The organism is Rugosimonospora africana (assembly GCF_016862975.1).
Classification (GTDB): domain Bacteria; phylum Actinomycetota; class Actinomycetes; order Mycobacteriales; family Micromonosporaceae; genus Rugosimonospora; species Rugosimonospora africana.
In genome coordinates, this window is the sequence record NZ_BONZ01000082.1 from 1 (window position 1) to 99,933 (window position 99,933).

Consider the following 99,933-nt stretch of genomic DNA (forward strand, 5'->3'; position numbering starts at 1 on the left):
TCCCCACCAACCAGCCAGTACCCGCAGACCAAGCGACTTCGAGACACGCCGTAGGCGGGCGCAGGCGAACGGGCTGGCGATTTTCGGACGTCATCCCCTGGAACCTCGGGGCTGACAGCCGCGGCACGGGCCCCGACCGGCGGTCGGGGCCCGTTTCCGCATCACGGCGTCCGGGCACCGATCGTCATCAGCATGCCTTGACCCAGGAGCACTCCACCGCGTCGTCCGTGACCGGGGCGTTCCTCGGCGCCCTGGGTACCGCCGCCGGCGTCACGCCATCGGGCGTGGATTTCGCCAGCGTGACGCCGATCGCGTCGAGCAGCGGGGTCACGGCGCCCAGGTAGTTGTTGATGATCGCGGAGAACACCAGCAGCCGCCCGCTCGCGTCGGTGACGTATCCGGACAACGCATTGACGCCGGTCATCGACCCGGTCTTGCCGTGCAGGTTGTTGGCCGCCGGAGTACCAGCCATCCGTGAGCTCAGCGTGCCGCCGACCATCCGGTCGGCCACGCCGGCGATGGGCAGCGCGGAGTACCACGTGCCGAACCACGGCTTGCCCCGCGCGGCGACCAGCAGGTTGGTGATCTGCTGGTTGGTCAGCAGATCCTGGCGGCTGAGCCCGGATCCGTCGACCTGGCGGATCGTGGAGACGTCCACGCCCATCGCGCTCAGCACGGTGTGTTCGGCCGCGATGCCGGCCGACCAGCTGCCGACCCCGGCGACCTTCTGGCCCATCGCCTTGGTCAGCGCCTCGGCGTGAATGTTGTTGGACAGCTTGAGGAACGGCACAAGTAGTTGCGCCAGCGTCATCGACGGGTGGTCGGCCACCTCGTGCGCGCCGGCAGGGGTGGCCTCCTCAGCGGTACGACCAAGGACCTTCACACCGTGCCGGGCCAGCGCGTCACGGAAGACTCCGGCCGCGTACCCGGTCGGGTCCCACACCGCCATCCACTCCTTGTCCGTGGGCACACCCGCGGGTATCGAGCCGGTGACGACCATGGTGTCCGTACCGTGGTCGCGGGTCACGTCCAGCGTGTTGGCGCTGCCCGCCGGGCCAGTGGTGGCGCGGTTGTCCACCCGTACCGAGTTGTTCGCCGGCACCAGGGTCACGGTCGGCGCGTGTCCGGCCGTGGTACCCGTGGTCTGCACGATCACCGAGCCAGCGTCGTAGTCAGTGTCTGGTGCCAGGGTCAGCGCGGAGATCTGCGCGGCGTAACTGTACGGCTCGTCATCCCAGGCCCAGTCGGCACCCAGCCGCTGGCTGTCGAAGAAGGTGTCGTCGGCGACCAGGTCGCCGGTGACCACCCGTACACCGGTCTGGGCGAGCTGCCCGGCAAGTTGGTCGTAGTCGGCGGCGAGCATGGTGGGATCGCCGCCACCCTTGAGGTACACCGAGCCCGCCAGGACGCTGCCGTACCGCTGGCCGCCGGTGAGCACCTTGGTGTGGAACCGGTAGTCGGTGCCCAGCACCTCCAGTGCCGCGGTCGAGGTGAGCAGCTTGTCGTTGGAGGCCGGGATCAGCCGCCGGTCGGTGTCGTGCGAGTACAGCACGGTACCCGACGCGGCGTCGCGTACCTGGACGCCGACGCTCGCCCCGTCCAGCCGGGTGTCGGCAAGGATCTGGTCCAGTGCGGTACTCATGCTGGTGGTGGCGGCGTGCGCCGGAGTGAGGGCGAGCACCACGGGTGCTGTGGTCGCGACGACCAGCATCGCGCTTCCGGCCACCAGGGCGGTGCGTAGCCGGGGTAGGTGCATGAAACTCTTCACGGTTCTCCCGTCAAAACGATCGACATAGAGCCTTAGCAATAGACCTCATGGTCACCAGGCGGCCGGCCGGAGCCGGGGCCATACGATCCGGAGCCACGCGGGACCCACTCCCCCGGGTCATCCGAAGGCGGCCGGACGCCTGTCCAGCAGCGCCGTGACCGCCTCGTGGTGATCCTCCGTGTGGTGGGCGATCGCCTGGTAGGCGGCGGCGAGTTCGAGGTGGCCGCCGAGCGTGTGGTGCTGGCCCTCGCGAATCAGCTTCTTCGTCATCCGCAGGACGTCCGGCGGGTTCGCGACGATCCGGCCGGCCAGCTCGGTCGCCGCGGGTATGAGCCGTTCCGGCTCCACGACACGGGAGACGAGTCCCCAGCCCAGCGCGGTGGCGGCGTCGACCCCTTCGCCGGTGAAGGCCATCTCGCAGGCCCGGCTGAGCCCCACCGCCCGGGGCAGCAGCCAGGCGCCTCCGTCGCCGGGGACGAGACCGACCTTGACGAAGCTCTCGGCGAAGACAGCCGTGTTGGCCGCGATCCGGATATCACACATCAGCGCGAGGTCGCAGCCGGCGCCGATGGCCGGGCCGTTGACCGCGGCGATGGTGGGTACCTCGCAGTGGTACAGCGCCAGGGGGATGCGTTGGATGCCGTGGCGGTAGCCTTCCCGCAGCCGCGCCGGGCCGCCGGCGAACATGCCCGAGCGGTCCCGCATGTGCTTGAGGTTGCCGCCGGAGGAAAAGGCCGGGCCGGCACCGGTGATGATGACGGCCCGCACGGACGGGTCGCCGTTCGCCTCGGCGACGGCCCGCTCCAGCCCGTCGACCATCTCCGGTTCGGAGATGGCATTGCGGGTCTCCGGCCGGTTGAGGGTCAGCGTGAGGATGTGGTGCTCGTGGGATACCAGGATGGGATCGTTCATCAGGAACCTGACCCTTCGGCGGCGGTGTCGACGACGACGCGAACGTCGACCGGGTGCAGGGTGTCACCGGCGGCGATGACCGGGTTGAGGTCGAGTTCGCGGAGTCCGGGCGTGGTCGCCACGAGGTCGCCGACGCGCACCAGGAGTTCGACGAGCCGGTCGCGGTTGACGGCGGCAACGTCGCGGTGGCCGTCGAGCAGCCGGGAAACGGTGGTTTCGTCGAGCATTTCACGCGCCTCGAGGTGGGTGAGCGGGGCCGCGCGGAACGTCACGTCCCGTACCGCCTCGACCAGGGTGCCGCCCCCGCCGAACGCGACCACCGGACCGTAGATCGGGTCGACGGTCGCCCCGACCAGCAGCTCCGTCCCGGTGCCGGCCATCGGTGTGACGAGCACCCCGGTGATGTCGGCCGCGGGCACGTTCGCCGACACCTCCTCGACCAGTGCGCGGTACTCGTCCGCGGCGCGGTCCGCGGTGACGCACAGCCGGACCCCGCCGACATCCGACTTGTGGACCACCTGCGGCGAGACGACCTTGAGCGCACACTGCCGGCCGTACCCGGCGACCGCGGCCGCGGCCTGTCCCGCCGAGCCGACGAGCCGCCAGGGGCCCACGTCGATGCCGCCCCGCTCGACCAGCCTGCGGGCCGCCGGTTCGTCCAGCACCTGACCGCGGCCGGTGGGGCGGGTCGGGACGTGATGCAGCGCGAGCGTGGAGCGCTGGTCGGCGGTGTGCAGCCGGCGGCCGCGGCGGTACAGCGCGGCGACGACCCGCACCGCGTGGTCGATCGAGGAGAGCACCCGCACGCCGCCGTCGCGCAGCATGGCGTGGTTGTACGGCCGGTCGGCGGCATAGCAGCTCTGCACGACCAGCGGGATGCCATGCGCCCCGGCGAGTTCGAGAAGCCGCCCGGCTGTGCGGTTCTCGCTGTCCCGCAGCCGCGGATCGAACCGCAGGTGGTACCCGCCGAACAAGCCGACCAGCAGGACCAGGCCGACCTGCGGGTCGGACATGAGCGCGTCCACGGTGTCGGCGAACAGGCTGGGATCGGTGTCGGTGGCGCCCGCGGCGTCGACCGGGTTGGCCAGCGCGGCACCCTCTCCCAGGACGGTCCGCAGCCGGCGCAGAGTATCCCCGGACAGTTCGGCGAACTCGACCCCGGCCATGGTGAGCGCGTCCGCCGCGAGGGCGGCGTGACCGCCACCGTCGCTGAGCACGGCGACCCTGGTCCCGGCGGCCATCGGGGGCAGGGTCGCCAGTGCCCCGGCCACCACCGCCAACTCGTCGCTGCGGTCGACCAGTTCGACGCCGGCCTGGCGCAGGACGGCGGTGGCGACCCGGTCGGATCCGGCGATCGATCCGGTGTGCGAGAGCGCCGCGCGCTGTCCGATCTCGGAGCGGCCGCCGCGCAGCAGCACGACCGGCCGGTGCCGGCTGGCCTCGGCCACAGCGACCAGGAAGGCGCGACCGTCCCGGAGTCCCTCGCAGTGCACCGCGATCGCGCCGGTCTGCTCGCGGCGGGCCAGGTACGAGACGCACTCGTCGTAGCGGACGCCGGCCTGGTTGCCCAGGCCGACGCAGATGTCGAAGCCCGGGCCGCCCAGCTCGCGGTTGTCGGCGGCCAGCGACAGCAGCATGTTGCCGCTCTGGGCGATCACGCTGATCGGACCGGCGGGCACGTCCGGCAGGCCGACCAGGTTCGCCCCGGTGCCCACGTTGAGCATTCCGGAGGTGTTGGGTCCGACCACGTGGATGCCGGTCCGGTCGATGACGGCTCGTAGCCGCGCCTCCAGTTCCGCGCCGGCGGCGCCGGATTCCCGGAAGCCGCTGGCCAGGACCACCGCGCCGGCGACCCCGGCCGCCGCGCACTCGGCTACCACATCGGGCACGAGACGGGCCGGGGTGGCGACCAGTGCCACGTCGACCGGGTGCCCGATGCCGGCGACCGACCCGGACACGGGCAGCCCGAGGATGCTGTCCGCGTGCGGGTTGACCGGATATACCGGGTACGGGTAACCGGCCGCGAGCAGTGCCCGGATGGCCTGGTGGCCCCGCTTCGCGGGGTCGGCCGAGGCGCCGACGACCGCGATCGACCGCGGGTCGAACAGCCGGTCGAACCCGTCCCGCGCGGTCGGGCGGGTCGGGTCGCTTCCGGCCGGATCGCCTCCGGTCGGATCGGGCGCGGGCGCGGGTGATCCGGCCGCCGGAGTCGCTCTGGCGGCGTCGATCGTCATGCCGCTCACCGTCCCTGGAACACCGGTTCGCGGCGCTCGGCGAAGGCCGCGACGCCCTCCGCCCAGTCCTCGGTCTGCATCATCGCGAGCAGGTCGGTGGCCTCGTCACCCAGTGCGTCGCCGAGCGAGGCCGATCGGTTGAGGGCGGCCTTCATCCGGGCCAGCGGCAGTGGCGCCTTGCGCGCGAGCCGGTGGGCTAGTTCGTCGGCGGCCTCGTCGAGATCCTCGGCGCGGGGCGCCGCGGTCGCCAGTCCCCACGCGAGCGCCTGCCGCCCGGTGAAGCGCTCACCGACGATGAGCAGCTCGGTGGCCCGCCGTAGCCCGACGAGACGCGGCAGGCGGTGGGTCACGCCGCCGCCTACGAAGGTGCCGATGGAGACCTCGGGGAACCCCATCATCGCGTCCTCCGCGACGAGCAGGAAGTCGGCGCTGACCGCCAGCTCGGCGCCCGCACCCAACGCGTAACCCCGCACCGCCGCGATTACCGGGGTGGCCATCGTCTGGATCCGCTCGCACACCCGCTGCCCGAGATCGACGTACGCGGCCAGGTCGGCCTGGCTCCGAGTGCCGGCGGAGTGGGCCTTGAGGTCGGCACCCACACAGAAGGCCCGCCCCTGCCCGGTCAGCACCACGGCGCGTACGCCCGGGTCGGCGTCCGCGACGGACAGGTGCTCCATCAGCTGGCCGTAGAGCGCCTCGTTCACGGCGTTCAGCCGGTCCGGTCGGTTCAGCGTCAACCGCACCACCGCATCGGCGCGCGCGACAAGTACCTCGCTCATCGTTGTCGATCCCCCTCAAAGTACGCCGCGGTCCCGCGCGCAGCCGCCGGGAAGGGCGCGCACCCGGCCGCCCTCAGTCTTGTGCAAGCCGGGTTGCGTAGCAAGGGTCAATCGGCAACTACGGTTGTGCGCGCTTCCGCCCGGACGCCGCGCGGCGCGACCCACGCGATCCGGGCCGGTCCGACGGGTTCTCACGAGCGCCGGGCAGATCCGCCGGCACCGGACCGGGCAGGACCGGAGCGCTCTCGGCATAGACGCCGAACGCGTCGAGCAGGCTCTCGTCGGTGAGCAATTCCGCGCGGGTACTGGTGCCCCGGCGCACCGCCACGGCCGTGGTCAGCGCCTGGGTCACCGAGGTGAAGGCCGACAGCGAGCGCAGGATGGTGACCCCACCGGTCTCGACATAGAACGCGATGTCGGCGGCGGCCGCGAGTGGCGACGACGGGTCGTCGGTGAGCGCGATGGTCTGCACGCCGCCGCGCCGCGCGTGGTCGAGAACGCGCACGGTGTCGGCGGTGTACCGGCGGATGCCCACCACCACGAGCACGTCGCCGGGACCGATGTCCCGCAGGTCGTCGACGAGCAGGCCGGGCACGGCGCCGATCTGGCGGACCCTCGGGCGCACCATGTGCAGCAGGTAGGACGCCAGATGGGCCACCGAGAAACACTTGCGCAGCCCGAGAACGTGTACCGACGCGGCGTCCGCGAGCAACTCGACGGCCCGCTCCCAGGCCGCGTGGTCGATCCGGGCGAACGTACGGGTCAGGTTCCGGCTGTCGTGCTCGACGACCGCACTGAACAGTTCCCCGGTAGCGGTGTGCTGCTGCGCGTGCTCCAGCCGCCGTACCAACTGGGCGTCCGAGGCCAGTTGCTGTCGGCACAGGCCGACCAGCGCCGGATAGCCCGACAGGCCGAACAGGGTCGCGAAGCGCACCAGCGACGACTCGTGAACCTCGGCCACCCGCGCCGTTTCCGCGATCGTCCGGAACGCCGTACCCTCCGGGTCGTCGAGCAGCACCTTCGCGATGCGCTGCTGGCCGGCGGCCAGCTTGGGCAACTGCTGCTGGAGCAGCACGCGCAGCTCCGCGTAGGTCTGTGGGACATCGGCCATGGCCAGCACCTCTCGCCGGGTGGGGCGGCGGCTGGGCACCGGCCACGCTCCATGACGCAACGCTAGTTGCGTGACCCGAAAGCCAGCAACCAGACGGGACGGCGGGCTCCGCCGCGGCCCGCGAACCGGGGCGAGTGCCGCCAGCATTTGCACATTGCACGAAAACGGGCGCTTGACCGAACCCGACTTGCGTACGCAAGCTGTGACGCAACTCTAATTGAGTCAACCGTCACATCTCACTCGACTCCCTGCCGGTCCGGAGGTATATCCATGGCCGTTCAGCTTCCGCCCGCACCACCACCCGAAACAATGTCGACCGAGCCGGAGCCGCGACGCGGGCTCCGCCCGGCCCTCAGCAGCCGCCAGCTCACGATGATCGGACTCGGCGGCGTGATCGGCGCCGGCCTGTTCGTGGGCAGCGGCAAGGCGATCCACTCGACCGGACCCGGCGTCGTCTTCGCCTACGCCGCGATCGGCGTGCTGATCGTCCTGGTCATGCGCATGCTCGCCGAACTCGCGGTCGCTTCGCCCGAGACCGGTTCCTTCTCCGCCTACGCCACCCGTGAACTCGGAACCTGGGCCGGACTGGCCGTCGGATGGCTCTACGCGTACCACTGGTGCATCGTCGTGGCCTTCGAAGCCATCGCCGGGGCCGCCATCGCCCACAAACTCGTCCCCGGCGTGCCCACCTGGCTGGCCGCCCTCGTCTTCATGGCCGTCCTGACCGGGGTGAACCTCGCCGCGGTCAGGGCGTTCGGCCGCTTCGAGTACTGGTTCGCGCTCATCAAAATCACCGCGATCGTGCTGTTCCTCGTGGTCGGCATCATCGCGATCGTCGGCCTGCTGCCGAACGTCTCGGCCCCCGGCCTGACCAACCTCACCGGCCACGGCGGCCTGCTGCCGCACGGCTGGACGCCCGTGCTCCCCGCCCTGCTCACCATCTTCTTCTCCTACTTCGGCACCGAACTGGTGACCGTGGCGGCCGGCGAGTCGGTCGACGCGGCCAAGACCGTACGGCGCAGCATCCGCAGCGTGGCCTGGCGCATCATCGTCTTCTACGTCGGCTCGATCGCGGTCGTGGTGACCCTGCTGCCGGCCTCGTCCGCCGAGGTGACCGCGAGCCCGTACGCCGCCGTACTCGCCCATCTGCACGTCCGCGGCGGATCCACGGTGATGAACCTGATTGTGCTCACCGCGGTGCTGTCCTGCCTGAACTCGGGCATCTACTCGTCCTCACGCATGACGTACTCGATGGCTCGCCGCGGCGAGGCGCCAGCCGCGCTGGGCCTGGTCAACTCCGCCGGGGTACCGGCCCGGGCCGTGCTGGTCGCCTCCGGGGCCGGGTTCATCGCCGTACTCGCGAACTACTTCCTGCCCACCGATGAGGTGTTCACGTTCCTGCTCAACTCCTCCGGCGCGGTCGCGGTGGTGGTTTACCTGTGTGTCGCGGCGACCCAGATCGCCGGGCGCCGCCGGCTCGGTGCGGAGGGCAGCGCGGCGTTGCCGGTCAAGATGTGGGCGTTCCCGTACCTGTCGGTGTTCGTGGTGCTGGCCCTGATCGCGGTACTGGTAGGGATGGCCTTCTCCCCGGCGAGCCACCAGCCCCTGATCCTCACCTCCGTGGTCACCGTCGTCGCAGTCATCGCCGGGTTGGTGTGGCAGCGCCGCGGCAATGCCGGTTCCGAGGCACCGGCCGCGGCCACTGTCCCGGCCGAGTGACCATCCGGCGCATGCCGCGCCGCCGGTGACCGTGCCGCCTCGGGCCGGCCGCCGACGAGGGCCCGGGAGGGTGTTCCCGCCTCCCGGGCCCGCACGTGCGCATTGCTTCTTCCGTCAGCTGGGTTTCCTCTGTCAGCTGGGTTTCTTTCTGTCAGCTGGCGGCACCGCCATCCGCCGGGCGGCCCATCACGTGCTTGCCCACCGCGACGAACGGGGCGCGGTCCCGTTGTCCGCCTCATCGCGGCGATGAATCTCGATCAGTTCATCGCGGTACCGATGATCCGCCGACGGTAGTTCGTCACGCACGTGAGCACCGTTCTCCCACCACTGCGCCAGACCTCGGCCCAGCTTTTGGCCAGCACGGGTGTGCACGCAATGGGCGTAGTCCGGGACGTCAACCAACGCCTCCCCGAGAGCTACCTTCGTAGCGACCCAATCGGCGTGCTCGGAACTGGTCCGGTCCTTGGTCGCAGAAGCGAGCAAACGAACGGCATGGCACGCCATCATCCAGACCCCGCCCGGGCTGGCATTGAAGTTGCGATGGAGCACGTCGATCAGAACAGGTCCCATGGGCAGACCCATGCCCACGTCTTCGACCGCGATGAGCTGTAGACGCCGCCACAGGTGCTGGGCGACATCCGGCGAGGTTATGAACATCTCGTAGGCGGCGAGAACGGCGTTGTCGACGTGACCGCGCCTGATCTCCTTCTGGAGGACAGAGACGAGGTCGTCCACGGGAATGCCGTGAGGCGAAACGATTTGCGAGTAGGGATCCTCGGTGAAGTGGCCGGGACCATAGAAACGTGGCACGAGATCGACGCTCCTTCCGCGTCGCAACGACAGACACGTCCGACATGCGGAAGGGGTCTCTAGCACGCGCAGCGTAGCACGGGCGACTGAACTCACGCCCGATCGTGCCGCCGCCTCGGCGCACTCGACGACGGGAGCCAGGTCCGGGGCAAGAGCACCGTCCGCTGGGAATGACCGCGATCACTGATCCGATGGAGGCGCCTCCATCGGGTCAGTGATCGCCGCTTGGCGCTTGGCTGGCGGCGACACCCTACGCGTTATGGAGCCACCCACTGCTGCCAGAGAGAAGCGCGGTGTCGGCGGGTGAACGCCCGCTGTGACAACGGCAGCGCACACTCCCTCGGACAGTCCCTACTGGCCGAGCAGCGTCAATGCCTTGGCCGCGTCCGGGTCGTGGTTGGTGAACACGTCGCGCGCGGTGATGGGGAGGTATATGTCCGGGGGCAACGCCGATCCCGTTGATGATCTCGCCGTCGGGCCAGGCTCAGGCAGGCGGGTATGGCTGCTATCAACCACCACCTGGCTCTCGGCGAACGTGTCACTGAGCGGATCTCCATTCGTTGTTGGTTGGCCAGGTCTGGAAATTGGACGCGATGGCGTCGCGACTACATCAGCGCCGGTGCGCCGGCCGCGTGACCCATGGCCGGCGAGGGACCGGCCGGGCATTACTCGGTCGCGGTGAGAGCATGGGCTGGTTGTAGTCGGGTGATGCTCCACGCTGCGATCGCGCCGGCGATCAGGGCCGCGGTGATGGCAAGCAGGGTTGCTGCCGCGATCGTGCCCGTGCCGGTGTGTACGTTGAGGTGCACGGCGACGTTCTGCGAGTCTGTGCCGGTTGGGTCGTCGACGGTAGCGGTCAGGGCGGGTGCGATCGCGTTGACGAGGCCGATGCCGCAGTAGCCGACCGCGACCCCGAGCGCCGCTCCGGCAAGACCGATTGCGGCGGACTCGGCTACGACCTGGGTTATCACGCGCCGGCCGGTCCAGCCCAGCGCCTTGAGGGTTCCGAATTCCCGGGTCCGCCGGGTGACAGAGGCGAGAGTGAGCAGGCTGGCGGTAGCGACGGTGGCCAGCAGCACGCCCACAGTGAGCCAGGTGCCCAGGTCGTGAGCGAGGGCGGTAGCGCTTGCCAGCGAGCCGCTGACCGCCTCGGCGAGGTCGCGTGAGCTGGTCACGGTGGCCGAGGGCAGCAGGGCGGCGAGTTCCGCTCCGACGGTACCGATGTCGGCCGCACTGGTCGCCGCGATGTAGATCGTGCTGACCTTCCCCGCCAGGGCGTGTGCGTGTTGGCCGGCGGGCAACTGCTGCGCGGCGGCTAGCGGGAGGTAGATGCTGGCGGCACCGCTAGCAGCGGGCTGGTCGACGACGCCGATGGTGGTGAAGCGGATCCCCGCGATGACGAGTGTCGATCCGATACGAAGCTGGTGGGCTGCGGCGTACCGGGTGTCGATGACCGCGACCCGGCTGTCGGTGTCGGACGGCGACAGGGAGCGGCCCGAGCGCAGTGTCGCGGAGGTGTAGGGCCCGAGGCCGGGGCGGGTGACGTCGATGCCGTCGATCCTCGTTGTGGTGGGGATGGCGGCCGAGCCGGCTGGGGGTGGGCCGATCTCGGACAGGACCAGAGAGCCCGCGACGTGGGCGACGTGCGCCAACCGGGCGACGGCGTCCACTGTGGATGCGTCCATCGAGGCGCCGCCGGCCACGGACAGACCCGGGGTGCTCGCATCGCGCGCGCGGGAATCGCTGGGCGCGTGGTCGCGGTCACCGTTCGGCGGCGGCTTGGCGGTTGCCGTGACGTCGGTACCGATCCCGTTCAGCGTGTCCAGCACCGCAGTCTGTGCGCTGCCAACGGCACCCGTGCTGGCGGTGACGGTGATAACGAGTCCGACCCCGACAGCGAGTCCTGTGGCGACGAGCAACGCCTGGCGTGAGCGGTGCCGCAGTTCCCGTCGAAGATAGGTCAGCGTGAACACGGGAAGTCCGATCGTCGCTGCGGCGGCCGGCAGCGCATGGAGAAGTCGGTTGGCATGCCGGTCAGTCGATCGGCGTGTCGGTGGGATCGATGGTCAGCCGACCGTCGTGCATGACGGCGACGCGTTCGGCGTGGGCGGCGACGGCGCTGTCGTGGGTAACGAGCACGAGGGTGAGCTTGTTGGCGGTGGATACCTGTTCGATCAGCGAGAGAATCTCGTCTCGCGTGTCGATGTCGAGGTTGCCGGTGGGTTCGTCGGCGAGTAGCACGCTGGGTTCCTTGACCAGGGCGCGGGCGATACCGACGCGTTGTTGCTGACCGCCGGACAGCTCGGAGGGCAGATGACCGGCTCGATCCGCTAGGCCCACGGCCGCCAGTGCTGCCGCCGCGCGTTCCCGGCGCTGGATCGCAGGAGTAGCCAACGGAACGAGAGCGGCTTCGACGTTCTCGATCGCGGACAGAGTGGGGATGAGGTTGAACGCCTGGAAGACGAACCCGACCCGTGTCGCGCGGAGCTCGGTCAGCTGGGACTCCGTCATCGCGCTCAAGTCGTGGCCGTCGAGGACGACGCTGCCGGTGCTCGGCCGATCCATTCCCCCGAGCAACTGCAGCAGCGTGCTCTTGCCACTGCCGGTGCGGCCCTGGACGGCGAGCCATTCACCGTCGGCGATTGACAGGTCGAGTTGCTGTACCGCGGTGACCATGCCGCGCGCGCGGCTGCGGGCGCGGAAGGTCTTGGATACGCCGGTCAAGGTGTACATGAAGTTCTCGATTCATCCTGAGTAAACGGGTAGGCAGTCGGAACAGGCGCTGGCGCCGGGCGGCCGGTCAGACGACACGGACCAGGGCGTGGGCGGGGTGCAGCCGGGCGGCACGCCAACTGCCCAGAGCGCCGGCGAGGACCGCGCCGCCGATCGCGAGTGCGATCGCGACCAGGATGGTCGCCGTACTGACGGTGGCGTGCAGGTCGACGCCGACGGTGTGCACGCCGCCGGGCAGCGTCATCGTCTTGAGGCTCCCGTTGCCGATCAACGCGCCCTGGGGCGGGGTCGAGCCGGGGTTCAGGGCGACGACTGCGGTCAAGGTCGGGGCCACCGCATCGATGACGGTCGCGCCGAGGAACCCGAGTCCGATCCCGATCGCGGCCCCGGCCGCGCCGATCACCAGCGACTCGGCCATGATTTGGGCGACGATCCGTCGGGTACGCCACCCGAGTGCCTTGAGCGTGCCGAACTCGCGAACCCGCCGGCGGACCGCGGCCGTGGTCAGCAGGCCGGCCAGCGCGAACGCGGCCAGTAGTAGCGCGGCAGCCAACCAGCGGCCGAGGTCGGTGGCAAGCCTGGTCGCGGTGGCCAGCGAGCCGTTGACCTTGCTGGCCAGATCCGCCGAGCTAGTCACGGTAGCGGTCGGGAGCAACGCCGCGATCTTGGCATGCACGGCACCGATGTCCGCCGCGCTGGCTGCGGACACGTAGATCGCGTTCAGCTTCCCGGCGAGGTGCAGCGTGCCGGAGGAGGCAAGTGCCTGAACACGACCGAGCGCGATGAATACCTGTGCCGGATTGTTGGCTGCGGGCTGGCCGATCACACCGATCACGGTGAACCTGACCTTGGCGATCGTGATCTGCGAGCCCACCCGCAGGTGATGCGCGGCCGCGTAGCCGGCGTCGAGGACGGCGACATCAGACTCGGCGTCCCCGGCCGCAAGAGATCGGCCGGACGTGATCGTGCCCGAGGCGTACGGACCGAGCTTGAGGTGGGCCACGTCGACACCGTCGAGGCTCGTCGAGGTGAGGCTGGGCAGCCCACCGGATGCCGGTGGCGAACCCACGAGCGTGTGGCTCAGGCTCAGGCCACCCGCGACGCCGGCAACGCCCGGGATCTTCGAGATAGCGGCCAGGGCTGAGGAATCGAGTAGCCCGAGGCCGGGTGGCGACCGGAAGACCTCCTTGCCCGCGTCGTCGGCTCCGAGCATGCCCTGACTCGCATTCGTACCGCCCGAATCCGCAGCGTCGGAGGAGGCTGCCGTCGTCACCGAGATGTCGGTGCCCACCCCGTTCAACGCGTGCAGTACGGCAGCCTGCGCCTGGCTGACGCCGGTCGACGCCGCGGTCAGCGTGACCACGGACGCGACACCGACCGCCAAACCGATCGCGATGATCACCATCTGCCTCGCCCGGCCGCGGAGGCCGCGCCAAAGGTACGTCACAAAGAAGCTGCCGGAGGTCGTCGATGCCGAATGCCTACTGTCGCCCAACGTGGTCATGACCCGCTCCCCGGCAGCGGAGGCAGGCTCGTGGGCGCGTGCCCGGACGGCACGAACGGCGTACCCAGAGGTGGCAGCGAGCTACCACCAGGACCGCCTGTCGCCCCGTTCTGGTTCTGCTGCTGCTGAACCTGGCCCGGGCTGGGCGAGCCGGTACCTGGCCCGTCACTGGGCGCCGGCTTGCGGCATGCGGTGGCGCCGAGCAGGCACAGCAGAACCACAGCGGCATAGACCGTGCTACGCGCGGCCGACGGCCACCCAGTCGCGGCGGATGCCGCGGGAGACTGCTCTGCGGTTCCCGCCCGTAGTGTCTGTTCCATGTCCCTCACGTCCTCGTCGGTCCGGGATTGGATGCAGGGACGTTTGTACGCAAGAGGTGGTAACAGGAGTTCGACACGAGCTGTTGCACCCCTGTTACCCGGCCTGAGGCATGCTGAGCAGCGGCCCCATCGCGTCCAGCCCACTCCGTTCCCTGCCCCGAAATGGCCAGACTGGCATCGGGGACCGAAGCGGGAGGTTCTCGATGGCGAACGTGCGACCCGCATGGAAGAGGGAAGGTGGTGACCCGGCGTGAAGAAGCCGGCGGGGACTGCGACGGCGACGCTGCGGGCACCACATGACCGGATTCGGGGCCATCACAGGGTTGCGCCGGCGCCTGCCGCACCGCGTTGCGAATCGCCGCCCGCCCGTGACCGTCAATGGCCGCGGCTGAGGCTGCCGTCGCGTACGGTCCGATCGCGTCTGACCCTGCTCTACGGGGGCTTGTTTCTCCTGTCCGGTCTCACGCTGCTGGCGATCACCTACCTCCTGGTGCGGTACACCACCGCCCACATCCAGATCACCACCACCCCGACCGGCCCGCACGGCACCCAGAGCGGCCTGCCCGGTGGGGCACTCGGCCCTGCCCCGACGCGCGCATCATCCTCGGTCGCGTCGCAGCTGCACCACACCTACCTGCGCCAGTTGCTCGTCGAGTCCGGGGTCGCCCTAGCGATCATGGCGGTGGTGTCCATGTGGCTCGGCTGGCTGGTAGCCGGCCGGGTGCTACACCCGCTGCGCACCATTACCGCGACCGCTCAGCGGATCTCACAGGAGAACCTGCACGAGCGCCTGGACCTACCCGGCCCACGCGATGAACTCAAAGACCTCGGTGACACCATCGACAGGCTGCTGGCCCGCCTGGAGACCGCATTCGAGGCCCAACGCCGCTTCGTCGCCAACGCCTCCCACGAGCTACGCACCCCGCTGGCGATGATGCGGACCTCGCTCGACGTCGCCGAAGGCAAACCTCAACCCATACCCCGAGAGGTCACCGTACTCGCGGGCAAGCTCCGTGAGGGACTCGATCAGGCCGACCGGCTGATCGAGAGCTTCCTCACCCTGGCCCGCGCCGGCCAGGGCACGCCCGCCAAGGACGCCACGGTCTCGCTGACCGATCTCGCCGCCGCCGCGCTGGCCGCCCGCGAGCGGCGCGCGGCCGACCTGGGCGTACGCATCGACCACACGCTCGCCCCCGTCGAGGTCACCGGAAACCCGACACTGCTCCGACGCCTGATCGACAACATCCTCGACAACGCCCTGCGCTACAACCATCCCGGCGGCTATGTTCACGTCGACTGCCGCGTCGACAGTTGCGGCTCCGGAAACCCCACGGCTCGTCTGGTGGTCGAGAACACCGGGCCCCTGCTGCACGACGCAGACGTGCGACACCTCGGCCAGCCATTCCGCCGCCCCGCCGCCGACCGCACCACCACCGGCAGCGTCGGACTCGGACTGTCGATCGTTGCCGCGATCACCGCCACTCACAACGGCACCCTCCGCCTCACCGCCCGGCCCCAGGGCGGACTGCGCGCCGCCATCGACCTACCATCCGCCACGCCGGCCCGGGCATCGAAGAATCCACGATGAGAGTGCTCGTGGTCGAAGATGTCCACCGCCTCGCCGACGACATCGCCGAGGGACTACGCGACCACGGCATGGCCGTCGACATCAGCTACGACGGCCTCGACGCCGCCGCCAAGCTCGACCTCAACCGCTACGACGTCGTCCTGCTCGACCGCGACGTACCGGGACTGCACGGCGACACCCTCTGCCGGACGATCACCCGCTCCGAGGACCCAGCCATGATCCTCATGCTCACCGCCGCCGGTTCCAACACCGACCGGGTGACCGGGCTGAGCCTCGGCGCGGACGACTACCTACCCAAACCCTTCCACTTCCCCGAACTCGTGCTGCGAGTACGGGCCTTGGCCCGGCGCCGACCCACCGCGCGACCACACATCCTCAAAGCCGGCGGCATCGAACTCAACCCGCTGTACCACACCGCCACCCGCGACAGGCAGCCGCTCGACCTCACCGCCAAGGAATTCGGCGTCCTCGAAGCGCTGCTCCGCGCAACGCCGGCCCCACTGAGCGCCGAACGGCTGCTCGAACAGGTCTGGGACGAACGCGCGGACCCCTTCACCAAGACCATCGCCGTCACCATCAGCCGGCTACGCCGCAAGCTCGGCGAACCACCCGTCATCGACACACTCCCAGGAGTTGGCTACCGCATCACTCAGGACGGTTGAGTCCCGGTGTCCTGGCGGATGGACAGGCAGCCGTTCCTGATCTCCGCCACGCGCGGCGCGCGCTCGACGATGGCCGTGTCGTGCGTGACCAGCACGAGGGTCAGATGCTGTTCCCGCCACAGCCTTTCAAGCAGTGAGATGATCTCGTCGCGTGTGTCCTCGTCGAGGTTGCCGGTGGGTTCGTCGGCGAGCAGTACCTTCGGCTGTTTGACCAGAGCCCGAGCGATACCCACCCGCTGCTGTTGGCCGCCGGACAACTCGGACGGCAGGTGTCGGGCCCGGTCGCCGAGCCCGACGCTGTCCAGCGCCCCTGCGACCTGGGCGCGTCGCTGCTCGACCTTCACGCCCAGCGGAACCAGGGCCGCCTCGACATTCTCGGCGGCGGTGAGGGTGGGGATCAGGTTGAATGCCTGGAACATGAACCCGATCGAGGCTGCCCGTACCCGAGTGACGGTGCTCTCGGGCAGGCTGGTCAGGTCGCGGCCGTCGAAGGTGACCGTCCCGCGGGTGGGGCGGTCGAGGCCGCCGAGGATCTGCAACAGCGTGCTCTTGCCGCCGCCGGTGCGGCCCTGGACGACCAGCCATTCGCCGTCCGCGATGTCCAGGTCCACGCCGCGCAACGCCTCGATGGTCTCGCGGCGCTTGCGATAATTTTTGGTGACTCCGGTCAGCGTGTACATGATGTTCTCCCCATCGGATTGCTCTGATCGTTGATCATTCGACCCGGCCCAGGGCCTCGACCGGGCGCAGCCGGGCAGCCCGCCAGCCGCCGAAGGATCCGGCGATCAGACCACCGGCGATCGCGAGGATGATGGCGAGCACGATGGCGGTCACGGTGACGGGCGCGGTCATGTGCACGGCGACCGTGTGCGTAGCGCCCTGCGCCACTTGCCGGTGCATGCCGCTGTCATTGAGCGAGACGTTTTGCGGCGGGGCGGAGCCCGGGTTCTGGGCGACGGTGGCCGACAGCGTCGGGGCGAGTGTGTTGATCACGGAGACCCCGCCGAAAGCCATCGCGACGCCCGCCACCGCGCCGAGGATGCCAGTGACAATCGATTCGCTCATCACCTGGGCGACAACCCGCGAGCTTCGCCAGCCCAACGCCTTGAGCGTGCCGAACTCGCGTACCCGCCGGGCCACAGCCGCAACCGTCAGCAGGCTGGCCACCGCGAACGCGGCGATCAGCGCCACGATCGCCAGCCATCGACCCAGTTGATTGGCCAGGCTGGCCGCGCCTGCCAGCGAACCGGTCACCGCGTTCGCCAGGCTGGCCGACGAGGTCACCGTAGCCGAGGGCAACAGGGTCGCTATCTCCTTCTGCACGGCATCGATGGTCGACGCGTTGGCCGCCGCGACATAGATCGTGTCGACCTTGTCGTTCAGGTTGGCCAGGCCCTTGAACTTCGCCAGGGCCTGGGCGCGGGCGAGCGGGATATAGATGTCCGAGGAGCCGCCACCGCGCGGCTGGCGGACGATTCCGACCACACTGAACTTCGTGTAGCCGATGATGATCGTCGACCCCACGGTCAGCCCCTTGGTCGCGGCATAGCTGGAGTCCACCGCGGCGACGTTCGAGCCGGCATCGGTGGCCGTGAGAGAACGCCCGGAACCGACCTGGGCCGAGGCGAACGGGCCAAGGTGCGGGTGGGTCAGATCCACCCCGTCCACTGTGGACGTCGTCGGAAAGGCGCTCGCCGGTGGCTTGCCACCGGGACCGAGGCTGGCCGCCGAAGGTACGGTCAGCTTCTGGTCTACCAGCGACAGTCCGCCGGCGGCCGCGGTTACTCCGCGCAGCCGCGCCACCGACGCCACCGACGCCTCGTCCAGCAGGCCCAAGCCGGGTGGCAACCCGAGCAGGTCCAGCTGCTGGTCCTTCGCACCAGGGGTCAGGCCGAAGTCGCTGGCCTGTGGCGAGCCCGGCTTCGGTGGCGGCGGTGGCTCCATGGTGATCGTGATATCGGTACCGATCCCGTACAGCGCATGCAGGACGGCCGCCTGCGCGTTCCTGACCCCGGCGGTGGCGGCGGTAATGGTGACCACCAGGCCGATCCCCACCGCGAGCCCGAGGGCGATGACGACGGTCTGACGCAACCGTCGCCGCAATTCACGCCGTAGATACAACAGAAGGAACACGCTATCCGCCCTCCCCGCCGCGCCGACTGAATGGGATACTCGACATGTCACACCCTCCTTGTCCGGCACTCTTTCAGCCGGCCGCGTTGAATTCGTTCGGCAGAGACGGGTCTGCGCATTCCAGCGATCGCGTCACTGCCCACCGGGTGCGCTGTTCGGGCCGGAGCCCGATCCGGAATCCAGCCACTGCGATGGCGCCAGCGGCCTGCAGGGGCCATTGATGGCCGCCTGGAACTGCGGCGATCCCGGGTCGATCCCACTGTTCGGCCCGAGCTGGCCGGGCTGGCCGTTGGGATCGGGAAAGTTCGGTACGCCGTGGGCGCGCATGCACGCCGCGAATTCGACGGTGAAGCTGCCGACCGACCCGCCCTGCCCGCTGCCGGGCGGGGCGGAGGCCCCGGTGCTCACCGAATTCTGATCGCTGCCGGAGCTCGCCCGTATTCCCCCCGAACTGCTATTCCCTGGGTCAGGCTGTGCCGAGCCGAGCGCGCAACCGGCGACGATGAACATGATTCCCGCCAGCACGGCTGCCGCCGTACCGACCCGTCGCGGCTGGCCACGTCCTCGGGAGGTCTGGGGTGTCGGCGCTACGGCCGGCGTGATCTGCATGTCGCCGTCTTCCCTCCATCTCGTGGATTCGACGTTCGCTCCAGCGACAGCGTTCGTTCCAGGAACTGCGGTCACTCGAGGAAACGCCAGGTCACCCGAATCGGGCGCGGGTGTATCGGTGGCGTGGTGGTGCATTGCATTCCGCGCCTGTCGCAAGCCGTGCGGTGGACAGCCAACCGCGGCAACACAAAGCTAGAGGGCGCGTTGCGCGCTCGACAGTAGAAAATGTCACCACAATCTGCGGGCAGCTACGACGCGGCGCGGCGCGGCGCTATCGTTGGGCCCCTGACCCGTGAGTCCGGTCGGCGGTCTCAGCAACAGTCACCTGGGAAGCACTGGAGAGGCGATGAGCGCGACGCCCCCGCGAGCACGGACCGTGGTGCTCGTGCGCGTGGTCGCCGGCCTCGCGCTGCTGCCACTGATTCTGTCGGTGGTCACACCGGGGCACGGCTCGATCAGCACGACGGCGGTCACGACCGAGACCGACGCCCACTGGACCCCGTTCCAGTCCGTCATCGTCGTTTCCGCTGGCGCGCTGTACCTGCTGTACTGGCTGAGGATCTGGCCGCACGAGCGCGTCACCCGTACCGTGACGGCATGCCTGACCGCGTTGGCCGCCTTGGCCGTGGTCGACGAGGCCGTCTTCCGCTCAGTCAACCTGTGGCTGTACACAGTCGTCGTCGTCGGCGCCGCGCTGCGCCCCCGCGTTGCGGTGCCCGCAGTACTGCTCATCGCCGCCGCAACCACGTTCGTGGCGCTCCGCTCGCCCGGCCCGGGCTCGGGCCAGACGGGGACCGCGTCCGACGGGCAGGCCCGTCAGACGGCCTCACGGCCTGGTTCGACCCCTGTGCCGCTGCCGGGCTTGTCGGTCTGGCTCTCGGTTCAACTGTCGGCGGCCACGGTCGCTGCCCTGCCAGCACTGATCGCCGGGCTCGGCACGACGATGGTGAGCTCCCTAAGCCTGGCCAACCGACAGCTGCGTGCCGCCCGGGTGCTACAGGTTCAGCTGGCCGCTCAGGAGGAACGCACCCGGGTCGCACGTGACCTCCACGACACTCTCGGCTACAGCCTCTCGCTGATCGCGGTCAAGCTTCAAGTCGCTGAGCACCTGGCCCGGGCCGGCGACGTCCAGGCCGCCGCTGAGGTCGGTGAAGTCCGTCGGTTGACCCTGCAGGCGTTGGGCGAGGTGCGCGATACCGTCAGCGGATACCGCCAACTCACCATCAACGCCGAACTCACCGGCGCCAGGATCGCCCTGCAGGCGTCGGGCATCGCCCTGCATTTGCGCGATCATCACGGAGCCCTCATCCCGGAGGTGGAGGCGGCCTGCGGCTGGATCATCCGCGAGGCCACGACCAATGTCATCCGGCACAGCCAGGCCAAGAACTGCCGCATCAGCCTCGAACGCGGTGAGGGCACCGTTACCGTGTCGGTCACCGACGACGGCCAGACTCCGCACCGCAACGGCAGCGGTACCGGCCTGCGGGGACTTGGCGAGCGCGTCCAAGCCCTCGGTGGCCTGCTCACCGCCGGATCCGCCGCACCCGGCCCCGGTTTCCGGCTCAGTGCCCGGATCCCCGTCAACCCCGACATCCGTCGTGACTCCGATTAGCGTTCTGCTCGCCGACGACCAGACCATGTTCCGCACCGCGGTGCGCAGGCTGCTGGAATGGGAGGGCGACATTCGGGTCGCAGCCGAAGTTGCCGAGGGAGACCAGATACTGCCCGTCGCGCTGCGCGTGCGGCCCAGCGTCGCCATCATCGACATCGAGATGCCCGGACTCGACGGCCTGACCGCGGCGGCCCAACTCCATCAGCAGTTGCCCGAGTGCAGGATCCTGATGTCGACCACCTTCGGTCGGCCCGGCTTTCTCGAACGCGCCCTGTCCAACGGCGCCACCGGCTTCGTTCTCAAAGACGCTTCGGTCGACGTGCTCGCCGCGGCCGTCCGGCGGTGTGCCACCGGCGCCAGAGTCATCGACCCCGGACTGGCGGCGCAGGCACACCGCCTCGGCCCGAGCCCGCTCACCAGCGGAGAGCGGCAGGTACTCGCCGCGGTGGGAACCGGCGCCAGCATCAGGGAAATCGCCCGCGAGTTACACCTGTCGGAGGGCACCGTGCGCAACCGCATTTCCAGCGCCATAGACAAGACAGCCGCGCGCAACCGAATTGACGCCATCCGCATCGCCAGCGAGAACGGATGGCTCTGACTGAGGCGACGGATACCGCCGCACCTACGGCGGTTCAGGCTGCCAGCCGCAGAGAACGGTGATACTCCTACATGTCGTCGGCCGCGACGAAGATGCCCAGCGTGCTCTGCTGGTTCGGCACCGTCTCGTTGGGGGACGCCTCGACGCCGACCCAGCCGTGGAAGCGTCCGTCGCTGTCGATGATCTGCAGCATCGGCTTGATGTGTGAGTTGCCCGTGTAGCAGTACTCGCCACGGCCGTCGGCGTTCGCTTCGCACCAGTGCTCCAGAGCGTTGCGGCGGTCGGTGGCACCGGGATACGGGAGAGTGAGGTAGTAGTCGATCATCGGCTTGCCGTCGGACGCACGAGGGTTGCAGGCAGTCGCGGTGTGCTCGTCGGACAGGCAGGTGTTGCCGGTGCACACCTTCCACGGGTGGTCGAATCCCGTCGACACCGTGTGATTGATCGAGCCGTTGTTCCAGTAGTAGCCGTCACTGCGTAGCGGAGGGGCGTCCGAGGCGATCTGCGTAACCGACACCCGAGTGTTCCATGCCGCCTCGCTGCCATAACCCCAGCCCGCGGTCTGGCCGTAGCTGGATGCGCTGAACGTGAGCTTGCCAAGCTTGCCGGCGATCGGTTCGCTGACCGTCCAGTCCTCCCAGATGCCACCATCCCAGGTGATCCGCAACGCCGATCCGTTGACCGCGTAGGTACCGCTCAGCGCATCGGGCGCGGTCGTGCTCTTGAAACCGTCGGCGGTACGCACATAGCAGTCCCGCGCCGGACACCCGGTGGCCTTGATCCCGGTCGAGACCCGGACGAAGGATCGACGGTGGGTCCAGTACCAGTGGGTCGAGGACACCGTTCCGTCATCATTGAACGTGTACTGCGCGAGGCGTACCCAGGCGGTTGCCTCGTTGGCGACCACCCGGCCGACGCTCACCACGTAGTGGTGCATTCCGGCGGGCGGGGCGACCACCTCGGCCGTGGCCGTCGATGTGACCGGCCCCGCGGCGGCGGCCGGAGTGGTCAGCGCAAACCCGATGACGCAGGCCGCGGTGAGCAGGCGACCGCCGCGCGCGAGGGCAAGTCGGGACAGCTTCATGGAAATCCAACCTCCGCCAGTAGGCGCCCTACCGCGATCGGCACGGCCCGGGTCGGCACTCGTTGTGTGGACCAAAATCGCGGTCGGCCGCCAAGCCGTCGCAGCGTCGCAACCGCCGCCGGGATGAAGTTGCGAGACATATTAGAGGATCGATGGTTACAGCGCGGTAACAGGCCATGCCGGACCGGCACACGCCGCGGAGCAACCCGTCATCGACCTCGGTCCGCTCTACATTGGACGGCAAGGCCCTGCGTTTTTCACGTGCTTTGGCCTGGTGGCGAACGGCGAGGTGCTTGGCAAGGTCCCTGGCAATACCGGGTGGGTACTTTGGCCGCCATCGACAGAGATCTACTGGTCGTAGGCGCGCTCTCCTACAGCGACCGATGCCTTGGAGGTACCGATGAGGACCGGAAGCCAGAACCCCAATGCCCTCTCCCGTCGGACGGTGCTACGGGCCGGGGCGGTGACCGCAGCCGGCGTGGCCGGGGCCTTGCCGGCGGTCTCGGCCGCATCCGCTGCGTTCGGTTCCGATCACCTGGCCGCGGACGACTTCGCGCAGATGCGGCAACAGTGGCGGTCATTGTACGTGACCAGTGGTTACGACACGAATGATCCCGACCTGGCGCCGGTGCCGACACAGGTGACGGATACGGCGCAACAGTGGTGGTCGAGCATGGCGAAGAGCTCGTCCCGTTCGTATCTGTGGTCGGATGCCCAAGTGTCGGTGCAGCAGTCGTTCGCGATCGCCGATTCGTTCGCCCGGCTTCGGTCAATGGCGTTGGCGTGGGCGACGCCGGGGTCCGGCCTGTTCGGTAACGCGACGCTGCTGACCGACACGATCGGTGGCCTGGATTGGGTAGTCGCCAACTGGTACAACGAGAACCGCGCCGAGGTCGGTAACTGGTACGAGTGGGAAATCAGTGGGCCGCGTGCGCTGAACGACGCCGCGGTGATCCTGTTCGACAGGTTGACCAGTACCCAACTGCAGGCATATGGGCGGGCGACGGCGCATTACACTCCGGCGCCGTCGGGTACGGCCGCCAACCGGGCGTTGACCTCACACGTCGTCGTTGGTCGGGGCGCCCTGCTCGGCAACGGCACGACGGTGGCCAGTGGCGTATCGGGTCTGAGCTCGGTGCTGGTGTACGTCACGTCGGCGGAGGGGTTCTACCGGGATGGGTCGTTCATCCAGCACAGCTGCTACCCGTATGCGGGGGCGTATGGGGAGTTGTTGCTGGAGGCGTTGGCACCGTTGCTGGCGACGGTGGCAGGCACCCAGTGGCAGGTCGACGCCGCGATCGTGGCCGAGTGGATCCGGGATGCGTTCGATCCGCTGATCTGGCGTGGTTGCATCATGGACACGGTGATGGGCCGCACGATCGCCCGGCCGGATCAGCAGAACTCCTACTGGGCCTCGGGGATCCTGGCCGCCGCGCTTGACCTGGTACCGGCAGTGCCCGACGCCCAGCAGCCGTGGCTGCGTTCGGTGCTCAAGGAGTGGATCCTCGCTGACGGGACCGGTGACCCGCTGCCCGACCGGGATGTGCCGTTGCGGTTGACCGCCGCCGCGTTACGCGACGACAGCACGATTGGGCGGCGGGGGCCGCTGGTGGGCAGTCGGGTGTACAACAACCAGGACCGGATCGTGCATCGGCAGGCGAACTGGGCGCTGGGTATCGGCATGTTCTCCAGCCGGATCGGCAACTACGAGTCGATCAACAGCGAGAATCTGCACGGCTGGTGCACCGCCGATGGGGCGACCTACCTCTATGTCGGCAACGGCACTGAGTTCTCCGACGCCTACTGGCCGACGGTGGATTCGACGCGCATCCCGGGTACTACCGCGGACACCCGCACGCGCACCGACGCCGAGGGCAAGGGCTACCTCGGTGGCTACAACTGGGCCGGCGGAGCGAACGCCCTCGGCCGCTATACCGCCGGTGGGCTCAACCTCGACGCGCAGGGCTGCTCGCTGGTGGCGAAGAAGTCGTGGTTCTGCTTCGACGACGAGGTGGTTGCCCTGGGCGCGGGCATCACCGCCACCGACGGCCGCCGGATCAACACCTACGTGGAGAGCCGGAAGATTACCGGTACCGAGAAGCTACTGGCCAACGGCGCCGAAATCGTCGCCGCTCCCGGCTGGGCCGAACTGGCCGGCACCAAGTGGATCCACATCACCGGCGTCGGTGGCTACATCTTCCCCACCCCGACCCAGGTCGACTTCTGGCGCCAGTCCCGCACCGGCCGCTGGACCGACATCAACAAGAACAGCTTCTACGCCGACCAGACCGCCCAGCTCACCCGCAACTACCTCAGCGCGTTCATCGAACACGGCGTCAACCCCACCAACGCCTCCTACGCCTACGTCATCCTGCCCACCGCGACCCCGGACCAGACCGCCCAGTACGCGCAGACCCCGAACATTCAGGTCATCGCCAACACGGCCACCGTGCAGGCGGCCCGCTGCCTGTCCTCCGGCGTACTCGGCATCAACTTCTGGGCCGCCGGCACCGCCTCGATCGTCACCAGCCAGGACGCCGGCTCAGTGGTGGTCGTGCAGCAGGGCGGGCAGCTGACCCTCGCCGTGGCCGACCCCACCCACAAGGCCACCCAGGTCCGACTCACCCTCGCCGTCGCCGCCCAATCCGTGGTGACCGCCGACCCCAACGTGACGGTGGTCAGCCTCAACCCCCTCAAGGTGACCGTCAACGTCAGCGGCGCGGCCGGGGCCACCCGCTCGATCCGCCTCACCTACTGACCCCCGCTAAGGAGGCTTCCGTGAAGCTGCTCAGAGGCACCGTCTGGCGAACGCTTCTTTCGCTCGCGACACTGCTACCGCTGTCACTCGCGCTTCCCGCAACGGCGGCCCAGGCCGCAGACGTCTTCACGGTCTACATGTCGGCGTCCGGCTCGGACAGCAACGACGGCATGACCCCGACCACCAGCGTCTACAGCCTGGTACGCGTGCAGCAGGTGCTGCAGGCGCAGAAGCCGACGACCGACGTGGAGGTGCGGATCGCCACCGGCACGTACAGCGCGCCGCCCATGCAGGACTGGCGGTTCTACGTGCCCGGGCACACAATCTCGTTCCTGCCCGTCGGCTGGAACGTCGGCGATCCGGCCCCGGTCGCCGGCAGGCCCATCATGCAGAACAAGAAGAACGCCAGTGGCGTGTACCCCGACGGGTACTGGTTCCAGCCGAAGCTGCCCTCGGATCCGGCCGATCCGCTCTACAACGGCGGCGACAGCGGGCTGCGCTTCTACTACCTGCAGGTGCAGTACTACGGCGCGGGCGGGATCTCGATCTGGGGCGACTCCGAGCGCGACGTGGACGACGAGAACTACAACCCGCCGATGTACCAGCAGGCCGGCGCCGGGCTCAACGGCAACACCATGTACGGCATGCTCTTCACCCACCTGGGCAGCAAGTGGGCCGGCGGCCACTACGGCTGGGGCGCGGTCGTGCTCACCAACTCGTCCAACAACGTGATGGACAACAATCTGTTCATCGACATCGAGAACGGCGGCTCCTACGGCGGCTACATCCACGGCGCGTACATCACCCACTTCAGCAGCGACAACACGGTCACGAACAGCAAGTTCCGCCTGATCAGCAGCGATCCGGTGAAGGTGCGCGACCGCAGCAACGACAACACCATCGAGCACAACCAGTTCATCAACGCCGGAGTCAACTCGTACTACCGCGGTGAGTTCTGCGACCAGGCGTGCGCCATCGACAACCCGGGCACCGAGCGGCAGTGCGCGGAGTACCACAATCGCTTCTTCTACAACGACCTGGTCTCCGGTTACAGCGGAGGCGCCATCCCCACCTGGTCGCTCAGCCCTTCGGGCCTGACCAACGCCGGGGGCGACCCCTGCTCCATCCCCGCTGGCGAGCAACGCCTGAACACCGGTGGCAACACCTGACCCATCGTCGCCCGGACACCCGCGGCGAAAGGAGCCGGGAGCGTTGTTCGCTCCCGGCTCCCCTCCGCATGCCCGTGAGGTCACGGCACCTGCGGCTTGTGGCCCTTCTGCTGAACCGGCGGCGACTGGTCCGCACCCGGCAACGCCGGCTTCGGCAGGTTCGCCACCTCATACTGGGCGGCGGCCAGGCCGGCGGCGGTACCCGGGAGCTTCGGAGCCGTCTTGATCGCGTCCCGGAACCGGAACGCCGAGGTCAGGTCGCCGAAGGTCTCCCGGCGCCAGTCGGTGATGTTCGGCTCGTGCACGCCGGTGAGCTGCTCGAGGAACTGGAGCACCGAGGTGTGGTCGAACTGCTCGGTAGCCACCCAGCCACCCGCGGTCCACGGCGACACGATGATCAGCGGTACCCGGAAGCCGCCCCCGATCGGCAGGTTCTGGATGAACTCGCCCGGGGTGCCGGGCTTCGGTACCGGCGGGGCGACGTGGTCGAACAGGCCGTCGTTCTCGTCGTAGTTGAGGATGAAGGCGGTCTTGGCCCACACCTTCGGGTTCGACGCGATCGCCTCGATCTTGCTGGCCACGTAGTCGGCGCCGGCTGCGGGCAGGTAGGCCGGGTGCTCGGACTGCACGCTGGTGGGCAGGATCCAGGACACGGTGGGCAGCTTGTCGTTGGCGGCGTCGTACTCGAACTGGCCGTGCGGCGAGGTCACCATGCCGCGGTCGTACAACGGGTCACCCGGCTTCGCCGCCTGGAACTGAGCGAACTCCGACAGCATGTTGGTGCCGTAGTTGTCGGTCTCCTGGTACACCTTCCAGCTGATGCCCGCAGCCTGCAGGCGCTCGGCGTAGGTGGTCCACCGGTACGGACCGTTCGGCGTGTTGTTGGCGGTGATCGGGCCGCCGAACTTGCCGTCGGCGTCGACCGTGCCGGTCATCCAGTACAGCCGGTTCGGCCAGGTCGGGCCCATCATCGAGCAGAAGTAGTTGTCGCCCAGCGTGAAGGACTCGGCGAGGGCGAACTGGAACGGGATGTCGTCGCGCGTGTAGTAGCCCATCACGTACGGGCCGTTGGCCTTGTCCGCGGCGCGGTGCGCGGGCAGCCAGTTGTCCATCTTCCCGTTGTTCCACGCCTGGTGCTGAACGCTGTAGGCGTGGCTGGTCGACGGGATCGCCTGGGCGCTGCTGGTCCGGGTGTTGAGGTGGAACGGCAGTGTGTAGCCGTCCGGGTTGACCGGGTCGGGCTGGTAGAACACCGAGCGGCCGGTGGACAGCTTCATGGCGTGCTTGTCGCCGAAGCCGCGGACGCCGGCCATGGTGCCGAAGTAGTGGTCGAACGAGCGGTTCTCCTGCATGAGCAGGACCACGTGCTCGATGTCGCGCAGCGACGAGCGTCGCGGCGCGTCCTTGGCCAGCGCCTTCTGAACGCTGACCGGCAGGAGAGATGACGCTACGCCGGCGCCGGCCGCGGCCGCGCTGCCGGCGAGCAGCCGACGCCTGGTGAGTTCAGGCATGTGAGAATGCACCCCAATCGATGGGCGATCTTGGCAATGCCGAACTCTGCCGAAGCTGCGCGACCCAGTAACGAGGATGGATGGAACGGTTGTTAAACCACCGATGACCGTTCCGGAACAATTCCTGCGTGCCTCCGATGACCCGTCATCAACAAGGCCAACAGCATTCTCCGGGCACTACAAGACGTGGTGGAAAAAGGCACTACATAATGTGGGGCCGAATGGCACTACATCATGTCGGGAATTCTGTTTCCAGCATTGACGATGGGAGCACCGCCTCCGATCCGTGCTGGTCAGAGGCGGTGCTCCCACATTGGGCGCAGGCAGGTCATCGGCAGAGGATAGGTTTCCACCTCGCTGCCTTCGGCCGCCGGTGAGGACTATTGCTGTCCCTCGCGGCGGTGACGTTGACGCCGCGCGTCACAGTATCTGGGACCCATTCGCTTTCACCAGAGGACCCACATCGATCGCCCCGCCGGCGTACGCATAACGGCCGTTCCGCGGCGACAACAACCCGTTCCGCAGACAGCAGTGCGCGCATTGGCCGGCTTCAGGCTTCACCGGTATGCCCGGTCACCGCTGCGACGGAGTGGGTTGTGACTCCGAGGTCTGATCTTCTGTGGGCAGTTCCGCTGGGGCTGCCGGCGGTAGGCGCTTGTGCGCGGTGCTGTGGTAGCGGTGATGGATCGCCGCGGCGACGGCGGGCGACACAGCCCGCCCTTCGAGGAAGTCGTCGATGTCGTCGTAAGTGACTCCGAGGACCTCCTCGTCAGGCTTTCCCGGGCGCAGGGACTCGAGGTCGGCGGTCGGCGTCTTGTGGATTAGCGCAGGCGGTGTGCCCAGCGCGTCAGCGATCGCACGCACCCGGCGCTTGGTTAACCCGGCGAGCGGCAGGAGGTCGGCCGCACCGTCGCCGTGTTTGGTGAAGAATCCGGTGACGGCCTCGGCGGCGTGGTCGGTGCCGACGACGAGCCCGCCGGTCGCGCCGGCCACCGCGTATTGGGCGATCATCCGTTGTCTGGCTTTGATGTTGCCCAGGACGAATTCCTGCTCGCGGGCGTCGCGGAGGGTCATGCCTCCGGCGAGCAGGTCATCCAGCATGGCGTCGCTGGCCCTCTGGATGTTCGAGGTCAAGACCCGGTCGGGGCGGAGGAAGGCGAGAGCGGCCTGGGCGTCGTGTTCGTCGCTTTGGCTGCCGTAGGGCAGCCGCATGGCGATGAAGGTCGCATCACCTCCGGTGCGGCGTACCTGCTCGACGGCGAGCTGGCACAGTCTGCCGGCGGTGGCCGAGTCGATGCCGCCGCTGATGCCCAGCACCAGGGTTGTGCGGCCGGTGGTTGTCAGTGCGTCGGCAAGGAACGCGATTCGTCGGGCGGTGTCGCGGTGCGGGTCGAAGTCCGCGTCGACGCGTAGTCCGCGGGCGATTCGGTGCTGGAGTTGCCGTATCGGTGTGCGCTGTTCCTGGTGGATGTGCATGGCGCGGCTCACCGCCCTTGGCTGTCGGCGGGTCGAGGGTAGTGGGCGCCGTTGAAGGTGACCCGCAGCGTGTACACGGAGCGGCCGGCGGTGATGTATAGCTGATTGCGTTTCGGTCCGCCGAAGGTGAGATTGGCGACCGGTTCGGGCAGGAGCAACTTCCCGATGAGGGTGCCGTCGGGGGCGAAGCAGTGCACGCCGTCCCACGCGGCGGCCCACAGCCGGCCGGTGTCGTCGATGCGAAAGCCGTCGAAGCGCCCGTTGTCACACTCGGCGAAGATCTTGCCCCCGCTGAGGGTCTTGTCGGCGGTGACGTCGAAGACACGGATGTGGCTGGGTTCCTGCCGGGTGTCGGCGATGAACAGTTGCTGTTCGTCCGGTGAGAAGGCCAGGCCGTTCGGGCGGCAGAAGTCGTCGGCGACCACACGCAGGTCCCCGGTGACGGGGTCGAGCCGGAACACGTAGCACGAGCCGCCGAACTCGGAGTCCGCCTTGTTTCCCTCGTAGTCACTGTCGATGCCGTAGGCCGGGTCGGTGAACCAGATCGTGCCGTCGGCCCGCACCACAACGTCATTGGGGCTGTTGAGCTGCTTGCCGTCGTAGCGGTCCGCCAGCACGGTAACCGTGCCGTCGTGCTCGGTGCGGGTCACCCGCCGGTTTCCCTGCTCGCAGGTGATCAGCCGGCCCTGCCGGTCGATGGTGTTGCCGTTGGCGTATCCCGAGGGCTGGCGAAACACGCCAACCGCGCCGGTCGTCTCGTCCCAGCGCAGCAGCCGATCGTTCGGGATGTCGCTCCACACCAGATAGCGGCCGGCCGCGAAGTATGCCGGGCCTTCCGTCTTGCGTGCCCCGCCGTGCAGGACTTCCAGGACGAAGTCGCCGTCGAGGTGCCGGAATCGCTCATCCAGCAGCCGGAACTCGGCAGGGACAATGTCAGCCATGCGACCCTCCATGCGGAACGGGGTTTTGATGGAGAGCATGACCGCCGAATCTGGTATGGTCAAGCTGTTTGCTACCCAGATCACGATAGGCACCTGATGGTTGATGGTATTGACCGCGCCCTGCTAACACGGCTGCAGCGCGACGCGGCCCAGTCCTACGCGGCCTTGGGCGACGCGGTTGGCCTGTCCGCAGGCTCGGCGCACGAACGAGTGCGCAAGCTGCGCGAGCGAGGCGTGATCCGCCGCACCACCGTCGACGTCGACCCCGCCGCCGTCGGACGTGGCGTGCTCGCCTTCGTCATGCTCGGCGCCAATGCGTGGATGGGCGACGCGGCCACCTGTGACGCGCTCGCCGCCATACCTGAGATCCAGGAGGCTCACATCATCGCCGGCGCGGCGAGCGTGCTGGTGAAGATTCGCACCGCCACTACCGAAGACCTGCAAGCCGTACTGAGGCGCCTGTTCGCCATCGACGGAGTCACCAGCACTCAGACCCTCGTCGTACTGGAGTCGTTCTTCGAACGTCCCATCGACGTTCACGACCAGCGTCCCGACGGCCAGGAGCGATCCCCGGTGCCGTGACACAGTCACGACTGCCAAGTGCCGATGTCAGTGGCCCATGCCGACGCCGCCATCACGGAAATGACGGCACCCGTGATGTAGCTGGCGCGGGATGTTCCACGGCCGATGGCTGGATCGTCGCGCAGACCATCCACCACACGGTCGGGCGGCGAGTCCTATACCGGCTCGGCGCCGGCCGGATGTGACCGGGGCGACCGGGACATCGTCACGGCCGACGCGACGGCGAACGCGGCCGCGGCCACCAGGACCAGGCCGGGCATCGGGATCCGCAGCGACCACGCGAACAGCCCGGTCGCCGCGACCGGGACCGTGGTCTCCGCGATCGCGCTGATCCCGGTCAGCGTTCCCTGGACGGTGCCGTGCTCGTCGCCGTGCGCCAGCCCGGAAATCCACGACTGCGACGCGGTGCCCCCGATCGCCGAGACCGCGCCCACGGCCATGCACGGCGGGATCAGCCATCCGGTCGGTACCAGACCGAAGCCGGCCAGGCTGGCCGCGCCGGCGAGCGAGCAGACCACCGACGCGCGCCGCACGCCGAGCCACCGGACGAACGGGCCCGAGACACGGGCGGACACCACCGCGCCGATGACGGAACTGACCGCGAGGGTGGCGCCGACCTTCGCGGTCGGCCAGCCGAATCGGGCGACCATGACGAAGACCCACATGACCTGGTTGGCCATCCGAGCGATGTCGCCGAGCAGCCGGGCGATGACGAGATGCCTCAGTTGCGGCCGGCGCAGCATCGAGGCGATCGCGCTGAACGGGTTCGCCAGCCGCCAGCCGATGCCGGTCCGCCGGTCGCCGGGGCGTGACTCCGGCAGTACCAGCAGGCCGAACGCCGCGTTGGTTGCCGCCAGCCCGGCCGTGACGAGGAACGGCAGCCGGACGCTGACGCCGCCGAGGAGCCCGCCGAGGACCGGCCCAGCCACGAACCCGGCCGAGAACGCCGCACCCACGTACCCGTAGGCCCGCGGGCGGTCGGCGGGTTCGGTGATGTCGGCGAGGTACGCGTTGATCACCGTCATCGTTCCGCCGAGAGCACCCGCCGCGGCGTGCGCCGCGAGGATGGTGGCGGGCGTGTTCGCGATCGCGTGGGCGAGCCAGTCGACGCCCAGGAAGGACATGGCCAGGATCAGGATGGGACGGCGGCCGTACCGGTCGGACAGCCGCCCGAGGAATGGCGAGGCGAGAAACTGCGTGACGCCGAACGACGCGTCGATGAGGCCGGACCAGTGCGCGGCGCTGGCCGCGTGTCCGGTGATGGTGGTCATCAACGCCGGTACGACCGGCACCACGATGCCGAGGCCGAGCATGTCGATGAAGACGGTGATGAGCAGGAACGCCAGAGCGGGCGAACGGCGCATGAACGTGCTCCTTGAGGTGGGCGGTTCAGGACCCCCACCCGTTCGGAGACACGGAGGATTAACGTATCGCGGCCGTCAACCGATTTTCGGCGGGCGGCTCACGGCTCCCGGTACCTTGGTGCACGTCTTGCTCACCCAGCTTCCCCGGCGGTCGTCAGCTGCCTGGCTATTGCCATTAGCTTTTGGGATATGTAGTATAGCCAACTGACGCCGCCCGTACTCACCGACAGGACTCATCATGAAGCTCGGCCCGTCCCTGTACCGCATCGGCAACGACATCGTCGCCGCCTACCTCGTCGATACCCCCGAGGGCATCACCGTCATCGACGCGGGCCTCGCCGGGCACTGGCGAGATCTCACCGCGGAACTGGCGGGCATGGGTCGTTCGCTGGACGAGGTCCGGGGGCTCATCCTCACCCATGGAGACACCGATCACATCGGGTTCGCCGAGCGGATCCGGCGGGATCACGGCGTTCCGGTCTACGTGCACTCCGCGGACGCTGCCCGGGCGCGCGGCGAGTTCAAGGCCAAGGCGTCCTGGGGGCGCATCCGGTTGGGCGCGACGGCCCGGTTCATGGCATACGCGATGAGCCACGGAGGGCTGCGCACGACCTACCTCTCGGAGGTGGTCGAGGTGACCGACGGTCAGGTGCTCGACCTGCCCGGCGCCCCGCACGTCATCGGGCTGCCGGGCCACTCACCGGGCAGCATCGCCATCCACGTCCCCGTTGCCGACGCGGTGTTCGTGGGCGATGGGTTGACCACGCGTCACGTGCTGACCGGCCAGCGCGGACCGCAGCCGGCGCCGTTCACCGACGACCCGAAGCAGGCGCTGGACTCGCTGAGCCGGCTCGAAGGGCTGCAGGCCAGTTGGCTGCTCCCCGGCCACGGCACGCCGTGGCACGGCAGCATCGACGAGGCGGTACGCGAGATTCGGGCCGCAGCGGCAGCGGCATAGCCCCGCCGAGCCCTCCGCGACCGCGGCCTAGCCCCGGCCGGCTCGACGTAACCCGCCGCCGCTCATTCCAGGTCCAGTTCGGGATTGCGTTGTTCAGACCCGCGCATCGAGTCGTGTCGGTAGTCGCCCTCCGGCGCCTGCCTCGCCTCCCGCTCGGTGGCGTAGACATTGTGGAACCTGCCGTCGTAGACGCTGTTGGCATCCCAGTCAGGGTCGTCACGGTGCCACCGCACAGCCACCTGCCAGACCTGGTGGCTCGCACCGCCGTTCAACGTGTAGTCGTGCCGGGTCAGACTCATCGAGTAGTCGTAGATGTTCTGGCTGACCGTCCAGCCGGACAGTCGCTGCGCGCTGTGCCGCACGACCGAGACCAGCGGGCGCAACAGTGCCGCCGGCACATGCGCGCAGTTTCCCGCGTCGGCGACCAGTTGCAACGCCTCCACCGCCACCGGCGGTACGGACATCGCCGCGCTGATCGTCGCCTCGACCCGCGGCAGAAACAGCCCGTCGTCCCAGAACGACCAGAACCGACCCCACGCGACCGGGTGTGGGCCGCGATCCACGGTCATACTCCCAGCCCGCCACAGCCGAGGGTGGTCATGGAGGTAGCTACGCGCCTTTTGAGGGCTGTCGAATACCGTCGGGTACGGCCCAGGTGAGTACTCTGCCTCAAACCGGATCCGGGTGGCGTCCCCCGGTACCTGCGGCGCATAGGCAGTCATCTCATCCTCCGCGGGTGATGGATTCGCAGGTCGACGATCGAGCAGCAGCCGCCCGCCTGGTCGGCCTTGGGTGCGCCGACGGGGATGAGGGTCAGCGGCGCGGACAGTAGGCCACCGTTGATGCTGGTGGCCAACCCGCGCCCGGTGGCCTCGGCCGCAGGAGCGCCACAGCAGCCGGCGCTGGCACTCTCGCCTTGGATCCGGCCGTCCTCATCGACGACGAAGCTGCTGGAGCAGGCGCCGGTTTCGGGCAGGTCGAGGTGGACGTCGCGGGCGGCATCCCAGTCCCCTGCGAGGGCGGCGGCGATGGAGCGGACCTGTTCGTAGCCGGTGGCCATGAGGAACGTGGGGGCCCGACCGTAGCTCTTCATCCCGACGGCGTAGAAGCCGGGCTCGGGGTGGCTGAGTTCGTCGACGCCGTGGGGTGGGACGGTGCCGCAGGAGTGCTGGTTGGGGTCGATCAGCGAGGCCAGGGCCCTGGCGGAGCCGAGGATCGGATCCAGGTCCAGGCGCAGTTCACCGGTGATGCTGTGGTCGGGGCGGAACCCGGTCGCGGACACGATCCGGTCGGCGCTGACCGTCCGTTCGGTGCCGTCCGGTGAGACGCCGGTGACCTCGACACCACCGCTGGTACCAGTGAACAGCCGGTGGACGGAGAAGCTGGTGAGCAGCCGGATCCGGTTGGCATGGACGTGCTCGCGCAGGATGGTGCCCAACGCGCCGCGGGCGGGTAGCGCGTCATCGTCCCCGCCGCCGTAGGTGCCGGCCGGGCTGGCCGCGCGGATGGCCCAGGTGATCGTGGTGGTGGGCTCCTGTTCGGCGAGGGTGGCCAGGGCGAGCAGGGTGTTGGCGGCGGAGTGGCCGGCGCCGACGACGAGGGTGTGCCGGCCGGCGTAGCGGTTCCGGTCGGCGCCGAGCACGTCGGGCATCGCGGGGCCGATGTGAGCGGTGACATCGGGGTCGGTTTCGCCGTGCGCGGGGATGCCGGAGGCACCCAGCACGTTGGGGGTGGTGAAGGTCCCGGAGGCGTCGATGACCGCGGGAGCGGTCAGGTCGGTGCCGTCGGCAAGGCGGATCAGGAATGGCGTGTTCTCGCGGCCGGCGGTACGGACGCGGTCCAGGCCCAGTCGGGTGACCGCGATGACGCGGGCGTGGTAGCGGATGTGCGGCGCGATGAGCGGCAGCTGCGCAAGCGGGGCAAGGTACCGGTCGACGAGGTCGGCGCCGGTGGGCAGCACGTCCGGGTCTGGGGCCCGCCAGCCGGCGCTCTCCAGGAGACCACGGGCGGCGGAGTCTGTGTTGTACCGCCACGGGGAGAACAGCCGCACGTGTCCCCACTGGCGTACCGCGTCGCCGGGGCCGTTCCCGGCTTCGAGGACAAGGAAGGGGAGCCCGCGTTCGTGGAGGTTCGCGGCGGCGGCCAGTCCAACCGGGCCGGCGCCGATCACCACGACGGGCTGGCTGGGGCTGTCGTGCGTGGCGTACTCCTCTGTGGTTCGGAAATCGCCGAAGCCGGATTGGCGTGTTGTTCGTGGCTGGTCAGGTGATGGTGGGGCTACGTCGTTCGATGAACACGACGTCGCGCCACCGGCCATGGTGTTGTCCAACGCGTTCTCGAGTGCCGACCGTGCGGAAGCCGGCGCGCTGGTGCAGCCGGAGGCTCGCGGTGTTCTCCGGGAAGATGCCGGATTGGATCGTCCAGATCCCGGCGGCTTCGGTAGACGCGATCAGCGCGTGCAAGAGGGTCAGTCCGACACCCTGACCGCGGGCGGCGGGGTGGATGTAGACGCTGTGCTCGACGACCCCGGCGTACACCGGTCGGGCGGATATCCGGGAGGCGGCGACCCAGCCGAGGACCCGGTCCTGTACGTCGACGGCGACGTGCCGGTGGTCGGGCAGCTTGCCGGCGGTGAACGTCTCCCAGTCCGGTGCCCGGGTTTCGAAGCTGGCCTGCCCCGTTTCCAGGCCAGCCTGGTAGATAGCGAGGACTGCGGCGGCATCACCGGCCGCCATCGGCCGCGTTGTCACACCTTCGGACGTACGAGTGGCCGGACCAACGTGCGGCATGCTGGCCATCAGCAACCCCCCGACGGGGCGGGGGCGGGCTTGCCCATGACTACGTCGGCCGCCGACGGGAAACAGCCGATACACGTCTGGTTGATTCGGTAGTGGCGGGCATTGCCGACCGGGTCGACGAGCACGAACCGCACCTCGGCCAGGATCTTCAAGTGCTGGGACACAGTCGACTGCGCCAGCCCCATCATCCCGACGATCTCCGCAACGCTCATCGGCCTGCGGGCTCGGGCGAGCAACTCCACGAGCTGGACTCGAGTCGGGTCGGCCAGCGCACGAAACCACGACGCGTACTCCGCCGCGGTGGCCCGGTCGAGAAGTTCCATCCCGCACCTTCATCGTCAATCGCCGATCAACGATGAAACTGTAGCCGGAATCGCGGCAAGCTGCCACACGGTCGCGAGAACCAGGTGGGCCATCGTGGTCAGGGTGTCCGGATCGACGCGGTCCAGTTGGTGATCTTCCTGGCGTAGGTCTCGCGAATCACCTCGCCGGTGGACTTCAACCCGGATGGCGCCCCCTCTGCCCGGGCGCCGTTTCACCTCCGGACGGCATCTCGGCCGGCGTAGCGTCGCGATCAGGCGGCAGAAGGGAAGAGTGGGGTGCGGGCCCGGCGGTGGATAAGGGGGACGGCTGTAGGCGGCGCTGTCGCCGCGCTGGCCTATGTCGGTGTGGCGACCGGCGCGGTCACCGTGGACGTTGGGGTCGGCCGGCGGATGCGAAAGCTGAGCGTCTCGCCAACGGATATCCAGGCCCGCAGGGAGGTGGTTTTCGAGGTGCTGGCCGAACCGTATCTGGGGCGCCAGACTCGGTCGGTAGCCGAGAAGATCACGGTGCTGGAACGGGGCAGCGACATGGTCCTGGCCGCGCATCGCACACGGGTAGGTGCCGGGCTGGTCGCGGTGACCGTCGAGACCGTCCGGTTCACCCGGCCGGAGCGTGTCGAGTTCCGGCTTGTTCGCGGCCCAGTGCCACATGTGGTCGAGCAGTTCCTGCTCAGCGAGCGGGACGGTGGCTGCGTGCTGGAGTACACCGGCGAACTGGGTACCGACGGCTGGGCAGCCGGGGCTTGCTGGGGCCAGATTGTGGCTCGCCGATGGGAGACCGTGGTGGCCGACACGGTCGTCACGGTCAAGGCCGAGGCGGAACGTCGGGCTCGGCGCTGACCCCTGATCCGTCCGGCGATGGTATGCACGGCCGGTGCCGGGGCATCACCGCGGGCAGTGACGGGAGCGGAGGTAGCGCTATGGAGCGAACCGGTAAGGGCCTGCGGGCGGCTGCGATCAGGCCGGGCCCCGACGGGGTTGGTCGCGGTTCGAGTCGGTCGGCCGAGCGGGTCAGCGATGATCTTCGACTGGACCTGTCATCGGTGATGCGTCGCCGCCGTTGGGTGGCGGGCCTGACCTTGCTGGCCAGCGCGGCCTACGGAGTGGTGGCTGCCTACCAGTACGGGCTGCTGCGACACCTGCCTGAGCCGCCCTGGAGAGGATTGGACGCCGACCGGGTCGATGCCAGCGGCGAGGCGTACGCGGTGGCGCATACCCCGGACACGGCCCTGGCCCTGGCCAACGCCGCCATCACGCTGGCCCTGGTAGGGATGGGGCCGGCCGATCGGGCGGCGCGGCAGCCGTGGTTGCCGCTGCTGACCGCGGGGAAAGCGGCTGGGGACGCGGCAGCCGGGGCGTGGCTGTTCGCCGAACAGGTGACCAAACACCGGCGGCTGTGCGGTTGGTGCACGCTTGCGGCCGCGACCGCAGTCGCCGCCGTGCCGCTCACCGTTCCCGAGGCATATCAGGCGTGGCGTGCGGTACGCCGGCACAGCTGAAAATCCGTTTCCCGACGACGGCCGGCATTCATGCTGCGTCAGGCACACGCCAGCGGTCGGTCGTTGCCGAACCCGGACGTGCCGCCGCGTCATACGGTTTTCTGGGCGGTGATCAGGGCGTAGCCGATCACGCCGTCACCGATCGCGGCGCGGGCCGCGGCTATCAGGGTGGGGGCGCGGTCAAAGTCGACCCCGAGAGCTTCGGCCTGGTCGCGGGCGGTCATCCGGACCAGCATGAGGCGGGCCTCGATCTGGTCGAGCATGGCCGCGATCGCGGCATCGTGCCGTTCAGTTCGAGTCGCGGTGAGTCCTGCGCCGGTCAAAATGTCGGTGTACTCGTCGAGGGGTCGCGCGTCGGCGACGCAGGCGATCCTCCCGCTCAGCCCGGACAACTCCGGTGGTAGCCGGGTGGGGTCGACGGTCACGTCGGTGATGCCCAGCCGACCGCCGGGGCGTAGCACCCGAGCGAGTTCGGCCGCGGCGGTGGGCTTGTCCGGGAAGGTACAGAACGCGCACTCACACACCACCGCGTCGAAGTCGGCGTCCCCTACGGGCAATCGTTCCGCGTCACCCAACTCGAACCGGGTCTGATCAGCCAGGCCGGTTGACCGGGCCGCATCGTTGGCGAGCGCGATATTGGTGGGCGACAGGTCCACGCCGGTGACGTCGGCGTCGTACTCGCCGCTCAGCAGTAGCGCGCTGGCGCCCCGGCCACTGGCCACATCCAGAACCCGGTCTCCGCCAGACAGACGCAACCGGTCGGCCAGCCGCCGGGTCAACCCGAGGCCGCCCGGGTGGTAGGACTCCCCGAGCAGCAGCGCCACCACGTCCGAGCCGTACGCGGCGGCGCAGCATGCCTTGGTCTCGGCGGCTGACGGCGGCTGGATCGGGACGTTCACCGGATCCTGCGACCGACGTTGGTGGCATCCGCCGCGCTCCGCGACCGGCCGTCGTGACCGTTCCTGGCGATCTTGGAGCCGTAGGGCGAATCGGTGAGGATCGGTCGCAGCGGCAGCGCGTTGGGAACCACATCCGCCACGGGTACACCCGACATGTGTTCGCGGACCTGTTCCCGGTAGCCGACAGAGTTGTAGGCGCAGAACGGAATCAGCCGGCCGTCCGGGGTGATCTCCTCCACACAGCATTTCATCAACTGCTTCACGTTGAGGGTGTACGGGTCCTGGAAGTCCTGAACGACGATCATGAACGCGCGGTCGGTCAGGTTCGCGACCGCCTCGGGCAGGTTGATCCCGCAGGCATCCCCGCAGTCCAGAGCCGCGGCGGCCTGGGCGAGCCGGTCTCGGGTGGTGTCGGTGCCCATGAACGCGGAGGCTGACCACAGCTTCTCCAGCGCCTCCCGTACCGCGAGGTCGGGCACGACCCGGTTGGAGATGTAGTCCAGGTAGTCCTCCACATTCAGCAACCGAGGGATGGGTACCACCGTGAACTCAGGGGTGCCCGGGGTGCCCTCGGACAGCAGGTAGGTGATCGAGCGGCAGGCCGGGAAGCAGCACGGCACCGGAAAGAAATCCTTGGCCTGAAACCAGTCCGGGAGCTGCTGGGCGATGGCGTGGATGATGTCGGAGTTCGTCAGCCGGGTCAGCGGGTCGAATTCGACGTGCCGCCCGGAGTGGGTGACCGGCTGGAACGACACCGACCGTACCGCGGGGTGGGCAAGGCCGTATTCGATGATCGCCCCGAGTTCGTGGTCGTTGACGCCCCGCTCCACTGCGGCGACGAGGGTGACCGTCAGACCAGCCTCGGCGCAGTTGTCGAGGGCCCGTCGTTTGATCGCGCGCAGATCCCGGCCGCGGATCTCCCGGTGGGTGCGTTCCTCCAGGCCGTCGAACTGCAGGTAGATGTTGACCGCCCAAGCAGGTTGGTTCCGCTGCGCGAGAGCGGCCACGAACGCCTTGTCCGAGGCGAGGCGGAGGCCGTTGGTGTTGAGGTTGACCGACCGGATCGGCCGCGCCTGGGCGGCGTCGATGAACTCGAGGATCTGCTTGTGGATGGTGGGTTCCCCGCCGGAGAACATCACCACCTCGGCCTCGCCCTCGGATTCCACGAACACGTCGAGCATGCGTTCACACTGTTCGAGGGTGATGGAGTACCCGTCGGGTTGGTGACCGGAGTCGGCAAAGCAGATCGGGCAGTCCAGGTTGCAGCCGGTGTTGACTTCGATGATGCCCAGGCAGGCGTGCTGCTTGTGCTCCGGACACAAGCCGCAATCGGAGGGGCAGCCGTCGCGGACCTCGGTCTGGAAGCTCAGCGGAATCGTGCCGGGCTTGTTGAACCGGGCCGAGTCGAGGTACATCTGCGCGTCGCCGTACACCAGAGCCTCGAACACACCATGGTCACGGCAGCGTTTACGCAGGTACACCTTCCCGTCCCGAATGTTGACCTGCCCGTCGACCACGACCTTGCACACAGGGCAGATGGACTTGGTGTACTCGATGAACACCTCGTCCCGGTCCTGCTTGCGGAGGACGGCTCCGGTGGGTGCCGGCCCGGGACTGGGGGCCGGTTCGGCTCCGATCATCAGAACTCCTCCCGACAGGCGACCGACCAGGCGCCGATGAGCGGGCGCATCGATGCCAGCCCGTCCGGCAGGCTGCCCCCACCTCGGAGACCCCCCAACCTCACGGTATGCCTGAACCGATTGCGCGGGGCCGTGTTCGAGACCGCCAGGTCCAGGTGAAAGACGATCACTGCGCCGGTCGCGTCCCGTGCCGCCAGCACCGGTTTGGCCCGGCCTCAATTGGAGTGAAGCCGCGGGCGGCGACGAGCGATGCGGGACCTTCGCTCACCCATGCAATCGCTGCGCCCAGTAGATCTGGTCGTCGTCACCGGTGAGGACGACTCCGACAAGCAGGCGCGAAACGTCGACTGGCGTCGTGGCGTAGAGATCTCTGTTTCGATCGCGGGAGTCGGCGCTGGGGAACACGGCGACGAAGGTCACCGACGTGACGCCGGAAGACATCGCGACCTCCAGCTCCTCGCCGCTTTCCCACCAGGAGCCGTCCTTGTACACCATGCCGGCGCCTTGCAGCCACGGGTATCGATTGGCGACTTTCGTGTCCACAGAGCTTGTACCGAGACTGGCTCGTAAGGGGTCCACTCCGATGAAGGGCGGTTTCCGGTGCTTCCCTTCGTCGATCAGATACAGGAGCAGATTGCCCGTCGATGTCGGCGCCTTCCGCCACCTGACCGTACCCGCGATGAGCTGGTCGCCCGCCCCGATCCGTGGGGCGTTGACCGTGGGCCCCAGCAATGCTTGGGCTTGATCCTCGGTGACCGGATGCAGCTCAGCCGACGCGTGCAGCGCGGTTGCGGCGTAAGGCGGACGGTTATGCCACCACCGCTGGACGAGAACTGCGCTCGCAACAAGGGAAGCGGCGATTGCGAACACGATCCAAGTGCGGGTGCGGGCCACGATGCGTAGTGAAGCACGCCATGGGCCGGCCGCGCTGTCCCGTGCTCGCTGGTGGCGTCACACAGATCGGAGCGGTCAGGTGACGAGGTCGAGAGTGCGGTCGTCGCGATCCCGCGTGCGTGCACGGCGTTGCCGCGACAGGCGGTACAGCGGGGTGAGCGTCATGCCGGCCGCGAACGCCCAGCCGTGATGGTCCCCGGCCGCGATCAGCACCGCCGCGGCGAGCACCGTGACGCCGATCAGCGCGAGGTCGGCCCGTCGCGGCCAGCGGCCTCGGGCGAACTGGTAGAGCCACGCACCGATCACGACGACCGCGACGGCCACGATCCAGTTTGTGAGGCTGAACAGGGTGATCGCGGCCAGGAAGTAGGCGACGAACATCAGGGAGACCGACGGGGCCGGTTCGCCCAGTACGACGGCCATCGCGAACAGCGCCGCGACACCGAGAATCGCGACCGAGTTGCCACCGCCGGGCGGTTCCAGCCAATAGCCGGTGGCCTGCCCGACGACGCCACCCACGACGTAGCCGACGAGCCACCACCGCGGGCCGAGCACGCTTTCGGCGCCGATGCCGATGACCGCGAGGAACACCATGTTACTGACGAACTGCGCGGTCCCGGAGACGCCGGGCGACGCCATCTGTGTGAGCAGCGGCGAGAACAGGCGCCACCAGTGCGACCAGGTGAGACCGTCCGGGTCGCGCTCCAGGCCCGGCCCCCAGCCCTTCACCGTCCACTGTAGAAGCTCCGCAACCCCGGTCAGGACAAGAACGATGGTCGTGACGATCGGGAACCGGCGCTGCCTCATGTGATCAGCGTATAGAGAGCCGGTTCCGGCGCGGTACCGACAAATGTCACCGAAGTCCCGGGTCAGATCAACCCCCGGCCATGGGGCTCGCCGAATATCGACCCGCAGGAGGCGCGAATCGGGGGTTGAGGCGCGTTGCTCGGCGCTGGCTAGATTGGGCCGCATGCGTACCATCGCGAGCGACCGCCTCCTGCTGCGCCCCTGGCGCGATGAGGACGCCGACTTCCTTCTGGATCTCGAGTCGCGCTGGGAGGTCGTACGATTCTTGGGCGCGCAGCCCACGATCATGAACGACCGCGAGGATGCCCTCGCCTCGATCGCGCGCCGACGCTCTATCGACGATCCGATCCACGGGATTTGGGCCATCACCACGGCGGCGGACGGCCGGCTGGTGGGAAACCTCCTACTCAAGCCGATTCCCCTGTCGGCCGGGGAACCGGCCGGCGGGCCGACCGATGTCGAGATCGGCTGGCACCTGCATCCGGACGCCTGGGGGCACGGCTATGCCACCGAAGCAGCGGCGGCGGTCCTGGACGACGCGTTCAGCCGAGGTCTGGCGAGGGTCATCGCGGTCACGGATCCGGACAACCGTGCCTCCCAGGCCGTCTGCCGGCGACTCGGCATGACGCACTCCGGCCGGACGACGAGGTACTACGACACGCCGAACGAACTCTTTGAGAAGCTGGCCAGCTGACCGAGAGGTGTACGGCTGCGCGGCCGTCACCTGGTGGGCACGCCGAACATCGAGGTGTCGATGATGGTGTCGGCGCGGTTGCGGGTGTCGTCGGCGGCGAAGAAGGTGTCCTCTTCACGCATCCACCGCTGCCACAGTTCTTCCTTGCCGGGGAGAGCCGTGTCTCTTGCCAATCCGCGGGCCAGTCGCAGCTCTGCGGGCGCCTCCACCCAGACGGCATACGCGAGGCGGCCCATCGTCTCGCGGCGCGTGCACGTGACGCCCTCCAGGACGATTGTGGACGACCACGGCTGGGTCTTCCACGCACCCAGTGAGGAGCCGTACCAGTCACTCCAGTCCCGGGCCTGGTAAACGGCGTCTCGACCGGCCAGCAGGGGGGTGAGCACCTGCGTGTCGAAGCGTGGCCACCAGTCGGCGAAGCAGTCCCACGACACGAAGTCATCGATCTCGACGATCGGAGCGGCGAGCAGCTTCGAAACCTGAGCGGCAAGGAAACTCTTGCCGGATCCGCTCGGGCCGTCGATGCCGACGATCCGAATGCCGTTCACCGGGTCCCGCCGGGCAATGTCAGCGGCGATCGTCCCCGCCACATCGATGGCCATGTGTAAGCCCTTTCCTATGCCGACCGCCGCACCACCATAGCCCGCCCGGGTGCAGCGCGGTCGCCGGGAAACTGTGGTGCTGTCGGAGCGCTGACGACCGGCGTCCCGGAAATTCTTTGAAGAATCCGGGGGGCGGTGTCGGATCGGGGCGGTGGTGTTCGTAGCAGGGGTGAGGCCGACCATGAGGGGCGGCGCCAAGGTAAGGGGAACCGCGACCATGAAGTTGACGACCATGACTCAGGTCACCATCGACGGGGTGATGCAGGGAAACGGCCACGCGTCGGATGAGGACCGCAGGAACGGATTCGAGCGCGGCGGATGGGCCCGCGGGAAGGGTGACAAGGAGACCCACGCGTTCATCAACCAGACTTACCAGCGCGCCGATGCGTTCCTGTTCGGCCGGCGGACCTACGAGCTGTTCGCCGGCTCGTGGGGGTCCTTGACGGTCGAGGATGTCCCGGGCTGGGAGCCCGTCCTGCGGGCATTGAACACACAGCCCAAGTACGTGGCGTCGACCACGCTCGCCGATCCGGCGTGGTCGGGTACCACCGTCCTGTCCGGAGACGTCGCGGCTGCCGTCCGGGAACTGAAGGCTCAGTCGGGGGGTGAGCTGCAGGTACACGGCAGTGGCGAGCTGACCCGGTGGCTGCTGGAGAACGGTCTGGTCGACGAGATGACTCTGATCGTGGTTCCGGTGATTCTCGGTCAGGGCGCGCGACTGTTCCCGCAGACCGGTCCAGATCTCGCGCTGAACCTGGTCGAGTCGCGGGTCGACTCGAAGGGCGTGACGATCCAGGTCTTCCGGCCGGCCGGGCGCCCGGAGTATGCGACCGACTGAGGCACCGCAGCGGCGTACCGCACTGTCGTGACACCACAGGAGATGATCTTCAGATGCGGTACCAGATTTCTGTGGTCTTCGATGAGACCGACGGTCTCGCCACCCCGGACGAGGACACTGCGATCGACGTGTTCAACGACCGCCTGGTGACGCTGACGCCGGGGCGGCAACCCGGGCCGCGACAGCGTCCAGCGCTCCCACGGTCGATCGTGCTCGCTCACGGGTGCCGGGGACGGCGCTCACCCGCGTGACTGCGGTGGCGCCGTCCGCTATGGTGTCGCTATGGGTTCCCCCACTTTCGCCGCCGCTTAGTGGCGGTACCGCGGTTGTTGTAACCGCGGCCTCGTTGCCTGCCCCGCTCGGGGTCAGTGCAGGGCGTACCGCCGGACCAGTGTGTCCCGTCGGCAGTCACTCGCTTGTTTCTCTGTGCTGCCGTGTCGTCTTGCCTGATCAGGGGGAACAATGCGGCGGTTCGGCGGCTCAATCCGCAGCGCCAAGGGGCCTTCACGGGGTCTGATCCGAGGAATCCGAGCACTTACCGACGTAGACCTCATGACAGTTCGCTGGGCTAGGCCGGCCCAGTGGCTATGGAGGCGCTGGCGGGGCTGGTGGTCGATCATCCGGCTGCTTCCGGTGGCGGGCGGGATCGCGGTCGTCGCGATGGCGCTCAATCTGCTGATCGGCGTACTGCCCTTCGGCTTCGTGATCGGTACGAGCGTTGCCGTTGAGCGGGTTGTGGGGGCCGGGCGAGGCGGCTGGGGCGGGGTTCTGGTCGCGGTGGGGCTGGCGGTGGCTTCGATGCTGCTGCAGGCTGTCCTCGCGCCGTTCCAGGCCGCGTTCGGCGAGCTGATCAGCCGGCGGGTGGACGGAACATGCGCCCGCCGGCTCATGCGCGCCACCCTCGCCGAGGCTCCGCTCGAGCTGCTGGAACGGCCGGATGTCCTGGACAAGATGGGTGATGCCCGCCGGGGTCTGGTGGAGTACTTCACCACCCCGGGGGCTGCCGTCGCGGGGCTGATCGCCTTGGTCGCCCGATACGCGCAGCTCGCCGGCGGCGTGGTGCTTACCGGGGTGGTACTCGGCCCGGTGGCCGCGCTGGTCATCACGGCGGCGGCGCTGGTCGCCCGGTTCGGGGAGCGGGGCGCTCAGGCCCGGTATTCGATACTCAGAAACCGGAGTGCGGCGGCACGGCGCAAGGCGTACTACGTCCTCGACACCGGCAGTTCTCCGGCCGCCGCGAAGGAGATCCGGCTGCTGGGGACGCTGTCGTGGTGGCGGGAACGCGGTGATCGTGACGCCGCCGCCTATCTGAGTCCGCTGTGGCGTGCCCGGCGGCGGATCCGCCTTGCGCCGTTCACGGCGTACAGCTTGGTGGTGCTGGCGGCGACCCTGGCCGTGCTGCTCATGCTGCGTGACAACGCCGATCGCGGTGGGCTGAGCGTCCTGGGCCTGTCGCTGGCCGTGCAGGCGATCCTCGTCCCGCTGCGGTTCGGGGTGTACTTCCCGGAGGCCGATGCCCAGACGCAGGATGGCATGCATGCCTACGGGTCGATCCTGGCGATCGAGCAGGCCGCCGCGCGCCAGGCGGCGGACCGGCGGCGGCTCGGCGGCCGGCCGGCAGGACAGGTGCCGGTCTCCGCGGTCACGTTCGAGAAGGTGAGCTTTTCCTACCCGGGCAGCAGCCGGCATGTGCTTCAGAGGCTCGACCTGGAGTTTCCCGCGGGCACGTCGACCGCGATCGTGGGACTGAACGGGGCGGGCAAGACCACCCTGGTCAAGCTGCTGTCGAGGTTGTACGAGCCGACCGGTGGCCGGATCAGCGTGGACGGGATCGGCCTGGACGAGTTCGACTCCCGGTCGTGGCAACGGCGCCTGGCCGTGATCTACCAGGACTACGTCCGCTACGAGCTCGACGCGGCCGCCAACATCGGGCTCGGCGCGCCCCGGCGCTTGGGCGACTCGGAGGCCCTGAGACGAGCCACCGAGTGGGCGGGTGCCGTCGAGGTAATCGCGACGCTGCCGGACGGGCTGGCGACGGTGTTGTCCAGCCGGTACTCGGGCGGGGTGGATCTGTCCGGCGGGCAGTGGCAGCGGATCGCTCTGGCGCGCGCCTTGTTCGCCGTACAGGCGGGCGCCTCGGTGCTCGTCCTGGACGAGCCGACCGCGCAGCTGGATGTCCGCGCCGAGGTCGCGTTCTTCGACCGGTTCCTGGAACTCACCCGTGGACTGACGACGGTGGTTATCTCCCATCGGTTTTCCACGGTGCGGCGCGCGGATCGGATCGTGGTCCTTGACGGCGGCCGGATCACCGAGCAGGGCAGCCACGAAGAACTGGTGGCTGCGGGCGGGCAGTACGCGGAACTGTTCGAGTTGCAGGCACGGCGATTCACCGGCGAGGAGAAGGCATGAGAATCTTCCTGGCAGTGCGGTTCCTGTTCGCCTTGGGCCTGCGGGTGGACGCGGTGCGGCTGCTGCGCGCGACGGCGCTCGCGGTCGCCCTTTACGCCGCCGCCCCGTTGGCCGCCCTGGCGTTGCGCGGCCTCACCGATGACGTGCTGGCCCACCGCGCCGGGGCCGCACTGATCGCGGTGGTGCTCGCCGCGGTGGCGCTCGTCGCCCAGATCATGCTCGGCCACTTCTGCCATCTGGACCTCGTCCGAGTGTCGGATGCGCAGGAGATGCGGCTACGTGGCGAGCTCACGGACCTGGTCAACGGGCCGCCCCGGATCGATCACCTGGACCGGTCCGAGGTCGCCGACACGGTGGACCTGGTACGCGACAACCTGCTCGCCACCACCCGGTCCCTGGAGGCGGTGCTGCAGCTCGCCGGTCTGCTGGTGCAGATGACCGTCACGATCGTTCTCCTCGGCCTGGCCAGCCCGCTGTTCGCGATCCTGCCGCTGTGCACCGTGATATCGGTGCTGCTCGAGCGGACGGCGCAGTCCACGGTGGAAAACGCCCGGGAAAGGACAGCTGAACGGCTCCGGCTCGCCAAGCACCTGCTCGAACTCGCGACCAGCACCGGCCCGGTCCGGGAGCTGCGGCTGTTCGGCGCCGAAGACGAGATCCTCCACCGCCAGCGGGCCGCCTGGGACGAGGTGACCACCGCGATGTGGCGCGCCCACCTCAAAGCCGCGGTGTACCGGGCCCTCGGCCAGGGATTCTTCGTCCTCGGCTACGGCGGCGCCGTCGTGCTGGAACTCTACGGCGCGCTGCGCGGGCAAGCCTCCGTCGGCGACCTGGTCCTCGTCATCACCCTCGCCGTGCAGGTGAGCGTGCAGGTCTCCGGCGCCCTCGGAGTGCTGTCGCAGCTACAGGTCGCCGGGCGCACGACCGACCGGATCGGACAACTGCGCGCGGTCGCCTCCGCTACTGCCGAACCTTCCGCGGGCGCCGGAACCGCTTACGCGGCGAACGTCGACGGCCTTTCGAGCAGGCTGACCCACGGGATCACGTTGGAGGACGTCTCATTCACCTACCCCGGCGCGGAGCGGCCCGTGCTGTCCGGGGTGTCGATGCACATCCCCGCCGGGTCGACCCTGGCTCTGGTCGGCGAGAACGGGGCCGGCAAGTCCACCCTGGTGAAGCTCCTGTGTGGCCTCTACCGGCCGACCAGCGGACGGGTCCTGGTCGACGGCCATGACCTGGCCGGACTCGACCCCACGCGCTGGCGCTCCTACGTGGCCGCCCTGTTCCAGGACTTCCACCACATCGAGCTGACCCTCGGCGAGAGCATCGGACACGGCGACATCGCCCGCGCCAGCGACACCGAGGCAGTCACCGCCGCCGCGGGAAGAGCCCGCGCCGACCGGGTTCTGCGCACGGTCCCCGGCGGCCTGAATGGCTATGTGGGCCACTCCTACGCCGACGGCACCGAACTGTCCGGCGGCCAGTGGCAGACGGTGGCCCTGGCCCGCACGCTCATGCGCCAGCACCCACTGCTGCTGATTCTCGACGAGCCCGCCGCGGCTCTCGACCCCTCCGCCGAGCACGACCTGTTCGAGCGCTACGCGTCCTCGGCCCGCCGAGAGAACGACGGCATCACCGTGCTCATTTCCCACCGCTTCTCCACCGTGGCCATGGCCGACCTCATCGCTGTCCTCGACCACGGACAGCTCACCGAATACGGCACCCACCACGAACTCATGACCGCCCGCGGTCTTTACGCCGAACTGTTCACCCTCCAGGCTCGTGCCTACGGTTCATGAATCAACACGGAACCGGCGACCACCGGCAACGCCCCCGAGCGTTGGCCGGGACCCACTCCGGGTCCCGGCCAACGCCTGGTGTGCTGCTGGCTAGCTCCAGCCGGCGTAGCTGAAGGTCTCGCTGAGGATGTTCCAGCCGATGCCTTGATAGGTCAGGTACCTGTCGACGGGGGCGTGCGCCAGCTGAACCGCGGTCCATCTGGCCACGCGCGCGGACTTCTGACTCATCATCGCCGCCCCGTGGGCTGGACCGTACTTCGCATGCAGGGCCATCCGTACCGCCTCCTGGCCGCCCTTGCCGGCCTCACCCGCATACGCCAGGTCGGCGGCGGCCCGACCCGCCCTGATGTACTTGGCCCCGAAGAACGAGGCCGCGCCGGCGCCGTCCCAGGCGGCCTTCAGGAACTTGCCCTGAGCGAGGTCGATTGCGGTCTGTAGGGTGTCGGCTGCCACCGAGATGCCGAGGCAGACGACCGGGCAGAACGGACTGAGTGCCAGGAGGGCGGCGGCTACGGAGATGGTCGGCAGGACGTGCGGAAGTACCTTCTGCCACCAATGCTTGCCCGCCTTGTGCTTCGTCGTGACGGTGTGGGCCATGGACTCGGTCCCGCAGAAGAATGCCTGGGTCAGGCACGGCGGCGGCGGCCGGTACCCGCAGAAGAAGCCGGGAATCAGGCAGTCGTTGCCCCGGGAGACGTGGCTGGTGATGTGACCGTAGTAGCGGGACGAGGAGTGGTGGCCCGATGAATGGCTGGAGGAGTGACCGGAGGAGTGGTGGCTGCTCGACGACGGTCGCGGCACGCCGCACACGCCGTGACCGCTCGGACACGTCGTCATCAACCCGTTGGGGTCGCTGAACGTGACGGGGTTGTCGCCGGCGTAGGCGTAGGGGTTGGCGTCGGTGGGCTTGTCGTTGTTGTCCACCGGGTCGGGCGACAGGAACCTGCCGATCGACGGGTCGTAGTAGCGAGCGTCGAGCAGGTCCAATCCGGTGGACGTGTCCTGGACCTTGCCGAGGAAACCACGGTCGCCGGGGATCTTGTTCGCGGCGCCGCGGGGTGCGCCGTAGGGCAGGTAGAGCTGGCGGCTGACGGTCCCGGTGGTGCTGATGGCCAACTGTTGCGAGCCCTGGTCGTCCGCGACCAGCCAGGTCATCGCCGCCGGGGTACGTTCGGCGACCACGGCGCCGTCCGAGCCGCTGCTGTAGTACCGGGTCGCCACCGGTGCCTCACCGCCGGTGCTGGTCAGTTCCGTGTCATCGAGGAACAGGGTGGTGGAGCCCGGGTCCCGGCGCAGCAGCCGGTCGCCGTCGGTGTCGTAGATGAACGACGCGGTCTTGCCGGACGCGGTGATGCTGGCCAGTTGGTTGTTGACATTCCAGGTCAGCGTGTTGGCCACGCCCGCCACGGTCTTGGTGACCAGGTCGCCGTTGGGGTCGTAGCCGAAGCTGTCGGCGCCGACGGCCGAGACGGCGTGCGGCCGCACCGCGCTCGTGCCTTGCGCGGGATAGGCGTAGGTGGTCGTCGCCCCGTCCCGGGTGGTGCTGGTGATGTTGCCCGCTCCGTCGTAGGAGTAGGCGAGGTTGTACGGTGCCGGGCCGCTGGTGTCGGCCGGGTGGGTGCAGTCGGTGCCGTTGGTGTAGGCGCCCGTGAGCCGGTCACGCCCGTCGTAGTTGAAGCACTGCGCCTGGTTGGCGACGTGGTCGGTGATGGTGGTGACGTTGCCGACCTGGTCGTAGCCATACTCGTCGTTCTGTACGGTGGCGCCGTTGACCAGTGTCTTGATGGTCGACAGCCGTGCGGTGGTCGGTTGGTAGGTGTACTGGCGCGCCAGCGTGGAGCTGTACTGCCTGCCGGCAAGCTTGCCGTCACCGGCGAAGCTGGTGCCGGCGACGTAGGTGGCCACCGGGCTGCTCAACGTGTTGGGCAGTCCGATGTTCGTGTACTGCTCGGTCACGGTCTCCTGTGGCAGCCCGCCCGCAGCCGGGTAAGTGACCGATGTCTGATGGTCGGCCCCGTCGTAGGCGTAGGAGAAGTCGTAACTGCCGCCCAGCCCGGTCTCCGTCAGAGGGATCGTGTACCGGCGCCCGGTCACCCGGTAACGGGCGTCGTAGGAGGTGACCGCGTTGACGTAGGTCTGGCCGCCGGCGTAGCGGGTGGAGGTGGCGGGCTCGCCGATGGCGTTGGGCACGGTGTCGTAGGTCATGGCGGTCAACTGCGTGCCGGTGCCGATGTCACCGAGCCAGGTGGAGGTCTTACGGTCGAGCGCATCGTATCCGGTGGAGACCTTCTGCCCCTTGGCATCCGTGGTTGCGACCACGTTGCCGGCCAGGTCATAGGCGGTAGTGCCCGGTCCGCTGTCGGGGTCGGCCTCGGTCAGCCGGTGGTGTAGCCAGTCGTAGGTGTAGCTGGTGACGTCGCCGTTGGCGTCGGTGACGCTGGCCAGATCCTGGTGGTCGGGTGTGTAGGCGTAGGTGATGTCCTGATGGTTGGTGGTATCCAGATAGTTCTGCACCTTGGTGGCGTTGTCGAACACGTCGGTCCAGGTGACCATCTGGCCACCGGCCGGGGGCACGCTCACCGTGTGGTCGCCGTGGTCGGTGGTGGTGGTGCGCCACAGTTCGGTACCCAGTGACTTGGTGGCCTCGACGGTCTTTTGCTCCAGCGAGTCGTACACCGTGGTGGTGTAGTTCGGTATCGCGCTCTCGGCCGGGTTGAGCAGCCCGGAGCCGGGTGCCGAGGAGTTGTAGAAAGGCTGGGATTCCAGGGCCTTCAGACCCCTGCTGTCGTAGCGGGTGACGGTGACTGCCCGCCCGCCGGATTGCGGTGAGGCCGTCTGGGTCTCGACCGGCTCCGCGAACCCGTCGTCGTACTCGTAGCTGGTCAGCCAGACCGCGCCCGAGCCGCCGCCTGACTGCAGCTGCCTCGTGGTTATGATGGTCGGCCCGGTTGCCGGGGCGATGCCGCTCGCAGGAGTGGTGTAGCTGAAGGAGTACGAGGGCGTGCCGCTCGAGCGCGGTTCGGTCGGCAGCCAGATCGCGGTCACCCGGCCGAGCGCGTCGTAGTCCCGCTCGGTCACCTTGCCGTTGAGCTGGCCGTTGGCGTCATGCCCGTTGGCGTCCGCCACCTTCGTGATCTCTCCGAGTGCCGGGCTGGTCCAGGTCGTGGTGCGTTGCCCCAACGGATTGATCACGGTGACACCGTTGGTCGGGTAGCCGGTGGCCGGGTCGTAGACCGTGGTCGTCGTGTGGTGCAACGGATCGGTCTGGGTGAGCACCCGCCCCTCGTCGTCGTAGGTCTTGTCCATCGCGCTGTAGGTGGTGTCGTTGACGTAGGAGCGCACCTCGGTCGGGTTGCCGTCGATCGGCACGTTGGCCGTGGCACCGGTGGACGTCGCCCCGTCGTAGAGGGTCACGGTGCGCCCGATCACCCCACCGGTGCAGGAGCCTTGGCGCTTCTCCACCGTCTCCGGGAAATCGATCATCCACCGCCAGTCGGTGGTGTTGCGCGCGTAGGTCGTGGTGGTGCAGACATCGTCGGTGGAGACCGAGGTGTCACCCTTGTCGGTCTCGGTGGTCACCGAGCCGTAGGTGTCATATGTGTCGTCGATCTCGGTGACCCGGTACGTTCCGTTGTCCAGCAGGTCCCGCGTCAGGTGACTGTCCCGGCGCACCACATGGGCGTTGTGCAGGCCCGGCCCGTCGGCGGTGATGCCCAGCACATCCTTGTAGGTGAACCGCTCCCCGGACACCTCGGTGAGGCTGCCGTCGGCGTTCATCCGGTACTTCTGCTGCTGCAGCTCCATCCCCTGCAGGAAGTGGGAGTCCGGGTACGAGTGCTTGTCGTAGTCCACAAGCGAGTAGGACTTGTTGGTCCCGTCGACCTGCACGTTCTGGTCCATCCCACGGAAGTAGGTGGTGTCGGTGACCGTCTTCTCGCCGTTGCTGCCACTGCCCTCGGTGACCCGGACGGTGGAGTACCCGCGCCAGTCACCGTAGGACGACTCGTCGTCCGGGGTGAGCATCCCGTCGTCGTGGTGCCACGCCGCGCCCCCGAGGTAGGTGTAGGTGCTCACCCGGCTGGGCTGTCCGGCGACCTTGTCGACGTCGGTGACCGACTTGACCACGTACTTGTGGAAGATGCCCCAGCCGGGATCGGCGCCGTCGGGCTTGAAGTACTCCGGATAACACTCGTCGGTGTTGGTGTCCCAGTGGCCGTTCTTGGTGTTGTACCAACTGGTCCATCCCGGGGCGGAGGTGCCGCCGGTGAAGCAGCCGTTCTGGTGCCCATAGACGATGTCGGTCTCGCCGCCGTAGGAGTTGTGGATGGCGGTCAGCCGCCGCATCGACAATGGCGGCACGCCGAGCGACGTGTTGTAGTCGACCCGGTTGTTGTAATTGGTTCCGTCGAAGGACGCGACCGCGTCCCGGACCGTGCCGCCGGTGTATCCGATCTCGCGGACGTAGTCCAGCCACAGCGACGCGTTGGTGCCGTCGTCGGTGGCCGGGTACGAGTGCTTGAGCTGCCACTTGGTCACCTCGTCGTACCCGCCCGAGGTGTTCTGCACGTACGCCTGGATGTTGTCCAGCATGTCGCTGACGAAGAATGTCGGCGAGTGCTTCGAGCAGGAGGTGGAGCACAGCAGCTCGGTCGGCACGTCCGGGTACGACTTCGGCGAGTCGGCCTGGGTCGGGCAGGTCGGCTCCGGTGTGGTGTCCGGGTCGTCGATCGCGACCCGCTGGGTGCAGCGGTTGTAGTTCTGGAACGTCACGTACGCCGGGGCTGGCGCATCGGCCGCCCACACCTTGCCGTACTCGATTTTCGCCAGGTACCCGCCCCGGATGTAGCTGAGGATGTTGCCCGAGGACGTGCGCTTGTAGCTGTTGGTCTCGGTGTTGTAGAAGTACACCTGATAGACCTCGTTCGGGCTGTGCACCTCATCCACGTTCCACCGGTACGTCTGCTGACAGGAGGCCAGGTCCGACTGGTGGCACGGTTCCCCGGAGTCGTCGGAGACCACCGGCACGGTCCAGTTCGAGTTCGTCGGCGTCGCCGTCGAACGCCGCTGATCCTGCCCGTACCCGAAGAAGTACTGAGTACCGTCCAGTGTGGACACTTCCCAGAACTCGCCGTCGTTGTCGCCGTTCGGACCGCCGGTGTGGTGCTCGATGCGGTAGGACTGGTCGTCCTTCATCCGGTACGAACCGTCGGCCGCCTTGATCAGCTCGCTGGTGTGGCCGTTGATCGAGATCACGTACGACGCCGCGGCCGGATCCCCGGAGTACGGCGAGGCCCAGCACAGGTCACCCCACGTCGAGTGCCCGTCATCCGCGCACGACTTGTACTCGCGCTCGATGTAGGGCACGTTGATGTCCCAACCCTGTCCGACCCAGGACGCCTGGTTGTTGCTGCGCGACGTGCGCCCGTCCACCGTCCCCGAGTCGTAGTCCAGCGACAGGCTCGGCGCCTGCCCGTACGGCGGGTCCGGCAGGTCGATCGGGTACGTGTAGGCGAAGTCCCCGGCGGGCTGACCCGCCGTCCACTTCTGCGCCACATTCAGGTCGGTGGCCCGGTAGTCACCGGTCTCCCCCGACGCTCCGGAGTCCATCGCGATCATCGTGTCACCGCCGGAGGCGTCCACGGTCACCGACATCGTCTGCGTCGTGGTGTTGTTGACCGCCGTCACCGGGGTGCCCTGCGAACACTGCGCGGCAGTCGGCGCCGACGCGCAGGAGGCCGGTATCTGCACCAGTCGCAACCGGTCGGCGTAGTTGCCGCCGTACGCCTGGGCGAACTGGGAATAGTCCAGGGTCAGCCGTACCCGTCCCCGGGTGGTCTGCCCATCCGCCCGCCGCAGCAGCAAAGCGATCGCGGTGCCCGCGCCCAGCTTCACCGTCGTCGCGTGATCCAGGACCCGAGCCGTCACCTTCGTCGGCGCCGCGGTGTTGCCGCCCGGGGCAGCCACCGTCGCCGGCAGGTTCCCGAGCTTGACCGGGCTGGCCGCTCCGGCGGCCGGCACCGACACCGTCACCGAGGCCGCCGCGGGGTAGCGCGGCGCCACCAGCGCCGGAGCGGACCGGTCCGGGTCTGCCGCCGCCGCGACCTTCGGAGCCCCCCGCCCCGGCACCGACGCGTTGACCATGCCAGGCGGCGCCCCGGGCACATGCTTGCGGCTCGCCTGCGCCGCCGCGATGTCGGGCGTGCTGGCCAGCACCGCGGCCACCAAACAGAGGGTGACGCCCGCCATGAAGGGTAACGACCGGGTCACCGGCCACCGTCGGAATGATCTGCTGCGCTGCCTCATCGCACACTCCCGGGTATGGTGAGTGGGCTAGCTCAGGTCGCGGCGTCGGGATCGGGGGCCGTGGCCGCCAGCCATGTATAGTCGTTGATGTAGCGGCACTCTCCCCGTCTGGTCTTGCCATACACCTTGCCAGCCGCCTTGCCGCATGCCGATCATGCCGAGCAGGGCGAGACGGTCAACGGGGACGGGTTGCGGCGATACCAATGGCCACGCTGACGTCGGCCGAGGGCCTTATACGGGCGACACAAGACCTGGCCACGATCACCGCTCTTGAGATCACCAACGACACCACAATCATGCACTTGCAAACCGCCACCGCCTGGACCATCGAAGCAGGCAACACTCGGCTTCGATACGCTGCCGCCTCGCCGCCCAACCCGACCCCACACGAGGTCGAACCAACGCAGGTCAATCCCCGGGTCATCCTTGTCACGGGACGGGCAGGTCCCAGCCGTTCGCGACGATTCCGGCTTGGACGCGATCAGCGACGGTCTTGATCGGAACTCCATCGGTGTCCACCGTGAAGTCCGCGAAGTCATCGGCTTCAAGCTTCGCCGCGAACTGGGCCGACCGCTGCGCATAGGCATCCAGCGCCGCCAGCATATCCTCGTCCGTTCCACCCTCGCCGGCCTCAACGACGGCACGGCGAGTGATCCGGTCGGCCTGCGTTTGGGGTGTGACACGCAACCGGCACAGGATGGCCCGAGCGTCCGGAATGGCGACCGCGTAACGCTGCCACTGCTGCCGCGTCACCACCACACCGGCCGCGACCAGACAGCTGGCACCGGCCTCGGCGAACGTCGACCACATGGCCGCGAGGTTGCGTTCGACCAGCCAGGTCGGATCACCACCCGGTTGCGGGGTGCAGAATCCGAGATAGTCGATATCCAGATAGGCCGCCATAACGCCCCCGCCGGTCAAGCGGTCGTAGATCTCCCAGCCGACCGTCGACTTGCCCGCAGCATCCGCACCGCAAACCCAAAGCACCCGAACTACCATGAGCGCGGAACCTACCAACACCGTCCGTGCTACACGATCCAATTACACGACGAACGCAACCGGCCGCGGAATGGCGGAGTAGCGCCGACCGACGCTCGTCGAGTGTGGGCTACAGAGCCCCACGCCCGGTCCGCCGCCTGCACCTCGGACACGTACAAGTGGAATGTGGTCACCGCCTCAGATCAGTGAGGACGGCCTTGGACGACCGCCGTCAGTGTTACATCACCACCGCCGGTGTGGCGAATACCCGAACCGAAGCGTCGGCGTGCGCCTAGAGAATAGGCTGTATCGTGATCGGTCGACGCAAGTCGCGGCCGCAGGCGCAGACGACGTTGACACCGACCCGGGCCGCAGAGAATGCGCTCATCACGTCGATCTGCCCAGGAGTCCATCATGATTGACACCGAGGAACTGGTCCGGCGCAACGCTGAGTTCGCCGCCAGCGGTGCGTTCGTCAACCTCCCCCTCGTGTCCACCGGCAATCTACGCATCATCGGCTGCGTCGATCCTCGTGTCGACCCGACCTACATCCTGGGCCTCAAGCCAGCCGAAGCCGTCGTGATGCGCAACATCGGCGGGCGCGTCACGCCCGCGGCACTACGTTCGTGGGCGGCGCTGGCAAAGGTAGCCGAAGCCCGCCTCAACGGCCGCCCACAGCCCGGCGCACACATGGTGGTTCTGCACCACACCGACTGCGGAATAAACGACCTGACGGCGTTCCCCGACCTGCTGGCCGACTTCTTCGAAATCCCGGCCGCCAACCTCGACACGAAAGCAATTACCGACCCGCACGCCTCCGTCAAGATCGATGTCGAAGCCATGAAGCACGCGCTTCCGGCCGGAGTCCTCGTGTCAGGTCTCGTCTACGACGTGGCCACCGGACTCATCGAGACCGTCGTTCCGCCCACAGCTGGGCTATCTTCCCAATCGAAGTAACCCTGCCCAAGGCCCGCGGCGCCACCCGATGGAGTAGCCGATAGCTTGTAACCCTAGGAAACCGTCCCGAACACCTCAGCAGACGGGTGCGAAGGCCGTGTCCACTCCAGAGTCGCTTGAAGCACCCGGAGTGCACTTGCAGTGGATAGCTCCGCTTGACGGACAGGCTGTTGGCTTGGCCAGACTACCCGCCCATCAGTAACCGACCACTCCCCCACGATACGCAAGTACCGCAGGGGAGCGATCAGAGTCGAGGCAGTGATCAGCGTCGTCGGCCCATGCAGGGACAGCCCACCGTGGCGCGGGCATCGGCGGGGACCTCCCTCGCCGCAGCCTCGACCTCGGCGAGCATGCGCTCCCGCTCCTCGGCGGAAATGAGTCGGCCCCGCACCACCACCGCCCGGATCCGCTGGGTGTTGCGGATGTCGTCGAGCGGGTTGGCGTCCAGCAGCACCAGGTTGGCCAGGTTGCCGCGCCGGATGGTCCCTTCGTGGTCCTGCCGGCCGAGGAACCGTGCCGGCTCGAGGGTCGCCGCTTGAAGCGCCTGCATGGGAGTGAGCCCCGCCCGCACGAGCAGCACCAGCTCATCATGCAAGGCGAAACCGGGAAAGCACCCCGGCGTGGCGCTGTCGGTGCCCGCCAGCATCGCCACCCCGGCCCGGCGCATCTCGTCAACCAGCTGGAGCTGGCGGTCGAAGAGCTCCCGGTGCTGAGCAACCTCGGTCGGACCACGGCCGGCCGCGAACAACTCGTCCAGCGCCCACCACCATTCCTCGGCCGTGGAGGCCGGCAGATATTTCAGCCGCTCGTCGGTTCGCGACACCTCGTCGGGCATCTCGATTGCCCGCATCGCGATGAGGGTCGGGACCTGCCTGGAGTGGTTGGCAACGAATCCGGCGTAGACCGCGGCCGCCTTGCCGGGGTGGTGGCTGTTCGCGGCCAGCCAGTTCAACGGATGCATCTGGTTGAACCAGCTGTTGTAGTCACCAGGCCCGATCCGGACCTCGGCGATCGCGCGGCGTATCTCCTCTTCGCGGCTGGAGGTCGAGTACCAGGTCCCCCACATGTGCTCGAGACTGCGCTGCCCGGCCCGACTGGCCTCGGTGATCGGTACGTTGTCGGGGCAGTGTCCGACGAACGGGACTTGTAGGCGTCGAGCCTCGTCAACGACGGCGAAGTACGCCTCGGGAGACAGTCGTGAGTAGACCTTGACGAAGTCCGCACCGTCCCGCACGACCCGGCGGACCGCCGCTCGCGCCTCCGGTTCGTTGGTCACCTCGATGTACGAGACCGCGTTCAGGCCCGCCCAGAGACCCGGACTGCCGTCGATCAAAGGGCTCGCGATGGTCGAGTGTGGACCTAGCAGGCTGCCGGCCTCGATCAGATCCCGCCACCGGTGGAGATGGTCAGCTCCCGACATCTCGCGCACCGTTGTGATCCCGTTCGCGATGTACAGCGGTGGGATGATCGCCTCATATACGTCACTGTGAACGTGCATGTCACACAGACCCGGGATCAGGAACCTTCCCGTGCCGTCGACGACCGTCGCACCACGCGGTACCCGGATGTCGGGCTGCCTACCCAGCCCGATGATCCGATCCCCTTCGACGACCACGGTTTGGTCCGGCCTTGACGGCCCGCCGGTGGTGTCGACCACCGTGACCCCGACGAACGCGACCACGCCTCGCCTCGCCGCACCCGCCGGCGCCGATTGATTCAGACCTACCACTGCGCCAGCGCCCGCCGCCAACCCGGCCCCGAGAACATTCCGACGAGAGATGCTGTGAAGCACTAACTCCTCCTCTGGATAAATGCCATCACGGTCACTGATTCGATGTCTCGACCATGCCGCCCTGCACCACGGTGGTGGCGACGAAGGCCAGCCACAGACCGGTCGCCCACCATGGATGCCGGATGCTTCATCGAGCAATCCGGTTGTCGAACTTGGTCATGCAGTCACGCTCGTCGGGATCGGGCACGATGTCACTGTGCTTAACCCCCTCGAACGAAGGTGGGGTTTACCCCACTGCGCGCCTACGCGCCCGGCGGCGAGAATGCGGCACGAACCTGCGATACCGGTTCAGGCTGCTCGACTGGGCGTTCGTTTTGGTGAAGCCCGCCCGACTTCGACCGTCGCCGACTCGCACAGTTTGTCGATCCGATCGACCCTTCGCGAGGCTGCTCCCGCTGCCGCAGTTGACGTCGGCTTGACGATCTGTTCCTCGCCTGTTGATCGTTCGCAACGGCCATTCAGAAAAAATCGTGTGTGATGTCGTTGACTCCTCTCGACTACGACACCGTCGCAGGATGCGTGTCGATCGCCTCGGAGAGGAACGAAGGAATGCCCACCATCACCACTGCGGACGGCGTGGAGATCTTCTACAAGGACTGGGGCACCGGTCAGCCGATCGTCTTCAGCCACGGCTGGCCGCTGTCGGCCGACGACTGGGACGCCCAGATGACGTTCTTCCTTCATCACGGATACCGGGTGATCGCGCACGACCGACGCGGTCACGGCCGGTCCGATCAGGTCGGTACCGGCAACGACATGGATCACTGGGTGGCTGACCTGGCCGCGCTGACCGAGCACCTCGATCTGCGCGAGGCGGTTCACATCGGACACTCCACGGGTGGGGGCGAGGTGGCCCGCTACGTCGCACGCTACGAGGAGCGCGTCGCCAAGGCGGTGCTGGTCGCATCCTTGACGCCGAACATGGTCAGGACCGAGGCCAACCCAGCCGGGCAACCGCAGGAGTGGTTTGACGCGGTCCAGGCCGGGGTTCTGGGCAACCGGTCGGAGTTCTTCCGGGCCGTGCCGGAGGGCCCGTTCTATGGATACAACCGCCCTGACGCCAAGCCGTCCGAAGCGGTCATCGCGAACTGGTGGCGGCAAGGCATGTCCGGCAGTGCCCAGGCCCACTACCAGACCGTGTTCTCCTGGCTGGAGGACTACACCGGGGACCTCCAGAAGATCACCGTGCCGGTTCTGGTGATGCACGGAGACGACGACCAGATCGTCCCCTACGGCTCCTCGGTGCCCCGCGCGGTCGAGTTGCTGAAGAACGGGACGTTGAAGACGTACCCGGGCTTCCCGCACGGCATGCTGACCACACACGCGGACGTCCTCAACCCGGACCTTCTCGCGTTCATCCAGTCCTGACAGGACCGACGAGGACCTCTCTGGACCCGGGCGGAACGGCAGGCTCGCGGGTGCCACTCTCTGCGGCACCCGCAAGCCGGGAGCGCCCAACCCTTTCGGTCAGCACGGGCCGCGGAGCGGACGAGTCAGGACCGCGACGCCGTCACGCGCCATCATGACCGCGATCTCTGCGACGGTGAGTGGACGCGTGGTCATGTTGAAGCAATTCGACCGAGCTGCCGTCTATCGGTGCTCGTCCTTCAGGGAGGCCAGGAACTCGTCGGCGCGGCGGACGAACAAGCGGTTTCCCCCTTCGGCAGACAACGAGCGGCTTTTTTCGGCGGCTGCCTTGACAACGGCGACGGGCTCGCCATGGGCCTGCATCAGGCGGGCCCGCAGCAGGAGGAGCAAGCTCTCGGCATAGCGCTGGCCGTACGCGTCGAGACTCTGCTGAGCCCGGTCAAGCGCCACTCCAGCTTCGGCTGTTCTGCCTGCCACTAGCCACATCTCCGCCAGTAGTCCCTGGTAGAAGGGCAGTCCATGCAACGGGGGGTCCACCATTGTGGTGGTCAGGATCTGATCGGCCTCAACTGCGGCTTCGGACGCGTCGCCGCCGGACAGGGCGCGTATCCAGCACAGAGCAGTCCGCACATACGGGGAGACGTTGCTGAAACTCCCGAGGTTCGCGGAGGTCCATCGCTGCGCCGCTCGCTTGGCGAAGGTGGGGTCGCCGATCATCGCAGCGGTCATGGTCGTGTAGTGAGCCCAAACCGCGACCGCGTAGATGTCGTCGCCGGCGGCCGCCTCCTGCGCGTCCAGCATGGCCTGCGCCGCGTCGATGTCGCCGTGCAGAGCGGCCAATGTTGCCTGCAACGGCAGTCCGAAGTACCGCTGCATGTCATACCGCAACAGATTCTCCTCCTTCCGGACGAGGACCTTGGACATCATGTTGTTACCTTCGGTGAAGTGCTCCAACCCGGTGTCGATGTTGCCGCGATCCCATTGATACTGACCTGAAGCCAGCTCGCCATACCCCCGCACCACCGGATCGGCCGAGGTCATGCCGATGTCGAACAACAGCCGGGACAATTCGAAACGGTCCGCCCGCAGACTGCTCCATGATGCGACCATGCGGATGAACAGGAAGTCGGCCGCTTCGGCCGCCATCCCGAGACCGCGTGCCAGGTGCTCGGCGCGTTCCAGCAGTTCGAAGTATGAGCCGGTGAATCCGGCCTGCCGCAGGAACACCGCGCCGAGCAGTGAGAGTGCGGACAGCTCCAGCTCCGCCAGACCGGCCGTCCGTGCGACCTGCACGGCCGACTGCAGGTGCCGCTGCGCGGCCTCGAAGGCGGATTTCGCCGCCGCATGGCGACCGGCGCGCAGCAATGCCCCCGCGGTTCGGACGGGATCCGCGACCGGACCGGCCGCCCACAGATGGAAGGCGGTGCGCTCCGCGACGAAATCGTCCGAGAAGTTCGTCTGCTCGAGAGCATCCGCGATGCGCAGATGGAGGCTTGCGGCCCGCCGCCTGGGCACCATCTCGGAAATGGCTTCGCGGATAAGGTCATGGGCGAAGCGGAACGAGAACGGATCTCCCGGGAGCGGACCGAGAACCCCGAGGCCCTCCAGGGGGTCGAGCCGGTCGAGGCAGGTCTGAACGTCGGACCCGGTCGCGTGCGCGAGGACGGCGAGGGCGACGGTACGACCGGCGACAGCGGCAACTTGCAGCAGATCGTGAATGTCGTCGCCGAGATCAGCGGTCCGGATGCGGACGATGTCTCGTACCGCGGACGGTACCCCCGCCCGAGTTGCCACCTTCTCGCTGAGAGCCCCGCGGTCGGCGAGCAGCCGGCACAGCTCCCGCACAAAGAACGCGTTGCCTTCGGTACGAGCATAGATGTCATCGACCGCCTCAGGATCAGGCTCCTGGCCGGTCTCCCGGCGGACGAGTTCGGTCACCTCGTCCAGGGTGAGCTGCTTGAGCCTGACGCGGCGGTGACCCTGCGCCCGACTGATCTTGGATAGGGTCTGGGACAGTTCGGAACTGGGTGCGGGCGCACGGTCACGGAGTACGCCCATGAGCGTGGTAGCCGCCGGAAGGCGAGTCCCCAGGTGGCTGAAGAGCTTGAGCGAGGTGACATCAGCCCATTGCAGGTCGTCCACGACGATCAGCGCCGGCCGCTGCGCGGCGACCTGGCCGACCACCGAGACGACTTCCTCGAACATCCGGAACTGAGCACCACCATCCAGCAGCCGTGGCGGCCCGAGGAGGTCGTCGGAGGGCGTGACGAGATGACCGAGGGGCCCGGCGAGTCGCTCGTTGCGTTCGGGGGCCGGCATCGTTTGCAGGAGCGCCCCGACCGCGTTGAGCCAGGGCCACATGGACGGTGTCCCGCCACCCTCCAGACACACACCCCAGACGACCAGCACGCCTCGCCGCTCCGCCTCCGCGCCGACCTCCTCCAACAGGCTGGTCTTCCCCACCCCGGGTTCACCCTCGACGATGACGATCTCCGCACCGGCCGACTGCACCGCCCGCAGCAGCAGAGCGATCTCTTCCGCTCGGCCCACGAAGCCGGCTCTGCCCGCGAGCATCCCGCGGTCGTCATCGTGCGGCGGTCGCCCGGTCTCCGGCGACACCGGTGCGGTCAGCACTCGACGATGCGCGGCCTGAAGCGCTGCGCCCGGCGTGATACCGAGATCCTCGTTCAGGCGCGCACGGACCGTGGAGAACACGGCCAGCGCCTCGGCTCGGTGACCAGCCGCGTAGAGGGCATCGATCAAGCTCGCCTGAATGAGCTCGTGCAACGGGGCCATCTTCGCGGCGATCTGCAGCGCCGGCAGAACCTGCTGAAGTCGGCCGGACATCACCGCGAGCCCGGCGGCCGCCAGACAGGCGTCGAAGAACTCGTTCTCCAGCGCTACGAAGATGGGCATCGCGGAGGATTCGCGGGGCTCCCCCGCACCAGCCGGCCCACGCCAGAGACGCAGTGCCTCCAGGTACCGGTCCAGCCCAGCCTCGTGACGCCGCCCGGCCACAGCAGTCTTGGCGGCCTCGACATGTTCCCGGAAGGTCACCAGATCCAGCCTGCCGGGGTCCGGCACGAACATGTAGCCGTCTCCACGGCGGCGCAGGTAGGACTCAGCGCGACGGGTCGCGAGCGAGGGATCGAACAGCCGCCGCAACGCTCCGATGTACTTGTGCAGCACGTTGACGGCACTGGCGGGCGGATCTTCGCCCCAGATGAGATCGATAAGTCCGGCCGTGCTCGTGGGCTGTCCCGCGTGCGCGAGCAGCACCGCCAACAGCCGGGCCTGCTGCCTCGGACCGGGATCGAGCTCGACGCCGCTCCGCCAGATCCGCAGCGGGCCGAGGATTTGCAGAATCGGGGCGTCTTCGGGGTACGCGCCGGGATGGAGGGGCTCAGACACGCCCTTGCTCTCCTACCACGAGATGTCTGATCATCTGCCCGTCGGCGATCGACAATGGGCTCGCGCTCGGGCGCGGCGGAAAGGAGACAGGCATGGTCTCAATGATTGCTTCGCAGCCGCCCGTCCGGCAATCAGATGCGTCTTCGGATTCTCGGTCCGCCACGGCTCTGGCATCGGTGCTGCCGAGCTCGACCCGGGCCCCTGCAGCAGGCGTTGAGCCTCGCCGCAGCAGAGGTTGCGGCGACCAGTTGTTGCAGTGTGGTCATGGAGTGGTGGCCTCCCTGTCCAGCGTTGGCGCCTGTTCGGCGCCGACGGCGGTGCAGATCTTCTGCTTGTACGCGTCGTTCTCGAAGGATTGCACCGCGATCTGTTCGTCCGGGTGGGCTCTGTGCCAGGCGTCGGACGACGACTGGAATGCGGCCTCAGCCGGGCATCAACCAAGGCGGAGAGTGAACCGCCGCCCGACGGTCGTCTGTCGTGGGTCGGTGCCCAACCCACCTGGAGGCGGTTCGACACCGATTGACCGAGCGATCCACGCTGGGCCGATACTGCCCCGCAGGGGTCGGGTGCGTGGATCGCTCGGTCCCGAGGCGAATCCCGTCCGTTCTGGTCCGGCCAACGTCAGACGCTGGTCAGCGTCCAGAGGTGGTCGGCCGTACCGTTGTCGCCCCATTGCAGCACCTGCGCACCGGAGCTGGTGCTCGTGTTGGTGACACCGAGGACCAGTCCGCTGTTGACGCTGCGGATCTTGTAGTGACCGGCGCCGTCGGACGCGAGGGTCCAGAGGTGATCGGCGGTGCCCGTGTCGCCCCAGACAAGGGCGGTTGCCCCCTGGCTGGTGGAGGCGTTCTGGATGCCGAGGACAAGGCTGCTCAGTTGGTTGACAATCTTGTACTGCCCATTACCCGAGGACACGAGCGTCCAGACCTGTGAGGTGCTGGAGTTGCTGCCGGCCTGCACCGCGGCGGTGCCCCATGCGGTCCCGGAGTTGAGCGTGTCAAGCCGCAGGTTGCTGTTGGCATTGACGATCCTGTACGTGCCCGACAGGTCGGTCGAGGAGCCCCCGGAGCCCGCCGTGATCGTGATGCGGTACGCGTTGTTGGTCGCCATGGTGATCGGGACGGAAATCGACCCGTTGGACGGTGTGTACGTCGCGGTGGAGACGGTGCTCGGTCCCGATGACGCAACGGTACGGCCCAGCGACACCGTCTGCTCGACCTTAACGCTCACCGTGCCGCCGAGACTCAGCGCATTCAGTCCGTTGACCGTCACGGCGCATGATCCGCTGCAGTTGCCAGCGATGATGCTGACCTGGTTGCCACCCGAGGGCACCGCGGCGAAGCCGTCGATGCCCGTCTGCGCGGGCGGGGTCGTGACGACCATGTTGCCGCTCATCGCGGCGTACCAGGTGTAGAGCCAGTAGGCGGCGTTCGGGCTCCCGCCCCTGGCGGTCAGCAGGTCGCCGAGAGCACCAGACTGGTTCCAGAAGGCGAGCTCCGCGTCGCGGATGCCGAGACGTTCGAACTTCGCGATGTAGCCGACCAGCGGACCCGGAAGACCGACCTCGCTCGGCGCGGCGTACTCCTCGATGGCGATCGGCCGCCTGCTGATACCGAGCTGGTCCTCGATGGACTGAACGGTGGCCACGTCCCCGGCAATCTTGGAGGACCGGGTGAGCTCATGCCAGGCGAGGACGTCGGGCACGGTGTTCGTCGCGACCGCGTTCTGCAGGAAGTTGCGCATGTCGCTGATGTTGTCCGAGAAGCTGGGACCCTGGATCGGCTTGTTCGAATCGAGGGAGCGGACCTGGCGGAAGGTGGTGGTCCAGAAGCTCTCATAGGTGCCGTTGGCCGAGTTCCAGGTGTTGTCCGACTCGTTCCACAGCTCATAGGCCGAGATGCTGTTGTAGTACGAGGACCCCTTCATCGTGGAGATCTGCGAGTTGATGAAGGGAGTCCAGGTACTCCAACTGAACTGGTACGGCCAGCCGGCGTAATAGTCGGAGAGTCGGTTGACGAGCTTGGCACCGACGCTGACCGCCGTCGGCGCCACGACGGAGATGTCGCCGGTGGGCTGCTGGCGACCGCCCGCGGGCATCTGCACGAACGTGTTGGGCTTGATCGCCTGCGCGAGAGCGACCGTGGGCTGTGACGCGTTCGCGAGCCCGTAGAGACTTCCGGTCGCGACGTGGGTCACGGGCCGCAGAGTCTGATTCGCGTTGACGACGAGCGTGTTCGCGGTAGTGGCCGCTGCCGCTGGATTCAGCGCGAACCCGGTGGACACCAGCGCGACCGCGGCGGCCGCGACCAAAGCGGTCAGCGCCAGGCCCCGGCCGGTGCGCTGTCCGCGCGTTCGGACGGTCTGCAACATGCTTGCTGCTCCTCCTTCAGGGCGTCCCACGGACGTCCCGGGACGCCAGTTCTCGATGGGGACTGATCGATGTGTGCGACGCGGCGCCGGTGGACGTAGGGCGCGGGTCGAGGCGGCCGCAGTTGGCGGGCAAACGAGCGGAAACCTGCTGGCAATGGATGGTCAAGCCGAGCACGACCTGCCCGGATGCGAAGGAAACCGGTTGCCGAAATATAGCGATCGCAACATCGGCATGTCAAGGGATGGATGTCGATGCCTGCTGTGATCGGTCACGGACCGGTGTTTCCATCGGAGGTCTCAAGGAAACCGTTTGCTCCCGTGCCGGTGCGCGTACACAATGCGCTGTGTGAGCGCCGTTGCTCGGTCGGTCACGGCTTCACGAACGACGCCTGAGGCCGTTGCGGATCCGGGTCCGCTGCCATGTCCGCGCAACGAACCGGCAAGGTCGACGCCGCACATGTCGGCGTCGTTTACCTCAACACGGCCAGGGCACTCCTGAGGAAGAGGTTGCAGTCCACCAAGGAGACCACAATGGCCACCGCGAGAATCCCATCCGACGACCCGACGCGGTCGCTCCTCCATGTGCGACCGAACGACGCCAGCGTCGCGCACGTCGCGATCGCTGGGGACACGTACACGATTCTGGTGACTGGCAAGCAGACCGCCGGCCGGTACTGCCTGATCGACATGCGGATACCGCCCGGCGGAGGTCCGCCACCGCACCGCCACGACTTCGAAGAGATGTTCACACTGCTGGACGGGGCGGTGGAATTCACCTTCCGCGGGGACAAGACCGTCGTGCGGGCCGGCGAGACGATCAACATTCCAGCGAACGCGCCGCACTTCTTCCACAACAGCTTCGAGGTGCCGGCGCGGATGCAGTGTATGTGCACACCCGCCGGGCAGGACGAGTTCTTCCTGCGGGTCGGCGACCCGGTCAACGGACCGACCGCGACGCCTCCACCACTGAGCGACGCCGAGCAGACCGAACGCAAGCAACGCGCTGAAGAGTTGGCAGCCGAGTACCGGACCGAGATGCTGATGTCATAACCACGCCGATGTGGCAGTCGAAAAGTACCGCGTACGTGCGCGACAGCGCTCGATCGCCGCGACATGGGGATCTACGCGGCTTGGTCGATCACGAAGTCGACGTATCCTCGCCGCACGGGTACGCCGCGCGACAGCATCCAAAGTTCAGGTCGCTGACCGCGAGGCGTTGCGCCAACTGGTGCCCGGCCAACCAGGGCAGGTCCGGCACCGGCGTGTTCGCCTGCCATACGCCGAGCCGCCGCGCTGCCACACGCGGCGACTCCGGCGCCGCACCGACGTCCTCGAGATACACCACGTCATCCACGACGCCGTAGCAGCGGGGGGCCGCCAGACCTGGTCCGGTAGGCAGCACCCCTGACGCATAGGCCAGTGGCTCTCGCCGCCAATACGCCCAGTGCCGTGGATCGCTAGCGCCAGCCGCGTGCCGACCCGTAGCAAGCGGCCGGAACTCTTTGCGGATCACCGTAAACGAGCGTTCCTGCCCGCCGGCTCGAGCGAGCCCGGCCAGACGTGTGACGGTGCCCGTGGCCGCGCCGGTACCCGTCACGATCGGCTCCGCCGAACACCGGGGTCTCCCGGCGCAGACGTGTTACAGCTCATCAAGGGTCAAGCCGCCGGGCATAAGATCGTTCTCAACGTCACCAGCACCATCCCGACCGCGAACCTTACCGTCACTCTCCGCAGTGGGGGGCACAACGCCAGCAGCTTCCCGATGAGCAATGACGGGCGGGCAACTACTCGTTCATCGGCGCCCCGGACTACGACCCGTTGCCGGTGACCGTGGTCAGCAACCACGGCGGTTTCCTCACCTTCAACGGCTGAAGCTAATTGGTCCTGATCGTTAATTCGTCGGGGGTCACGCGGCAACTGCCGACACACCTGGCTCGTGGGCGGCGATGCGGGTGAGGAGGATGCCGAGGTCCTTCTTCGTCGGCCTGCGCGGTCTCAGGTGGTCGGTTGTTGGCGCCGTGCTGGCCTTGATTTGCCTTGCATGCCCTGGGCGGCGCCGGTGACAATGAAGTTCTTCTGTGCCTGCTGCGTCATGTCAGGAGCTCTTCGTCTCGCCGTTACCGGCGCTAGCCAAGAGCGGGCGGATGCCCGGGTAGTTGTCCGTCGCGTAGAGCCGGTCACGGGACCTGGCGAGCCCGGCACGGACCTCGCGGATGTCGAACCGGGTGAGCTGGCCGTCGCGCTTGACAAACTCGCCGTCCACGAGGACGGTGTCCACGTTCAGCCCGCTGCCGCAGCCGACCAGCGTGGCGACCACGTCGCTGACCGGCCACAGGTTGGAGTCGGTGGCCCGGACGAGGATGACGTCGGCCCGCTTGCCCGGGGTCAGCGACCCGACCCGATCGGCCAGCCAGCAGGCGTGCGCGCCATTGATCGTCGCCGCCTCGAGCGCGTCCCTGGTGGAGAAGTGCAGGTCGGCGGTGTGCATGACCTCGCTGCCCGTCGCGTACACGCGCTGCGCCTGGACGGCGCGCTCCGCCCACAGCGCGGCGCGCATCTCGTCGAACATGTCGCCGCTCGCGGCGATCACCGAGTCAGTGCCGAGTGCCACCCGCACCCCGGCGGCACGCATCCGGCCCATCGCCGGGGTGCCCATGCCCATCGCCATGTCGGCGGACGGGCAGGCTGTGGCCGTCCCGCCCGCTGCGGCGAGTAGCTCGAACTCGGCGGGGGTGGTCGCGCAGCAGTGCACGAAGTTCATGTCGGCACCGAGCAGGCCGGTCTCGGCGAGCTTCTTGATCGACTGGTCAGACGACGAGGGGCGGCCTTCCGGTGTGCCGACGTGCATCGACATGGGAACGCCCAGTTCGCGCGCAACGACGATGTCGGCGGCAGTGACCTCCATTGTGGTCGCCTCGGGGCCTGGTAGGGCGAGGGCGAAGGTGAGACGGTCCTCGGGGTCGGCGAACAACTGCCTCCGCACCTGCCGAGCGTGCTGCCACACGTCGCCGGCCTCCATAACGGCTTTGGACTCGTTCGGCCTGCGGGTCATGGACGAGCCGTAGGCGAACAGCGCGCGGATGCCGCTGTCGCGCAGCGCGCGGATGTCGGCTTCGGCGTGGTCCGGGGTGTTGATGATGTGGCACCAGTCAAGGACGGTGGTGACGCCCCGGTCGAGAGCGTCGGCGGCGCCGGCCAGTACGCAGTCGTAGACGTCTTCCGGCGTGTAGTGTGCCGCGATCCTGGGCCGCTGGCTCTTGGTCAGGTCCAGGAAGACCTGGTCCATGGAGTCACCGCGGGTGCCGGTCTGCCAGAGGTGACGGTGGGTGTCGACGAAGCCCGGCATGACGATCATGCCTTCGGCGTCGAGGACCTCGTCGGCGTGCTCATCCGACAGATCGGTGCCCACCGCAACGATCTTGTTGCCCTCGATGAGCACGTCACCGACCCTGAAGTCGCCCACCGCGGCGTCGACGCTGATCACGGTCCCGCCGCGGATGAGAATCCTGCGCATCCGTTCTGCTCCTTCTTGCTTTTCGTTCTTGTCTTCTTTGCTGGGGTTAGAGGCGGTCCCGCAGTGGGCGGTCGCGCCCGTAGGTGCCCACGACGGCGAGGATCACGACGCCGAGAAGCTTCTGCTGGGTGGACGCGCCGAAGCCGGGGCCGACCGTCTGGAGCAGCTCGGAGCTTTGCGACGCCAGGACTGTGGAGGCAATGCTCCGAATTGAATCCGGAACGCTCATGACGGGCACCCGTCCTGCTGGCAGCTCCCGGCCGGTCTCCGGGAACCGCCGCAGGCTCTGCAACCCCTCGCCTGCGAACACCGCAGCGACCACCCGGCAACCTCCCGCCAGAGCCCGAAGATCCCCGGGTCAGGAGGCTGCTCGGCCACATCCGCCCGATTTTTCCCGAGTACGACGGCGGCCTCTCGTCGACGCCACGCTGAAGGGCGGGTCCGTCGCCGAGGGGCCGCCGTGGCGCACACGTGTCAGGCGGGCTGCCGCACGGCCGTCCCCTGGTTGTTGTCGATCAGGTAGCGCCAGACTCCGTCCGCGCCGCGGCGCAGGACATCGCTTGCCGAGCCATGGAAGTGCACGTGCTCGCCGTCGGGACCGGTGCCGTCAATTGCCCAGTCCAGAATGATCAAGGCGATGTTGTCGTTGGTGAACACGTGGCGCGTGTTGGCCTTCAGCCGGCCGACACCGACCAAGTACTTGAGATCGGCGGCCATCTCGGCGAGGCCGGTGACGGTCCGTCCCTCGGGCTTGACGAGCATGACCTCCGGCTCGTACAAGGGCAGCAGCTCGTCGACCTTGCCGGAGTTGAATCGCTCAACCAGCGCCGCGACCATGTCTTCAGGCTTGGTGGGGAGTGAGAAGGACTCGGACATTTCGGTATCCCGTTCGTGTTGGTTGAACTGCGATGCGGTGCTGCTCGGACAGCGGTGAGCCGTGCCCTCGAGTGCCCTGCGTTCCTCATTCGACATCGACGCACCCAAAGGGTCTGCCCATCGACGAGCCGACCTTCGTCCGCTGTTGTTCAGCACAGTCGATCGTACCAGCGTCAAAGGACTAATTAGTCCATTAATGCTTCTCCGGCCGTGTTGCCCTGGTCACCTAGCCGCGCAAGGTGTCCTCAACGTGTGACCTCGAAGAATCTTGCTGTTCTTCGTTCGCGTGTGGCTGCTGGGGGCGCGGTTGCCTGGGCAAGCCTGCCGCTCCCGAAACTGATAAGTGGACTATTTAGACCAGCATCGCGGATCGCTGACCGGACCGGCAACGTCGGTGAGTCGGGCTCCATCGCCCGCGCCAGCAGGAACTCATCCAGCTCCTTCAACCCCAGCGTCGTCGGGGCCCGCCACCCACCCCAGATACTGCGCCGCCAGCCGCAGATGAGCAGCGGTTCCTGCGGACCGACCCGCGTGATGTTGGCTGCGACGAGGCGATGGCCGTCTTGCACATCCCCGTCGACCTCGTGGCCGCCCGCCAGGACGTGGCCGGGTGCTACCCCGGGGACGCCGCTCACCTGTCGGCCTGCACTAGGCGCTGCCGGCGTCCGGATACCTCAAGCGTAACCGCGCCGTCGCCACCAGGTACGACAAACTAGCCGTCCGCTACGAAGTCACCCTTGTGCATGATCGGAGTCGCGCCGCTGCGACCGGGGACCTGTCGCGGCTCCGGCGGATGTTCTACGCGTGTCTGACCGTGCGGGCGGATCGCTGCGCTAGCCGGCGGCATTTCGAAGTCACCGCCGGCTGAGCGACTGGCGATCAGTACAGCTGATACGTGTACTCCGCGTGCAGGGTGATCGTGTTGCCGCTGGCGGACGGCAGGCCGAACCGGTCGTCGACCTGCCGCTCGTGGCCGTGGCAGTTCGTAGCGGCCGGGACGGTGAAGGCGGTGTCCTGCAAGGTGAATACCTTGATCGGCGGGTCGGTCGGGATGGTGCCCGTATCGCCGACCCGGGCCGCGTGGGTTTTGATCGGCTCGCTCAGCGTCCCGATCGTGCATCCGGTTCCCAGGCCGGGCCCACGCACGGCGAGCAGCAGATACAGGCCGCCCGGGTCGGGACCGTTCCCGATCAGGTCAGCGTACCCGGCATAGCGCAACTGCACGGTCAACCGGTGGCCGTGCGCACCGCCGTCGGGAACGACCACGGGCGGAGACTGTAGCGTGCCGAAGATCTGGCCGGACTCGCCGCTGGGCAGGGGACCTTCCGCGTGTACGAGCCGCAGCGGCAGGTTGCGCAGGCTCACCCGACCAACGGTGATCTGGCCGGTGGCCAGGTGTACCTCGCACCGCCAACCGGTCGGGTCGAGCCCGGCCGGCAGGGTCGGACAGTCGGAGAAGTCGAACGCCGACGGGTCTGTAGGCAGCGGGTTCGGACGGGCGGCGGCCGGCGCAGCCAGCGCCAGCGTGGCCACGGCGACCGCGGCGACGACCATGCCCACAGCCCTGACCGGCCACGTCCAGATCAGCCTGGTTCTCGCTTTCCCGGTTTTCGTTGGCTCGGCCCTCTGCGTTATTGGATTCATAAGGGATGAGTGTGCTGCAGCACGGGCTGCGGCTGATCAGGTCACTCCCTGATTCGGTCCCCGAGAAGACCCGGAGAGCGGCCTCGTTCAACTCGGCGGGTGGCGACCGTCCGGTCCCCAGCAACGGTGTCGGGTGATCACGCGCTGCGCTGGGGCTCGACATGTCACGTGAGACGGGCGGACGTCCCGAGGCTCAGCTTGAAACCTCAACGCCCTCTTCGCCCGCATCATGCCCGCCAACGCGGCTCACCGTAAACGCTCGCTGCGTAACCCCGACGAATTAACGCCGAGGACCACCAAGCCGACCCGGCGGACGCAGTTGGCTGGGCGAGACGCACGACAGCCCAACTGCGTCTGCTCGTGGCCGCCCACCCGGCCTCGACTAGGCCCAGTCCTGTCGATCAGGCGGTCATCTTGAGCCCGGGGAGACGCCGCAGGAGGCGGCCCGTCGTGAGCTACTGGAAGAGACGGGCTTGACGGTGGAAGAGCTGCACCCGCTGTGGAGGGGGGTGGTTGTGACTGCTGTGTGACCGGTTCACCCGTACGCTAGCGGTCCGGATTTGGCATGGGGGCGGGGAGACGGATGAGGGTCCTGGTAGTCGAGGATCACGTGCGGCTCGCCAATTCGGTGGCGCGGGTGTTGCGGCGCGAGGGCATGGCGGTTGACGTGGCGTATGACGGGACGGCGGCGCTTGACCGTGCCGTTGGGGTGGACTATGACGTGGTGGTCCTTGACCGGGATCTGCCGGGTGTGCCCGGCGACGAGGTGTGCCGCTGGCTGATGCGGGAGCCGCGGCGCACCCGGGTGCTCATGCTGACCGCGGCCGGCACCATCGCCGAGCGGGTGCAGGGCCTCACCATCGGTGCAGACGACTATCTGCCGAAGCCGTTCGCCTATCCGGAGTTGGTGGCGCGCATTCGGGCGCTCGGCCGGCGTTCCCAGCCCGCCGTGCCGCCCGTGTTGGTGCATGGCGACCTGGCGCTGGATTCGGCCCGGCGGGTCGCCACCCGTGCTGGGACGCGGCTGGCGCTCAACCCCAAGGAACTGGCGGTCCTGGAATACCTGCTCGCCGCGCGGGGCCGGGTGGTCTCCGCCGAGGAGCTCCTGGAACGGGTGTGGGACGAGGCCGCCGATCCGTTCACGACGACGGTGAAGGCCACCATGAACCGCCTCCGGTCGAAACTCGGCGAGCCGCCCGTCATCGAGACCGTTCCCCGGGCTGGCTATCGAATCTGAACGGGATGGGAATCCTCGTGGGCCTGACGTCAAAGCTCACCGGCATGCGGGTCCGGCTGCGGCTCACCCTCCTGTACGGCGGGCTCTTCCTACTCTCCGGCGTCGTGCTGCTGGCCATCACCTACGTGCTGGTCGCACACAGCACGCCGAATGCCGCGATGTCCTCGCACAGCACGACGCCATCCGGCGGGCAGAGCACCAGCATCTTCCTGGGCGGGACCTTGCCGGCGGACGTCCAGCTGTCCGAGGCGGATCGGCGCATCGCCGAGGCGTTCCAGGAGCAGGCCCGCCAGCAGCAGGCGGAGATTATGAATCAGCTGCTCGTGGAGTCGGGTGTGGCGCTGGCCATCATGTCGGTCATCTCGACCGTGCTCGGCTGGTTGGTGGCTGGGCGGGTGCTGCGGCCGCTGCGCGCCATGACCAACACCATTCAGCTCATCTCGGCGCGGAATGTGCACGAGCGGCTGGCCGTGACCGGGCCGCGCGATGAGCTCAAGAATCTCGCGGACACCGTCGACGGGCTGCTCGGCCGGTTGGAGGCGGCGCTCGACTCGCACAAGCGGTTCGTCGCCAACGCCGCGCACGAGTTGCGTACGCCGCTGACGCTGGAGCATGCCCTGCTGGAGGAGGCCGTCCTCGATCCGGCCGCGACGGCGGAGGAGTTCCGGGCCCAGTTCGAGGAACTGATGCTCGTCAGTGAGCAGCAGGCCCGGCTCCTCGAGTCGCTGCTCGTCCTGGCGACCAGCGAGCGCGGCCTGGACCGCCGGGAAAGCGTCGACCTGTCCGGGCTGGCCGGCGACGTACTGCGGGCCGCCGAGCCGAGGGTACGACGGCAGGACCTGGTCGTCGTGGCGCAGGTCCGGCCCGCGCGGGTCGCCGGCGACCCTGCCCTCGTCGAGCGTCTGGTGGCCAACCTGGTTGACAACGCGATGAGTTACAACGTCCCGGACGGGCGGGTAGAGGTGGCGACGGGCACGGAGGGCGCGCGCTCGTTCCTGTCGGTGACCAACACCGGTCCGCTCGTCCCGCCGGAGATGGTGGGGCAGTTGCTCGGCCCGTTCGAGCGGCTCGACCGTACGGCCGAAGACGACGGTCATCACGGCCTCGGGCTGTCCATCGTCCAGTCGATCGTCGCGGCCCACTCGGCGGACCTGACCGTGCGTGCCCGGCCGGAGGGCGGCCTCGCGATCAGCGTGCATTTCCCGACTGGAGAAGACCGGCCGAAGAATCGCTGAGCAAGTGCGGTTCAGCGTCTTTGTGCCCGTGGTGTGACCGGTCGAAGCGTAGAACATGACGCATGTCGACCCATACGAAGAAGAAACGTCCAATGTGGATCGCCACCGCATGCGTCCTGCTGCTCGCGGTGGGAGCGGCGGGTTGCGGCCGTCATGATGACCCGGCGGTGGCGACCGCCAACTCCGGCGCGCCGAAGGCCAGCGCCAGCGCGGCGGCCAACGGCGAGAAGTCGCTGTTGAAGTTTTCTCAGTGTATGCGTGATCAGGGCTTCACGTGGTTCCCCGACCCGCAGCCCGACGGCGGGTTGGTGGTGCACAACCCCGACGGCGTCGACCAGAGCAAGTTCGATAAGGCGGAGCAGGGGTGCAAGAAGTACTACCCCGCAGGGAGCGGGGCCGGCCCGATCCCCGCTGAGGATCTGGCCAAGATACGGCAGGTGTCGCAGTGCGTGCGGGAGCACGGATTCGCGAATTATCCCGACCCCGATGCGAACGGCTCCATCTCGGTCGACTCCACGGTTCTCGGAGTTGAGCCGACCGACCCGGCCTTCCAGAAGGCGATGCAGGAGTGCAGTAAGTACATGCCGGCTCCGAAGAGCAGCAAGGGAAAGTCTTGATGGGTGCGCGACGCACCGCGGGGGTGGTCACCGGCGTGCTCACGGTCGGTGCTGTGACCGCCGCGATCGCGGTCTTCAACCTGCCGACGGCGCAGAGCAGCCCCAACTCAGCCGACAACCCGCCCGTGTCCACCGCCGAAATCACCAAGCAGACGCTGATCGACCGGGAGAACCACGACGGCACGCTCGCCCACGGTGACCCCACGACGATCTCATCGCGCGGCAACGGCACCGTAACGGGGCTGCCGGTGGAGGGCGCGACGGTCAGCCGCGGCAAGGCGCTCTTCCGCCTAGACAACAAGCCGGTCACCCTGCTCTACGGTTCGCTGCCGGCCTATCGCCCGCTCTTGGCGGGCGTGAAGGGCGCCGACGTCAAGCAATTCGAGCAGAATCTCTGGGCGCTCGGTTACCGGGGATTCACGGTTGACGAGACCTACAACGCCGCGACCGCTTCCGCGGTCAAAACCTGGCAGAGGAAGCTCGGCCTCATCGCGTCCGGCACGGTCGATCCCAGCCAGATCGTGTACGCCGCCGGCGAGGTCCGCGTGGACTCACTCAGCACACAGGTGGGAACGGTGATCGGGCCCGGCGCCGCGGTGGAGAGGGTCACCGGCACCTCGCCGCTGGCCACGGTAGCGCTGGACATGAGCTCGGCACGGCTCGCGAAGGTGGGCGCCACGGTGCAGGTCAGAATGCCTGACGGGAGGGTCGTTCCAGGCCAGATCATCAAGGTCACCATGGTCGTGAGCCCGGGCGAGAACGGCGAAGCGGCCACCACCAGGATCCACGTGACGATCCAGTTCAACTCGGCGGTCGAGAGCATGGGCACGGCTGCCGTCACCGTCGCGTTCACCGCCGGCCAGCGGCCGGACGTGCTGGCCATTCCGGTGACCGCGCTGCTCGCACTCGCCGAGGGCGGGTACGGCGTGCAGGTCGTCGACGGCACCACCACACGGATCATGGCGGTGCAGACCGGGCTGTTCGCCGACGGCAAGGTGGAGATCACCGGGAACGGGCTGGAGGCCGGCATGAAGGTGACGGTGCCATCATGATTCCCCTCGAAACCATCGTGACCGCTCCGGACACCGTCGCCGGCAAGCCGGTGATCGAACTGGCCGGCGTCACCAAGACCTACCCTGGTGGGGTCACCGCGCTGCGCTCGGTCGACCTGGTCGTCGACGATGGCGAGCTGCTGGCGATCGTCGGGCCGTCGGGCTCGGGCAAGTCCACGATGCTGAACCTGATCGGCACGTTGGACCGACCGTCGCGGGGAACCGTGCGAATCGACGGGCACGACGTGGCGTCGCTGTCCGACCGGGAGCTCTCCGCACTGCGGGCCCGACGCATCGGCTTCGTCTTCCAGCAGTTCCACCTCGCACCGGGACGGGACGCGCTGGGCAACGTCGCCGACGGACTGCTCTATTACGGCGTACCGAAAAAGGAGCGAGAGCGACGCGCGGAGGCCGCGCTGGTCCGCGTCGGTCTGGGCAACCGGCTCGCCCACCGTCCGCACCAGCTCTCCGGCGGCGAGCGCCAGCGGGTGGCGATCGCGCGAGCGGTCGCGGGCGACCCGGCGCTGCTGCTGGCGGACGAGCCGACCGGAAACCTCGACTCGGCCTCTGGCGCCGGGGTGATGGAACTGCTGCGCGAGCTGAACGAGGCGGGTACGACGATCCTGGTCATCACCCACGACCGAGAGATCGCGAACGGCCTGCCGCGGCAGGTGCCGATGCGCGACGGGCAGGTGATCTGAGATGGCCCTGCGACCCGCCCGGCTGCGCCCGTCGGACCTCGCCCGGCTCGGCGGCTACGGCCTGCGCTCGCGCCCGCTTCGGGCCGTGCTGTCGGCGCTGGGCATCGCGATCGGCATCGCGGCGATGACCGCGGTGGTCGGCATCTCCGCCTCCAGCCGCGCCGACCTCGACCACGAGCTTGCGAAGCTCGGCACCAACCTGCTGACCGTGTCGCCCGGCAACACGATGTTCGGCACACGGGCCACGCTGCCCGACGACTCGGTCGCGATGATCAAGCGAATCGGCCCGATACTGTCGGCCACCGCGACCGGCGTGCTCAATGAAAGCCACGTCTATCGCACCGACCGGATCCCGGCGACACAGTCCGGCGGCCTGTCCGTGCTCGCGGCCAAGCTCGACCTGCTCCAGACGGTCGGCGCCACGCTCGACCACGGCGCCTGGCTCAACGCGGCGACCGACCGGTATCCCACGGTGGTGCTCGGCGCGGCGGCGGCCGAGCAGCTCGGCAACGTGCCCGCCGTCTACATCGGCGGCCGGTGGTGGGTCGTGGTCGGGGTGCTGCAGAAGGTACCGCTCGCACCGGAGCTCGACTCGGCGGTGCTCATGGGGTGGCCGGCGGCCACGACGTACCTGGGCTTCGACGGGCATCCGACGACGGTCTACACGCGGTCGGTGGAGTCACAGGTGGAGGCGGTGCGTGCGGTGCTCGCGCCCACGGCCAACCCGGAGGCGCCGGGCGATGTGCAGGTGTCGAAACCATCCGACGCGCTGGCCGCCCGCCGCGCCACGAACGCCACATTCACCGCACTGCTGCTCGGGTTGGGCGCCGTCGCGCTGCTCGTGGGAGGGATCGGCGTCGCCAACACAATGGTGATCTCGGTCCTGGAACGGCGCTCAGAAATCGGCCTGCGCAGATCACTGGGCGCCACCAAGGGCCAGATCCGTACCCAGTTCGTCGCGGAGTCGCTGCTCCTCTCGCTGATCGGCGGCGCGCTCGGAGCGCTACTCGGCTACCTGGCGACCGGAACGTACGCCACGACGCAGACCTGGCCCACGGTCATGCCGCTGTGGGTCCTCGCCGGCGGCGTCGGCGCGACAGTGCTCATCGGCGCGATCGCCGGCCTGTACCCGGCGATCCGCGCGGCCCACCTCGCACCCACGGAAGCCCTGGCGGCGACCTGACCGAAGTCGTCCCTGGCATCGATCCAATCCAACTAGAGAAACGGGTATCCATGCATCTCGTCCCTCGACGGCGCGTTCTGGGCGCCGCGCTCGCCATCGCCACCGGGCTGACAATGTTGCCGCAACCAGCAAGCGCGGCAACCACCGTCGTCCTGTCACTGCCGGCGCCGACCGGCCCGCACCATGTGGGTGCGACCGTGCTCGACCTGAAAGACACGTCCCGCGCCGACCCGTGGGTACCGACCGACCCGACCCGCGAACTCATGGTCACCATGTGGTACCCGACCAACGTGAACCACGGCACCACGATCCGGTACGAGACGCCGGCGGAGTCGGAAGGGTACATCACGGGCAAGCACCTGGAGGACTACCTCTCACCCGACAGCTTCAGCGAGGTATCCACCCACGCGTACCTGAACGCGCCACCGGCCGGGCAGCCGCACAGCCTTCCGCTCATCGTGCTCTCACCCGGCTACACCTCACAGCGCAGTTCCCTGACCAGCCTCGCCGAAGACCTGGCCAGCCACGGATACGTCGTGGCGGCGATCGACCACACCTACGAGACGTACGCGATCCAGTTCTCCGACGGCCGGATCGCCACCTGTGCCACCTGCGCGATCGACGACGAAGACACCTTCTTCCCGAAACTCTTCCAGGTGCACGCGGCCGACGTCTCATTCGTGCTGAACGAGTTGACCGGCGCGCACCCGGCCTGGTCGGGCAGCCGCCTGATCGACGCGACCCGGATCGGCATGGCCGGACACTCGGCCGGCGGCGCGGCCGCGCTCTCGACCATGCTCGCCGACCCACGCATCGACGCGGGCGTCGACATGGATGGGACGACCTATGACCAGCTTCCCGACAGCGGGCTGTCCCGGCCGTTCATGTTCCTCGGCACGCAGGCCGAGCACTCGCCGGGCCAGGACTCCACGTGGGACCACGACTTCAGCCGGCTGACCGGTTGGCGACGCTGGATCACCGTAGCCGGCACGGTACACAATTCGTTCACCGACTACGACGCGTTCGCCGATGAGATCGGCCTGGATCTGGGGGCCACCATCACGGGCCTGCGCTCCATCGAGATCACTCGCCGGTACACCCTGGCGATGTTCGACCGGCACCTTCGACACATCCCGCAGCACCTGCTGGACTCCGCGTCATCCTGCTACCCCGAGGTGACCATCGTGGCAAAGTAGTTTCCGCGCGTACCTGCGGTCCAGCGTTCAGCCGGTTGCCCGGAACCGGGCGATCTCCTCGACGCTGTGCCGCAGGCGACCGTCCTCTCGCAAGCACCAACGTCCCGATTGCCAACCCTCGCTAGGCAGGCGCCGGCCAGTCGCGACTGGCCGGCGCCACCACACGCCGTTGGCTTGCGGGATCCTGGTCGAGCCTTCATCTCTGCCAGCGTTCAGGTCGTCACAAGCGCTCGTCTGAAGACGGCCGGTGCGCTGATCGCCAGCAGGAGCGGAACGGCGATGACCGCGATCAGACTTCGAACCAGAATCGTCGAGTCGTGGCGGGCGATCGTGAACGTGTATCCAAGGTCGGCGATCATGACAGCCCAGCAGGCCCACCATGCCCAGCGTTGCCCGCGCCGTAACGGGATCAGTACGAGGACGAGGAACAGCAGCACGAACGTCAGCTCGTGCAGTGCGTACCCGACCTCCAACGCGGTGACGTACCGGGCGACGCCTGGTGCGCCCTGCCGGACCTGGCTGAACGACTGGCCGGCCAGTGCGGTGAAGGCCCCGCTGTGGTCGGCGGGGAGGCCGTCACGATGGTCGGCCGTCAAGTCGGCGGCTACCGCGAATACCAGAAACGCGTCTACGACAGTCAATCCGATCCAACCGATGCGGTGCAGCACTCTGATCACAGCGATCGCTCCCTGGCGTCGTCACGACTGGTGATGGCGTCAGACACTACAAGTCGTCGGGGCCGCTCGTCCGCCCTGGAACGTGCCGCATGACGCTCCGGGCGCCGTTGTCGACTGATACGGGTTGTCGGGCGCCGCCGCTAGCTGAGTAGGCGTTCGGCGATGAGGAACAGGCCGAGGGCGATCAGTGCGGCGCCCGCGACACGTTGCGCGGCTTCCCGCCGCCGCTCGCCAATCCGGCTGCCGAGCCGCACGCCGAGTTGCGCGGCGACGAACGCAGCGGCGGCCAGGTAGTCGGCGACGTCGCCCACGGCGCGGGCCAGCGGCGCGCCCACACCCCACCAGTTTGAGGAGCATCAGTGCGCTTCCCGAAAAATGGTGTAGACCTCCTTGGTCGCGTACCCGACCAGCACGTACCCCGCGGCGGGGTCGGCCCACCACCAGCCCAGCCCCGCATTGAGCGCCAGACCGACCAGCACCGCCGTGGCAAGCAGACCGTCGACCAGGGTGACCCGCCCCTCGGTACGCAGCACCGGATTGCCCAACGCCGCCCCGGTGCGGGCCTTGCCCGCCGCCAAGGCGAACATCACCAGCGCGGTAACCGTGGTCCAGGCGATCCCGGCCGGGCTGTGCCGCGAGTGATAACCGGCCACCAGGACCACCGTGGACTGCGCGGCCAGGTAAACCGCTACCAGCCCGAACGCCACCCCAATCAGCCGCAACGCCCGCCGCTGCCGATCGCCCCCGGTGCCGGAAAGCTCCAAGATCACCACGGTAGAAGCCCCGATCTCGATCAACGAATCCAGCCCGAACCCGGCTAAGGCCACCGAACGAGCCGCGAGCGCCGCGATGGCCAACACAAGGATGCCGACCACATTCCAGCCCAGCGTGACGTACTCCAGCCATAATCCGCGACGCAGCAACCCGCGGCGAGTGATCTTCTCAGCAGACGTCACGACGGCAGTCTGACAGACGCTTCGACGGTTCCCCAGCAGACGAAACGAACAGATGCGCCACACCACCCCAGTGAGCTTCACGCGCGGCCGGCCAGACGATCCGCAACGCGGCGCCATGAGCCGAGGTACTCCGAGCCGGCCGATCGAAGCCGCAAAACGGTTAGTGGCGACACCGAGGGGGAGGTTCCTCCCACCGGGCACGCTCGACACCGTCGATCTCAACGCCAATAGCTGTCAGAGTGCTCCCTGATCGTGGCTCCCGCCGCGAAGGGCCGGCGGGAGCCACGATTCGGTTCGTTAGACGGCCGAGCAGCCGATCGGTGCCAGGCCGTGTTGGGCGATGAGTTGATTGAAGCTCGGCACGTCGGTACCGACCGTGTCGCGCAGGTTCTTCAACTGCGTCTGCAGCTGCGCGTCGAGCTCGTCGAAGACCTGCTGGTCCTGGTCGGTCGGCACGCCGTCGACGCTTTCGATGATGCTGTGCAGAGAGGCGATCTTGTTGTTGAGCTTGATCCCGAAGTTGAGCGGGTCCTCGCTGGCCACGTTGCGCGATTCGTGCAGCGCGTTCTGCACAGCGTTGAGTTTGCTGTCCAAGGCGGCGCCGGCTGTCGTGACGTCAGAACTGTTGGCCGCGGAGACGCGGGCGTCGACCTGCGCCGTGCACGCCCGGATGTTGATCACATCCTGGTTGGCATCACTGGTCGCGTTGCGCACCGCCAAGTCGAGCTGGAATTCCTTGTCGATATCGGCGGCCGTGACGTGGGTGAGCCGGGTGTCCTTCAAGATGTCGAAGGATTGCTGCAGCGGCTGACCGTTCACGACGAGACGCGCCGTGTACGTGCCGAGCGGTGCCTTCGGTCCCTGATTGCTGGCTGACCAGTACACGAGTCCGGGGAAGCTCACCGCGTCGGGATAGCGCAGGTTCCAGGTGGTGGTGCGGCTGCCCGCCGTGGTGGGCAGCGTGTTCGTGGCAACGACGGTCCCGTCCGGAGCAAGGATTTGCATGCTCGCTGAGGTGACGCCTTGGTTGAGCGTGTAGCTGACCGTCACGTTCGAGCTCACTGAGCGCACCGGGTTGTCCGGGTCGTGCAGCGTGGCCAGCGAGTTGTCCGCGTCCGGGGCGTGGGTGGTGGGCGGGATCGTCGCCGCGGGCGGTGAGACCGGAGTAATCGGCGTGACTGGTGGGACGGTCTGGCGGAAGCCTGCGACGTCGCGTGGCTTGGTGTGCGGGGTGAGCTTCCTGAGCAGTTGCGCGCAGTCATCGCAGACGTAGAAGCCACGTCCGTGGGTGGAGATGACCAGGTCGTTGTCCTTCACCTGAAGGTCGTAGACCTGGGTGTCGGGAAGGTTGAGACTCAGCGGCTGCCAGTGGTCGCCGTCGTCGAACGAGGCATACACGCCGTGCTGGGTGGTCGCGTAGAGCAGGTCGGCGCGCTGCGGGTCCTGCCGGATCGTCCAGAGGAAGTCGTCGCGGGCGATGCCGTTGGTGATCTTCGTCCAGTGCTTGCCGCCGTCGTGCGTGCGGTAGGCGATCGGCGTGGTGTCGTCGAGCTGGTACCGCTGCCCGGCCACGTAGGCGGTCATCTCGGCCTTGGACCCGGTGCCGTGGCCCGCGTCGATCCTGCTCACCCGGGTGAACTTTTGCAGGCTCGGCGGCGTGACTTCATGCCACTTGCCGCCGCCCTGGTTGGTCAGCCAGATCCGGCCGTCGTCGGTGCCCGCCCAGATGATCTTCTTGTTTACCTGGGAGGGCGCGATGCTGAACACGGTCGCGTAGTACTCCGGGCCGTCCTGGTCCAAGGTGATCGGGCCGCCGGAGTCGCCCAGCGTGGACGGGTCGGCGTAGCTGAGGTCGGGGCTGATCTGCTGCCATGATTGCCCGCCGTTGGTCGTTTTCCACACCGACTGCGAGCCCGCGAACACCGCGTCCGGCTCGGCCGGGTTGGTCACCAGCGGGTAGGTCCACTGGAAGCGCTGGTCGACACTGCCGGCGTTCTGGCCCTGCGGGTTGTTGGGCCACACATCGATGCGCCGCCCACCCAGAGCGCTCTGCCCGCTGCGGTCGAATCGGCTCATCGCGCCAGTGAACGGGCCGCAGCAGTCTCCGACGTAGAACACGTTGGAGTTGCTCGGGTCGACGGCGATCGGGCCGCTCTCGCTGCCACCGGTGATGCTGATCGAGCTATTGCCGCCGGTGCTGGACACGCAGCTCGTGCCGCGGTCCTGCTGCTCGCCGCAGACCAGGTACGGGGAATCGTTGGTGGTCGCGACGTTGTAGATCTGCGCGGTCGAGTAGTTCTCATTCGTGAACGTGCGCGCACCGTCAGTCGACACGGCGGCCCCGCCGTCGTTGCTTTCGATCATGCGGTTGTCGTCGGTCGGGTCAATCCACAGGCCATGGTTGTCACCGTGCGGCGTACTCACGGTCCTGAGCGTCACACCGGCGTCGTCCGAGCGCAGGAAGGACACGTTGCCGAAGTACACCCGGTCCGGGTTGGTCGTATCCGCCCACACCTTGGAGAAATAGAACGCCCGCTGCCGGATGTCCTGGCTCTCGTTGACCAGTTTCCACGTCGCGCCGGCATCGTCGGAGCGGAACAGTCCCCCACCGGGACGCGCCTCGACCAAGGCGTACACCCGGTTGGGGTCCGCACCCGACACACTGACGCCGATCTTGCCGATCGGCTGGTCCGCCGGCAAGCCGAACTTCGAGGTGACGTTCGTCCACGTGTCGCCGCCGTCGGTCGACTTGTACAGACCGCTCTGCGTACCGCCGTCGGACAGCAGCCACGGCTTGCGGGACACGTGCCACATCGCGGCGTAGAGCACCTTGGGGTTGGACGGGTCCGTCGCCAGGTCCACCGCGCCGGTCTGGTCGTCGACGAACAGAGCCTTCTGCCACGTCGCACCGCCGTCGCTGGTGCGGAATACGCCGCGCTGGGCATTGGGGCCGAACACGTGGCCCAGTGCCGCTACGTACGCGTGGTCGCAGTCGTTCGGGTCGATGCGGATCTGACCGATCATCTGGGTGTCGGCCAGCCCGATGTGCTTCCACGTCACGCCATCGTCGGTGGACTTGTACACGCCGTCGCCGGCGATGACCGTTCCGCGCAGATCGACCTCGCCGGTCCCGATGTAGATGACGTCGGGGTTGCTCTGGCACACCGCTACCGCGCCCACCGATGAGCTCGTGATCTGGCCATCGGTCACCGGCGCCCAGGTGTTGCCACCATTGGTGGTCTTCCACAGCCCGCCACCGGTAGCGCCGAAGAAGTACTCGTTCGGACGCGCCGAGCTGCCCGCGGCTGACAGCGACCGTCCACCCATCTGCGGGCCGATGTTGCGCCATTGCAGCGAGCTGTACAGCGATGGATCCACCGTCTTCGGTGGCGACGCAGCCACCGCGCTTGGCGTCAGAAGCGAAACCGTGAGCATGAGCGCCCCGATCCCGCAGAACAGAATGCGACGTTTCACCTGGACACCTCCTGGCCTGGGTACAGACAGATGAGTACGAGCGGGCGCCAAACGCTCCCGGGCACCGGCGATGCCGACACCGCGCTTGCCGCCCACGCCGGTTGCCGCGCGACATCGCAGAACTCGTGTGCTGCCCGGTAGAGCGGGATTGAGGTCCCGCCCTACCGGGCCCGGCCACCGTCGGGCGCCGTCTTAGACGGCGCTACAACTGATCGGTGTGAGGCTGTGCGAGGTGAGGAGCTGGTTGAAGCTCGGCACGTCGGTCGACATCGCCGAGCGCAGCTTCTGCAGCTGGGTCTGGAGTTGGGCGTTGAGTTCGTCGAAGACCTGCACGGTCTGATCGGTCGGGCGACTATCGACGCTCTCGATGACGCTGTGCAGGGCGGAGATTTTGTCGTTGAGTTTGATCGGATAGTTGAGCGGGTCCTCGCTGGCTTGCAGCTTGGTCTGGTACAGCTCGTTCTGGACGGCGTTCAGCGCGGTTTCCAACGCGGTACCGCCTTGGGTGACCGTGCTGTCGTTGGCCGCCGCCATCCGGTCGTCAACCTGAGCCGTACAGGCGCGGATGTTGATCACATCGTGGTTGGCGTCGTTGGTCGCGTTGCGCACCTTGAGGTCCAGGTCGAACTGTGCCGCGATATCCGCATCAGTGACGTGCGTCAACCGCGAATCCTTGAGGATGTCGAACGACTCCTGCAGGGTCTGCCCGTCAACGGTCAGGCGCGCCGTGTAGGTGCCCAGCGGCGCCTTCGGTCCGGTGTTCGTGCCCGCCCAGTAGATCAGGCCGGGGAAGCTCACCGCGTTCGGATACCGGAGATTCCACGTCGTGGTTCGGGTGCCGGCCGTGGTGGGCAGAGTGTTCGTCGCGAGCACGTTCCCGTTCTCGTCCAGGAAACTCAGACTCGCCGACCCGACCGCCTGTTTGAGCGTGTAGCTCACCGATACGTTGCTGCTGACCGACCGCACCGGGTTGTCCGGGTCGTTCAACGTGGCCAGAGAGCTGTCCGCGTCTGGGGCATGGGTCGTGGGCGGGACAGCGGCCGGAGGCGGTGCGACCGGCGGGATCGGTGTCACCGGCGGGACGGTCTGGTGGAACCCGGCCACGTCGCGGGGCTTGGTCTTGGGTGTCAGTTGCCGCAGCAGCGCGGCGCCGTCATCGAGTACGTAGAGACCGCGCCCGTGTGTGGAGATCACCAGGTCGTTGCCCTTGACCTTGAGGTCGTAGACCGTGGTGTCGGGCAGGTTGAGCCGCAGCGGCTGCCAGCGGTCGCCGTCGTTGAACGACACGTAGACGCCGTGCGCGGTGGTCGCGTAGAGCAGGTCGCTGCGCTGCGGGTCCTGGCGGATAGACCACAGGTAATCGTCGGGCGCGAACCCCTTGGTGATAGGTGTCCACGTCTTTCCGCCGTTGTGGGTGCGGTAGGCCATCGGCCGGAAGTCATCGAGCCGGTAGTTCTGCGCGGCGACGTAGGCGGTGTCCCCGGCGTGCTTGGCGTTGGTTCCCTTCGCCGTGTGGCCGGCGTCGATCATCGATACCCGGGTGAACTTCGCCAGGTTCGGCGGGGTCACCTCCTGCCACGTGCCGCCGCCCTGCGTGGTCCGCCAGATTCGGCCGTCGTCGGTACCCGCCCAGATGAGGTTCTTGTTCACCGTCGACGGGGCGATGGCGAACACGTCGGCGTAGTACTCGATGCTCGACTGGTCCTTGGTGATCGGGCCGCCCGAGTCGCCCGTGGTGGACGGGTCGTTGTAGCTCAGATCGGGGCTGATCTGCTGCCAACTCTGCCCGTCATCGGTCGACTTCATCACGTACTGCGAGCCGGTGAACACGGCGTCCGGCTCGGCCGGATTGGTGACCAGTGGATAAGTCCACTGCACGCGGTGCTTGAGGTCCCCGGCGGGGTAGCCCATCGGGTTGTCCGGCCAGGGATTGACCTGACGCGACCCGATCGCGCTGGCGCCGCTGCGGTCCAGTCGCGTCAGCGACCAGTCGTAGTTGCCCGCGTAGAACACATTCGAGTTGCGCGGGTCGACCGCGACCGGTCCGCTCTCGCCGCCGCCGATGCCGAACGAGTCGGTGCCGCCGGTGCTGGATACGCAGACGGAGTTGCGGTCCTGCTGCTCGCCGCAGACCAGGTACGGATCGTCGTTTGTCGTGACCACCTGGTAGAACTGGCCGGTCGGGTAGTCCTCCGCGGTGAAGGTCGTGCCGCCGTTGGTGGACACGGCCGCGCCGCCGTCGTTGCTTTCGATCATCCGGTTGGTGTCGTTCGGATCGATCCACAGGTCGTGGTTGTCGCTGTGCGGCGTACGGATCGTGGAGAACGTCGCGCCGCCGTTGTCGGAGCGCAGGAACGAGACGTTGCCGACGTAGACCCGGTCGGGGTTGGCCGGATCGGCGAACACCTTGCTGAAGTAGAAGCCACGCTGCCGGATGTCCGCACTGGTGCTCACCAGCTGCCACTTGGCCCCGCCGTCGTCGGACCGGAACAGTCCGCCGCCGTCGGCCTCGACGAGCGCGTAGACCCGGCCCGAACCGCCACCGGCGACACTGACGCCAATCTTGCCGATCGGCTCACCAGCGGGCAGGCCCAGGTTGGCGGTGACCGGTTTCCACGTCGTGCCGCCGTCGCTCGACTTGTACAACCCGCTTTCGGTGCCGCCGTCCCACAGCAGCCACGGCTGGCGGTACACGTGCCACATCGCAGCGTAGAGCACGTTCGGGTTGGCCGGATCCATCGCCAGATCCACCGCACCGGTCTGGTCGTCGGTGTACAGGACGCGTTGCCAGTGTGTCCCACCGTCGGTGGTCCGGAAGACGCCGCGCTCGGTGTTGGTCCCGAAGGCGTGTCCCAGCGCGGCCACGTAGGCCCGGTCGCAGTTGGTCGGGTCGATCCGGATCTTGCCGATCATCTGGGTATCCGCCAGGCCCAGGTGCGTCCAGTGTGCCCCGGCGTCGGTGCTCTTGTAGACGCCGTCACCCGCGATCACGTCACCGCGCAGATCGACCTCGCCCACCCCGATGTAGACGACATCCGGATTGGTCGGGCAGACCGCGACAGCGCCGACTGAGGAACTGGAGATGTGTTGGTCGGTCACCGGCGCCCAGTTCGTGCCCGCGTCGGTGGACTTCCACAGTCCACCGCCGGTCGCGCCGAAGTAGTACTCGTTGGGTCGCGCGGTGCTGCCCGCTACCGCGAGCGATCGCCCGCCGAGGTTTGGCCCGATGTTGCGCCACTGCAGGGAGCTGTACAGCGAAGGGTCGACATCCTTAGACGCCGCGGCCTGAACGGGGCCTGACGCGGCGAGCACGCACCCGACGCCGACGACCACTGCGGAGAGGGAACGGAGCCACCGGCTCTTGAGAGTAGCCCTTGGGATCTTGCCCATGAGACCTCCAGGAAACTCCAATGCGACGTCCAGCCAACATAGATCGACCTCCGATGAATGTTCAAGACCGGCGATGGTCTATACCGTCAAATCATCTGACCAATGCGATCCAGCACCCGTGAGCCCCGTGGGGCGATTCTGTTACACCCCATGGCGCGTTTACGCAGATTGATGAAGTACTCGGCGTTGGGCTTCGCGAACCGGAACCCGTTCGCCGCTCTCACTCATCATCATCGATCGGATGTATAGGCAGACCGCTCGGATCCCCGACATCTGAATGATGACCCGCGCCGAGCCTCTCCCAGACCTTGTGTAGCGCCAACTGGATGCGGGATTCCATCCACGTCCGGCACGAGCGCCCGCATCGGGCTCACGTACTACTACTACCCGACCTCGTCCTGCACCGCCTCGACATGCCAGCTCGACGCCGGCTTCATTTCATCGGTCAACGGCGGCAGCAGCTGGAGTACCGCGACCCAGCTCGCCGGACCGATGAACCTCAGCTGGATTCCGAACACGTCCCAGGGCCGCATGTTCGGCGACTACATCTCCACCTCGGTACGGCCCGGCGCCAACGCCTACCCGATCATCCCCGTCGGCACCGCCCCGACCGGCTCCACCTTCAACCTCGCGATGTACGCCCCCACCGGCGGCCTCCCCGTCACCGGCGGCACCGTCACCGCGGTCCGCGCACTCGAGATCGCCGGCAACGCCGGTCCGGCGGCTCTGCGAACCACCACCGCCCGATAACCGGTACGGCATCTAACGGCTTCCCCGAGGGCGCTCAGCCCACCTGCCGGGCGCCCTCAACGAAGGCGACCCTCACGGATAGCACTCAGTCTCAACGGACAGTGGCGCCGTCGCTCCGGCTTTTCGGGTGAGGGAAGAACTGGCCGACTGCGACCACCAGTCCCGCCAGCGACAGCACGATGAACACGACCTGATGGACGTGGTCTTTGCCCGGCGGCAACCGGGCCACCAAGTGCACGGTCCAGAACACCGGGTAGAACCAGAAGGCGAACCATGCCCACCGTTCGCGGCGCCGAAACGGGAACACTGCGAGCAGTACGCCGAACAGCCCCAGGCCGATCGACGCCAGCCCGTCGGCTCGCATGAGCGGCTGGTTGCCTGATGTCGGCACCAGCGCGACGACCAGGCCGAACGCCAGGATGCCGACACCGACCACGAGCAGGCAGATCCAACCGATCCGCAGGGAGACGTTCTCGCGTCGCACCCGCTGAAAATACCGCTGGGGACGGCACCTGGCCATCCGGTCCGGCCATGCCCTCGGCCTCGTCGGTCCGCCGGCGTCCCCGCGGCTCAAACCGTCATCCCGGCGAGGCCGTTCCCGCGTCTCCCCGCTTTCATTGAGAACGCCCGATGGGCTCGCCGGGCGCCGTCACTGAACCGAACGCGGTCGATCGCTCACTGTTCATCCAGCGCCCCTTGCCGCCACCCCTACAACTTGTAAGACTACGGTCATCGTCGATGCCACCGTCGAAAGGCGAGCGGTCGCCGGGCCGGCTCGCTGATCGAGCCTGCCCACTCCACGCCGGCAGCCGGGAGACCCCCGCGGCGCGGACTTCCCGACCCCGGAGGTTCCCGTGCACACCCGAAGACTCTTGCGCACCGGCATCATCGCGGCAGTAATCCTCGCCGTCGCCGGCCTCGCCGTCACCACCGTCAGCGCGGCCATCCGCGAAGGCCACCCGGACGCCGAAGAACACGAGGAAGTCACCAACAACCCGCTGTCCACCACCGGCAGCTGCGGCGTCGAACGATGGGCGGTCAAGACCGGCACTGACGCCGACCGGTCAAAGATCACCCTCAACTCCACCACCGCGACCACCATCGCCGAGCTGGGCGCTCTCAGCGCCCCGGCCAACCTGCCGTCCAACAACCGGGTCGCTCCTACCGAAGACACCGTCTACCAGGTCCACGCCACCCTCACCGAATACAAGCTGGAAGCCGACTCCGACTACCACCTTGTCCTGACCGACGGCTCCAGCCACACCATGATTGCCGAGATTCCCGACCCGGCCTGCGTCGGCGCACCCAGCCCGTTGACGTCCAGCATCCAGAAGGCTCGCAGCGAATTCGACGCCAAATACACGCCGACCACCAGCTTCAAGACCGCCAACGTCGCGGTCACCATCACCGGCGTCGGCTTCTTCGACTTCCTCCACGGCCAAACCGGGGTCGCCCCCAACGGCATCGAACTGCACTCGGTACTCGATGTCGGTTTCGGCGCGGGCGGCGGCAGCGGCAACACCGTCACGGTGACCAACCCCGGCAACCGCACCAACACCGCCGGCACCGCAACCAGCCTGCAGATCCAGGCCCGGGACTCCGCCACCAACCAGACCCTGACCTATTCGGCCACCGGACTGCCCGCGGGCCTGTCCATCAACCGCAGCAGCGGTCTGATCTCCGGTACGCCCACCACCACCGGCACCAGCACCAGCGCCGTGACCGCCACCGACACCACCGGAGCCAGTGGCAGCGCCACCTTCACCTGGACGATCAACCCCACCGGTGGCTGTGCCGGAGCTGGACAACGACTGGGCAACCCCGGATTCGAGACCGGAACCAGCGCACCCTGGTCCGGCACCGCCGTTATCAACAACAGCTCCACGGAACCCGCGCACAGCGGCACCTGGGACGCCTGGCTCGACGGGCACGGCGCCACCCGTACCGACACCCTTTCTCAGACGGTCACCGTCCCCAGCGGCTGCACCGCCTACACCCTCACCTTCTGGCTGCACATCAACACCGCGGAGACCACCACCAGCACCAAGTACGACACCTTTACCGCCCAGATCCTCAACACCTCCGGCACCGTGCTGAGCACCCTCGCCACGTGCTCCAACCTCGACCACAACACCGGCTACGCCCAGCACTCCTACAACCTCGCCAGCTACGCCGGACAGACCATCACCATCAAGTTCACCGGCGCCGAGGACTACACCGACCAGACGTCCTTCGTCCTCGACGACACCGCACTGACCGTTTCCTGACCACAAACCGCCTGCCACCCCCGCCTGAGGGCGGTGGCAGGCGGTCCACCTGCGGCCCCGCCATCCTCGCGCCTGCAGAAGCGACCTGGCCGATCCGCTACTTCGACTACCTCTGAATCGACAGCAACCATCGTCGTCGCCTTCGGGGGACCGTGCCGGATGGCCGCAGGACCGTCAGCCGGCGACGCGAATGGTCACGATCAACCTCGCCTCGGCGTCGCCTTGTGGCCGGGTGGCGCTGATTTCTCCGTCGCCGACCGCGCGGAATGTCGCCACCTTCACGGCGTCGCAGGCGCCGCAGGCCGACAGGCGTGGCAGCGCGTGCGGGTCGGAGCTCTCGGGGAGCGTCCGTACCGAGATGGAGACCGGCTCCAGACGGACCTCGATCATGGTGGCGACCGGTACGACGATCGTTTGCCCAGAGTTGGCGGCGGTGAGCGCCAGTCGACCGTCGACGGGGTCGGCGGCGGCAACGATGGGGTGGGGCTCGGCGGCGGCGCGGCATGCCAGGAGACCGAGGCCGATCCGGCGGCCCCGCCTCATTGATCGAAGCCTTGGCCGGTGATGGTGTTGGGATGCCCATCGTTGGTCGGCGGTGGCGCCCGTCTGCGGCTGGACCCCGTGACCCGGTCGCGCGTAGTACTTCGCGTCAAAGCAGCGCCCGTGCGCAATACCTAGTCGCTGGCGACACCGCGCGGTCGGCCGACGCTGGAAAATTCTAATGCACCCACTAATGCATGTGAGTCTATTGATCACCAATGAGCTATCTTGGCATCGATCCCTTGACGCGAGACCACTGACGCCGGGTCTGGCCGCCCTCGCGCTCAGCCGGGCCGGCAGTTGCTCCCTCCGGCCGCCCGCATCCGCACGGGGTGGACACGGGCGCGGGCGATTTGGCGGCGATACTGGTCCCGGATCTGATTCAGACCCGGGACCAGGCATCGCGTTGACGATGATGCGGTCAGAGTGCCGGTTGTTTGGATGTCGAGCAAGCCGCTGCCGTTGTCACGCCGGCACGTGGTACGCGTCGACGATGGTCTGGTCGACGGAGCTGCCGTTCGCCCCCGTGGCGTTGACCCGCAACGAGATGGTCTGCCCCGGACTCGGCGGTGGGAGCTGCGCGGTGAATCGGTCGCCGCCGACCGCGGTTGCCGGCGCCGGTGTCCAGGTGTCTCCCTGGTCGGTCGATGTCCACACGGTCAGTCCGGTGATCGGTTGAGCCGGTGCGCCCCGCGCCTGGCGCACGGTGAAGGTCGCGGTGCGTCCGGTTGGATGGTTGTTGGTGTCGAGCGGCAGGGCGTAGTCCACCGACAGCACAGCAACCGGGATCCTGTCGGCCCCGGTCGGCGCGGTCGACCGGAAGGTCCACGCGGTCGTGCTGTGCGTGGAGATCGGAAATCCGGAGGCGTTCGTGTCCTCGTCGTAGACCAGCCGGTAGCTACCGGGGTCGGTGGGGATGGTGAAGTCCGCGACGGTGTCCTGATCGGGGGTCGGTTGCCGCCTGCCGATCTGCTGACCATCCCGGTAGAGGGTCAATGATCGGTCAGCTCCGCCCAAGTAGACGAACAAGAAGGACGCGAGGCAGTTGAACCGGTCGTGCTGGTCAACCATGCTGGCCACGGCGACGTGCAGGTTGCCGAGGGTGCGCGTGAACGGCTGCGGTTGACAGCCGATACCGTTGGGGGCGTCGTTCCAGTCCGGGTGCAGGGGCTGGTTGAACCAGACCTTCGCGGTCCGGCTTCCCGTCGGGTAGGTGGCCGGCGCCTCCTCGTCCAGCATCATGCCCGCGAGTGGGGCCTGGCCCGAGGGGTCGGACAGGAGCGCCTCGTCGATCCAGGACAGCCCGGGTGTCACGTAGTCCGTGCGGTGCGCCGGTACCTCCTCTGTGACGTCCTCGCCGACGAGGAAGCCGTCCGGCGAGACCAGGTAGCGCTGGTGCCCGGTGGTCGTGCCCGGGATGTCCAGCCGGTTGAAGGTCTGGTCGATGCGGGCCAGCCTGGACCGGTCGACCGCGTTGAGCCGGTAGGTGGGGTCAGCCGGGATGCCATCGGGCAGGAAGCGGCCCAGGGTGTATTCGAACGGGCTGAGCCCGGTGCCCGGTGCGCGCAGGCCGAACGCCTCCGAGGCGTGCAGGTACCCCACGTCCGCGTCCGGCATCGGCGTGGTGAACACCTGCGGGCCGCCCGTCTGCGGGCCGAACGCCGCGGCGGACGACCACCACGGATCGCCGTGGCGCCCCGCCTGAACAAGGTTGACCTCCGCGTGTTGGAGTTCGGTGTCGACCCCAGCGATGGTCGCGATGACCGGCACCGCGTGCGCGGCGTCGAAGGTCACCGTGGTCGGCCCGGCGACGAGTACCTCGGGCGTACCGGCCAAGGCGTCGCGGTCGACACCATCGACGCTGGTGTCCGACACGTCACCGGTCACGCTGTACCGGCCGGCGGGAACCCGAACCGTGAACCCCTCCGGCAGGTCGACCAGGTCTCCGAAGAACGTGTCGTTGAACAGGTCCGGGTCGTCGAGGTTGACCACCGTGTCGAGGCTGAAGGTCGAGCCGGGCGCCGAGCCGGGCAGTACGGTCTGCTTCAACGTCAGGTCGAAGCTGGGCGGCTCGATGAAGAACGCGACCGGGGTACGCACGCTGACCGTGCCGGCCTGGGCGGTGAGCATGCCCGCGTAGTAGCCGGGCTTCGCGGCCAGGGTGCCCTGATCCACGGTCACCTGTACCGATCCGGTACCGCCCGGTGGGATCGAGATGGCCCTGGCCGACAGTCGCAGCGTGCCCGCGGGTACCGGGGTGCCGGCCCGGTCGGCGCCGGCCACGGTCAGGTTCAGCGTCACCGGCGTGGTGCCGGGGTTGGTCCAGCCGATGCTCGCCTGCGTGGTGCCGGACTGCGGGTAACGCAGGGTCCCGAAGTCCTCGATCGCGGTGGACGGCACAGCCGGAGTGGACAGTGCCCTGGGAATGTCCACCCGGCCGGCGCCCTGCGCGTACGCGTCGCCGTGGGCGGGATCCGCCGCCCCGACCAGTGCGTCTTTGAGCTGCTGCGCGCCCCAGCCGGGCTGGGCCTGTGCCAGGATCGCGGCGGCACCCGCCACGTGCGGGGTCGCCATCGAGGTACCGGACAGTTGCGCGTACCACTGGTCGATCGGGCTACCGATGTCGGTACCGGAGGCCCGCGCCGACACGATGTCCACCCCCGGGGCGACAATCTCCGGCTTCATGACGAGGGCGCCGCTCTGGGGGCCGCGGCTGGAGAAGCCGGCGACCGTATCCGTCGCGTCCACCGCGCCCACGGTCAACGCCGCCGCGGCGGAGCCCGGTGCGTCGATCGATCCACCGGCCGGACCGTCATTGCCGGCCGCGACCACGAACAGCGTGCCGTACTGGGCGCTGAGCGAGTCCAGCGCCATCGACACCGGATCGCTGCCGTCGCTGAAATCACCACCGAGGCTCATGCTGACCACCCGGGCCTGCGGTGCGGCCCACTGCATTCCTTCGATCACCTGGGAATCGCTTCCGGTGCCGTCGTCTCCCAACACCTTGCCAATCATCAACTGCGCGTCCGGGGCCACGCCGCGGTACCGGCCGCCGGAGGCGACGCCGCCGCCCGCGATGGTGGCCGCCACGTGGGTACCGTGCCCGACCCGGTCGGCGATGCCGTCGTCGTCGCCGGTGAAGTTCATGCTCGCCACAATCTTGCCCGCCAGGTCCGGGTGGGTCGCGTCGACGCCCGTGTCGAGCACCGCCACCCGCACCCCCTTGCCGGTCTCCCCCGCCCGCCACGCCACGGGCGCACCGATCTGCACGAGATCCTGCGCGACCGGACCGGTCGGATCGGCGGCAGACGACGCGCGTCCGGCCCGCGTACCCGGCGCCGGCCCGACCGGCGAAGGCGTGTCGGTACCCCGGGGTGACTGGCTGACCCGGACGCGCCGATCGAGCCAGATGTGATCCACATCCGCGGGCCCGGCCGACGAACCGGTCGACAGCAGCGGCGGGGCCAGCGTCGTCGCGCGGCTCTTCGGCTCCCGAACCGCCACTCCGTGCACGCTCGGCAGGTCCCGCTGCTGACCTATCGCGGCGCTGAACGCGCTACGACTGTGCCCCGCGGCGTACCGCACGATCAGCGGCAGGTCGCTGGAGTGAGCGTCGTCGTAGCCCTGCTGCACCAGCGTGGTGACGTCGAACAGCGCGGGGTCCACCTTGCCGCGCAGCCGTCCCAGTCCCGCCGGCATCACGTGCACGTGTCCGTCCGGTCCGCAGCTTTCCGCGACCGCGTCGCCCTGGTGAGCCGGCCGGACGCTCACCTTCGGGCACCCCTTGGCCGCAGTGCGCAGGGTGACCACGTCGCCGGTCAGCAGCGTCACCCGGTAGGTGCGGCCGGTGGGCAACGGTGCGGGTACCGACCGGCTGGCTGGGGCCGCACCGGCGTGCGGGCTTTCCACGCCGAGCATGAGTACGAGTAGTCCCGCCGTGACCGCGGGAACCCATCGACGCACGAGTCCGTCTCCTTAGTGATTGTCCAAAGCGAGCTGTGAAGGCGCGGCCATGAGCGGAGACCAGCCTCCGGCGTTCGCCGACGAGCTGTTCAATACGTTGGCCGGCATGAATTCCCGGGGATTACCGTGGGCAGTGCCAGCGGACCGGGGTGTCGGTGTTGCCGTCCTTGACCGTGCCTATCAACGTCGTTCCGTCATCGCTGATCCAGGAGGCCGATGCGATATCAGCCCGGTAGGGGCCGACCGCGAGCAGCAGCGCGGTCCCACCGCGGACCGCGGTGTTACCGGAGCTGGCCTCGCCTGGACCGGTGACCAGGTCACCGCGTGCGTTGACCCCGCGGGGAGGTCCGCTGAACAAACCCGGGAATAGCTGTACCGCACCGGTGCGGAGGTTCCAGCGTGCCGACGTCAGGTGTCCGCCGCCGGCCTCTCCGACCCATCCGGCGGCCCAGTCGCCGCGGACGGCGAGCGCCTGGCCCTTCGGTTGGTCGGCGGGCGTGGTCAACGGGAGGCCGGCAGCGGTGCCATTGGACGCGTTCCAGACCCACGGCGCGTCGCCGTCGCCGCGGCTGCCCACGATCGTGCCGTCGTCGGCGATGGCGTACGGAGTTCCCGCGGCGGTGCCGAGCCGGTGCACGGTACCGGGTGCCGCAGCCGGCCAGATCACTGGTATCTCATCGCCTTGGTCGTTGAACGCGTTGCCGACGATGTCGCCGGTAGCGTTGATTCCATCGGCGGAAGACAGGGTGTAGCCCGGGAGTTTGGCCAACGCGGTCGTAGTGCCATTGCGATACACAAACGCGAACATGCCGTGCGGTCCGTGTGAGGCCATGCCGACCACGGCGCCGTGCACGTTGACCGCGTTGATCTGCGCGGCGTCGGCACCGTTCGGAAGCGGAATCTCCACCGCGGTTCCGTCGTGCCACACCACCGGGTAGGCGGCGCCGCTGCGTTCTATCGCTTGGCTGGACGTCACGTAGCTGCCGGAGGGATCGACGGCGTCGACCATGTGGTTGCCAAGTCCCGGCAGTGCCTGCACGATGCAGGCGCCCCCGTCCGAGGTCGCGGTCGCGGTAGCCGAATGCGCGGCGCCGACGCCCCCAGGCGCAGCGGTCGGCGCCCCACGGGGTGTACCAGCAACGGCGGCGCCGCCCGCGACCGCGACCACAACCAGGGCTGTGGCCCCTGCCACCCAGCCGGCGTGTCGAGCCCGACGGCGGCGCCGACCGGCCGCGATCGCCTGACCCAGGTCGATCCGCGGCGGCGGCACCTCGGCCGCGTGCAGGAGTTCCCGCACCTGCGTGTATTCGTCGTCGAACATCATCAGCTCCTTTTCATGTCGGTGGTTTTCCTGGTGCCCATCAGGCTGCGCAACGCGTCGAGCGCCCGGGCGGTCTGAGCCTTGACGTTGCCTTGCGAGCAGCGCAGGGCCGCGGCGGTGTCCTCCACCGACAGGTCGCACAGGAACCGCAGCACCAACACCGCCCGCTGCCCTGGGGCCAGCCGCCGCAGCGCGGAGGAGACCAGGTCGCTGTCCTCGACTCCATCGGCCGGCGCGACGCCGCGGTCTGGCAGTGTCTCGGTCAGCACGACCCGCGACCAACGGTGGCGCTTCTCGTCGAGGTACCGGCGCACCAGCATGCGGTGCACGTACCCGTCGAGGTTGTCCACCGTGGTGGCCCGCTGCCAGTGCACGTACAGCGCGGTGACCGTGGCCTGCACGATGTCATCCGCCCGGTCGGAGTCACCGCAGAGCAGGTAGGCCGCGCGTTTCAGGTGTGGCAGGCGGGCGGTGACATAGTCCACGTACTCCCGCTGCGTCTCAGACCGCATCCGATCTCCTCTTAGCCGTGTCTGCCAACCTGACGGTCCCCGCCCCCGCCCAGGTTGCGTCCACCAGAAATTCGGCATCCGTCCGTCTGCCGGTGGGGCCTCAAATCAGCGGTCAGCAACGGCGGATTCCACCGATGGAGCTCGCCACTGGCATCGGGACCGGCCGATGCCGGCCCGTCGAGGGCCTATCAGAAACAGGCGACGGGCGGCACCGATGCGCCTCGATGTGCACCGTGGCGGGGAGCACGGTGACCAGCTGCGCGTTGACCGATTCACGACGGCCGCCGTTCCGGTCGCTCATCCGCTGTCGCGTGCCACCGATGAGTTTTCACCCGGGCCGCCGTCTCAACCAGGGTGGCACCCACCCGGCCATCGTGTCCTCCCTGCTCGTAGCGGAAGGTAGATCTCTGTGTCCCGACTGGCTCCGTCCCGTTTCCGTCAATGGTGGATAGTGGTTATCTGCTGTCTGTGCATGCTCGTGTTGGTCGTCGACACGTCGGTGTTGAACGTCGCGATTCCCGTGCTGATCCGCGACCTGGGCGCCAGCGGCCCGGACGTTGCGTGGATTCTCGACTCGTACATCCTTGTCTTCGCCGGCCTCTTGATCGCTGGGGGCAGCGTCTCCGACCGCTACGGTCGTCGCCGCGGTCTGCTCACCGGATTGGTGATCTTTGGGTTCGCGTCGCTGGCGGCGTCGTTCGCCGCCTCTCCTGAAGAGCTCATCGCCGCGCGGGCGGTCATGGGTGTCGGGGGCGCCCTGATCATGCCCTGCACGTTGGCCATCCTCACGACGGTATTCGAGCCGGCCGAACGCAAGCGCGCCCTCGCCATCTGGAGTTCCGCGCTGGTGCTCGGCGCGCTGGCCGGACCGGCTGTGGGTGGCACGCTGTTACGGCACTTCTGGTGGGGCTCGGTATTCCTTCTCAACACTCCGGTGGTCGTGCTGGGAGGGCTCGCGGCGTTGCTGGTCGTACCCGAGTCGCGGGCAGCGGCGCGCCGGGCCGACGTGGTGGGCGCGCTGTTGTCGATCGTCTCGATGACGGCTCTGGTCTGGGCGGTGATCTCGATCGCTCAGGACGGCTGGTCGTCCGTCGCGGTGCTCGTCCGTGCTGGGATCGCGGTGTTCGGAGCGGGTGCCTTTGTGCTCTGGGAACGGCGATTCCCGGAGCCGATGCTCCCGCTGGAGCTGTTCAGAGTCCGGATTTTCAACGGTGCGAGTCTGGCGATCGTGCTCCTGTCGTTCGCTGGCGGGGGCGTCATGCTCGCACTGACCCAGTACCTGCAGTTCGTACTCGGGTTCGATCCCCTGCGGGCCGGTCTGGCACTGGCACCGCTACTGGTATCTGTCATGGCGTTCAACGCCGTCGGCGTCGTCGTGGACCGAAGGTGGGGCGCGCGGACGGCGGTCAGCGCGGGTCTGTTGTTCCTCGCGGCCGGCTTCGGGCTGCTGAGCGTAAGCGCGACGGGCGCCGGGTACTCGCACCTGGTGTTGGCGCTTGTCGTGACCGGGGCGGGAAGCGGCATGACCGTGCCAGCCGCGTACGGCACCGTGACGTCGGTTCTGCCAGCGGATCGGGCCGCTGTCGGTTCCGCGGTCAACGAAGCCGTTCAGCAGGTCGGTCAGGCGCTGAGCGTGGCCGTCCTGGGCAGCGTGTTGACGGCCGCGTTCGCCGCTGCGCTACCCCCCGGCGTGGCCGGGGCGGCGCGAAATTCGATCGGCGACGCGCTCGGTGTCGCCGCGGCCACCGGCGATGCCGCGCTCGCCGCCGCAGCACGAGACGCGTTTGTCAAGGCGATGTCGATCGCGACAGCCGTCGCGGCTGTCGGTGCGACGGTCGGCGCGATCACAGCCTTCGCGTTGCTCCGTCCCGTCACGCCCCGCCGCGCGACCGATGATCCCGGCACCGCGACGCCTGCAGCGGCGGCCGTCAGCGCGTCGAGCATGCCTGGCGGCGGCGCGCGGCCGCACGCCTGACCGGTGAGTGCTGTGGTGTGCTCGGTACAGCACCAATCGGCGGCGTCCCGGTATAAACGGTTCACTCGTTGATACGGGGCTCAGCGATCCATGCTGGGGTCATCAGGCGGGACGTACGCCTGCACACCGTCGTGGTCCACGGTCGTGCCGAGGAATCCACCGGACTGCCGCGTCCACAACTGCGCGTAGAGCCCGCGTCGTTGCACCAGGACAGACGGTCATCCGCGTTCGTCTGTGAGCGCTCGGGGACAGCGACCGGTCCTGTCCTCCTTGTGGATCACTGTCAGCCGTGCGGTCGCGCCGGGCAACGTATCCGACGCCGACACCATATCCGCGTCTGGCTCTGCTTGCGGACACGGGCGTGTGGCGCAGCTGGAGGCTCCTACGGTTTCGGGTTTGGCCGTCGCGAGCCTGGGTAGGCGCATGGCCGCATGGGAGGAGGTGGGTGTGTCAGGGCCGATCAGTCCGCGGCCGGTCACGGAGTGGCAGCCGGAGTTCCTTCCCGCGTTTCTGTCCAACGGAGTGGTCGGGTTGCGGGTGGGACACATTCCGCTGCTCTACGGCAACGCCATGCTCAGCGGATTCGAAGGGCTGGACCCTGCCACTCTGGTAGAGGCATCTGCTCCCGTGCCCTATCCGCTGGCCGGAGACGTCCGCATCGGCCGGGTGGCGCTGTCCGATCCGGGCCGGGCCAGGCTGATCGAGCAGAGCTATGACTTCTCCTGCGGCGAACTGCACACGAAGCTGAGCTTCGACGCCCAGGACGCGCGGGCCGAAATCGAGATCCTCACCCTGTGCAGCCGCACCCAGCCGAGCATTGTGCTGCAGGAAGTGTCGCTGAGCGTCGACCACGACTGTGAGCTGGCGATGTCGATCAGCGTGAGCGCCACCGACCTGCCCGGTACGTGGGCGCACAACCAGCCGGGCAGCCCGGATACCCGGGCGGACTGGCCGGAGGGACCCTTCCGATGGCAGAGCGCGGGAAACATCAGCTCGTGCGGCATCTCCTACCAGACTCGGTTGCTTGGCGTGGACCGGTTCGAGCGCGACTTCGACCACCGATCCAACGGGCGGTTGACCACCACATACACGATCGGCGCCCAGGCCGGGAAGCGGTATCGGCTCCGCGAGATGGTGAGCCTGGTGCCCGAGTCGCTCGATTCGCAGCCACACATGCAGGCGGCGCGACTGGTAGACCAGGCTCAGCTGCGTGGATTCGATCTGATGCGCCACGACAATCAGGTCGCATGGGAACGGCTGTGGCGGGGCCGGGTGATGCTGGTCGGCGCGCCGCAGCGGTGGCAGGCGTTCGCCGACGCCGCGTTCTATTACTTGCAGAGCTCGGTGCACGCCTCCTCGCCGAGCGCCACCTCCGTATTTGGGCTCGCGGCATGGCCGAACTACCACTACTACCGGGGCCACCTGCTCTGGGACCTGGAGACCTTCGCCGTGCCTCCGCTACTGCTGATCCAGCCGGCCGCAGCTTTGGGAATGTTGCGTTACCGCAGCTCCCGCCTGCAAATGGCGTACGAGAACG

The 99,933-nt window shown here is 68.1% G+C and carries 78 protein-coding genes and 1 pseudogene; 31 read left to right on the plus strand and 48 right to left on the minus strand.

Going from position 1 to position 99,933, the window contains the following annotated elements; all coding sequences use genetic code 11:
* Nucleotides 1–187 precede the first annotated feature (187 nt).
* The 5 genes from dacB to Raf01_RS38210 form a co-directional block, all read right to left on the minus strand.
* Nucleotides 188–1,768 carry a D-alanyl-D-alanine carboxypeptidase/D-alanyl-D-alanine endopeptidase gene (gene dacB / locus Raf01_RS38190; protein ID WP_203922981.1) on the minus strand — a complete coding sequence of 527 codons (1,581 nt, stop codon included), beginning with the start codon at nt 1,766–1,768 and terminating at the stop codon, nt 188–190.
* 117 nt (nt 1,769–1,885) lie between these two features.
* Entirely contained in the window at nt 1,886–2,680 is a 795-nt protein-coding gene (locus tag Raf01_RS38195) for a crotonase/enoyl-CoA hydratase family protein (RefSeq protein ID WP_203922982.1), read from the minus strand.
* Complete coding sequence (locus tag Raf01_RS38200; RefSeq protein ID WP_203922983.1) at nt 2,680–4,914, minus strand: acetate--CoA ligase family protein; 2,235 nt, start codon at nt 4,912–4,914, stop codon at nt 2,680–2,682. The genes Raf01_RS38195 and Raf01_RS38200 overlap by 1 nt, the downstream gene beginning before the upstream one ends.
* A 5-nt stretch (nt 4,915–4,919) precedes the next feature.
* A complete protein-coding gene (locus Raf01_RS38205) occupies nt 4,920–5,693 on the minus strand; it encodes an enoyl-CoA hydratase/isomerase family protein (protein WP_203922984.1) in 774 nt (257 codons plus the stop codon).
* Nucleotides 5,694–5,811: 118 nt separating this feature from the next.
* Nucleotides 5,812–6,804 (minus strand): MurR/RpiR family transcriptional regulator, encoded by a 993-nt coding sequence (locus tag Raf01_RS38210; RefSeq protein WP_203922985.1) that lies wholly within the window; start codon nt 6,802–6,804, stop codon nt 5,812–5,814.
* A 270-nt stretch (nt 6,805–7,074) separates the two neighbouring features.
* Between Raf01_RS38210 and Raf01_RS38215 the strand changes: the two genes are divergently transcribed.
* Nucleotides 7,075–8,523 carry an amino acid permease gene (locus Raf01_RS38215; protein WP_203922986.1) on the plus strand — a complete coding sequence of 483 codons (1,449 nt, stop codon included), beginning with the start codon at nt 7,075–7,077 and terminating at the stop codon, nt 8,521–8,523.
* Nucleotides 8,524–8,709: 186 nt separating this feature from the next.
* Here Raf01_RS38215 and Raf01_RS38220 read toward each other — a convergent pair whose 3' ends face one another.
* The 4 genes from Raf01_RS38220 to Raf01_RS38235 form a co-directional block, all read right to left on the minus strand.
* Entirely contained in the window at nt 8,710–9,333 is a 624-nt protein-coding gene (locus Raf01_RS38220) for a hypothetical protein (protein WP_203922987.1), read from the minus strand.
* A gap of 665 nt (nt 9,334–9,998) precedes the next feature.
* Nucleotides 9,999–11,306, minus strand: coding sequence for an ABC transporter permease (locus Raf01_RS38225; RefSeq protein ID WP_203922988.1), 1,308 nt, complete (start codon nt 11,304–11,306; stop codon nt 9,999–10,001).
* A gap of 61 nt (nt 11,307–11,367) precedes the next feature.
* Nucleotides 11,368–12,066, minus strand: a complete 699-nt coding sequence (locus Raf01_RS38230; protein ID WP_203922989.1) for an ABC transporter ATP-binding protein — start codon at nt 12,064–12,066, stop codon at nt 11,368–11,370.
* 67 nt (nt 12,067–12,133) lie between these two features.
* Nucleotides 12,134–13,570 (minus strand): ABC transporter permease, encoded by a 1,437-nt coding sequence (locus tag Raf01_RS38235; RefSeq protein ID WP_203922990.1) that lies wholly within the window; start codon nt 13,568–13,570, stop codon nt 12,134–12,136.
* A gap of 762 nt (nt 13,571–14,332) precedes the next feature.
* Between Raf01_RS38235 and Raf01_RS38240 the strand changes: the two genes are divergently transcribed.
* Nucleotides 14,333–15,478 (plus strand): sensor histidine kinase, encoded by a 1,146-nt coding sequence (locus Raf01_RS38240; protein WP_239134290.1) that lies wholly within the window; start codon nt 14,333–14,335, stop codon nt 15,476–15,478.
* On the plus strand, nt 15,475–16,140 hold the full coding sequence (locus tag Raf01_RS38245) for a response regulator transcription factor (RefSeq protein ID WP_203922991.1): 666 nt from the start codon (nt 15,475–15,477) through the stop codon (nt 16,138–16,140). Before Raf01_RS38240 ends, Raf01_RS38245 begins: the two co-directional genes overlap by 4 nt.
* On the opposite strand, the gene Raf01_RS38250 is transcribed toward Raf01_RS38245, so the two are convergent.
* The 3 genes from Raf01_RS38250 to Raf01_RS38260 form a co-directional block, all read right to left on the minus strand.
* A complete protein-coding gene (locus Raf01_RS38250; RefSeq protein WP_203922992.1) occupies nt 16,128–16,820 on the minus strand; it encodes an ABC transporter ATP-binding protein in 693 nt (230 codons plus the stop codon). The genes Raf01_RS38245 and Raf01_RS38250 overlap by 13 nt on opposite strands.
* A 34-nt stretch (nt 16,821–16,854) precedes the next feature.
* Entirely contained in the window at nt 16,855–18,273 is a 1,419-nt protein-coding gene (locus Raf01_RS38255) for an ABC transporter permease (protein WP_203922993.1), read from the minus strand.
* Nucleotides 18,274–18,405: 132 nt separating this feature from the next.
* Entirely contained in the window at nt 18,406–18,681 is a 276-nt protein-coding gene (locus Raf01_RS38260; protein ID WP_203922994.1) for a hypothetical protein, read from the minus strand.
* A 547-nt stretch (nt 18,682–19,228) separates the two neighbouring features.
* On the opposite strand from Raf01_RS38260, the gene Raf01_RS50130 reads away from it, so the two are divergent.
* The gene (locus Raf01_RS50130; RefSeq protein ID WP_239134291.1) at nt 19,229–20,494 is read left to right on the plus strand and encodes a sensor histidine kinase; all 1,266 of its coding nucleotides are present in this window, start codon (nt 19,229–19,231) and stop codon (nt 20,492–20,494) included.
* Nucleotides 20,481–21,092: a response regulator transcription factor gene (locus Raf01_RS38265; RefSeq protein ID WP_444544550.1), complete on the plus strand. Its 612-nt coding sequence runs from the start codon at nt 20,481–20,483 to the stop codon at nt 21,090–21,092. The genes Raf01_RS50130 and Raf01_RS38265 overlap by 14 nt, the downstream gene beginning before the upstream one ends.
* Nucleotides 21,093–21,159: 67 nt before the next feature.
* On the opposite strand, the gene Raf01_RS38270 is transcribed toward Raf01_RS38265, so the two are convergent.
* Complete coding sequence (locus Raf01_RS38270; protein ID WP_203922996.1) at nt 21,160–22,176, minus strand: hypothetical protein; 1,017 nt, start codon at nt 22,174–22,176, stop codon at nt 21,160–21,162.
* A 400-nt stretch (nt 22,177–22,576) separates the two neighbouring features.
* Here Raf01_RS38270 and Raf01_RS38275 point away from each other — a divergent pair, with 400 nt between their 5' ends.
* Together Raf01_RS38275 and Raf01_RS38280 are read left to right on the plus strand one after the other, a co-directional pair.
* Nucleotides 22,577–24,934 carry a polysaccharide lyase 8 family protein gene (locus Raf01_RS38275; protein WP_203922997.1) on the plus strand — a complete coding sequence of 786 codons (2,358 nt, stop codon included), beginning with the start codon at nt 22,577–22,579 and terminating at the stop codon, nt 24,932–24,934.
* A gap of 20 nt (nt 24,935–24,954) precedes the next feature.
* Nucleotides 24,955–26,103: a right-handed parallel beta-helix repeat-containing protein gene (locus Raf01_RS38280; RefSeq protein ID WP_203922998.1), complete on the plus strand. Its 1,149-nt coding sequence runs from the start codon at nt 24,955–24,957 to the stop codon at nt 26,101–26,103.
* A gap of 80 nt (nt 26,104–26,183) precedes the next feature.
* On the opposite strand, the gene Raf01_RS38285 is transcribed toward Raf01_RS38280, so the two are convergent.
* The 3 genes from Raf01_RS38285 to Raf01_RS38295 all read right to left on the minus strand — a co-directional run bounded on the left by Raf01_RS38285 (nt 26,184) and on the right by Raf01_RS38295 (nt 30,031).
* Nucleotides 26,184–27,614, minus strand: a complete 1,431-nt coding sequence (locus tag Raf01_RS38285) for an alkaline phosphatase family protein (RefSeq protein WP_203922999.1) — start codon at nt 27,612–27,614, stop codon at nt 26,184–26,186.
* Between the two features lie 573 nt (nt 27,615–28,187).
* Complete coding sequence (gene nadE / locus Raf01_RS38290) at nt 28,188–29,090, minus strand: NAD(+) synthase (RefSeq protein ID WP_203923000.1); 903 nt, start codon at nt 29,088–29,090, stop codon at nt 28,188–28,190.
* Between the two features lie 8 nt (nt 29,091–29,098).
* The gene (locus Raf01_RS38295) at nt 29,099–30,031 is read right to left on the minus strand and encodes an SMP-30/gluconolactonase/LRE family protein (protein WP_203923001.1); all 933 of its coding nucleotides are present in this window, start codon (nt 30,029–30,031) and stop codon (nt 29,099–29,101) included.
* 96 nt (nt 30,032–30,127) lie between these two features.
* Here Raf01_RS38295 and Raf01_RS38300 point away from each other — a divergent pair, with 96 nt between their 5' ends.
* Entirely contained in the window at nt 30,128–30,613 is a 486-nt protein-coding gene (locus Raf01_RS38300; protein ID WP_203923049.1) for an Lrp/AsnC family transcriptional regulator, read from the plus strand.
* Between the two features lie 155 nt (nt 30,614–30,768).
* Here Raf01_RS38300 and Raf01_RS38305 read toward each other — a convergent pair whose 3' ends face one another.
* On the minus strand, nt 30,769–31,977 hold the full coding sequence (locus Raf01_RS38305) for an MFS transporter (protein WP_203923002.1): 1,209 nt from the start codon (nt 31,975–31,977) through the stop codon (nt 30,769–30,771).
* A 238-nt stretch (nt 31,978–32,215) separates the two neighbouring features.
* Between Raf01_RS38305 and Raf01_RS38310 the strand changes: the two genes are divergently transcribed.
* Complete coding sequence (locus Raf01_RS38310; RefSeq protein ID WP_203923003.1) at nt 32,216–32,935, plus strand: MBL fold metallo-hydrolase; 720 nt, start codon at nt 32,216–32,218, stop codon at nt 32,933–32,935.
* A 62-nt stretch (nt 32,936–32,997) separates the two neighbouring features.
* On the opposite strand, the gene Raf01_RS38315 is transcribed toward Raf01_RS38310, so the two are convergent.
* From Raf01_RS38315 to Raf01_RS38330, 4 genes are all read right to left on the minus strand, one after another.
* Nucleotides 32,998–33,498, minus strand: coding sequence for a hypothetical protein (locus Raf01_RS38315; protein ID WP_203923004.1), 501 nt, complete (start codon nt 33,496–33,498; stop codon nt 32,998–33,000).
* 155 nt (nt 33,499–33,653) lie between these two features.
* On the minus strand, nt 33,654–35,108 hold the full coding sequence (locus Raf01_RS38320) for an NAD(P)-binding domain-containing protein (RefSeq protein WP_239134293.1): 1,455 nt from the start codon (nt 35,106–35,108) through the stop codon (nt 33,654–33,656).
* Nucleotides 35,109–35,196: 88 nt separating this feature from the next.
* Nucleotides 35,197–35,670 (minus strand): GNAT family N-acetyltransferase, encoded by a 474-nt coding sequence (locus tag Raf01_RS38325; protein WP_203923005.1) that lies wholly within the window; start codon nt 35,668–35,670, stop codon nt 35,197–35,199.
* A gap of 62 nt (nt 35,671–35,732) precedes the next feature.
* Nucleotides 35,733–36,056, minus strand: a complete 324-nt coding sequence (locus Raf01_RS38330) for an ArsR/SmtB family transcription factor (protein ID WP_203923006.1) — start codon at nt 36,054–36,056, stop codon at nt 35,733–35,735.
* 390 nt (nt 36,057–36,446) lie between these two features.
* On the opposite strand from Raf01_RS38330, the gene Raf01_RS38335 reads away from it, so the two are divergent.
* Nucleotides 36,447–36,896 carry an SRPBCC family protein gene (locus Raf01_RS38335; protein ID WP_203923007.1) on the plus strand — a complete coding sequence of 150 codons (450 nt, stop codon included), beginning with the start codon at nt 36,447–36,449 and terminating at the stop codon, nt 36,894–36,896.
* Nucleotides 36,897–37,120: 224 nt separating this feature from the next.
* On the plus strand, nt 37,121–37,555 hold the full coding sequence (locus Raf01_RS38340) for a vitamin K epoxide reductase family protein (protein WP_203923008.1): 435 nt from the start codon (nt 37,121–37,123) through the stop codon (nt 37,553–37,555).
* An 89-nt stretch (nt 37,556–37,644) separates the two neighbouring features.
* On the opposite strand, the gene Raf01_RS38345 is transcribed toward Raf01_RS38340, so the two are convergent.
* The 4 genes from Raf01_RS38345 to Raf01_RS38360 all read right to left on the minus strand — a co-directional run bounded on the left by Raf01_RS38345 (nt 37,645) and on the right by Raf01_RS38360 (nt 41,795).
* Nucleotides 37,645–38,454 (minus strand): class I SAM-dependent methyltransferase, encoded by an 810-nt coding sequence (locus Raf01_RS38345; protein WP_203923009.1) that lies wholly within the window; start codon nt 38,452–38,454, stop codon nt 37,645–37,647.
* On the minus strand, nt 38,451–40,094 hold the full coding sequence (locus tag Raf01_RS38350) for a radical SAM protein (RefSeq protein ID WP_203923010.1): 1,644 nt from the start codon (nt 40,092–40,094) through the stop codon (nt 38,451–38,453). Before Raf01_RS38350 ends, Raf01_RS38345 begins: the two co-directional genes overlap by 4 nt.
* Before the next feature lie 264 nt (nt 40,095–40,358).
* Entirely contained in the window at nt 40,359–40,988 is a 630-nt protein-coding gene (locus Raf01_RS38355) for a hypothetical protein (protein ID WP_203923011.1), read from the minus strand.
* Nucleotides 40,989–41,063: 75 nt separating this feature from the next.
* Nucleotides 41,064–41,795, minus strand: coding sequence for a hypothetical protein (locus Raf01_RS38360; protein WP_203923012.1), 732 nt, complete (start codon nt 41,793–41,795; stop codon nt 41,064–41,066).
* Nucleotides 41,796–41,958: 163 nt separating this feature from the next.
* On the opposite strand from Raf01_RS38360, the gene Raf01_RS38365 reads away from it, so the two are divergent.
* On the plus strand, nt 41,959–42,489 hold the full coding sequence (locus tag Raf01_RS38365) for a GNAT family N-acetyltransferase (protein ID WP_203923013.1): 531 nt from the start codon (nt 41,959–41,961) through the stop codon (nt 42,487–42,489).
* Nucleotides 42,490–42,515: 26 nt separating this feature from the next.
* Here Raf01_RS38365 and Raf01_RS38370 read toward each other — a convergent pair whose 3' ends face one another.
* On the minus strand, nt 42,516–43,091 hold the full coding sequence (locus tag Raf01_RS38370; RefSeq protein ID WP_203923014.1) for a uridine kinase family protein: 576 nt from the start codon (nt 43,089–43,091) through the stop codon (nt 42,516–42,518).
* A gap of 217 nt (nt 43,092–43,308) precedes the next feature.
* Here Raf01_RS38370 and Raf01_RS38375 point away from each other — a divergent pair, with 217 nt between their 5' ends.
* The 4 genes from Raf01_RS38375 (at nt 43,309) to Raf01_RS38390 (ending at nt 48,137) form a co-directional block, all read left to right on the plus strand.
* On the plus strand, nt 43,309–43,929 hold the full coding sequence (locus tag Raf01_RS38375) for a dihydrofolate reductase family protein (RefSeq protein WP_203923015.1): 621 nt from the start codon (nt 43,309–43,311) through the stop codon (nt 43,927–43,929).
* Nucleotides 43,930–43,982: 53 nt separating this feature from the next.
* Entirely contained in the window at nt 43,983–44,180 is a 198-nt protein-coding gene (locus Raf01_RS38380; protein WP_203923016.1) for a hypothetical protein, read from the plus strand.
* Between the two features lie 301 nt (nt 44,181–44,481).
* Nucleotides 44,482–46,338, plus strand: coding sequence for an ABC transporter ATP-binding protein (locus tag Raf01_RS38385; protein WP_203923017.1), 1,857 nt, complete (start codon nt 44,482–44,484; stop codon nt 46,336–46,338).
* The gene (locus Raf01_RS38390) at nt 46,335–48,137 is read left to right on the plus strand and encodes an ABC transporter ATP-binding protein (protein ID WP_203923018.1); all 1,803 of its coding nucleotides are present in this window, start codon (nt 46,335–46,337) and stop codon (nt 48,135–48,137) included. The genes Raf01_RS38385 and Raf01_RS38390 overlap by 4 nt, the downstream gene beginning before the upstream one ends.
* A 90-nt stretch (nt 48,138–48,227) precedes the next feature.
* Here the strand turns inward: Raf01_RS38390 and Raf01_RS50710 are convergent, their stop codons facing one another.
* Entirely contained in the window at nt 48,228–54,359 is a 6,132-nt protein-coding gene (locus Raf01_RS50710) for an RHS repeat-associated core domain-containing protein (RefSeq protein ID WP_203923019.1), read from the minus strand.
* A gap of 510 nt (nt 54,360–54,869) precedes the next feature.
* Nucleotides 54,870–55,439: a nucleoside/nucleotide kinase family protein gene (locus Raf01_RS38400; protein WP_203923020.1), complete on the minus strand. Its 570-nt coding sequence runs from the start codon at nt 55,437–55,439 to the stop codon at nt 54,870–54,872.
* A 393-nt stretch (nt 55,440–55,832) separates the two neighbouring features.
* Here Raf01_RS38400 and Raf01_RS38405 point away from each other — a divergent pair, with 393 nt between their 5' ends.
* Entirely contained in the window at nt 55,833–56,375 is a 543-nt protein-coding gene (locus Raf01_RS38405; protein WP_203923021.1) for a carbonic anhydrase, read from the plus strand.
* A 262-nt stretch (nt 56,376–56,637) separates the two neighbouring features.
* Here the strand turns inward: Raf01_RS38405 and Raf01_RS38410 are convergent, their stop codons facing one another.
* The gene (locus Raf01_RS38410) at nt 56,638–58,056 is read right to left on the minus strand and encodes an amidohydrolase family protein (RefSeq protein ID WP_203923022.1); all 1,419 of its coding nucleotides are present in this window, start codon (nt 58,054–58,056) and stop codon (nt 56,638–56,640) included.
* 660 nt (nt 58,057–58,716) lie between these two features.
* On the opposite strand from Raf01_RS38410, the gene Raf01_RS38415 reads away from it, so the two are divergent.
* Nucleotides 58,717–59,535, plus strand: a complete 819-nt coding sequence (locus Raf01_RS38415) for an alpha/beta fold hydrolase (RefSeq protein ID WP_203923023.1) — start codon at nt 58,717–58,719, stop codon at nt 59,533–59,535.
* A 222-nt stretch (nt 59,536–59,757) separates the two neighbouring features.
* On the opposite strand, the gene Raf01_RS38420 is transcribed toward Raf01_RS38415, so the two are convergent.
* Together Raf01_RS38420 and Raf01_RS38425 are read right to left on the minus strand one after the other, a co-directional pair.
* Entirely contained in the window at nt 59,758–62,946 is a 3,189-nt protein-coding gene (locus Raf01_RS38420) for an ATP-binding protein (protein ID WP_239134294.1), read from the minus strand.
* Nucleotides 62,947–63,567: 621 nt separating this feature from the next.
* Nucleotides 63,568–65,316: an RICIN domain-containing protein gene (locus tag Raf01_RS38425; protein ID WP_239134295.1), complete on the minus strand. Its 1,749-nt coding sequence runs from the start codon at nt 65,314–65,316 to the stop codon at nt 63,568–63,570.
* A gap of 531 nt (nt 65,317–65,847) precedes the next feature.
* Here Raf01_RS38425 and Raf01_RS38430 point away from each other — a divergent pair.
* Nucleotides 65,848–66,366: a cupin domain-containing protein gene (locus Raf01_RS38430; RefSeq protein WP_203923024.1), complete on the plus strand. Its 519-nt coding sequence runs from the start codon at nt 65,848–65,850 to the stop codon at nt 66,364–66,366.
* 88 nt (nt 66,367–66,454) lie between these two features.
* Here Raf01_RS38430 and Raf01_RS38435 read toward each other — a convergent pair whose 3' ends face one another.
* The 5 genes from Raf01_RS38435 to Raf01_RS38455 all read right to left on the minus strand — a co-directional run bounded on the left by Raf01_RS38435 (nt 66,455) and on the right by Raf01_RS38455 (nt 71,260).
* Nucleotides 66,455–66,670: a hypothetical protein gene (locus Raf01_RS38435; protein ID WP_203923025.1), complete on the minus strand. Its 216-nt coding sequence runs from the start codon at nt 66,668–66,670 to the stop codon at nt 66,455–66,457.
* Between the two features lie 741 nt (nt 66,671–67,411).
* Nucleotides 67,412–68,830, minus strand: coding sequence for an amidohydrolase family protein (locus Raf01_RS38440; RefSeq protein WP_203923026.1), 1,419 nt, complete (start codon nt 68,828–68,830; stop codon nt 67,412–67,414).
* A gap of 46 nt (nt 68,831–68,876) precedes the next feature.
* Nucleotides 68,877–69,059 carry a hypothetical protein gene (locus tag Raf01_RS38445; protein ID WP_203923027.1) on the minus strand — a complete coding sequence of 61 codons (183 nt, stop codon included), beginning with the start codon at nt 69,057–69,059 and terminating at the stop codon, nt 68,877–68,879.
* Between the two features lie 245 nt (nt 69,060–69,304).
* The gene (locus tag Raf01_RS38450) at nt 69,305–69,802 is read right to left on the minus strand and encodes a YybH family protein (RefSeq protein WP_203923028.1); all 498 of its coding nucleotides are present in this window, start codon (nt 69,800–69,802) and stop codon (nt 69,305–69,307) included.
* A 783-nt stretch (nt 69,803–70,585) separates the two neighbouring features.
* Nucleotides 70,586–71,260 (minus strand): hypothetical protein, encoded by a 675-nt coding sequence (locus Raf01_RS38455; protein WP_203923029.1) that lies wholly within the window; start codon nt 71,258–71,260, stop codon nt 70,586–70,588.
* Between the two features lie 506 nt (nt 71,261–71,766).
* Between Raf01_RS38455 and Raf01_RS38460 the strand changes: the two are divergent.
* The 8 genes and pseudogenes from Raf01_RS38460 to Raf01_RS38495 form a co-directional block, all read left to right on the plus strand.
* A pseudogene (locus tag Raf01_RS38460) lies at nt 71,767–71,880 on the plus strand (NUDIX domain-containing protein); the annotation flags it as partial.
* Nucleotides 71,881–71,933: 53 nt separating this feature from the next.
* On the plus strand, nt 71,934–72,587 hold the full coding sequence (locus Raf01_RS38465) for a response regulator transcription factor (protein WP_203923030.1): 654 nt from the start codon (nt 71,934–71,936) through the stop codon (nt 72,585–72,587).
* 5 nt (nt 72,588–72,592) lie between these two features.
* Nucleotides 72,593–73,822: a sensor histidine kinase gene (locus Raf01_RS38470; protein ID WP_239134296.1), complete on the plus strand. Its 1,230-nt coding sequence runs from the start codon at nt 72,593–72,595 to the stop codon at nt 73,820–73,822.
* Between the two features lie 62 nt (nt 73,823–73,884).
* The gene (locus Raf01_RS38475) at nt 73,885–74,439 is read left to right on the plus strand and encodes a hypothetical protein (RefSeq protein WP_203923031.1); all 555 of its coding nucleotides are present in this window, start codon (nt 73,885–73,887) and stop codon (nt 74,437–74,439) included.
* Nucleotides 74,439–75,491 carry a peptidoglycan-binding protein gene (locus Raf01_RS38480; RefSeq protein WP_203923032.1) on the plus strand — a complete coding sequence of 351 codons (1,053 nt, stop codon included), beginning with the start codon at nt 74,439–74,441 and terminating at the stop codon, nt 75,489–75,491. Before Raf01_RS38475 ends, Raf01_RS38480 begins: the two co-directional genes overlap by 1 nt.
* 50 nt (nt 75,492–75,541) lie before the next feature.
* Nucleotides 75,542–76,192, plus strand: a complete 651-nt coding sequence (locus tag Raf01_RS38485; protein ID WP_203923054.1) for an ABC transporter ATP-binding protein — start codon at nt 75,542–75,544, stop codon at nt 76,190–76,192.
* Between the two features lies 1 nt (nt 76,193).
* Nucleotides 76,194–77,375: an ABC transporter permease gene (locus Raf01_RS38490; RefSeq protein ID WP_203923033.1), complete on the plus strand. Its 1,182-nt coding sequence runs from the start codon at nt 76,194–76,196 to the stop codon at nt 77,373–77,375.
* 113 nt (nt 77,376–77,488) lie between these two features.
* On the plus strand, nt 77,489–78,571 hold the full coding sequence (locus Raf01_RS38495; RefSeq protein WP_275413142.1) for an alpha/beta hydrolase family protein: 1,083 nt from the start codon (nt 77,489–77,491) through the stop codon (nt 78,569–78,571).
* Between the two features lie 212 nt (nt 78,572–78,783).
* Here the strand turns inward: Raf01_RS38495 and Raf01_RS38500 are convergent, their stop codons facing one another.
* The 6 genes from Raf01_RS38500 to Raf01_RS38525 all read right to left on the minus strand — a co-directional run bounded on the left by Raf01_RS38500 (nt 78,784) and on the right by Raf01_RS38525 (nt 87,601).
* Complete coding sequence (locus Raf01_RS38500) at nt 78,784–79,248, minus strand: hypothetical protein (protein ID WP_203923035.1); 465 nt, start codon at nt 79,246–79,248, stop codon at nt 78,784–78,786.
* A gap of 140 nt (nt 79,249–79,388) precedes the next feature.
* Nucleotides 79,389–79,583, minus strand: a complete 195-nt coding sequence (locus tag Raf01_RS38505) for a hypothetical protein (RefSeq protein WP_203923036.1) — start codon at nt 79,581–79,583, stop codon at nt 79,389–79,391.
* Nucleotides 79,584–79,604: 21 nt separating this feature from the next.
* Nucleotides 79,605–80,204: a cation efflux transmembrane domain-containing protein gene (locus Raf01_RS38510; protein WP_203923037.1), complete on the minus strand. Its 600-nt coding sequence runs from the start codon at nt 80,202–80,204 to the stop codon at nt 79,605–79,607.
* A 297-nt stretch (nt 80,205–80,501) separates the two neighbouring features.
* Complete coding sequence (locus Raf01_RS38515) at nt 80,502–83,678, minus strand: sialidase family protein (RefSeq protein ID WP_203923038.1); 3,177 nt, start codon at nt 83,676–83,678, stop codon at nt 80,502–80,504.
* Between the two features lie 192 nt (nt 83,679–83,870).
* Nucleotides 83,871–87,068 (minus strand): WD40/YVTN/BNR-like repeat-containing protein, encoded by a 3,198-nt coding sequence (locus Raf01_RS38520; RefSeq protein ID WP_203923039.1) that lies wholly within the window; start codon nt 87,066–87,068, stop codon nt 83,871–83,873.
* Nucleotides 87,069–87,451: 383 nt separating this feature from the next.
* Nucleotides 87,452–87,601 (minus strand): hypothetical protein, encoded by a 150-nt coding sequence (locus Raf01_RS38525; RefSeq protein ID WP_203923040.1) that lies wholly within the window; start codon nt 87,599–87,601, stop codon nt 87,452–87,454.
* Here Raf01_RS38525 and Raf01_RS38530 point away from each other — a divergent pair.
* The gene (locus Raf01_RS38530; protein WP_203923041.1) at nt 87,600–87,818 is read left to right on the plus strand and encodes a hypothetical protein; all 219 of its coding nucleotides are present in this window, start codon (nt 87,600–87,602) and stop codon (nt 87,816–87,818) included. The two genes, Raf01_RS38525 and Raf01_RS38530, sit on opposite strands and share 2 nt — an antisense overlap.
* 91 nt (nt 87,819–87,909) lie before the next feature.
* Here Raf01_RS38530 and Raf01_RS38535 read toward each other — a convergent pair whose 3' ends face one another.
* Nucleotides 87,910–88,302, minus strand: a complete 393-nt coding sequence (locus tag Raf01_RS38535) for a hypothetical protein (protein WP_203923042.1) — start codon at nt 88,300–88,302, stop codon at nt 87,910–87,912.
* 370 nt (nt 88,303–88,672) lie between these two features.
* Here Raf01_RS38535 and Raf01_RS38540 point away from each other — a divergent pair, with 370 nt between their 5' ends.
* Nucleotides 88,673–90,085: a putative Ig domain-containing protein gene (locus Raf01_RS38540; RefSeq protein ID WP_239134298.1), complete on the plus strand. Its 1,413-nt coding sequence runs from the start codon at nt 88,673–88,675 to the stop codon at nt 90,083–90,085.
* Nucleotides 90,086–90,259: 174 nt separating this feature from the next.
* On the opposite strand, the gene Raf01_RS38545 is transcribed toward Raf01_RS38540, so the two are convergent.
* From Raf01_RS38545 to Raf01_RS38560, 4 genes are all read right to left on the minus strand, one after another.
* Nucleotides 90,260–90,628 (minus strand): hypothetical protein, encoded by a 369-nt coding sequence (locus Raf01_RS38545; protein ID WP_203923043.1) that lies wholly within the window; start codon nt 90,626–90,628, stop codon nt 90,260–90,262.
* A 462-nt stretch (nt 90,629–91,090) separates the two neighbouring features.
* Nucleotides 91,091–94,588, minus strand: a complete 3,498-nt coding sequence (locus Raf01_RS38550; protein WP_239134299.1) for a S8 family peptidase — start codon at nt 94,586–94,588, stop codon at nt 91,091–91,093.
* Nucleotides 94,589–94,709: 121 nt separating this feature from the next.
* Complete coding sequence (locus tag Raf01_RS38555) at nt 94,710–95,909, minus strand: hypothetical protein (RefSeq protein WP_203923044.1); 1,200 nt, start codon at nt 95,907–95,909, stop codon at nt 94,710–94,712.
* Between the two features lie 2 nt (nt 95,910–95,911).
* Nucleotides 95,912–96,421, minus strand: coding sequence for a SigE family RNA polymerase sigma factor (locus tag Raf01_RS38560; protein WP_203923045.1), 510 nt, complete (start codon nt 96,419–96,421; stop codon nt 95,912–95,914).
* A gap of 472 nt (nt 96,422–96,893) precedes the next feature.
* On the opposite strand from Raf01_RS38560, the gene Raf01_RS38565 reads away from it, so the two are divergent.
* Entirely contained in the window at nt 96,894–98,396 is a 1,503-nt protein-coding gene (locus Raf01_RS38565) for an MFS transporter (protein WP_203923046.1), read from the plus strand.
* 80 nt (nt 98,397–98,476) lie between these two features.
* On the opposite strand, the gene Raf01_RS50715 is transcribed toward Raf01_RS38565, so the two are convergent.
* Nucleotides 98,477–98,602, minus strand: a complete 126-nt coding sequence (locus Raf01_RS50715) for a hypothetical protein (RefSeq protein WP_275413140.1) — start codon at nt 98,600–98,602, stop codon at nt 98,477–98,479.
* Between the two features lie 241 nt (nt 98,603–98,843).
* Between Raf01_RS50715 and Raf01_RS38570 the strand changes: the two genes are divergently transcribed.
* Nucleotides 98,844–99,933, plus strand: a 1,090-nt coding sequence (locus Raf01_RS38570) for a glycoside hydrolase family 65 protein (RefSeq protein ID WP_203923047.1), incomplete at its 3' end; no start/stop codon positions are given.

Excerpts from the sequence above, each read along its gene's own strand:
- Raf01_RS38495 (WP_275413142.1), top strand. The coding sequence starts at position 77,489 with ATGTTGCCGCAACCAGCAAGCGCGGCAACCACCGTCGTCCTGTCACTG.
- Raf01_RS38430 (WP_203923024.1), top strand. The coding sequence starts at position 65,848 with ATGGCCACCGCGAGAATCCCATCCGACGACCCGACGCGGTCGCTCCTC.
- Raf01_RS38215 (WP_203922986.1), top strand. The coding sequence starts at position 7,075 with ATGGCCGTTCAGCTTCCGCCCGCACCACCACCCGAAACAATGTCGACC.
- Raf01_RS38210 (WP_203922985.1), bottom strand. The coding sequence starts at position 6,804 with ATGGCCGATGTCCCACAGACCTACGCGGAGCTGCGCGTGCTGCTCCAG.
- Raf01_RS38325 (WP_203923005.1), bottom strand. The coding sequence starts at position 35,670 with ATGGCGGCCGGTGATGCCGCCGCAGTCCTCGCTATCTACCAGGCTGGC.
- Raf01_RS38330 (WP_203923006.1), bottom strand. The coding sequence starts at position 36,056 with ATGGAACTTCTCGACCGGGCCACCGCGGCGGAGTACGCGTCGTGGTTT.
- Raf01_RS38440 (WP_203923026.1), bottom strand. The coding sequence starts at position 68,830 with ATGCGCAGGATTCTCATCCGCGGCGGGACCGTGATCAGCGTCGACGCC.
- Raf01_RS50130 (WP_239134291.1), top strand. The coding sequence starts at position 19,229 with ATGAGCGCGACGCCCCCGCGAGCACGGACCGTGGTGCTCGTGCGCGTG.
- Raf01_RS38195 (WP_203922982.1), bottom strand. The coding sequence starts at position 2,680 with ATGAACGATCCCATCCTGGTATCCCACGAGCACCACATCCTCACGCTG.
- Raf01_RS38555 (WP_203923044.1), bottom strand. The coding sequence starts at position 95,909 with ATGTTCGACGACGAATACACGCAGGTGCGGGAACTCCTGCACGCGGCC.
- Raf01_RS38270 (WP_203922996.1), bottom strand. The coding sequence starts at position 22,176 with ATGAAGCTGTCCCGACTTGCCCTCGCGCGCGGCGGTCGCCTGCTCACC.
- Raf01_RS38425 (WP_239134295.1), bottom strand. The coding sequence starts at position 65,316 with ATGTTGCAGACCGTCCGAACGCGCGGACAGCGCACCGGCCGGGGCCTG.
- Raf01_RS38375 (WP_203923015.1), top strand. The coding sequence starts at position 43,309 with ATGAAGTTGACGACCATGACTCAGGTCACCATCGACGGGGTGATGCAG.
- Raf01_RS38415 (WP_203923023.1), top strand. The coding sequence starts at position 58,717 with ATGCCCACCATCACCACTGCGGACGGCGTGGAGATCTTCTACAAGGAC.
- Raf01_RS38250 (WP_203922992.1), bottom strand. The coding sequence starts at position 16,820 with ATGTACACGCTGACCGGAGTCACCAAAAATTATCGCAAGCGCCGCGAG.
- Raf01_RS38565 (WP_203923046.1), top strand. The coding sequence starts at position 96,894 with ATGCTCGTGTTGGTCGTCGACACGTCGGTGTTGAACGTCGCGATTCCC.
- Raf01_RS38305 (WP_203923002.1), bottom strand. The coding sequence starts at position 31,977 with ATGCGCCGTTCGCCCGCTCTGGCGTTCCTGCTCATCACCGTCTTCATC.
- Raf01_RS38475 (WP_203923031.1), top strand. The coding sequence starts at position 73,885 with ATGTCGACCCATACGAAGAAGAAACGTCCAATGTGGATCGCCACCGCA.
- Raf01_RS38300 (WP_203923049.1), top strand. The coding sequence starts at position 30,128 with ATGGTTGATGGTATTGACCGCGCCCTGCTAACACGGCTGCAGCGCGAC.
- Raf01_RS38205 (WP_203922984.1), bottom strand. The coding sequence starts at position 5,693 with ATGAGCGAGGTACTTGTCGCGCGCGCCGATGCGGTGGTGCGGTTGACG.
- Raf01_RS38370 (WP_203923014.1), bottom strand. The coding sequence starts at position 43,091 with ATGGCCATCGATGTGGCGGGGACGATCGCCGCTGACATTGCCCGGCGG.
- Raf01_RS38335 (WP_203923007.1), top strand. The coding sequence starts at position 36,447 with ATGCGAAAGCTGAGCGTCTCGCCAACGGATATCCAGGCCCGCAGGGAG.
- Raf01_RS38405 (WP_203923021.1), top strand. The coding sequence starts at position 55,833 with ATGATTGACACCGAGGAACTGGTCCGGCGCAACGCTGAGTTCGCCGCC.
- Raf01_RS38470 (WP_239134296.1), top strand. The coding sequence starts at position 72,593 with ATGGGAATCCTCGTGGGCCTGACGTCAAAGCTCACCGGCATGCGGGTC.
- Raf01_RS38450 (WP_203923028.1), bottom strand. The coding sequence starts at position 69,802 with ATGTCGAATGAGGAACGCAGGGCACTCGAGGGCACGGCTCACCGCTGT.
- Raf01_RS38560 (WP_203923045.1), bottom strand. The coding sequence starts at position 96,421 with ATGCGGTCTGAGACGCAGCGGGAGTACGTGGACTATGTCACCGCCCGC.
- Raf01_RS38365 (WP_203923013.1), top strand. The coding sequence starts at position 41,959 with ATGCGTACCATCGCGAGCGACCGCCTCCTGCTGCGCCCCTGGCGCGAT.
- nadE (WP_203923000.1), bottom strand. The coding sequence starts at position 29,090 with ATGCACATCCACCAGGAACAGCGCACACCGATACGGCAACTCCAGCAC.
- Raf01_RS38285 (WP_203922999.1), bottom strand. The coding sequence starts at position 27,614 with ATGCCTGAACTCACCAGGCGTCGGCTGCTCGCCGGCAGCGCGGCCGCG.
- Raf01_RS38465 (WP_203923030.1), top strand. The coding sequence starts at position 71,934 with ATGAGGGTCCTGGTAGTCGAGGATCACGTGCGGCTCGCCAATTCGGTG.
- Raf01_RS38310 (WP_203923003.1), top strand. The coding sequence starts at position 32,216 with ATGAAGCTCGGCCCGTCCCTGTACCGCATCGGCAACGACATCGTCGCC.
- Raf01_RS38200 (WP_203922983.1), bottom strand. The coding sequence starts at position 4,914 with ATGACGATCGACGCCGCCAGAGCGACTCCGGCGGCCGGATCACCCGCG.
- Raf01_RS38295 (WP_203923001.1), bottom strand. The coding sequence starts at position 30,031 with ATGGCTGACATTGTCCCTGCCGAGTTCCGGCTGCTGGATGAGCGATTC.
- Raf01_RS38520 (WP_203923039.1), bottom strand. The coding sequence starts at position 87,068 with ATGGGCAAGATCCCAAGGGCTACTCTCAAGAGCCGGTGGCTCCGTTCC.
- Raf01_RS38275 (WP_203922997.1), top strand. The coding sequence starts at position 22,577 with ATGAGGACCGGAAGCCAGAACCCCAATGCCCTCTCCCGTCGGACGGTG.
- Raf01_RS38455 (WP_203923029.1), bottom strand. The coding sequence starts at position 71,260 with ATGGTCGTCGCCGCGGTCGCCGTGGCCACGCTGGCGCTGGCTGCGCCG.
- Raf01_RS38525 (WP_203923040.1), bottom strand. The coding sequence starts at position 87,601 with ATGCGGCCCTGGGACGTGTTCGGAATCCAGCTGAGGTTCATCGGTCCG.
- Raf01_RS38400 (WP_203923020.1), bottom strand. The coding sequence starts at position 55,439 with ATGGTAGTTCGGGTGCTTTGGGTTTGCGGTGCGGATGCTGCGGGCAAG.
- Raf01_RS38490 (WP_203923033.1), top strand. The coding sequence starts at position 76,194 with ATGGCCCTGCGACCCGCCCGGCTGCGCCCGTCGGACCTCGCCCGGCTC.
- Raf01_RS38350 (WP_203923010.1), bottom strand. The coding sequence starts at position 40,094 with ATGATCGGAGCCGAACCGGCCCCCAGTCCCGGGCCGGCACCCACCGGA.
- Raf01_RS38480 (WP_203923032.1), top strand. The coding sequence starts at position 74,439 with ATGGGTGCGCGACGCACCGCGGGGGTGGTCACCGGCGTGCTCACGGTC.
- Raf01_RS38385 (WP_203923017.1), top strand. The coding sequence starts at position 44,482 with ATGACAGTTCGCTGGGCTAGGCCGGCCCAGTGGCTATGGAGGCGCTGG.
- Raf01_RS38445 (WP_203923027.1), bottom strand. The coding sequence starts at position 69,059 with ATGAGCGTTCCGGATTCAATTCGGAGCATTGCCTCCACAGTCCTGGCG.
- Raf01_RS38545 (WP_203923043.1), bottom strand. The coding sequence starts at position 90,628 with ATGAGGCGGGGCCGCCGGATCGGCCTCGGTCTCCTGGCATGCCGCGCC.
- Raf01_RS38360 (WP_203923012.1), bottom strand. The coding sequence starts at position 41,795 with ATGAGGCAGCGCCGGTTCCCGATCGTCACGACCATCGTTCTTGTCCTG.
- Raf01_RS38390 (WP_203923018.1), top strand. The coding sequence starts at position 46,335 with ATGAGAATCTTCCTGGCAGTGCGGTTCCTGTTCGCCTTGGGCCTGCGG.
- Raf01_RS38230 (WP_203922989.1), bottom strand. The coding sequence starts at position 12,066 with ATGTACACCTTGACCGGCGTATCCAAGACCTTCCGCGCCCGCAGCCGC.
- Raf01_RS38235 (WP_203922990.1), bottom strand. The coding sequence starts at position 13,570 with ATGACCACGTTGGGCGACAGTAGGCATTCGGCATCGACGACCTCCGGC.
- Raf01_RS38530 (WP_203923041.1), top strand. The coding sequence starts at position 87,600 with ATGTTCGGCGACTACATCTCCACCTCGGTACGGCCCGGCGCCAACGCC.
- Raf01_RS38245 (WP_203922991.1), top strand. The coding sequence starts at position 15,475 with ATGAGAGTGCTCGTGGTCGAAGATGTCCACCGCCTCGCCGACGACATC.
- Raf01_RS38380 (WP_203923016.1), top strand. The coding sequence starts at position 43,983 with ATGCGGTACCAGATTTCTGTGGTCTTCGATGAGACCGACGGTCTCGCC.